This window comes from Lentzea alba, from assembly GCF_047445655.1.
Classification (GTDB): domain Bacteria; phylum Actinomycetota; class Actinomycetes; order Mycobacteriales; family Pseudonocardiaceae; genus Lentzea; species Lentzea alba_A.
Genome location: NZ_JAJAEG010000007.1, coordinates 155,256 through 267,459, shown reverse-complemented (window position 1 = coordinate 267,459; position 112,204 = coordinate 155,256). Strand labels below are relative to the sequence as shown.

Here is a 112,204-nt window from a genome sequence, read left to right as displayed (position 1 = left end):
TTCACGGTCGTGTCGCCCACCTTGAAGATGTCACCCGGCCGGGCGACAGTCGGATTTTCGGTCTGGTCGGCGCTGCCCTCGTCGACGATCAGCTGCGCCTGTGGGTTGGCGGCGAGGAGCGAGGGCAGTTTCTCCACGTCGAGATGATCAGCGTGCTGGTGCGTGATCAGCACCGCATCCAGGTCTTTCAGGTCTTCGAACCCCGTGGAGAACGTGCCGGGGTCGATGAGGATTCGCGTGCTGTCGGTCGTGAGAAGTACGCAGGCATGACCGAAATGGACAACTTGCACAGATGCCTCCATTACCGACGTTTGGCGGGCTGACACGGTCAGGTGACGTCGGAAGTATCAAAGGGCATGAGGAAACCCCTGCAACTCCTCACGGCACTGGCGCTCGCCCTGCCGATGACGTCCTTTGTCCCTGCTACCACCACCTCTACACCTGCTCAGGCTCAGGCGCCTCAGGCGGCTCAGTCACAGGAGATCGGCACCGAGGAAGCGCTCTCGGTCCGCGTGGGTGGAAAGTCTCCTTCAACCGTGATCGACCGGCCCGGCTCCGGGTACGTGAAGATCCACTTCACCGATCTCCGGATCCTGCCCGGCGACGTGCTCACGGTGTCGAACCCTGACGGCACCGAGAAGTACACGTACAACCGGGATCTGAAGACCTCTCTGACCGCGACTCCGGATTCTTCTGGCTTCTGGGCCATGTCGATCACGGGCTCACGCGCGGTCGTCTCGGTGACGAACCCGCTGTCGCGCGTGCGGATCGACAAGATCACGCGCGGCTACACCGAGGCCGAGATGTCCTCGCAGCCGTCCGTGCAGAGCATCTGCGGCACGAACGACTACAAGGACGCGGTCTGCTACCAGTCCAGCAACCCGACCGAGTTCGGTCGCACGAAGTCCGTCGCGAAGCTGCTGCGCAACGGCAGCTCGCTCTGCACCGCCTGGCGGGTCGGCCCCAACAACCGCCTGCTGACCAACAACCACTGCTTCACCAGCACCGCGGGCATCGAGGTGTGGTTCAACTACCAGTGCCCGACCTGCGGCGGCACCACGTCGGCTCCCACGACCAAGGTCCTGGCGGCCCAGGTGCTCAAGACCAACGCCGGGCTGGACTACACCCTCTTCACCGTGAACAACTTCGCGGCCATCAGCTCGTTCGGTTACCTCGAACTGGACGCGCGCGTTCCGGCCGTTGGTGAAGAGATGTACGTCATCGGCCACCCGGCCGGGAAGCTCAAGAAGTTGTCGTTGCGCGACAACAACAACGGCGGCGGCTACTGCATCGTGCGCGCGGTGCGGGTCAACGGCAGCTCGTCGCAGTCCGACATCAGCTACATGTGCGACACCGAAGGCGGCTCGTCCGGCTCACCGGTGCTGTCGAGGCGCACGCACAAGGTGATCGGGCTCCACCACTTCGGCGGCTGCCCGAACCAGGGCGTGCGCATCGACCTCGTGGCCGCGCAGATCAGCTCACTGCTGTAAGGATCTCCAGCTCTTCCTGCTGAGTGAGTCCCGCCTTGCGGGACCTGTCCAGGCCGAGGCCGCGCTCGTACTCCAACGAGTCGAGCGCGGTCTCGGCGAGCGGCCGGATCTTGAGTCCGTTCGCCAACGCCTGGCTGACATCGCGCCCGGTCATCTTCGACCAGTCACGCGGCAGCCACAGCGGAATCGACCGCGGCCCGGACCACGGGTTGACGTTCAAGGACTCGAGAACGCTCTCCGGCACCGGCACGAGCTGCGTCCCAGCCGGCGCCGTGGCCCCCGCGATCTCCCCGATGCCCAGCTGGAACGGCATCGCCGGCCCGGTCGCGTCGTAAGTCCCCGTGACCCGCTCCTCGGCGGCGAACACGATCCACTGCGCCAGATCCCGCACGTCGATGTGCTGAAGCCCCAGCTCAGGGCTGTCCGGAACGACAACCCGCCCACCCTGGCTCAGGCGCGCCGGCCAGTACCCGAACCGGTCGGTGGGGTCACCGGGCCCGGTGATGAGCCCGGCCCTGACGATGAACTCCCGCCCGGCCACGGCCTCCCGGACAGCGTTCTCACTGGCCACCTTCACGCTGCCGTACCGCTCGGACGTGAACTCCGCCTGCGGGTCGTCCTCCAACGGCGGGAGCAGCTCGTTGTTGAGCGTCGAGTGGTCCGCGTAGACCGAGATGCTCGACACGAACGTCCAGTGCGGCGTGGTCGGCCCGAACGCCTCCAGCGCGTCCCGCACCCAGTTCACCGAGTACTTCGCCACGTCGATGACCGAGTCGAACTGCTCCCCGGCGAGCTGGTCGAACGCTCCGGGTTTGTTTCTGTCGATCGGGATCAGCTTGGCGCCTTCCGGCACACCACCGGAGGCGCCTCGGGCGCCGCACACCACGTCGTGGCCGCGGCGGACGGCCTCCGCCGTGATGGCCTTGCTGAGGAACACGGTTCCGCCGAGCACCAGGATCTTCATGATCTCCAGCATCCGTCGCTGGCGCGGGTTCTGCCAGCGGTTCTCCGTTCAGCGAAACGTGCTCGATCGGTTGGACTTCTTCCAGGTTCGTTTGTGGCCGACCGATGGACGTTTCGTGAGTCTGCACGCCTTCGTCGACGAGTCGCGGCGAAACAACACGTACCTGCTGGGGGTGGCCGTGGTGTCGCCAGGTCAGCTGACCAAGTTGCGCAAGCTGCTCATGGGTCTGCGCATGCCGAACCAGCGTGAGCTGCATTTCAAGAAGGAGACCCCGGCTCGCCGCAAACAGATCTTGTCCGCACTGACGTCGGCAGTGGTGCACGTCGACATCTATCTCGCGTGCTGCAGGAGGGGGAAGAACGGGCAAGGCAGACCTGTGTCGCGAGACTGACCGATGACATGCAGAAGATCGGCGTGACGCGGTTGGTCTTCGACAGTCGCGAAGTCCGAGACGACCACGACCTCTTGACCATTCGCACCGCTCTCGGCAAGTCCGCGTGGGGCACAGGTTTGTTCTACGAGCACTTGCCCAGCGAGAACGACCCGTTGCTGTGGATCGCGGACATCGCGGCGTGGTGCTACGGCGCGGGTGGCGACTGGCTGCGGCGGATTCGGCCGCTGATCGGCAACGTTGTGGACACTCGATTGCCCTAGAAAGCGCGAAGCACGGCGGCCGACCGTCCGGACGGGCACCGTGCTCACTTCCCCGGCTTACGGGCCGGAGCTGACACAAGATTACCAAACAGCGTCGCGAGGGCAAGGTCGTTCACCCGATGGTGAAACCCGGTGAAGATGTGCCTCCGAACACCTGTCGAGTTGATGAACACCCAGGTCAGGTAGGCTCCCGGAGTACCGCCAGCCCCCTCAAACCCGGGAGCAGTCTGTCGTGGCCCGAGTCGTCGTCGACGTCATGCCGAAGCCCGAAATTCTCGACCCCCAAGGCCAGGCGGTGGCGAACGCGCTGCCGCGTCTTGGTTTCGACGGCATCACCGCCGTCCGCCAGGGCAAGCACTTCGAGCTGGAGGTCGCCGACGACGTCGACGACGCCACGCTCGCCAAGATCGCTGAGACCTTCCTCGCGAACCCCGTGATCGAGGACTGGACCGTGCGCAGGGTCGAGGCATGAGGGTCGGTGTCATCACCTTCCCCGGCACGCTCGACGACGTCGATGCGCAGCGGGCCGTCAGGTACGCCGATGGCGAGGCCGTGCCGTTGTGGCACGGCGACCACGACCTGAAGGGCGTTGACGCGGTCATCGTTCCCGGTGGGTTCTCGTACGGCGACTACCTGCGGTGCGGCGCCATCGCGCGGTTCGCGCCGGTCATGCAGGAAGTGATCGAGGCCGCGAACAAGGGGATGCCCGTTCTCGGCATCTGCAACGGCTTCCAGATCCTCGCCGAGGCCCACCTGCTGCCGGGTGCGCTCGTCCGCAACCACAAGCTGCACTTCGTGTGCCGCGACCAGTGGCTCAAGGTCGAGAACAACACGACCGCATGGACCACCAGGTACGACGAAGGCGCGGAGATCCTCGTGCCGCTGAAGTCCGGCGAGGGCGGCTACCAGGCCAACGAGGACACCCTCAAGGAACTGGAAGACAACAACAGGATCGTCTTCCGGTACGTCGGCGAGAACCCGAACGGCAGCCGCAACAACATCGCGGGCATCACCAACGCCAAGGGCAACGTCGTCGGCCTCATGCCGCACCCCGAGCACGCCATCGACGCGCTCACCGGCCCTACCGATGACGGCCTGGGCATGTTCCTCTCCCTGCTCGACTCGGTGGTGAAGGCATGAGCATCGACACCGTGAAGAACGCGGAAAGCACGCCCGACCAGGAGCAGCCCTACAAGGAGCTGGGCCTGAAGGACGACGAGTACGCGCGCATCAAGGAGATCCTCGGCCGCCGCCCCACGGACGCCGAGCTCGCGATGTACTCGGTCATGTGGAGCGAGCACTGCTCCTACAAGTCGTCCAAGGTGCACCTGAAGTACTTCGGTGAGACCACGACCGACGAGATGAAGTCGAAGATGCTCGCGGGCATCGGCGAGAACGCCGGCGTCGTCGACATCGGTGACGGCTGGGCGGTCACGTTCAAGGTCGAGAGCCACAACCACCCGTCGTACGTCGAGCCCTACCAGGGCGCGGCCACGGGTGTCGGCGGCATCGTGCGCGACATCCTCGCCATGGGTGCCCGTCCGCTCGCGGTCATGGACCCGCTGCGCTTCGGCAAGCCTGACGCCGCAGACACGCGCCGGGTGCTCCCCGGCATCGTCGCGGGCGTCGGCGGCTACGGGAACTGCCTCGGCCTGCCGAACATCGGTGGCGAGGTCGTCTTCGACGAGTCGTACCAGGGAAACCCGCTGGTCAACGCCCTGTGCGTCGGCACGATGCGGGTCGAGGACCTGCACCTCGCGCACGCCAGTGGCACCGGCAACAAGGTCATCCTCTACGGCGCGCGCACCGGCCTCGACGGCATCGGCGGCGTGTCGGTTCTCGCGAGCGAGACGTTCGACGACAGCGCCGGCAAGCGCAAGAAGCTGCCGTCGGTGCAGGTCGGCGACCCGTTCACCGAGAAGGTGCTGATCGAGTGCTCCCTGGAGCTCTTCGAGAAGGGCATCGTCGTCGGCATCCAGGACCTCGGCGGTGCAGGCCTGTCCTGCGCGACGAGCGAGCTGGCGTCCGCTGGTGACGGCGGCATGCACGTCTGGCTCGACCGCGTGCCGCTGCGGGCCACGGGTATGACCCCGGCCGAGATCCTCTCCAGCGAGTCCCAGGAACGCATGTGCGCGGTCGTCGAGCCCGCGAACGTCGAGGCGTTCATGGAGGTCTGCAAGAAGTGGGACGTCATCGCCACCGAGATCGGTGAGGTGACGGACGGCGACCGCCTGGTCATCACGTACCACGACGAGGTCGTCGTGGACGTGCCGCCGCGCACCGTCGCCCACGAGGGCCCGGTCTACAACAGGCCGATTCAGCGCCCGGCGGACCAGGACGAGCTGCAGGCGAACACGCCGGACAGCCTCCCGAGGCCTGAGAACGTCCTCGAACTGATCAAGACCATGGCGGCCAGCCCCAACCTGGCCTCCAAGCGGTGGGTCACGCAGCAGTACGACCGGTACGTCCGCGGCAACACCGTGCTGGCGCAGCCGAGCGACGGCGGCATGATCCAGATCGACGAGGAGACGCACCGCGGTGTCGCTCTCTCGACGGACTGCAACGGCCGCTACACCAAGCTCGACCCGTACGAGGGCGCGAAGCTGGCGCTGGCCGAGGCGTACCGCAACGTCAGCGCCACCGGTGCCACGCCCGTCGCCGTCACGAACTGCCTCAACTTCGGCTCGCCGGAGGACCCGGCGGTCATGTGGCAGTTCGAGCAGGCCGTGAAGGGCCTCGCGGACGGCTGCGTGGAGCTGGGCATCCCGGTGACCGGCGGCAACGTCAGCTTCTACAACCAGACCGGCTCCACGGCGATCCTGCCGACGCCGGTCGTGGGCGTGCTGGGCGTGATCGACGACGTGCGGCGCCGCATCCCCACCGGGATCGGGGCCGAGGCCGGCGAGACGCTGCTGCTGCTCGGCGAGACGCGTCCGGAGTTCGGCGGGTCGGAGTGGGCGCACCACGTCCACGGGCACCTCGGTGGTCTGCCGCCGAAGGCCGATCTGCAGCGCGAGAAGCTGCTCGGCGAGGTCCTCGTCGCGGGTTCGCGTGACGGCATGGTCTCCGCCGCGCACGACCTGGCCGAGGGCGGTCTGGCCCAGGCGCTGGTCGAGACGTGCCTGATCGGCGAGACGGGTGCGCGGGTCTTCCTCGAGGGCGACCTGTTCACCGAGCTGTTCAGCGAGTCCGCCGGCCGAGTCCTGGTCGCCGTGCCGCGCACTGAGGAGCAGCGCTTCACCGACATGTGCACCGCGCGCGCTCTGCCGTGGCGCAAGGTCGGCGTCGTCGACCCGGAGTCGAACGCGCTGGAGATCCAGGACCTCGGTCAGCTCCCGCTCGACGAGCTCCGCGAGGCCTGGGAGGGCACCCTCCCGGCTCTGTTCGACTGAGCAACGCAGGCGAGAAGGGCCCCGTCAGTGACGGGGCCTTTTTCAGCTGGAGGCGATGCGCTGCAGCTGTTCGAACCTGCCGTTGAACAGGTTCTGGTCGCCGGGGAAGAGCCCGGCTGCCTGCCACTGCCAGATCGTGTGGAACTCGAAGCCCATCGGCAACGGCCCGAGCTTCGAGTTGTAGTGCGCGACCCACAGCGGGTTGTTGTCGCCGAACTTCACCGAGCCGCCGACGCACTTGTTCCACCAGCTCGTGGACGTGTAGATCGTCGGATGCCGTTTGGTGAGGTGGAAGACCCTGTCGCTGAACGCCTTCACCCACGTCGTCATCGCGGCCTGGCTCATGTTGTAGCAAGTCTCGCCGTACGGGTTGTACTCCATGTCCAACGCCGGCGGCAGCGTCTTGCCGTCGGGCGACCAGCCCCCGCCGTTGTTGACGAAGAAGTTCGCCTGCGCCACACCGTCGGAACGGTCCGGCAGCGCGAAGTGGTAGGCGCCGCGGATCATGCCGATGTTGTAGGAACCGTTGTACTGCTGGGTGAACTTGGGGTTCCGGTAGTGCGTGCCCTCGGTCGCCTTCACGTAGGCGAACCGCGCGCCCTTGTCCCAAGAGGACTTCCAGTCGACGTCGCCCTGGTGACTGCTGACGTCCATGCCGGGGACTTTGCCCTCGGTCGGCGGTGACCCCGCTGTTCGCAGGTCACCTGTGCCTTCGTGCTTGAGGATCTGAGACCCCGCGACGTGGTCCGCGGAGCCCTCGGGCAAGGGCGCCGCGGACGCGGGGGCCGGCGACATGCCGGCGACGATCGCCACGATGCTGATCAAGGTCCGCATGGACTAGATCGTCCGACCATTTGTCCTAATCGGCCACCGGGGTCACCCGTCCAGGCGGGTCAACTCCTCGCTGGTCAACTCCAGGTGGGTGGCCGCGGCGGAATCCTGGATGCTCGCCGGTCGAGAAGCACCCGGAATGGGGACTACCACTTCGGACTTCGCCAACATCCACGCGAGACAGACCTGGTGCGCGCTGACGCCGTGCGCGTCACCGACCTCCTTGAACGGACCGGCCAACGCGCCCGCCTTGCCGATGCCACCGAACGGGCTCCACGGCAGGAACGCGATGCCGAGCTTGTCGCACAGCTCCAACTCCGGCTCGCTCGACCGGAACAACGGCGAGAACTGGTTCTGCACGGCCGTGAGCCGTCCGCCCAGGATCTCGTTGGCCAGGACGATCTCGTCCGGGTTGAAGTTCGAGACACCTGCGTAGCGGATCTTGCCGTTGTCCAGCAGTTCCTTCAGCGCGCCGACCGACTCCGCGATGGGCGTCTTCGGGTCCGGCCGGTGGAACTGGTACAGGAAGATCTGGTCGACGCCGAGCCGCCGCAACGAGCCGTCGACAGCCTTGAGCAGGTACTCCGGGCGTCCGTCGAGGTCCCAGCCACCTCCCGCCACGCGGGTGTGGCCGCCCTTGGTCGCCACGAACACCTCTTCCGACCTGCCGCGGATGCCTTCGGCGATCAGCTCCTCGTTGTGCCCGAAGTCGCTGTCGTCGAGCGAGTAGGCGTCGGCGGTGTCGATGAACGTCACGCCGGCGTCGAGCGCGGCGTGGATGGTCTGGATTGCCTGGGCGCGGTCGGGCCGCCCCTGGACCGAGATGGGCATGCCGCCCAGTCCGATGGCGCTGACCTCGACTTCTCCGATACGACGCTTCTGCATGACTACCACTCTGGACCCTCTGCATTAAGCTGTCCAACGCAAAGAAGTGATCTCATTGAGCACTGCGGGTGATGAATCGTGGAACTCAGACAGCTCGAGCACTTCCTCGCGGTCGCCGACGAGTGCCACTTCACGCGGGCCGCGCGCCGGATGCACGTCTCCCAGTCGGGCCTGTCGGCGTCGATCCGCGCACTGGAGGTCGAGCTGGGCGCGCCGCTGTTCCTGCGCACCACCCGCCAGGTCGAGCTGACTCAGGCCGGCCGCGCGTTGCTGCCCGAGGCGCGCAGAGCTTTGAGCAGCGTCGAGTCGGCCAGGGACGCGGTCGCCGCGGTGCAGGGGTTGCTGCGCGGCACGTTGTCCGTCGGCAGCCTGCAGTGCCTGCACGTGGTGCACCTGCCCGCGGTGCTGGCGCGGTTCCACGAGCTGCACCCCGGCGTGGAGATCCGGATGCGCCAGTCGGGCAACGCCGAGCTGGTCGAGGAGGTCCGCGCGGGCCGGCTCGACCTCGCGTTCGTCACGCGGCAGCCGAAGATGGCCGACGACCTGCGGGTGTCCACTTTGGCCAGTGAACCGCTGGTGCTCGCGTGCGCGCCGGAAAGCCCGTTCGCGACCAGGGAGTCCGTCGAGCTGTCCGAACTGGCCGGTCAGGCGTTCGTCGACTTCAACGTCGACTGGGGCACTCGCGACGAGGTCGACAGGGCACTCGCCGGTGTCGAACGGCGGGTCGCCGTCGAGGTCAACGACGTGCACTCACTTCTTGACTTCGTCGGGTTCGGTCTCGGGGTTGCTCTCGTTCCGCAGTCCTTCGCCGTCAAGCCCACCAGGGCGCACTTCGTCGGCCTTCGCGGGGACGCGCCCGTTGCCGAGACCGTCGTCGTCACGGGCCACACCGTCAGCGCTGCCGCTGGGGTTCTCTTCGCCCTCGTCCTGGAGGCGAGGTCGGGGCGGCTGCGTGTCGCCGGTTAGTTGCCAGCCGTCGTACGGGTCGCGCATCGCCGTGCCCGGCAACACGTTCAGCGATCCCACCTGAATCCTGGGCGGTGGCTCCACGAGCGCGAGGAACGTGCCGACCTCGGCCGCGCGGAAGTCGACCTTCTTGGTGCTGTTGAACGTCACCTCGGTGAACGCGAGCCCGCCGTGGAACTTGGCCTCCTCCATGCCGAGCCGCCCGTGGAAGGTCGCGCCGGAGAACAGGGTCGGCTTCTTGACCTCGATCTCGCGGAGCGTCGTGATGCCGTAGAACTGGGCGCGGCGCGCGGTGAAGCGGTGAATCCGGCGGCCGTCCAGCCGGAAGTACTCGAGTGCCGCCCCGGTCAGGTCGAGGTCGTAGTACTCCTTCTTGGCGTTGCCCCACGACAGCAGGTCGCGCAGCAGCCGCTGGGCCGTGCGCCGGACCTGTTGCTCCTGCTGGTCTTCCGGCTTCACCCTGACGAACACCGTGTCCGGGTCGGCGGCGTTCTTGTCCCACGACGGGTGGTGGAACGGCCTGCGCAGGTAGGCGCACAGGACGTCGATCACGGTCTGCTTGTAGCGCGGCGTGGAGTTCGCCAGCCACACCAACGAGTGCATCGCACCCACGCGCACCTGGTCGGCTTCGTTGCCGAGCATCTCGACCGAGCGTGCGAACCGTTCGTCGGCGACCTTCTCGCTCTCCAGCCAGTGCTTGCGGTCGTTGAGCCACAACGCGTAGAGCGCGACGACGGCACCACCCGCGACACCGGCGGTCTTCACGATCTCCACAGCGGGCGCCTTGAACGCCCACAGGAGCACCGCGGTCCCGGCGGTGACGAATGCGGCCATCACGACCGCGAGCAGCCACTTCACGCTCAGTTCCTCCACGCCTCAGGCAGCTCGGCTTCCACCGCGAACGTACAGCCGTCGGCCTTCACGTCCGCCCACTCCGAGTTCTTGAACTTGGTCTCGCCCAGGAACTTCGAGTCCGTGAACACCGCGAGCCCGCGTGCCCTGAACCGGCTGAACCAGGCCTTGCGGCGGAACTCCGTGTGGTGCATGTAGAACCGGCCGGTCACCTCGATCTCGGTGAGGTACGCGTCGCCGTGGATCACCATGTGGTGGAACGCGTTGGCCTCGTTGAGGTGCGCGACCCGCATGACCAGGTCGCCGACGTGCCGGTAGGACAGGTCCATGTAGTGCAGGTAAGCCTTCGTGAGGTTCAGGTCGTACTTGACCGGGTCCTTCTCCTCGAAGCGCGGCAACAGGTCCTCGATCAGCCGTTGCGAGGTCAGCCGGACCTCCAGTTCGATCTCGTTCTGCTCCGCGTCGAAGTCCAGGTCCTCCTCGGCACGCCGGAACGGTCGGCGCAGGTAGGCGCAGAGGATGTCGAGGATGGTCTGCGTGTACTCCGGCCGGGACTTCGCGAGGCCCGCGAGCGCGTGCATCGCGCCCACCCGCACCTGGGCCGCGTCGTGCCCGAGCAGCTCCACGGCGCGCGCGAACCGTTCGTCGGCCACGCGGGACCTGTCGTGCTCGATGCGCTGCCCTTCGAGCTCCTGGCGGGCCTCCTCGACCTTGCGCCGCCGGTCGTTGAGCCACAACGCGTAGAGCGCGACGACCGCGCCACCGGCGAGACCGCCCGTCTTGATGGCCTCGTGTTTCGGCGCGCGGGGGTCGAGGAGCAGCAACGCGCCCCCGACCAGCAGGAACACTCCGATCGAGGCCAGCACGGTCGGCAAGAGCAAACTTTTCCTCACGAGGTCGGCATTCTGCCAAGCGGCGGGTGCATGATGGGCGGGAACTGGTCCGAACGCGGAGGGGTGAGCGAGTGGAGCGGCCGAACTGGGCGCCGGGAGACATCGACCTGGAACGGCCGAGCGTCGCGCGCGTGTACGACTACTGGCTGGGCGGAGCCCACAACTTCGCCGCCGACCGGGCCGTCGCGCAGAAGACGCTCGAGTACCTGCCCGAGCTGCGCAACATCGTGCTGAACCACCGCGCGTTCCTGCGCAGGGCCGTCCGGTACCTGCTCGGCAGGGGCGTCCGGCAGTTCCTCGACCTCGGCTCCGGCATCCCGACCGTCGGCAACGTCCACGAGATCGCGCAGACCGCCGACCCGAACTCGAAGATCGTCTACGTCGACATGGACCCGGTCGCCGTCGCGCACAGCCGGGCGTTGCTCAACGGCAACGAGCGGGTCAGCGTGCTGCAGGCCGACGTGCGCGACCCGGAGTCGGTGCTGGACTCGGCCGAGGTCGCCGAGCAGCTGGACTTCGACGAGCCGGTCGGGGTGCTGATGATCGCGCTGCTGCACTTCGTGTCCGACGACGAGAAGCCGGTGGGCATCATCGGCGGCTACCGCGACCGTCTCGCTCCCGGGAGCTTCCTCGTCGTCTCCCACGCCGGTTACGAGGCGGAGGAGGAGACGGGTTCGTACCGGGCCGCACGGGCCAACTACGACCGCAACGTCACCCCGATGACGTACCGCAACAAGGTCGAGTTCACCAAGCTGTTCGAGGGATTCGCGCTGGTCGAACCGGGTGTCGTGCGGTTGCCCGCCTGGCACCCGGAGTCACCGGACGACCTGGACGACGCCGGAACGCCGTTTCCGGGCTTCGGCGCGGTAGGCCGGAAGGCGTAGAGGTGACTGCACACGGCGACCGCCCGTATGCTGCGCGTTCGTGGCGTTAGGGCCGAGCAGATGACCGAACGGGTTGACCACCGGGTGCGTGACGACCGCTCTCCTTTGGACCCGGCCGTTTTGGCCGGTGCCGAGGCGTTCGCGCGTAGCTGGGCCACGGCCGTGATCGGGTCCAGTTACGTCCCGATGACCCGTGCCGAGGTCGCCCAGCACCTGCAGGACCTCACCGAGATGCTGGTCGAGGCGCTGTTCGCGAGCCCGTTCCGCACCGCCCCCGGCTACGAGATCGGCTCGCGGCTGGTCGACGCGCACTTCACCGGCACGGACACCCTCGGCCGCACGATCCAGCTCCTCGGCGACGACCTGCTGTCCGAACTGGGCCGCGGCGGCGACGAACGGCTGGTGTCCCGCCTCGCTGCCCTGCAGGGCGCGCTGGCCGCCGGCTACGCCCGTGCGCTGCGTGAACGCACGCTCGCCGAGCAGGAGGCCATCAGGGCCGCCGTGCTGGACGCCCGCGACCAGGCCGAGGCGATGCTGCGCGCGTCGGAGGCCAGGTTCCGCGCGATGTTCACCGAGGCCGCGATCGGCATCGGCATCGCGGACATCGACGGCCGGATACTGGACGTCAACCAGGCGCTGCAGGACATGCTCGGCTTCAGCGTCGAGGAGATGCGCCAGTACAACGTGCGCGACCTCATGCACCCCGAGGACGCGGGCAGCGTGTGGCGCCTCTACGACCAGCTCATCGCAGGAGAGTGCGACCACTACCGCGCCGAGAAGCGCTTCCACCGCGCCGACGGCGAGCAGGTGTGGACGCACCTGACGTTGTCGCTGGTCCGCGACGACCACGGCGAGCCGCAGTACCAGGTGGCGATGATCGAGGACGTCACCGACCGCCACCTGCTGCAGAACCGCCTGCGCTACCAGGCGCTGCACGACCCGCTGACCGGCCTGCCGAACCGCGCGCTGTTCCTCGAACGGCTCGGCCGCGTCTTCAACAACCGCGGCAAGCACCAGCGGGCCGGCCTCTGCTACCTGGACCTGGACGGCTTCAAGGTCATCAACGACTCCCTCGGCCACGACGTCGGCGACCAGCTGCTGGTCGAGGTCGGGCGTCGGTTGGACCACTCGGTCTCCGGCGAGGGCAAGCTGGTCGCGCGCATGGGCGGCGACGAGTTCGTGATCCTGGTCGAGGGCTCGACCGGCGAGCAGGACATCGTGGATGTCGCGGACCGGGTGCTGACCGAGCTGGAGGCGCCGATCCGCATCGCCGGCCACGAGCTGTCGGTCTCGGCGTCCATCGGCATCGTCGAACGTCAGCTCTCCGGCACCACGTCCGCGGATCTCATGCGAGACGCGGACATCACGCTGTACTGGGCGAAGGCGGACGGCAAGGCGCGCTGGGCGTTGTACGACCCGGAGCGCAACGCCCGCGAGGTCGCCAGGTTCACCCTCTCCGCGACGATGCCACGCGCGTTGGAACGCGGCGAGTTCTACGTCGAGTACCAGCCTCTGGTGCGCCTGGAGGACTCCACGGTCACCGGCGTCGAGGCTCTGGTCCGCTGGCAGCACCCGGAGTTCGGCCGCCTCGCCCCGGACAGGTTCATCGAGCTGGCCGAGGAGACCGGCCTCATCGTCCCGTTAGGACGGTGGGTGCTGCGCAAGGCCTGCGAGGAAGCCCGCCGCTGGTTGGTCGAGTTCGGTGACGCGGCCCCGTTCGTCTCGGTGAACCTGGCCGTGCGCCAGTCCCGCGACCCCGAACTGGTCCGCGACGTGAAGCGAATCCTCGACGAGTGCGCCCTGCCCCCGCACCACCTGCAGCTGGAGCTGACCGAGTCGGCGATCATGGGCACCGCGGACGAGCCGCTGGAGGCGCTGCGGGCGTTGTGCGACATGGGTGTGCGCATCGCGATCGACGACTTCGGCACCGGCTACTCGAACCTCGCCTACCTCAAGCACCTGCCCGTGCACGAGCTGAAGATCGCCGGCTCGTTCATGGAGGGGCTGCGGGCGGAGAACGAGGAAGACCCGGTCGACTCGCAGATCGTCGCGACTCTCGTCCAACTCGCGCACGCGTTGTCGTTGGGCGTCACGGCCGAGGGCGTGGAGACGCCGGCGCAGGCAGCCCGGTTGCTGCGGCTCGGATGTGACACGGGGCAGGGCTGGTTCTTCGCGCGGCCGGGGCCGCCGGAGAACATCGACAGTCTCCTGCGTGGTGATCTCTAGGTCGGGGAACTCCCCAGGCCATGAAGTACTTGGCCCTGGTGGTGCTCCTCCTCGTCGTGATGACCCCGATCGCCCGCGCGGCCGATGTCGTTCCGCTGCCGGCCGACAAACAGGCTTTCGGCACGGCTCGTTCGACGGCGAGCGCGGTGTGGTTCACCCTCGGCCACCAGGGGCTTTCCGAGATCTTCCACCCGGACCTGAGCACGCCCGCGACCCGTGAGACGCGCCTGCTCGTCGACGGAGAGCCAGGCCAGGCGAGGACCGAACCGGCCGACGACAGGTCGCTGACGTTCCGGCAACGGCTGCGCGGCGACGGCTGGCAGGCAGAGATCACCTACGTCACCGATCCGCGGCGCGCCGCTGTGCTCGCGGACGTGGCTCTGACGGCTCAGCGACCGGTGCGGCTGTCGGTCGAGCACGTGCCGATGAAGGGCTCCAGTTCGGTGGTCAGCACGTTGCCGACGGAGCCGGTGCGTCATGCGCACGGCACGTTCGCGGTCGGCTTCGGTGAGGGCGTCGCGCAGGCGGCTCTGGGCCGGGGTTTCCGTGCGGTGGCGCGGGAGTACGCGCAGGGCTGGCACGCGTACCTGGACGGCCTGCGCAGGCCGAAGTCCGCGGACCGGCGGCTCTACGACATGTCCGTGATGGTGCTCGCGGCGACCGAGGACAAGCGCAACCCCGGCGCGTCGATCGCGTCGCCGAGCTTCCCGTGGGCGTTCGGGTTCGACCGCGAGCTCGCGCCGGAACTCGGCCCGTACGCGCTGGTCTGGCCCCGCGACCTCTACCACGTGTCCACCGCGATGATCGCTGCCGGAGATCGCGGGTTCGCGTCCCGCTCGCTGGACTTCATGCTGCGCCGGCAACAGCAGCCGGACGGCCACCTGCCGCAGAACACGCGGGTCGACGGCACGCCGGTGTGGACCAAGGTCCAGCTCGACCAGACAGCAGCGCCGCTCCTGCTCGCCTGGAACCTGGGCCGCCAAGACAAGTCCACAGTGGACGCACTGCGCCGCTCGGCCGACTACCTGCTCGACTACCCGAACTCCCCGTTCAGCGAGCAGGAGCGGTGGGAGAACCAGAACGGCTACTCGCCGGCCACGATCGCATCGGTGATCGCCGGGCTCGTGTGCTTTGCGGACCTGTTGCAGCGCAACGGGGAGAACGCCGACCGGTACCTCAGCGCAGCCGACGAGTGGCAGCGGAAGGTGGAGGGCTGGACCGCGACGAGCACCGGACCGTACTCGCCGAAGCCGTACTACCTGCGGCTCACCAAGGACGGACAGCCCGACCAGGGCACGAAGTACAACCTCGGTGACAACAACCCGACCGACATCGACCAGCGTGCCGTCGTGGACCCGAGCTTCCTGGAACTGGTGCGGCTCGGCGTGAAGCGGGCCGACGACCCCGTCATCCGCAACACCGTCGCCGTGGTCGACCGGCAGCTGAAGGAACAGGGTTACTGGCACCGGTTCACGCAGGACGGTTACGGCGAGACCGCCGACGGCAGGCCGTGGGGCATCAACTGGCCGACACCGACGCGCACCTACGGACGGCTGTGGCCGTTGCTGACCGGCGAACGCGGCGAGTACGAGCTGTTGACGGGCGACAAGTCCAGTGCCGCCAAGCGTTTGCGTGAGATCGCCGCCACCGCGAACACCGGTCTCATGCTCCCGGAACAGGTGTGGGACGGCCGAGGAACCACCTCGGCCACCCCGCTCGCCTGGACGCACGCGCAGTACGTGCGACTGGCGTGGTCGCTCGACCGGGGAACGCCGGTCGAGCGACCATCCGTTGTCGTTAAGCGCTACCTCTAGCTGAAGGACTTCTTCGCCACGTTGTGGCCGGAGATCTCCACGACCGGCGTCGCACTGCCGATCGACGAGCTCCGGTACTCGGCCTTGAGCGTGAGGGTCTCGCCAGGCCACAGCGTCACGTAGTTGTCGCTCCACTGCGTCGGCAGCACCTCGGCGCCGCCCTGGCCCTTGCGCAACGACGCCCGCACGAAGAACGCCACCGTGCTGCCGGTGTTCTTCAACGTCACCGTGGTGACCTGCTTGTCGTCACCGACCGGCGCGGTCGACACGGTGGAGGACACCGTGCCGGGCTTCAAGGTGTTGAGCCCCTTGAGATCCGCGTAACCGGACTGCGGCGTGTGGTACCAGGTGGAACCGCCGTAGTTCAGCGTGTCGGCCTTGGTGGACAACCAGTAGACGTTGCGGTCGATCACGTTGCCCGCAGCGTCCTTCAGCAGCAGTCTGGCGAAGTACGTCGTGGACAGGCCGGAAGGCTGCGGCAGCGACCCGACCTTGGTGGGGCCGTTGGCGGTCGAGTTCACGTTGCGCGTCTCGTCGGCCTTCTGGGTGCCGTCGAGGTTGAACAACGTGACCTGCAGCTTCAGCCCGTTGACGTTCTCCAGGCCGGTGTTCATGACGGCCAGCGACTTGTCGTCGTAGGAGTACTGGGCGTGCAACGGGCGCAGGCCGGCCTTGGCACCGAAGTACGAACCCGCCGTGGCGAGGTAGTAGTCGTACAGGTGCCAGTACAGCGTCGGCCACGCGTTGTTGAGCATCCAGTAGATGACGCCCGTCGACGGGTTGCTGGAGTCGTTGAAGTTGTCGCCGAAGGCCTCGAACTGCGAGCGGTTCGTCTCGTAGTTCGCGAGCTGCGCCTTGCGGACGAGGTCCTCGACGTTGGTGGGCTTGCCGTAGCGGTTGTCGAGCGCGGTGCCCCAGAAGGTGAGCTTGTTGAACGTGCCCGACGGCGACAGGTGGTACTGCGTCGCGTTGTAGTCGGTCAGCTTGTTGATCTCACCGGAGGACAGGAACTTCTTCAGCTCGTCCATCTCCGGGATGGTCGCGCCGGGACCGATCTCGGACGCGAACCCGGCCGCGCCGCCCTTCTGCTTGTTGAACCAGTAGACCGGCGGCTCCCACCAGTAGGGGCCGTCCATCTTCATGCCGGGGTTGCCGAGCTGCGGCGAGCTGATGTTCTTCGCCGACGAGATGACCGGCAGGTTCCACTCGGCGCGCTTCAGGGCGTCGAGGTAGATCTTCTCCAGGCCCGCGCCGGGGGCGGCGTCGGAGCCGATCATGAAGCCGATCATGCTCGGGTGGTTGCGGATGCGCTTGGCCTCGCTCTCCGCGGACTCACCGGCGACGCGGTTGTCCTCCGCGTCGAACGAGCTGTACTTCTCCCACTTCGAGCAGCACTCCCAGCCGGTCAGCAGCATGATGCCCTTGCGGTCGGCCATGTCGTACAGCTCGTCGTTCTCCGGCTTGCCCTCGAGGCGGATGGTGTTCATGCCCATCGCCTTGACCAGGTCGAGCTGGTCCTCGATGTAGCGGACGTCGGTGCGCAGGAACAGGTCCGACGCCCAGCCTCCGCCGCGGACCAGGAACGGCTTGCCGTTGATGGTGAACTGCCGGCCGCTGCCGCGGATGCTGGACGTGACCTCGCGGACGCCGAAGGTCGTCTTCGCCGTGTCCGACTCGGTGGTACCGACGTTCGCCGCGAGCGTGGCCAGGTAGAGCGGTTGCGCGCCCATCTGGAACGGCCACCAGACCTGCGGGTTCTGCAGGTCCTGGGAGAACGTGACGGTCTTGGTCTGGTTCGCGTTCAGCTGCACCTGCTGCTTGAACACCTGACCTGCGACGGTCGCGGTGACCTCCGCGTTGACCGCCTGCGCGGTGTTGTTGCGCGCGTCGACCTTCGTGGTGATCTTCGCGCTGTTCAGGTTCGGCAACGGCAGGTCGGAGTCGACGCGCAGGTTGCGCAGCGACACCGGGCCGCTCGGCTCGAACGAGACGTCGCGGAAGATGCCCTGGTTGCGGTCGGGCGGCAGCTGCGCCCAGTCGATGAAGTGGATCAGCAGCTCGTTCTGCGGGTCGGACGGCGACGCCTTGATCGCGATCGCGTTGTCGCCCTTGCGCAGCAACGAGGTCACGTCGAACTCGTGCGTCGGGTACGCGCCGACGACCTTGTCCGTGCCGGCGACCTTCTTGCCGTTCAACCAGATCTCGCCGCGGGCGATGATGCCGCCCTTGAGCTTGAGGAACGTGTTCACGCCCGGCTGCGGGTCCGCGGTGAACACCTTGCGGTACCACCAGCCGACCTTGAAGTCGTTGGCGTTGACCTGCTTCATGTTCTCGGAGTAGCGGACGTCCGGGTACTTGTTGTTGGCGACCAGGCCGGCCATCACGGTGGACCTGGCGGGCACTGTCATCCAGCCGGAGTCCGAATAGGTCGGTCCGGAGATCACGTCACCGGCCTGGGTGGCCTTGGCGCTGCTCTGCATGCGCCAGTCGGGGACGGTGGAGGCGGTTCCTGGGCTGGCGGCCACCTTCAGCGCCGCTCCCGTGCCGGGCACGGGGCCCGCGTTGGCCGTGGTGCCTGGTACGAGCAAGGCCAGGCCCATCGCCGCCACGACCAGTGTTGGTAGTGGTCGGTTGCGCAGCATGTCGCTCCTCGACGCATCGGGGCGGCGGCGCTCGGGGTATCGTAAAGAAGGTTTCCTTTTTGTGAGGTCACCGGCAATGCGCCTTACGGGTGACTCGGCTCACATCAATCGCCACACTCCGTGCGCGGCGATCAGATACGTTGGCCGTCATGCGTCGATTTGCCGTCCCATTCCTGCTGGCAGCGGTCCTGACCGGGTGTTCTTCGACGGAACCCGGCAAGCCCTCGGCGGGTGAGCAGACCGGCTCGGCGCCGACGACCGGAACTTCCACGAAGTCTTCCCCGGTGAACAGGCCCAAGGCCGTCGACATGAAGACGCTCGACCCGTGCTCGCTGGTCACGCCTGAGGCGAAGACCGCGCTCGGCATCCGCACCGTGGAGCCGGGCGCCCCGGATGTGGACTGGGGCGAGGGCAGCAAGGGGTGCGGCACCAGCTACGAGGACCGCAAGTTCATCTGGAGCATCGACACGGTGGTCAACGGCGGCGCCGACCGGCTGAAGAGGACGGAAGGCAAGGAGACCCCGCTCACCGAGGTCAAGGTCGCCGGCTACCCCGCCTACCTCGCGAAGGGCACGGGCGGCACCAGAACTCCGCAGTGCGAGATCTTCGTCGACTCGAATGACGAGCAGCTGCTGAGGGTTGCCGTGACCGTCGCAATGGGCGGGGACTCGACTGTGGACAGTGCGTGTGAGAGGGCGACGGCGCTGGCAGAGGCCGCGGGAACCGTGCTCGCCACGAAGTGAGTAGAACTACTCCGCTTTTACCGGGAACCGGTCACTCGCGTCATGCATCAGAGCTAAAGTCGTTCCAAATGCACACGCGGCCCAACCTGGGGGTCGTACTGAGGAGGGTGTGCCGTGCATCTCGCGGACGTGGATGGTGGAGGGACCTCGTCGCTGCCCCCGGAGTTCGGGCAGCGCAAGCTGAAGGTCGAACCCCACGCCATTCCACAGGCAAGGAAGGCCTTCGAGCACGCACTCGACGAGTTCGAGGCGAAGATCGAACGTCAGGTGGAGAAGCTGCCGACCAAGCCGTGGGCTGAGGACCCGATCAGCAGCGAGACCTCCAAGGCTTTCAACGAGCAGACCACCGAGAAGGCGTTGGCCGCCCTGGTCTTCTACAAGAAGCAGCTCATCGGCGTCATCGACCAGCTCAAGATGATCGAAGAGCAGTACCGCCAGGTTGAAGGCGACAACGAAGCCATGTGGGGAAAGCACCTGCGGGACTGAGGGGAGGACTGACCGATGACTGACCACCGCTTTCAGGGGTACGACCACCCCGAGCTGCACAAGATGATCAACGCTGGTCCTGGTGTCTCCGCCTCAATCCCGGTGGAGCAGGGCTGGAAGATCATCGCTGACGCACTCGCGCAGATCGATGAGGACCTGCACACCTCGCTGGGCAAGATGGGCGCTGACTGGGAGTCGGACGCCTCTGACGCCGCGACCAACGCGCTGTCGCCGCTCGCGCAGTGGGCCGGCTTCGCGAACCAGGGCGCGACGACCATGGAGAGCTCCGCGCGCCTGCAGGGCGAGTTCATCGCCGACGCGCGCAAGAAGATGCCGGAGCCCAAGAAGGTCACGACCGAGGCGCCCGGTGTCGGCGACTACGTCCTCGGCGGCCTGACCGGCGGCATCGGCATGGCACACGTCGTCAGCCAGCAGATCGACCACGAGCGGCAGGAAGCGGCGCAGGACAACGCGGCCGCGCAGGCCGTGAAGGTCATGGAGGACTACCAGTCCGACAGCCGCTGGAACTCCTCGACGCTCGGTGAGTTCCCGCAGCCGCCGTCGGTCGTGATCGACACGCCGCCTCCGGGCGACTCCGGCAACGGCAGCACGCGCGTCGGCTACAGCTCGACCGGCACGTACTCGCCGACCGGCACCTCCAGCACGACCACGCCGGCCTGGACCCCGCCGCCGACGACGCCGCAGCACGTGACGCCGCCGGTGACGCCGCCCGGCAACGACACGCACGTCTCGTGGACTCAGCCTCCGTCGACGCCGCCCACGGTGACGCCGCCGACCAACCTCCCGCCGCAGCTGCCGACGCCCGACCCGCGGCCGACGCCGCCGGTGGGTCCCGGCCCGGTGTTCACCCGGCCGACCACGGGCGTGCCCGGTGGTGGCTCTGGTGGCGTTCGCGGTGGTCAGCTCGGTGGTGGCAAGCCGTTCGGCCCGATGTCGGGTTCGCTCGGCTCGTCCGCGCAGGCCGGCATGAAGCCCGGCGGCATGCCCGGCATGGGCTCCGGTCCCGGTGGTGGTGCCATGGGCGCCGGCGGTGCCGGTGGTCCCGCGGGCAGGGGTGGCGCAGCCGGTGCCGGCATGGGCGGCGGTGGCGCGCACGGCCAGAAGGGCGAGGGCGAGGACGACCTCGAGCACAAGGCGGCCGACTACCTGGTCGAGACCGACGACGTGTTCGGTGACGAGCGCATGGTCGCGCCTCCGGTCATCGGGGGCTTCTCGGAGTGAGTCTGTTCGGTGGCCCTGTGGAGAGGGAGCCGATCACCCTCTCCGCCGAGGAGTTCGACGTGGTGTGGGAACGACTGAACGTCGGTCCCATGCCGCTCGTCCTCAAGGTTCCTTCCCCTGGCAAGACGCGGGACGAGCGCATCGCGCTCGAGAACCGCGTCCACCAGCAGCTGGACCAGCGCCGCTTGGGTAATTCACGCGGTCTTTCGTCCGAACTGGACGGATTGCTGCGCATGTTCGTGAGGCCGGAGCGGGAGGCGGACGGCCGCCTCTGGCTCGGGCACAGCCTGCGGGTTCTCGCCGTCGCGAACGGCGACTACGGCGCGTTGGCGACGATGCGCGACAACCAGCTGACCTTCCAGCCGTGGGCGGGCTCCGGGCTCGCCTCCGCGGTGCTGTCCGTGCTGCCCCAGCACCCGGCCGGAACCGGTGTCTCGGTGACGCTGCCCAGCGCGGACATCGAGAAGGCGATCTCCCAGACCGATGGTTCGCCGAAGTCGATGGAGGCCGCGTTCCGGGGCATCGGGCTGCGTGACGAGGACGCCAAGGCGCTGGTGCAGATGTTCACCGGCCTGGTCCGAACCGGCAATTTCGGTGCCGCTGCCCGGGACAAGTACGGCAAGCGCTGGCGGCCCGAGCGCGTGGTCGCGTTCTTCGACACCGAAGAGGGTCGCTACCTGCAGCAACGCCGTGCGTCGAACGGTCAGCCGCCGTGGAGCACGTTCACACCGACCGACGCGCGCCGGCTCATGCACCAGGTCGATGAGCTGATCGCCGAAGCAGTTCGTTCCGCAGACGTCTGATGTCTGGTTTGATCTGACCACCGCCGCCGTGGCCAAGACCCCTTGGAGACGGCGAAATGAACATCGACAGACGGCGATTCCTGCTGGCTACAGGGGTCGCGCTGGTCGGAACGTCAGCGATGACGGGGACAGCTTCGGCTGCGTCCTCCGCTTCGCTGTGGCAGGAGTTCGTGGCGAACCCGTACAACCACCCGCAGATCCCGAACGTCGCGTACGCGGGCTACCGGACGGGTGAGCGGCCCCCTCGCCGGCCAGTTCTCGCGAACGTCCTGTTCTTCGGCGCGCGGCGCGACGGCTCGGCCGATGCCGCCCCGGCGATCAACAAGGCGATCGAGTTCGTCGGCCGATTGGGTGGTGGCACCGTCTTCGTGCCGCCGGGCCGCTACCGGATCGACGACATCATCCGCATCGGCTACGACAACGTGGTGCTGCGCGGCGCGGGCAGCTCGAAGACGACGTTCTGCGCGACCCGCTCGCTGGAGGAGATCGTCGGCATCAACCGCAGCCGGTACGGCTCGGAGAACTCGGCGTGGAGCTGGTCGGGCGGCCTCGTGTGGGTGTGCCACCGCGATCGCTACCAGCCGTTGGTCGACGCGATCAAGGCGCGCAAGTGGCCGTTCGAGGGCTGGACGGGCAACGAGCTGGAGCAGGGTTCGCTCCTGACCAACGTTTCCGGCTCTGCGGCTCGTGGTTCGTTCGTGGTGACCGTCGAGAATGGACGGAAGCTGCGCGCCGGTCAGCGCGTTCTGCTGCGCCTGGACGATTCCGCGTACTCGCTGCCGAAGCACATGTGCGGCGACGTGCCCGGCACGGCGACCTACCAGTGGGACAACAAGACCAAGCTGCTGTCGTACTTCCCGTTCCTGTGGCCGGTGAAGGTGGAGTGGGTGCGCGGCAACAGGGTCAAGCTCGCGCAGCCGCTGCCGTTGGAGATCCGTCCGGAGTGGAAGGCGCGCCTCACCACGATGGCCCCCGTCGTCACCGGTGCCGGCGTCGAGGGCATCAAGATCGAGATGTTCAAGGTGCCGACCCCGAAGCACCTGCAGGACAAGGGTTACAACGGTCTCGCGTTCCAGTGCGCGTGGGACTGCTGGGCCGACGACGTGCACGTCCAGGACGTCGACAACGGGTTCTTGCTGGTGTCCGCCAAGGGGATCTCGTTGCTGAACACGCGGGTCTCCGGTCGTGGCCACCACCACGCGTACGCGACGCGCGAGCAGTCGCACGACAACCTGACCGACGGGTTCGTGATCGAGGCGCCGTCCGAGCCCTCGCAGGCGGGTGCGGGCAACCACGGCCTGAACGTGGAAGGCCTGTCGTGCGGCAACGTCTGGACCCGTGGCCGCATGGATCACGACGTCTTCGACACCCACCGCGGGCTGCCGTTCGCCAACGTTCGAACCGAGATCACCATCAACAACGTCGGCGCCCACGGCGGCAGTGCGGACGCGGGACCTCTGTACGGCGCCCGTTTCGCGCACTGGAACGTCACCGTCACCAACCAACGTGCCGGCAACGTCCGGATCGACCAGGTCGCGCCGTGCAGTGCCACCGTGGCGATCTCCGAGGTCCGCGACTTCGGTCAGATCGACAAGCCGGACTTCACCGGTGCGTTGAACTCGCGGCTGGAGCTCTACGGCACGACCGACGTGACTCCCCGCAACCTCTACGACGCGCAGAAGCGTCTGCGTCGGTCATGAGGTAACGCGCATCGCCTGTGGCAGCGACCGGGTCACCGCGTCGAGATCGGTGGGGAGCAGGAAGCTCTCCACCGATCTGCCGACTCTGCGTTGCCAACCGTCTGCCAGCTCCAGGCGGTACGACAGGAAGTCGTAGTTCTGGCTGGGCGGAGTCGTGTCGGCCAGCAGCAGGTGCTGGCCGTACCTGTACCCCAGTCGTCCCATCGTCTGCAGCACGTCCGTGAACTCCGGCTGCGCCTCGACCAGGTCTTTCACGCCGTCCACGCAGACGAGCAGCTCCGGGATCGGGCCGGTGTCCGCGGCGCGGTAGTCCCAGGTGGTCCGGTTTCCGCTGTCCGCCAGCGTTCTGATGCGTCGCTCGTGATCATCCATCAGGTCCAGCCCGTGTTGCACGTGCGGTGCGTCGTCCAGGCCCGCGAACACGCCGGTGCCGTGGAAGTCGATGAGCACGACCTCCAGCTCTTCCGGTGAGTGCCGCAGCATCTGGCCCAGCAGCAACGCTCTGAAGGCCACCGCACGTCGTTCCGGCGGCCCGACGATCTCGCCGTGCGGCCCCATCCCGTCCTGCAGGCTGCGCGGCTTGAGGTCGATCTCGATCGGCTGTCCGTGCTCGTCCGTGCCGACCGCGGCCCGGTACTGCAGGTCGACGGGCCTCCGCTTCCACACATGCTTCGGCATTTCGTGCAGCGTCGCGAAGTCCGGTGGTGGTTCGGTCTGGTGCATCAGCTGTGGCAACGACTTCGCTGCCTGGTCGAGGTCGGCGGGTGCGGTGCAGTCACCGATGCGGAGGTCCGCGAGATCGTGCGGGCTGTCGAGCAGCAGCTGCACGCCGGACTTGCCGACGTCCCGCGCGATGGTCCTGAGAGTGCCGGCGAACGTCGGATCCGCCACGACGATGTCGTTGAAACCCTTGACGCAGACGAGGAGTTGCGGCAGCACCTGGCCGAAGCCGCGGTGGTCGAAGATCGTCCAGGTGTTGCCGACGACTTCGAGCCGTCGTTCCGACTCGGCCAGCAGCGCCTGTTGGATCGGCGCGGAATCTCTTGCCACATCACGGTAGTGGGCTTGCACGTGTGGCGCCTGGTCCAGTCCGGCGAACGTGTTCGTGTCGTGCGCGTCGATGAAGATCGCCTGGAACAGCTTGGGCGAGTGCGTGGTCATCAGACCCAGCACCAGGCTCCGGAAGGCGTCCGGCGACGTGACGCTGAGATGCGACCCGGTGCGCCACTTGCCGTCGGCGAAGTGGGTCAGCTCGACGACGACCGGTTCGCCGGTGTGGCTGACGCCGATCGGGACCTTCCACCACCTGCCCTTCCACGCGAGGGCCTTGGTGAAGCGGCCCAGGCCGTGCAGGGCGAGGAAGTCAAGGCGTACCAACGATCGCAGGCCCTCGGGGACGTCGTTCAGGTTGCTCGCCCTGATGACCACCTGAACGTCCCGCGCGGTGGCGGTGATCCACCGGATGCTGGTGGCGAGGCCGGGATCGCTTGCCGCGCACAGCTTCCAGTCGTCGATCAGCAGGACCGCACCGGGCTCGCCGCCGCGTTCGAACCACGTCAGCAGGTTCTGGCAGCGTCGTTGGTCGGCCGGGTCGAACGACACCGCGACCCCGTCTTCCGCGCCGCGACCGATCCGGTAGATCCGCTGGTTCACGGCAGCGCGATCTGGACGGCGGTCTTGTCGCGCACGGAAAGCCCGATGCCGGGCAGGTTCGGCACGTGCGCGGCGCTTTGTGCGTTGACCAGCGAGGTGTTCGGATCGTCCAGCCTCAGCTCGATGCCGAAGGCCAGGCTGTCCTTGATGAACGGCGGCACCTGGTCCCAGTTCCGCGCGGTCACCACGATGTGCCGTTGCGGATCGAGCGGCTCCCCGGGCCCGTCGAGCAACTGGTAGTCGCTGAGATCGCCGAGCACCGCGGCGAGCGTGCGCAGCGTCGTGGACTTGCCGGTGCCGGGCGCGCCGACGATGGCGCCGTGCCGCAGCTCCTGGGAGAAGGCCGGCACCAACAGGTCGCGGCGGTGCTCGAACGGCTTGTCGACCAACCCGAGAGCACCGGGCGGCAACATGTCGAGTGTCAGCGGCTTGCCGTCGTGGCCCAGCGGCGGAAGCATGATCTCGTAAGCGATTCCTGCGCCGGGGACGTTCGGCAGCACGTCGAGCATCTCTGCGAGGTCGTGTGTCGGCACGGCTTCCGGCCACTCGACCGGCTCGAACGGAAGCCCGTCCGGCACGCCACCGACGAACAACACGCGCGTGCCCACCCTACGCCCGCCGCGCATCGCGGTGATCAGCGCTGCGAGGAACTTCGGTTCCCTGGCAAGAAATGCCTCCGCACCGCTCACGCAGATCAGCAGGTCCCCGATGGGATCCAGTGGCGCTCCGTTGATCAGCGCACGCCGGTACAGGTCCAAGCTCTTGAACCCGCTCTTGTCCACGACCTCCTGGCGCCTGTTGATCTCGCCGTACAGCGAGTCAAGCAGCCGCACGACCATCGCGTCCTCAGCCGCTGGCGTGATCGTGTGTGCGACCTGCGATCCGGTGGCCAGCGCGTCGAACACCCCGCTGCCGTCCCCGTCGATGAACAGGTACTGCAGGAAGTCGGCTGAATGCGTCACCATCAACCCGAGCAGTGCACTCTGCACCTGTTGTGGCGCACCACGATGAACCGCACTGCCGAACTCGATCGCGACCTCGACCGGCCAGCCGCGTTCGTCAACCCCGGCGTTCGCCTGCAACAGGTTCCGCTGCCACATGTTGCCGAGATCGGCCTCAATCCCCTGCAACGCGAGGAAATCCGTGGGCTCGCCATCGAGGTGCCGCCTCAGTTGCGTCGGCAGATCGGCCCACTTCCGCGCCGTGACGACAACCTGCACACCCCGCGCCGGCCCGAACGCCGCAATCCACTCCACAGTCCGGTCGAGTTCCGGATCCTGCCCAGCACACAACGCCCAGTCGTCCACCAGCAACACGGCCCCAGCAGGCGCCCCGCGCTCGAAGAAGTCCAGCAAGCTCCGGCACCCAGCCTGGTCCGACGGGTCAAAACTCGCCGACACGGGCAACGGATCGGCCCCACGCCCGATCCGGTAAACGGCCATGTCCGGCGCGGCCGCAAGAGCCGCCGCCAACCGCTCCCTGGTCGCCTGCCCGGGACCGACAACGGCGAAGTTCCTGATCACCGCCCACATATACCAACAGCCCAGGGCCCACCGCTGCCCCTTCGCTAATGTGGGCGACGTGCCAGCGAAAGCCGTCGACCCCGCCGAGATGCGAGCCGCGGTGCAGGCCGTCCTCCCCTGGCTGTCCGGCGAGGCAGACCAGCCACCCCGCCCCGCGCTGGCCGCCGCAGTCCGCCTCAGCCTGCGCACCCTCGAACAACTGGCCCCAGGCCGCAGCGTCGAGGTCCGCGTCCCCCCGTTCGCCGCCGTCCAGTGCATCGAGGGCCCACGCCACACCCGAGGCACCCCACCAAACGTGGTCGAAACCGACGCCCGCACCTGGCTCCTGCTGGCCACCGGCGCCCTGACCTGGACCGACGCCCTGGACTCGGCTCAGGTCACCGCCTCCGGGACCCGAGCCGACATCTCGGCGTTGCTACCAGTAGTGCGCTTCTAGAACCACGAACCGATCGTGTTGTCGTAAACCGACTTCGCGCCGTCCTTGATCGCTCCGCCGGCGTCCTTCACGACCTCGACACCACCCTCGACAACGGCCTTGCCGCCCTCGTAAACGTCCCGGCCGAGCTCACCGGCGTTGCCCAACGTGTCAGCCACAACGTCAACGGCGTCGCTACCCAACTCGCCAACGGTGCCGACCGCGTTGCGCCCGGCGTCGCCCCAGCGCCCGTTCGAGATGTCGTCGACGACCTGCCCGCCGCCGCGCCACACGTCCTCGCCCATGTCGACGACTTCCTTGCCGGTGTTGACACCCCAGTCGATGATCGGCCCGGCAACCGGCAGATCCGAGCCAGGCACCTCAACGGGCGTAGGCGAGTCCTGCCAACGCTGCTCAGTGACGTCCGCACCGTGCCCAGTGGCGATCTTCGCGAGGTTGCCGAGCGACTCAGAACCCTTGTCGTAGTAGGCCGAGTGCGCGTCCTTGACCCAGACCTCGCCGGACGTGCCGAACTGCGTCGCACCGAACGACGAGTCGTACGGCCCGGTCGACGACCCGTCCTTGGTGAACCAGTCACCACTGGTGCCCTGGATGACGGGGTCGTGTTCGGTACCACCGACATAAACGTGCCCGCGGCCCGGCGGCAGCTGGTCCACGTTGGATGCGCCCACACCAGGTGAGCCGACGAACGCGATGTCGTCTGCCTTGAGCCCGTTGTCCATCGCTGAGTAGCCGACCACCGTGCTGCCGTAGCTGTGCCCGATCACAGTGACGTGAGCGCCGGGGTTCCGATCGCGGTACTCCGCGACGTCCTTGGCGAGGATCGCCGCACCTTCCTTCGCCTGCGCCGGGTTGTCCACCTGGCCGAGTGCGAACTCCGGAGCGTCGTAGCCGAGCCACTGGATCGCGGCGCCGTCCTTGCCCATCGCGCCGCTGAGCTGCGCTGCCTGCTCCATGCTGAAATCGCTGAGCTTGGAAGTCGTGCCGGGGACGCAGACCGCGAGGTCCTTGGCTGTGTCGGGGTTGCCGAACGCGACCGCCATGGTCCCTTCCTTGGCACCAGGCCCATCGGGGTTCCACTGCAGGACGTACGCCGTCTTGCCGTTTTCTCCGGCGAGCCTGTTCGCCTCCTTCAACGCTTCGAACGCGTCGCTCGAGTTCTTGGCACGGCGAGCTGCCTCGTCGTACTGCGACATCAGCTGTGAACCCTGCGGGTCGTTGCGCAGTGCGCGTTGCCCTTCCGCAGAGTCCGGGTCGACTCCCAGCTCGCGGGCGCGGTCTGCGAGCTGTTGCTTCAGACCCTCTGCCTGTATCCCGAACCGGTCCGTGTCCTGCTCGATGCGCTGGCGGTTCGCCATGTCCAGGCCTTCCACAGGCAGGCCCTTGAGCTTGCTGAGCTCCTCGGGCTTGGCCTTGGACAGCGCGTCCTTCTCCGCGGCGCTGAGCTTGTTCCACCAGTCGCGCACGGCCTGCGGGTCACTGCCAGGCGGCGGCAACGGAGGCAGGCTGCCTGCGCCGGAGCGCTGAGCGGCGCGATCCCAGCCGCAGTCGGTCCGTGCGGACTCCTCGAAGCCAGGCGGAATCTTGGTGAGCGCGCCTGCGTACGAGCGCAGGACGTTCTCGTAGCCGGACTTGACCTTGTTCAGCGAGTCGTTGACCTGATTGGCGAGGGTGCGGGTCTGCTGCTCGTCGAGGCCAGGCGGACGGCTGCGCCAGACGCTGATGGCCTGATCAGCTGCGCCGCGCATCTGACCGTAGGCACGAGAGGCCGCCTGAACGATGTCCACGCCTGCGCCGAGTCGTTCGCCGGCGGCCTTGGCGGCAGTGGATGAAAGTTCGGCACGTGCGGTGAACTTCGTCGCCGTGTCGCCGGCCCAGTTGGTCACCGCGGTCTTGCCGCCCTTGGCGACGGAATCGGCCGCCCTTCCGACCGCGCTGATCGCGCCGGTGATGGGGTCGGCGGCGGCGGCGATGCGGCCCGCATCCCCCGCAGCGAGCTTGCCGTACAGGCTCTCGGGGTCTGTGTAGCTCACTTGCCACCCCCGAGGCCGAGTCCTTGCATGAGCTTCGTCAGCACGGACGAGTGGTCCTCATCAACGCGCTGGTAGGCGTCAGCGTTCGAAACCAGGCCTTCCGCGGCATCGGTGATCCATGCGGAACCACGTTGAAGGTCCTGGGAGTGAGTGCCGACGAACTTCGACAACGCGTCGGCGAACTCCGCAGCGGCATCGACCTCTCCGAGTGCACCGGCATCGAGTTTGAGCATCGAAATCATCTCCGCCGCTTCGCGCACCGCGTCGGAGCCGTTGCCGAACTCCTTGGACGCGTTGCGCAGCAACTCTGGCTCAACGCCGAACATCGCCACCCCCTGTTGGTCCTCGATCACTGCGACGCAGCCACATCATGGCCGGTTCCCCACTCACGTGTTGAGCGTTTCGGGCACGATGTCGGTCATGGTGCAGACAGGTTGGACGGCCCAGCGGTGGACCGCTGTGTTCCTCGAGCAGGCGGAGATGTTCCGCAAGGCGGTTGCGGACGCGGATCCGGCCACCGAGGTGCCCACCCGTCCTGGATGGACCGTTCAGGATCTGGTCATCCACCTCGCGCGGTTCCTGGAGACCTCGACGGCGTACCTGCGGACCGGCAGCCGCAACCCGATACGGCCTCCGGACACACGCGCAGACCTGGCGCCACTGCCGTACCTGGACCAGCAGCTCGCCGTGGCGCACGAGATCCTCGAGGCGGTGCCGGGTAACCGACCTGTGTGGACGTTCTCGCCAACTGCACCTGACCTGGCTTGGGTGTGGCACCGCCGCATTGCGCACGAGACGGTGCTGCGCCGATTCGACGCTCAGGCGACCGTGCGGCAACTCGTCGCGACCGACCCCGGTCTCGCCGTCGACGGCATCGACGAGGTCCTGACCACGATCGTCGCGGCCAAGCTCGACGGCGACGTGCCGAGTGATGTGTCCGGCAGCGCCGTGGTGACGCTGACGGACGTGCCCGAGGCCTGGCTGATCGCCCTGGAGGCCGGTGAGGCGCCTCAGACGCGTGCCGCAGCCCCTGGTGAGGCAGGCGATGCACAGGTCGTCGGTGAGGCCGAACTCGTCTACTTCTGGCTTTGGAACCGCATGAACCTCAAAGAGATGACCGGTGACAAGCGTGTGCTTGACGTCCTGCAGGTCGGACGGGGGCACTGATGCGCAAGGTGGCCGCGGTCCTGCTGGGTTGTCTCGTGCTGACCGGGTGTGGAGCGTCCTGGAAGGGGGATGAAGTCCGGTACAAGATCGTTTCCGTCGACAACAGCACCCCGACCGAGATGTTCAAGATCGAGCTGGTGGGAGCCGACCCGAAGGGAATTCTCGACCGGCACTCTCTGACGCCGCGGTTCCAGACGCCGGGTGACATCAGTGGTGGCGCCGCAGTCGGCGACGAGATCCTTTGCACAGCCCGGCAGGAGAAGGGCAGCGCCTTCGGGAACTCGAAGGTCAAGACCTACTTGAGCGAGTGCAAGAAGGCTTGATGCGCAAGATCGTTGTGGTGCTCGCCGGCAGTCTCTTGCTGAGCGGCTGCGGGGCTGAGCAGTGGAAGAAGTACGACGTCAGGTTCAAGGTCGACAAGATCTACGAGGTGCCGGCCGGCTTCGACCGGAAGGACGCTCAGCTCCGGCTTGAGCTGGTCGGTGACGTTCCTGACGACATCCTCGAACCCGACACGTTGAGCCCGCAGGTCGTGAAGCGCTTCGAGATCGACGGCGAGGTGCGGGTCGGCGATGAGGTGGAGTGCACGGCTGAGCAGAAGACGCAGGGGTACTTCGAGACCTCTGTGATCGACACCAGCGTGGACTGGTGCAGGAAGGCATGATGCGCAAGATCGTTCTGGTCGTTGCGGGCTGTTTCGCTCTCACCGGTTGCGCGGGTGACTGGGAGGCCGAGGTCAGGCTGAAGGTCGTCAAGATCGAGGAGTACCAGCCGCTCGAGACGTTGCCGCCGGAGCAGCGGATCGACCTCGACCCCGTGGGCGAGCTGCCGGAGGACGCGTTCGAGCGCGATTACTACTACGGCGCGATCAAGAACCCCGCTGAAATCGACGGCGACGTGAAGGTCGGCGACGAGGTGGTCTGTCTCGCGAAACAGCGCACGATCGGGGCGTTCCAGACCAACTCGATCTCCACGGAGCTGTTTCAGTGCCGGAAGGCATGAGTTTCGTCACCTCACCAGGGGTTCGGAGGGGGTAGTTGGCCCCTTGCTCCACTTACACTCGGGAAGCAGCCAGCCCCGTCGTGAGGGAGCCAACTCGGTGGTCGCCGACCATTCCCAGTCCGAACAGGAACCTCGTGAGGAGTGCGGCGTCTTCGGCGTCTGGGCTCCCGGTGAGGACGTTTCCAAGCTGACCTACTACGGGCTCTACGCCCTGCAGCACCGCGGCCAGGAGGCCGCGGGCATCTCGGTCGGTGACGGGGCGCAGGTCGTCGTCTTCAAGGACCTCGGGCTCGTCAGCCAGGTCTTCGACGAGCAGGTCCTGCAGTCCCTCAAGGGCCACGTGGCCGTCGGGCACTGCCGTTACTCCACCACCGGGTCCACGACCTGGGAGAACGCGCAGCCGACGTTCCGCACCACGGCCGCCGGCAGTGGTCTGAGCCTCGGGCACAACGGCAACCTCGTGAACACCGCCGAGCTGCTCGACAAGGCCAAGGAGCTCGGCATCGTCGAGCGCAACGGCGCCACGACCGACTCGGACATCCTGTGTGGTCTGCTCGCGCACGCGGCGGCCGACAAGGGCATCGAGCAGGCGGCCCTCGAACTCCTCCCCACGGTCAAGGGCGCCTACTGCCTGACCTTCTCGGACGAGAGCACCCTGTACGCGGCGCGTGACCCGCACGGCGTCAGGCCGCTCGTTCTGGGCCGCCTGGAACGCGGGTGGGTCGTCGCGAGTGAGACCGCGGCGCTGGACATCGTCGGTGCGAGCTTCGTGCGCGAGGTCGAGCCCGGTGAGCTCATCGCGATCGACGAGGACGGGCTGCGCAGCAGCAGGTTCGCCACCCCCGAGCCCAAGGGCTGCATCTTCGAGTACGTCTACCTGGCGCGGCCGGACACGACGATCTCCGGGCGCAGCGTGCACGCCACGCGCGTGGAGATCGGGCGCAGGCTCGCCAAGGAGCACCCGGTCGAGGCCGACCTGGTCATCCCGGTGCCGGAGTCCGGCACGCCCGCGGCGATCGGGTACGCGCAGGCCAGCGGTATCCCGTACGGGTCGGGCCTGGTCAAGAACGCCTACGTCGGCCGGACGTTCATCCAGCCGTCGCAGACCATCCGCCAGCTGGGCATCCGGCTGAAGCTCAACCCGCTGCGCGACGTCATCCGCGGCAAGCGGCTGGTCGTCGTGGACGACTCGATCGTGCGCGGTAACACCCAGCGTGCGCTCGTCCGCATGCTCAGGGAGGCCGGGGCGCTCGAGGTGCACGTGCGGATCGCGTCGCCGCCGGTCAAGTGGCCGTGCTTCTACGGCATCGACTTCGCGTCGCGGGCCGAGCTCATCGCGAACGGGCTGGACGACGACGGCATCCGGCGGTCGGTCGGTGCCGACTCGCTCGGGTACGTGTCGCTGGAGCAGCTCGTCGCGGCGACCGAGCAGCCCAAGACGCGGTTGTGCTCGGCGTGCTTCGACGGCGAGTACCCGATCGAGCTGCCGCCGGACGCGCTCATCGGCAAGCACCTGCTCGAGGGCCTCAAGGGCGTGTCGGGCTCGGCCGCTCCCGTTCTGGCGAACGGCTATGGTGCCGAAGACGCCCTGCGTCGTCCCTGAGCTCACAGATCCAAGTGGAAGAAGTTGACGTGACCGACAGCGCCAAGGCCACCTACGCCGCCGCCGGAGTCAGTATCGCCGCAGGTGACGAGGCGGTGGAGAAGCTCAAGCCGTGGGCGGCCAAGGCGCACCGGCCTGAGGTGCTCGGCGGGATCGGTGGCTTCGCCGGGCTGTTCCAGCTCAAGCTCGATCGCTGGAAGGAGCCGATCCTCGCGTCGTCGACGGACGGTGTCGGCACCAAGATCGCGGTCGCGCAGGCGCTCGACAAGCACGACACCGTCGGCATCGACCTGGTCGCGATGATCGTGGACGACCTGGTCGTCTGCGGTGCCGAGCCGCTGTTCGTGCAGGACTACATCGCGGTCGGCAAGGTCGTCCCGGACAAGATCGCGGCGCTCGTCAAGGGCATCGCCGAGGGCTGTGTCCAGGCCGGTTGCGCGCTGCTCGGCGGCGAGACGGCCGAGCACCCAGGCCTGATGGGCGACGACGACTACGACATCTCCGGCACCGGCGTCGGCGTGGTCGAGCAGTCCAAGCTGCTCGGGCCCGACCGGGTCCGCGACGGCGACGTCGTGATCGCGATGGGTTCGTCCGGCCTGCACTCCAACGGCTACTCGCTCGCCCGGCACGTGCTGCTGGAGATCGCGCGGATGCCGCTGGAGGGTCACGTCGAGGAGTTCGGCCGCACCCTCGGCGAGGAGCTGCTGGAGCCGACCAAGATCTACGCCAAGGACTGCCTCGCGCTGATCGCCGAGACCGAGGTCCGCGGCTTCTCGCACGTCACCGGTGGTGGCCTGGCCGCGAACCTGGCCCGCGTGCTGCCCGAGGGCCTGCACGCGACGCTCGACCGCGGCACCTGGACGCCGCCGGCGGTGTTCCAGCTGATCGCCCAGCGCGGCCGGGTGGAGCGCGAGGAGATGGAGAAGGCGTTCAACATGGGCGTCGGCATGGTCGCCGTGGTCGCGCCCGAGGACGTCGACCGCGCACTGGCCGTGCTCACCGCGCGCCACGTCCCGGCGTGGGTGCTGGGCGAGATCACCAAGTCCGAGGTCGGCGGCGCCGCGCTCATCGGCGACCACCCGCGGTTCTGAGGCAACCTCCTGAGGCGGTCGCCGCGTACTAAGTGGCGACCGAGGAGGGGGCACTTGGACCGCGACCGCGAGTTCGGGGAGTTCGTCGACGCACGTGCGCTCGTCATGCGCCGCACGGCCTACCTGCTGTGCGGCGACTGGCACCGCGCCGAGGACATCGTCCAGACCGCGCTGACCAAGCTCTATGTGGCCTGGTCACGCGTGCGCAAGGAGAGCGTCGACGCCTACGCGCGCAAGGTGCTGGTGCGCACCGCGATCGACGAGACCCGGCGCGGGTTCTTCCAGCGTGAACGGATCGTCGACGCCGTGCCCGAACGCGCCGTCACGGATCCTGCGACCGACCTGGACCTGCGTCAGGCGCTCGACGCGTTGCCTCCGGGGCAACGCGCTGTCGTCGTGCTGCGGTACTGGGAGGACCTGAGCATCACCGAGACCGCCCGCATCCTCGGCAGGACGGAGGGCACGGTGAAGAGTCAGGCGGCCAAGGGCCTCGCCGCACTGCGCGACCTGCTGGAGAACGAGCCGGCGTCGAAGATCCAGACGGCGGCCGTCATCCGGGCCGGCAAAACGCGGCTGGTCCGCCGGCGCACGGCCGTCGTGGGCGCGCTGGCGGCGGTGGTGATGATCGGGCTGGGCACGACGGGCTACCTCCTGCAGCCGCAACCGGCCTCCGCGCCAGGCGGCTTCACGTCCAACATCGACCGCAACGTGGAGCTCACCAACCTGTTCGTGGTCTCGTACCGGTTGCCGACCGGCATCACTGCCGAGGGTGTCCCAGAGATCAACGCCGACGCGTTCGTGTTCTTCACACGCAACACCAACACACCTGACGGCAAGCGACGGGCCGTGGCCAGGCTGCGCGACGCACAGGGTGTCGGCGGCGTCACGATCTCGATCGAACGCACCAGGAAGACCGACCTCGGCCCGTGCGACATCACCACGTGCCAGATCACCGAGTTCAACGGCATCAAGGTGCGGACCATCCAGATGCCCGTGCCAGGCCACCCCGGCACGCAGATCCTCTACGCCAACGCCATTCACGCCGACGGCTCGGAGGTGGTGGTCAGCAGCGACAACCTCGGCCGCTTCAGCAACGCCGTGTGGGGCGAGCTCGACCCGGTCGGCGCTCCGCAGCGGTCCGCGCCGCTGCTGGACCGCGAGGAGCTGATAAAGATCGCGACACTGCCGGGGTTGACCTTCTAACCTTGCAGGCATGAACGACGTGACCGTGACGAGGACGCTGGTGATTCCGGCGTCCGAGTTGCGCGAACGTTTTTCCAGGTCAGGCGGGCCGGGCGGGCAGGGAGTGAACACGGCGGACAGCCGCGTGGAGCTCTCGTTCGACCTGGCAGCCTCGCCGTCGATCCCCGATCACCTCAAGCGCAGGATGCTCGACCGCCTGGAGGGCAGGCTGGTCGACGGCGTGCTCACGATCGCCGCCTCCGAGCACCGCGCGCAGCTGCAGAACCGCGGCGCCGCACGCGAACGCCTCGCCGCGATCCTGCGCGGTGCCGCCGCCCCTCCGCCACCGATGCGCAAGCCGACCAAGCCCACCAAGGGCTCGAAGGAACGCCGCATCGCCGGCAAGAAGCGCCGCGCCGAGACCAAACGCGGCCGCTCAGGCTCCTGGGACTAGCGCGTAGATCCGTTCTGGCCGCCCGGTTCCGCCATAACGCAACCGCACCTCCGCACGGCCGGTGGTCACGAAGTACTCCAGGTATCGCCGCGCACTGACCCGCGCCACACCGGTCGACGACGCGCACTCCGAAGCCGAGAGCCCCTCCGGACTCGACCTCAGCGCACTCTCCACCAGTCGTGCGGTCTCCGGCGTCAAGCCCTTGGGCAGCAACGGTTTCGAGGTCGGCCGCGCGCCGAAGACCTGGTCCACGTCGGCCTGCCCGGCGGAGTCCATCCGGTGCAGCTTCTCGTGCAGTGAAGCGAAATGCGCGAGCTGGTCACGCAGTGCCGAGTAGTCGAACGGCTTGATCAGGTAGTGCAACACGCCACCACGCATCGCACTGCGCACGGTCTCCACGTCGGTCGCCGCGGTGATCACGATGACGTCGACGTTCTCGTTGGCGCGCAACGACTTGAGCACTTCGAGCCCGTTGACGTCCGGCAGGTAGATGTCGAGCAGCACCAGGTCCGGCTTCAACGACGACACCAACCGAAGCGCATCACCGCCGGTGTGCGCGACCCCTACCACCTCGAAACCGTCGGTGCGCGCGACATAGCCGCTGTGCACCTTGGCCACCATGAAGTCGTCGTCGACGACGAGCACCCGGATCACCAGGGCAGCCTTGCGGTGAAGACCGAGCCCGACACGTTCACCGAACCTCCGCGTCGCAGGCACGCCCGCCTGATCAGCGCCAGCCCGATGCCGCGCTCGCCGTGCGATGCGGCCTTGGTCGTGAACCCGTGCCGGAACACCTCTTCCACCAGTTCCGGCGCCACCCCCGGACCGGAGTCGCGCACCACCACCTGGACCTCGTCGTCCAACTGCATCACACCCACCTCGATCCACTTCTGAGCGCCGTTCATGCTCAGCGAGCTCAGTGCATCCAACGCGTTGTCGACGAGATTTCCCAGCACCATGACCAAATCCGCAGACAAAGCTTCATCGACGCGTCCCAATACGCTGTCCGGCTCCATCCTCAGCGCCGTGCCGCGTTCGGCGGCGAGCGACGCTTTGGCGATCAGCAACGCGGCCACGGCGGGGTCGCCGATCCGCGAGCCGACCTCGGTGCGCCACTGGTCCTGCGCCGAGCTGATCTGGTGGATGTAGTTGGTGACCTCGTCGTACTCCTTCAACGCGATCAGCCCGGCGATGGTGTGCAGGCGGTTCGCGAACTCGTGCGCCTGCGCCCGAAGCGTGTCCGTCGCGTGCTGCGACGCGTCCAGTTCGTGTTGCAGCGCAAGGAGTTCCGTGCGGTCTCGCAACGTCACGACCGCGCCGGCACCTTCGATCGGCATGCGGTTCAACGTGAGCACGACACCCTGCCGCAGCACCAGCTGGTCGACACCGGTCGCCCGGCCGGTCAGCACGTCGCGCAGTCGTTCGTTGAGCTCCAGCTCCTCCACCGAGCGGCCGACCGCGTCCTCCGGCAACGCCAGCAGGTCGCTCGCGTGGTCGTTGACCAGGGTGATCCGGTTCTGCCCGTCGAGGCCGACCACGCCTTCCTTGATGCCGTGCAGCAACGCCTCGCGGTTCTCCACCAGCGCGGTGATCTCGTGCGGCTCGAGCCCGAGCGTCTGGTTCTTCACCCGGCGAGCCAGCAGCAACGACCCGGTGACGCCGATGACCAGCGCGATCGCCAGGTAGCGCAGCAGGTCGACCGGCTGGGACAACGCACCCGCGAAGACCCCCGGCTCGATCGCTCCGGCCACGACCATCCCGTTGACCTGCCGGGTCTGTTCGTCGAACACCGGCACGTGCGCCTCGATCGAGTCGTTGTTCGTGCCGACCCACGCCTTGCCGTCCAGCGCGGTCGTCGGAGTGTCCAGTGTGGACCCGATCTGGGCCGGGTCCGGCGAGGCGATCACGATCCGCCGGCGGTCGACGATCAGCACGTAGGAGGCGCCGGACAGGCTGCGGGCCGTCTCGGCCGGTGCGGCGAGCAGCTGCCAGTTGCCCATCCGCGTCTGGACGAGGTTCGTGGCCGCGACGTTCTCCGCCACCGACAGCATCCGGCGTTCCTCGTTGGAGCGAAAGTTGCTGCCCAACTGGACGACCGTCAGCGCGCCGACCGCGCACAGTAGCAATGTGACGACTACGAGTTGCCACACTAGGAGCTGGCTGGCCAGGGAACGGCGGCGGCGCATGAAACCTCCCGTGACCAGAAGAACCAAAAGAAACCTTAGAAGCGCAAGAGCGACATCAAGGTTTACACCAGAGCAACATGTCGAACCACGCGGACGAGAGGCGGGGATCACAGTGTCGGTGAAGGTGTGGGTGGCGGTGGCGACGGCGTTGCTCGCCGTCCTGCTGGTGCCACCGCTGCTGACGCCGGGTGCGGACAGCGGCGACGGCAGCCAGGTGCGGGCGTTGCGGGTGCTCGTGCCGAACGCGCCCGGCGGCGGCTACGACATCACGGCCAGGACCGCGGCCAAGGCCATGGAGGACGCTGACCTGCTGCGCAACGCCGAGGTGTTCAACCTCCCCGGCGCCGGCGGCACCGTCGGACTCGGCCGCACGGTCGGTGAACGCGGCAACGGCAAGCTGATCATGTCGATGGGCCTCGGCGTCGTCGGCGCGGTGTACACGAACAAGTCGCCGAACTCGCTGCTCGACACGACCCCGATCGCGAAGCTGATCGAGGAACCGGACATCGTCGTGGTCGCGAAGGACTCGCCGTACACGTCGATGCAACAACTCGTGGACGCGTGGAAGGCCAACCCCGGCACCGTGACGGTCGGCGGTGGTTCGGCTCCCGGCGGACCTGACCACCTGGCTCCGATGCTGATCGCGAAGGCTGTGGGCCTGCAGCCGAAGACGGTCAACTACATCCCGTTCGACGGCGGTGGCGAGCTGCTGGCCAGCGTCCTGGGCGGCAAGGTCGCGTTCGGCGTCTCGGGCGTCGGCGAGTACCGCGACCAGATCCAGGCCGGCACGTTGCGGGTGCTCGCGGTGACGAGCAAGGACCGCATCAAGGGCATCGACGCCCCCACGCTCAAGGAGTCCGGTGTGGACGTCGAGTTCACCAACTGGCGCGGCATCGTCGCGCCACCGGGCATCACGCAGACCGACCGCGACAAGCTGGTCGACCTGTTCGCGCGGCTCCAGAAGACGCCGCAGTGGGCGGATGCGTTGCAGCGCAACGGCTGGACTGACGCCTTCGCACCGGGAGATCAGTTCAAGACCTTCCTGGAAAACGAGAACAAGCGGGTGGCAACGGTGCTGAAGGACTTGGGGCTGGCATGACCGCGACCAAGAGTTCACCCAAGATGTGGTTGCGAGAACGATCTGAGCTGGGCATCTCGGCTCTGCTGGTCCTGCTCGGCGTGCTGGTGTTGACCGACGCGCTGCGCATCCCCACGGACTTCGCCCAGCGCGGCCCGGTCGGCCCGAAGGCGGTGCCGGTCCTGGTCGGCTCGCTGCTGCTGGTCGTCGCGGTGCTGCTGGCCCGTGACGTGCTGCGCGGCGGCCGCGGCGAGGCGGAGGGCGGCGAGGACGTCGACCTGTCCGCACCCGCCGACTGGCGCACGGTTCTGCTGCTGTGCGGTGCCTTCCTCGCGAACGCCGCGCTGATCGGCGTGGTCGGGTTCCCGATCTCCGGCGCGATCCTGTTCTGGGGCGCCTCCTACGCCCTCGGCAGCTGCAACCTGGTGCGCGACCCGTTGATCGCGGCCGGGATGTCGGTCGTGACGTTCCTGGTGTTCAACAACCTGCTCGGCGTCCCGCTCCCCGGTGGCCCGTTGATGGAGGTGTTCTAGGTGGAACAACTGCTCGACGGCTTCGCGACCGCGCTGACGCCGACACATCTGCTGTTCGCCGCGATCGGTGTCCTCCTGGGCACCGCGATCGGCGTCCTGCCGGGCATCGGCCCGGCGATGGCCGTGGCCCTGCTGCTGCCGGTCACCTACGGCATGGAGCCGACCGGCGCGTTCATCATGTTCGCGGGCATCTACTACGGCGGCATGTTCGGCGGTTCGACGACATCGATCCTGCTGAACACACCGGGTGAGAGCGCAGCGGTCGTCACAGCCTTCGAAGGCAATCCCATGGCCCGCAAGGGACGTGGTGCGCAAGCGCTTGCCGCGGCTGCGATCGGCCACTTCATCGGCGGCATCGTCGGCACGATGCTGATCGTCCTGCTGGCGCCGTTCGTCGCCAAGCACGCCGTGGACATCGGTGCGCCGGACCTGTTCGCGATCATGGTGCTGGCCTTCATCGCGGTCACCTCGGTGCTGGGCGCGTCCCGGATCCGCGGCGTGGCGTCGTTGCTGATCGGCCTGACGCTCGGCCTGGTCGGGCTCGACGAGATGACCGGCCAGCAGCGCCTCACGTTCGGCTCGCTGCACCTCGCGGACGGCATCGACGTCATCGTGGTCGCGGTGGCCCTGTTCGCGGTCGGCGAGGCCCTGTGGGTCGCGGCGCACCTGCGGCGCAAGGCGTTCGAGCCGATCCCGGTCGGCCGGCCGTGGCTGTCCCGGAGCGACTTGAAGCGCACCTGGAAGCCGTGGCTGCGCGGCCCGGTGATCGGGTTCCCGTTCGGCGCGATCCCGGCCGGCGGCGCGGAGATCCCGACGTTCCTGTCGTACGTGACGGAGAAGCGGCTCTCCAAGCACAAGGACGAGTGGGGCAAGGGCGCCATCGAGGGCGTCGCGGGCCCGGAGTCGACGGCCTCGGCGTCCGCGGCCGGCACGCTGGTCACGATGCTGACGCTCGGCCTGCCGACCACGGCGGTCGCGGCCGTGATGCTCGCGGCGTTCCAGCAGTACGGCATCCAGCCCGGCCCGTTGCTGTTCCAGCGCGAAGCCGGCCTGGTCTGGGCGTTGATCGCGTCGCTGTTCATCGGCCTGACGCTGCTGCTGGTGCTGAACCTGCCGCTCGCGCCGTTGTGGGCGAAGCTGCTGCGGATCCCGCGGCCGTACCTCTACGCGGGCATCCTGTTCTTCGCCTCGGTCGGCGCGTACGCGGTGAACGCGGACATCTTCGACCTGCTGCTGATGTTCGTGATCGGCCTGCTGGGCTTCGGGATGCGCCGCTACGGCCTGCCAGTGCTGCCGGCGATCATCGGCGTGATCCTCGGCCCGGCCGCGGAACAGCAGATGCGCCGGTCGCTGCAGCTCTCCGACGGGTCGCTGACCGGTCTGGTGAACAGCCCGATGGCGATCATCGTCTACGTCGTCATCCTGCTGATCGTGTTCTTCCCGCTGATCAAGCGGTTCCTGCCGAAGCCTCCAGCGGCGGCGGCGCCGGAACGCGAGAAGATCGACGCCTGATCGCACTGGGAACGAGGCCCCCGCTCCGAAACGAGCGGGGGCCGTCTCATGCGCTGCGCATGATCAGGATCGCGAACGGCTTGTCGTCCTCCGGCCCGCTGACCGCGACCTCGATCTGCTCGCGCAACGTCGCCCACAGCTCCATCACGCGGGCGACCTGAGGCTCGGGCAGTCCGCAGATCGTCACGAACGCCCGCACCTGCTGGGGCTTCGTCGGGAGCTTCTTCCGGTCGAGCAATGAGTAGACCTGGCTGCGCGGCAACAGCCGCTGGCCCGCCCGCCGGGAGATCTCCGGCAGTGTCAGCCCCGATCTCACCTGGATCAACCGCATCAGGTCGATGAACTCGGCCTCGGTCGCCGCTCGCAGTTCGGCGGTCGACGTCGCGATCAACGGCTGCGCCGGCTGCGGGTCGATGCCGAGCTCGGCCCCGAGAATCGCGCCGACCTCGCGGTACGCCGCGATCGCCTCCGCGCGCCGTCCAGGTCTCGACAGACCGCCCAGGAGCTGCGCCCAGAGACGGTTCAGGCGTTCGAGCGGATCGCCCTCCGGGTAGGTCATCGCTGCTCGTCCTGCCAGATCACCACCGGGCTGCCTGGAGGCAGCGGGCCGAACCTCGCGGAGAACGGGCGGCTGCGGCCCAGCGTGACCGTCACGGCCAGCACGGCACTCGTCGTCGACACGGCGACGACCGGTGAGTGGTCGTGCGCGAGCATCCACGCGGTGAAGACGAACGCGGTCGTCGCCAGCATTACCGTGCCTGTGCCGGAGGTGGCGCACCGCCGGCGGGGGTGCAGTGCCCCGCCATAGGGGGTGGTGGTCATCAGAAACTCCTGGAAGGGGGCCGGCGCAGGCGTCACCGCGCCGGGAGGACCAACTGATTTGCAGAACAGCGAAAGCCGGATGTGCGGAAAGCGTCCGTGTGGGCAATTGGCGTTGCCGTCGGACTCGGCGACATAACGGCTCGAGCACGAGCATGTCACTCACACGGGTGATTGCCAACCGAATCGGCGTCCAGGTTTTCATGTCCCGCACAACGGTGTCCAACCCCGTCCAATCAGGTCCAACTGACCAGTTTCTGGCAACTTTTTCCTCACCGCTGACCACGTTGTGGTCGATTGGTCGTATTGGCCACGTCCAATGCGGTCCAACTCTCTGGCTGGAGCTGTGGTGGACCGTTAGGCTCGCGGACGTGCCGGAATGCTATTCCGGTGGTGTGGAAACCCTTGGCCTGGCTTTGGACCAGCTGAGCAGCGGGCGCGGCCTCCTGTTGGCGCGGGAGGCCGTCACGCGCCGCCACTGCTCCACCCACCCGTCCAGCGCCTCGGCCGGCTCTCCGCAGCCGGTGAGAAAGGCTCTCAGCGGCTCTTCCTGCTTCGGGGGCCGGAAGGTGCACATCACGTGTGCGCTGCTCTTCGCCAACGCCAGGTTGCCGGCGTTGATCGAGACCTGCCGGTAGGACAGCCTTCTCGACCGTCGGAGTTCGTTGAGTGCGTCAACGAATTCGGTAGGTGTGGTGGCGCGACATGCCATCGCGAACGGACTGTCGTCCTCGCTGGGCGACATCGTGTTCGATCCTCCTGCTTGCGGCGTTCTTCTCCCTTTCCTGCGTCGGCTGTAACGGGCAGGACCGCGCCAGCGAGAAAGAGAGTGTGTTCGACTGTGAACGCGGATACTACCGCCGTGTCCAGCGTCTATGTCGAGTCGACGATCTGCGCCTGGATATTCCATGATCGGCGAACTGTGGAAATTTCAGCAGGACAATCGTTCGCTTAGTTCGTTCGGGCAGATCAGCGAGTTGTTCGACCTCTGATTGGTTCGTACCAAATGGAAATGGCCGCCCTGTTCGCTGAAATGCGGACAGAGCGGCCGTTGGGCCGAACAGATCAGCCGTGGGTCGGGAAGCCCAGGTTGACGCCGTGCTGCTGCGGCCACCGCGCCGTGATCGCCTTGGCCCGCGTGTAGAACCTCACGCCCTCGGCGCCGTGCACGTGCGTGTCGCCGAACAACGAGTCCTTCCAGCCACCGAACGAGTAGTAGGCCATCGGCACAGGGATCGGCACGTTGATGCCGACCATCCCGACGTGCACGCGTCGCTGGTACTCGCGGGCGGCCAGGCCGTCGCCGGTGTAGATCGCGGTGCCGTTGCCGTACTGGTTGCTGTTCACCAGCTCCAGCGCGTCCTCGAACGTGTCGGCGCGGACGACCGACAGCACCGGGCCGAAGATCTCGTCGGTGTAGATCGTCATGTCCTTCGTGACGTGGTCGAACAGCGTCGGCGCGAGCCAGAAGCCGTTCTCCGCACCTTCCGGCGCATAGCCACGTCCGTCGACGACCAACGACGCACCGGCCGCCTCACCGGCATCCACATAGGACCGAACCTTGTCCCGGTGCACACCGGTGACCAGCGGGCCCATCTGAGCTGATGGATCGGTGCCGGGCAGCACGGACGGGTGCAGGTCTCGGGTGCGGTCAGCGATCTTCGACACCAGCTCGTCACCGGTCTCACCGACGGCGACGACCACCGAGATCGCCATGCAGCGCTCGCCGGCAGACCCATAACCGGCGGAAACGGCGGCGTCGGCGGCAACGTCGAGGTCGGCGTCCGGCAGCACGACCATGTGGTTCTTCGCGCCGCCCAACGCCTGCACGCGCTTCCCGGCCGCGGTGCCGCGCGAGTAGACGTGCCGCGCGATCGGGGTCGAGCCGACGAACGACGCCGCCGAGACGTCCGGGTGGTCGAGCAGGGCGTTGACCGCGAAGGCGTCGCCCTGCAGGACGTTCAGCACGCCGTCGGGAAGCCCGGCCTCCTGGAAGAGCTCGGCGAGCCGCACGGAAGCCGAAGGGTCGCGCTCGGAAGGCTTCAGCACGAAGGTGTTCCCGGTCGCGATGGCGATGGGGAACATCCACATCGGCACCATCACCGGGAAGTTGAACGGCGTGATGCCCGCGACCACGCCCAGCGGCTGGCGCAGCGAGTACGCGTCGACGCCGCGCGAGACCTGCTCGGAGTGCTCGCCCTTCAAGAGCTGCGGGATGCCACAGGCGAACTCGACGACCTCAAGGCCGCGCTGCACCTCACCGGCGGCGTCGGAGAGCACCTTGCCGTGCTCGGACGTGATGATCTCCGCCAGCTCGGCGCGTGCCTCGTGCAGCAGGTGGCGATAGGCGAACAGGATCCGTGAACGCGTCGACAGCGAGGACTCGGACCAGGACTGCGCGGCCTTCAACGACGAGGACACCGCCAGGTCGACGTCTGCCTGCTCGGCCAGCACGACCTGTGCCGCAACCTCCCCGGTCGCGGGGTTGAAGACGTCGGACGTGCGGGACGACACCCCCGTGGTGCGGGCGCCGTCGATCCAGTGGGGGATGGTGGTGCTCAACGCGGTCCTCCTGGGGGAGCTGTCGTGTTGCGAACTACGAGAGAGGGGTTGAGGAGATGGCGCACGGGTTCGGTGCGCTCTTCGCGGACCCGTTGCAGCAGGGCGACCGCGGCCAACCGGCCGAACTCGGCACGGGGCTGGTCGATCGTGGTGAGCGAAACGTGGCGAAGAGCCGCCAGTGACGTGTTGTCGTACCCCACAACGGAAACGTCCTCAGGAACGCGCAACCCGGCGTCTTCCAAAGCTGAAATAGCGCCGACGGCGTTGAAGTCGTTGCAGGACAGGATGGCCGTGGGCAGGGCGTCATCAGCGATCAACGAACGGATCGCCCGCGCGCCGGCCACATCGGTGTACTCGGAGGAAACGATCTGCGGTTGCAGCCCGTGCGCTTCCATGGCCGTGACGTAGCCGCGCCGACGAGGCCCGGCCTGAGTGCCTTCACCGCCGTCTAAATGGGCGATGCGCTTGTGCCCCAACGACACCAGGTGGTCGATCGCCAGCCGCGCACCCTGCTCGCCGTCGTCGTTGACCGTGTCCACAGTGGACACGCGCGACGACCGGGCGACGAGCACGATCGGAAGCTGTTCCGCGGCTTTGCCGATGGCGGTGGCGGGAACGACAGGCGACAGCAGAATCAACCCGGCGGGGCGGAAGGACTGCAGCGACTCCAGCGCGCGGCGCTCACGGGCGGGCGAGCGGCCGCCGGTGTTGATGATGATGTCGAACCCCTGCTCGCGCGCCACCTCGTCGATGCCGTCCACGACCTCCGCGAAGAAGGCGTTGTGCAGGTCGGACACCATCACGCCGAGCACGGTCGAAGTGCGTGAAGCCAACGACCTGGCCATCGCGTGCGGTGAGTACCCCAGCTCCTCCGCGGCCTTCAGAACAGCAGTGCGTCGCGCCTCGCTCACCTTGGGTGAGTTGCGCATGACCAGTGACACCAGTGCGCGGGACACGCCCGCGCGCAGAGCGACGTCTTCCATCGTCGGCCTGACCACCTGGAACCACCTCCCCTCCGTCACGAGCAGGAAACCCACCCTTGACACCCGTGTGACTGAAGCTACAGCATTAGAGCGCTCCAACCAATAGAGCGCTCTAACACATCACAGCCACGAACAGGGGAAACCTGCGATGCGGATCGGAGTAGCAGGTGTCGGCAGGATCGGCACCATGCATGCGACCAACCTCGCCGCACTGGATCGAGTCGACGAGGTGCTTCTCTTCGACCCGGTGCCCGGCAGGGCAGCGCAGGCGTCGGCGGAGCTCAAGGGAACAACCGCGGTCGACGACCTCGACACGCTGCTCGGCAGCGTCGACGGCGTCCTGCTCGCCACCCCGACGAACACCCACCCCGAGATGCTCCGCGCCGCGATCGGCAAGGGTGTCCCCACGCTGTGCGAGAAGCCGATCGCGAGCGACCTCGCCGAGATGACCGCGCTGGTCGAGGACGTCGAGAAGTCCGGCGTGGAGGTCCTCGTCGGCTTCCAGCGCCGCTTCGACCCGGCCATCTACGAGCTGAACCGCCGCATCCGTGCGGGCGAGGTCGGCGACATCTACCTGGTCAGGGCGGTCGGCAACGACGCCAACCCGCCCGACTTCTCCTACCTGCCCGCGTCCGGCGGTATCTTCCGCGACCTGCTGATCCACGACCTGGACTGCGTGCCGTGGCTGGTCGGCGAGCCGGTCGTCGAGGTCTACGCGAGTGGCTCGGTCCTGGTGCATCAAGCGTTTGCGGACGCCGACGACGTGGACAACGCGGTCGTGATGCTGAAGTTCGCGGGCGGCGCGCACGCCACGTTGGCCGGCGGCCGGCACGACCCGGTCGGCTACGACCACCGCATCGAGGTGCTGGGCAGCAAGGACTCCCTGGTCGCCGGCGTCGACGCGCGCACCCCGCTGAACTCGCTGGAGCCCGGCGGCCACGTGGCCGGACCGGACGCCTACCCCGGTTTCCCGGAGCGCTTCCACCGCGCGTACGTGAACGAGATGAACCTGTTCACGCAGGTCATCAAGGGCGAGGTCGCGAACCCGTCACCGGCGCGGGAGAGTTTGATCAGCCTCCGCCTGGCTGAAGCGTGTGAGCAGTCGCGCCGCACCGGCGCACCGGTGAAGATCGAGGGGAACTAGGCATGGCGAAGATCGCTGGGGCACCGATCTCCTGGGGCGTGTGCGAGGTTCCCGGCTGGGGCAACGTCCTGCCCAGCACGACGGTCCTGAACGAGATGCACGAGCTCGGCCTCGTGGCCACCGAGCTCGGCCCGCCCGACTACCTGCCCGCCGACCCCGGCGCGTTGAAGGCGCTGCTCAGCGAGTTCGAACTGACGCTGGTCGGCGGCTTCCTGGCCGTCCCCCTGCACACGGACGTGCAGTCCACTCTGGACGAAGCCGACCGCGTGGCCGCGATCCTGAAGGCAGGCGGTGCCGAGGTGCTCGTGCTCGCCGCCGCGACGGGTCTGGACGGCTACGACGAGACCCCTCAGCTCAGTGACGACGAGTGGAACACCCTCGTCGACACCTGCGCGAAGATCCGTGAGATCGCCGCCAAGCACGGGCTCAAGACCGTGCTGCACCCGCACGTGGGCACCCACGTCGAGCGGGAGGCCGAGGTCGAACGGTTCCTCGCGGACTCCGATCTCCAGCTCTGCCTGGACACCGGCCACCTCCTCATCGGTGGCACGGACCCGGTCGAGCTGGCGCGCCGCTACCCGGACCGGATCGGTCACGTGCACCTCAAGGACGTGCGTGACGAGATCGCGGCGAAGGTGCGCAGCGGCGAGCTCAGTTACACCGATGCCGTGGAACAGGGCATCTACGTGCCGCTCGGGGACGGCGACGTGGACGTGGAAGCGCTGGTGAAGCTCGTTCAAGAGGCGGGCTACACCGGATGGTTCGTGCTTGAGCAGGACACGCAGCTCAAGGATGGAAGTCCTGTGGACAAGCCACTGAAGGACACCGCGCGCAGCCTCGCGCACCTCGGAAAGATCCTCTGAAGGGACTGGAGACGATGAAGTCTCGCTTGGTCATCCGTGCGGGCGTTGCTCTCGCCGGTGTTGCTCTACTCGCCGCCTGTAGCGGTCCCACTGGTACGAACAGCCAGAACACGCAGAACAACAGCGCTCCGGCCACCGGTGACCTCAAGGTCGCGGTGATCACGCACGGCACCGCGGGTGACGCGTTCTGGAGCGTGGTGAAGGTCGGTGCGGAGGACGCGGGCAAGCAGCTCGGCGTCGGCGTCACCTACAACTCCGACGGCGACCCCGGCGCCCAGGCGAAGCTGATCGACAACGCCGTGTCGCAGAAGGTCGGCGGCATCGTGGTGTCGATGGCGAACCCGGACGCGTTGAAGACGTCCATCGAGAACGCGGTGAAGGCCGGCATCCCGGTCATCACGATCAACTCCGGCGGCGGCAAGAGCGCCGAGTTCGGCGCCATGGCGCACGTGGGCCAGGAGGAGTCGATCGCCGGTGAGGAAGCCGGCAAGAAGCTCAAGGCCGCCGGCAAGACCAAGCTGCTGTGCGTGATCCACGAGGCCGGCAACACGGGCCTCAACCAGCGCTGCGACGGTGCCCGCACCGGTTTCGGCGGCCCGGTGGAGAACCTGCAGGTCGACATCTCCAACCCGACCGACGTCGAGGCCCGCATCAAGGCCAAGCTGCAGTCCGACACCGCCGTCGACGGCGTGCTCGCGCTGAACCCGCAGGTCGCCGTGAACGCGTCCACCGCGGCCAAGGGTGCGAGCTCGAAGGCCCAGGTCGCGACGTTCGACCTGAACGCCGACGTGGTCAACGCGATCAAGTCCGGTGAGGTCCTCTTCGCGGTCGACCAGCAGCAGTACCAGCAGGGCTACCTGCCGATCGTGATGCTGAAGCTCTTCCGCGACAACGCCAACACCCTCGGTGGTGGCAAGCCCGTCCTGACCGGTCCCGGCTTCGTCGACAAGTCCAATGTGGACAAGGTCGCGGAGTACGCCAAGAACGGCAAGAGGTAAGGAGGAGGCGGGGAGATGACCGTGACGGCCAAAGCTCCACCGGCTGCCGACGAACGGCTCAGCAAGCCGAGGTTGCTAGACCAGCTGGTCGTGCGACCGGAGATCGGCGCCATGCTCGGCGCACTGCTCGTGTTCCTGTTCTTCTCCGTGGTCACCGAGCAGTTCCTGAGCCTGGGCGGTGCCGCCACCTGGCTGGACGACGCCTCCATGCTCGGCATCATGGCGGTCGCGGTGGCGCTGCTCATGATCGGCGGCGAGTTCGACCTGTCCGCCGGTGTCATGACCGCGTCCACGGCGCTCGTCACGGCTCTCCTCGCCACTCAGCTGGGTCTCAACGTCTGGCTGGCCCTGTTGGTGTCGCTCGCCTTCGCGTTGTCGGTGGGCGCGTTGAACGGCTGGCTCGTGATGCGCACGGGCTTGCCGAGCTTCATCGTGACGCTGGGCAGTTTCCTCGCGTTGCAGGGCCTCAACCTCGGCGTCACGCGGCTGGTGACCGGCAGCGTGCAGGTGTCGGGCATGCGGGAGACCGCCGGCTACGAGTCGGCCGGGTTCCTGTTCGCGTCGACGTTCCAGATCGGCGGCACCAGCTTCTACGTGTCGATCATCTGGTGGGTCCTGTTCACCGTCATCGCGTCGACCATCTTGGTGCGCACGAAGTTCGGTAACTGGATCTTCGCGATCGGCGGTGCCGCGCAGAGTTCGCGTGCGGTCGGTGTGCCGGTCGTGCGGTCGAAGATCCTGCTGTTCATGACCACGGCGTTCGCGGCGTGGCTGGTCGGCTCGATCAACATCCTGCGCTACGCGAGCGTGCAGGCGAACCAGGGCATCGGCCTGGAGTTCCAGTACATCATCGCGGCGGTCATCGGCGGCTGTCTGCTGACCGGTGGCTTCGGTTCCGCGGTGGGCGCGGCGATCGGCGCGCTGATCTTCGGCATGGCGCGGCAGGGCATCGTCTACGCCGGTTGGAACAGCGACTGGTTCCAGCTGTTCCTCGGCGTGATGCTGCTGGCCGCCGTGCTGGTGAACAACATGCTTCGCCGTCGGGCGGAAAGGGTGAAGCGATGACAGCGCTCATCGAGACCGAGAACATCGGCAAGACCTACGGCAGCGTCATCGCCCTGAGCGATGTGTCCACTGTGGTCAACGCCGGTGAGGTCACCTGCGTGCTCGGCGACAACGGTGCCGGCAAGTCGACCCTGATCAAGATCCTGGCCGGAGTCCATCAGCACGACCAGGGCTCGTTCAAGGTCGAGGGCAACGAGATCAAGTTCTCGTCGCCGCGCGAGGCCCTGGACCACGGCATCGCGACCGTGTACCAGGACCTCGCGGTCGTGCCGCTGATGTCGGTGTGGCGCAACTTCTTCCTGGGCTCCGAGCCGACGACTCGCTTTGGATTCCTGGACCGGCGCAAGGGCCGGGAGATCACCAAGAAGGCGTTGTCCGACATGGGCATCGACCTGCGGGACGTGGAACAGCCGGTCGGCACGCTGTCGGGTGGTGAACGGCAGTGCGTCGCCATCGCCCGCGCGGTGTACTTCGGCGCCAAGGTGCTGATCCTGGACGAACCGACGGCGGCGTTGGGCGTGAAGCAGGCCGGTGTGGTGTTGAAGTACGTGGCCCAGGCGCGTGATCGCGGCCTCGGCGTCGTGCTGATCACCCACAACCCGCACCACGCCTACCCGGTCGGCAACCGGTTCCTGCTGCTCAAGCGCGGTCGTGCGTTGGGCAGCTACGAGAAGAACGAGATCGACATCGGGGAGCTGACGCGGCAGATGGCCGGCGGTGCCGAACTGGAAGCGCTGGAGCACGAGCTGCGGGGTGTCGAGGCGTGACCTCTCTGGAAGTGCTGACCGTCGGCCGGGTCGGGGTCGACCTCTACCCGGAGCAGTCCGGGGTGCCGCTGGCTCAGGTCAGCACCTTCGCCAAGTCGCTCGGCGGGACCGCGACCAACGTCGCGGTCGCCGCCGCGCGGCTCGGCCGTCGTGCGGGTGTGCTGACGAAGGTCGGTCCGGACGGCTTCGGCACCTACGTTCGTGAGGCGCTGGAAGGGTTCGGGGTGTCGTCGAAGCACGTCGGCACCTCGCGGGATCTGCTGACACCGGTGGTGTTCTGCGAGCTCAACCCGCCGGCGGACCCGCCGTTGCTGTTCTACCGGCTGCCGATCGCGCCGGATCTGACTTTGTCCGAGGACGACGTGCCGTGGGACGTCGTGCGGGACGTGCCGCTGTTGTGGGTCACCGGCACCGGCGTTTCCGCTGAACCTGCCCGTACCAGTCAACGGATGATGTTGGCGAGCCGGGCGCGGCACGGGCACACCGTGCTGGACCTGGACTACCGGCCGATGTTCTGGCCGGACGTCGAGACCGCACGCGCCGAGATCAGCTGGATGCTCGACCACGTGACGGTCGCCGTGGGCAACCGGACCGAGTGCGAGGTCGCTGTCGGCACGTCCGATCCGGATCTCGCCGCTGATCGGCTGCTGGCTCGCGGCATCTCGTTGGCGCTGGTCAAGAAGGGTGCCGAGGGCGTTCTCGTGGCCACGCCCGAGGGCCGCTGGACGGTCGAGCCGAACCTCGTGGAGGTCGTGTGCGGGCTCGGTGCCGGCGATGCGTTCGGCGGGTCGTTGGTGCACGGCCTGTTGTCGGGCTGGGACCCGGTGAAGATCGCCCGCTACGCCAACGCGGCCGGCGCGATCGTGGCGTCGCGGCTGGCCTGCGCGGACGCGATGCCGGATCAGAAAGAGATCGAGGAGCTGCTGTGATCACCGATGGGCAGTGGCGCGAACTGCTGTGGCGGCGGGCGGAGGACCCCGGCTCGATCAGGCGGGCCTACCAGGCGCGCAAGCGGCGCAACTCGTTGCTGAACGGCAAGTCCACGCTGTTCCTGGTCGCGGCGGACCACCCGGCGCGTGGTGCCCTGGGTGTCGGCGGCGACCCGCTGGCGATGGCCGATCGGCGGTCGCTGCTCGACCGGTTGCTGACAGCGCTGGCGAATCCCGCGGTCGACGGCGTGCTCGGTACACCGGACGTGATCGAGGATCTGCTGTTGCTCGACGGCCTGAACGAGCGCGTGGTCATCGGCTCGATGAACCGCGGCGGCCTGGCCGGTGCGGACTGGGAGATCGACGACAGGTTCACCGCCTACGACGCGTCGTCCATCGCGTCGTTCGGGCTGGACGGCGGCAAGATGCTGCTGCGCCTGGTCGACTCGGACCCCGGCACGATTCCCACGCTGGAAGGCTGTGCGCGGGCCGTCACCGAACTCGCGGAGCACGGCCTGATGGCGATGGTCGAACCGTTGCCGTACAAGCGTGATCACAACGACAAGCTGGTGCTGCAGAAGGATTCCGCGGCCCTTTCGCGCGCCTCGGCCGTTGCTGCCGGGCTCGGTGCGACCTCCGCGTACACCTGGCTGAAACTGCCCGCGCCGGGCGAGCCGGATGTCGTGCTGGACACCACCGCGTTGCCCGCTTTGGTGCTCGGTGGCGTGCCTTCGGCGAATCCCGAGGACGACCTCGCGTCGTGGGGCCGCTCGCTGCGCCACCCGACCGTGCGCGGCCTGGTCGTCGGCCGCGCGCTGCTCTACCCGCCGGACGGCGACGTCGCCGCCGCCGTTGCCGCCGCCGCCGAAATCCTGCGTACCGCGAAGGGGATCACGGTATGACCCTGCACCGTCCACACGGGACGCTCTCGACCGCCGCCGAGGTCGTTCACCTCATGCCGGAGGACGCGGGTTGGACCTACACCGGGTTGCGCGTGCTGCGGATCGAGGCCGGTTGGGTGCACACGATCGAGACCGGTGAGTTCGAGGCGTTCGTGCTGCCGCTGGCCGGATCTCTGACGGTCGAGGTCGACGACCTCAGGTTCGAGCTCCAGGGTCGTGACTCGGTGTTCACCCGTGTCACGGACTTCGCTTACGTGCCACGGGACGCTTCGGTCGTTCTGTCCTCTGAGGACGGATGTGAGGTCGCTCTGCCGATGGCGCGCTGTGAGAATCGCCTGGCGCCGAAGTACGGCCCCGCGGACGGGGTTCCGGTCGAGGTTCGCGGCTCTGGAAACGCCACCCGGCAGGTCACCAACTTCGGCGTGCCAGGCGTGTGGGACCACGCGGACAAGCTCAACGCGTGCGAGCTGATCACCCCCGACGGCAACTGGTCCTCGTACCCGCCGCACAAGCACGACTCCTCCGAGCCGTGTGAGGTCGAGAACGAAGAGATCTACTACTTCCGGATCGCGGACAGGGATGGCGTGACGCCTTCGCGGGTCGGCTTCGGTTTCCACCGCACGTACACCGACGACGGCACGATCGACGAAGACGTGACCGTGCGCGACGGCGACGTGTTCCTGATCCCGCGCGGCTACCACGGCCCGTGCGTCGCGGCGCCGGGATATCCCATGTACTACCTCAATGTTCTTGCCGGTCCCGGTGATGAGCGCTCGATGGCGTTCTGCGACGACCCGGCGCACACCTGGGTCCGCGACAGCTGGGCCGACCAGGAGCTCGATCCGCGCTGTCCCGTGACGACTTCTGAAGGACGGGTCAAGTGAAACTCACGACCGCACAGGCACTCGTCCGCTGGATGCTCGCCCAGCGCACCGAACTGCTCGACGGCTCGCAGGCCCCGCTGTTCCCCGGCGTGTTCGCGATCTTCGGCCACGGCAACGTGCTCGGCCTGGGCAACGCCCTGGAAGAAGCCCGCGACCGCATGCCGGTCTGGCGCGGCCACAACGAACAGGGCATGGCCCTGGCCGCAGTCGGCATCGGCAAGGCCACCCACCGCCGCCAGGTGGGCGTCGCCACGTCGTCGATCGGCCCCGGCGCCCTGAACATGGTCACCGCGGCCGGCGTCGCCCACGCCAACCGCCTGCCCCTGCTGCTTCTGCCCGGCGACACCTTCACCGGCCGCGCCCCCGACCCCGTGCTGCAACAGGTCGAGCACTTCCACGACCCGACCACAACGGTCAACGACGCCTTCCGCGCGGTCAGCCGCTACTTCGACCGCATCACTCGCCCCGAGCAGCTCTTGTCGACGCTGCCGCAGGTGGCGCGCGTCCTGACCGACCCGGCCGACTGCGGTCCCGTGGTGCTGGCGCTCCCGCAGGACGTCCAGGCCGAGTCCTACGACTTCCCCTCCGCGTTGTTCGAGCCGGTGGTCCACCGCCCGCTGCGCCAACGCCCCGACCTGCAGGCCCTGGCCGAAGCCGCGCGTGCGATCCGTGGCGCTTCACGGCCTTTGCTGGTCCTGGGCGGCGGCGTCCGCTACTCCGGTGCCGCCGGCCGCGCTCTGCGGTTCGCCGAACAGCACGGCATCCCTGTCGCGGAGACCACCGCGGGCCGCACGTTGGTCCCACACGACCACCCGCTGCACGCCGGCCCGCTCGGCATCACGGGTTCGACGTCGGCGAACGTCCTGGCCGGTGAGGCCGACCTGGTCATCGCGGTGGGCACCCGCCTGCAGGACTTCACCACCGCGTCCTGGACCGTCTTCTCCCCCGACGTCCACCTGGTGTCGCTCAACGCGGCCCGCTTCGACGCCGTGAAGCACGGTTCGTTCGCCCTGGTGGCCGACGCCGACGAGGGCCTGCGCGAACTGACCGACGTGCTCGGCTCCTGGCAGGCCCCGGCCGACTGGGCCCGCCAAGCCCTGACCGAGCGAGCGAAGTGGGACCACCACATCACTTCGCTGCGCCGACCTTCCGCCGGTCTGCCCACCTACGCCCAGGTCGTCGGCGTCGTGAACGACGTCAGCGGCCCAACGGACTACGTGATGACGGCATCCGGCGGCCTGCCAGGTGAGCTGATCGGCGGCTGGCGGGCCAAGGGTGAGTCCACAATGGACGTCGAATACGGCTTCTCCTGCATGGGCTACGAACTGGCCGGTGCCTGGGGCGCCGCCATCGCCCACACCGAGGGCGTCGTCACCACCCTGCTGGGCGACGGCTCGTACCTGATGCTGAACTCCGAACTCTTCTCCGCCTCCTTCGCCGGCCACGGCTTCGTGGCGGTCGTCTGCGACAACGACGGCTACGCGGTGATCCACCGCCTGCAAACGGGCCAGGGCGGCGCGGGCTTCAACAACCTCTACGCCGACTGCACGACCGGCCACTCCGAACCGCCACGGACGGACTTCGCAGGTCACGCCGCCGCGTTGGGTTGCGCGGTGTTCCCCGTGGACTCTCTGGGTGACCTCGAAGGCGCCTACCGCAAGGCCCGCGAAGTGGCGGTCAGCGAGAAACGCCCGGCTGTCGTCGTGATCCGCACGCACCCGTCGTCGTGGACGGAGGCCGGGGCTTGGTGGGAGGTCGGCGTGCCGGAGACCTCGCACCGGCAGGAGATCGCGGCAGCCCGGGAGGAAGTGCTCGAAGGCAAGGCCAGGCAGGTCCGCTACCTGAGCTGAACTCCAACAGCGGATACCGCCGCGCCGAGGTCGTGAGTCAGGATTGCCGACCATGGCGCGGCGGACCGCGTGGCTCGGGGCGGCTGGCGTTGCCGGTGGCCTGATCGCGCTCGGCGTGGTCGTGTTCGTCCCGCTGATGGTGTATCCGCTGGCGCCCGGTATCGACCTCGGACACGTGACCGAACCTCAGTCCAGGGTCGTGGTCCAGCAGGGGCAGTTGCAGAGCAACCTGCGTTCCTCGCTGCTGCAGTTCTTCGGCGGGTTGCTGGTCGTGGCCGGCGCTGCGGCGACCTGGCGTCAGGTTCAGGTCAACAGAGACGGGCAGATCACCGACCGGTTCAGCCGCGCGGTCGAGCACCTGGCCAACAAGAACCGGGACGTCCGGATCGGTGGGCTTTACGTGCTGGAGCGGATCGCGAAGGACTCGCCACAGGACCGCCGGTTCGTCCAGGTCACCATGGGCAACTTCCTGCGCAACAAGTCGCCCTGGGCGGTCGGGTCGCCCAAAGGTCCGGAGCACCCGACACCGACCGTCGACGGAAACCTGCAGTGGTTGCGCCTGCGTGCCCCTGACGTCCAAGCCGCCGTGACCATCCTCTCCCGGCTGCCGATGGCACGCGACGCTCCTCCTCTGCTCTTGTCGTACGCCGACCTGCGCAGTGTCCAACTGGAGGACGCGCGGCTCACCGGAGCGGTCATCCGGCGGTCCAACCTCGCTCGCGCAAGGCTGCGGGGAACCCGGATGGACGGCTGCGACCTCGAAGCCACCGACCTCCGGAAGGCCAGCCTGAGGAACGCGAGCCTCCGGAACTCCTCGCTTCGCAACGTGTACCTCGAAGGTGCGGACCTTCGAGGGGCCGATCTGCAGGGCGCGGACCTCCGCGGCGCGCACGCCGACGCCGAGACCATCTGGCCGCCGGAACTCACCCCGGAAGCCCTCCGTCAACGCGGCGTGATCGTCCAGTGACTGAGACAACCCCACCGTTGGGAACAACACGCTGACAGCGGGTCCTTGAACGGTTCGTAGGCCTACGAACCGTTCAAGGGAGCTTCCCGTGAGCTTGCTCTTCACCCCGCTGCAACTGCGCTCGGTCACCCTGCCCAACCGCATCGCGGTGAGCCCGATGTGCCAGTACTCGGTGACAGCGGAGGACGGTGTGCCGACCGACTGGCACCTGGTGCACCTCGGCAGCAGGGCAGTCGGCGGTGCCGGCCTGGTGATCGCCGAGGCCACGGCGGTCGAGCCGCGCGGCCGGATCTCCGCGCAGGACGTCGGCATCTGGAACGACGAGCAGGTCGAGGCCTGGAAGCGGATCACCAGGTTCATCAAGGAGCACGGCGCCATCCCCGGCATCCAGCTCGCGCACGCCGGCCGCAAGGCGTTCGGTGACTGGGTCCCGGTCGCGCCGACCACCGAGCCGTTCCCCGGCCTGAACACGCCGGAGAAGCTCGAAAGCCACGCAGGCATCGTCAAGGCGTTCGTCGAGGGCGCCCTGAAAGCGATCGAAGCCGGGTTCGAGGTCCTGGAGATCCACGCGGCGCACGGCTACCTGCTCCACGAGTTCTACTCGCCGCTCACGAACGAGGGCAGCATCGAGGAACGCATCGCCGTCCCCGTCGAGGTCACCGCGGCCGTGAGGGCAGCGGTCGGCTCGGACGTGCCGGTGATCGTGAGGATCTCCGGCACCGACTGGGTTGACGACGGCTGGACTGCCGACGACAGCGTTGTGCTGGCACAGGCGCTCAAGGCCGCGGGTGCGGACCTGATCGACGTGTCCAGCGGTGGCAACACCGCGCAGGCGGAAATCCCGATCGGGCCCGGCTACCAGGTGCCGCTCGCCGAGGCGGTGCGACGCAAGGCAGATGTGCCCACGGGTGCGGTCGGCCTGATCACCGAGGCGAAGCAGGCCGAACAGGTGTTGCTCGACGGTGCCGCTGACCTGGTGCTGCTTGCGCGCGAGATGCTCCGCGACCCGTACTGGCCGCTGCGCGCGGCTCAGGAGCTGGGTGTGGAGGTCAAGGCGCCGCGGCAGTACGCCAGGGCGTTCTGAAAGAGCCCTCAGAGTTCAAGGGCTGGGCGCCGGAAGACCGGTTGCCCAACCCTTGAACCCCGAAGGCTGAATTCAGCGACGGTAGTCGTCATAATCGTCGTACGGGTCGTCGTGTGGCTCATCGCCACCACCACTCCCGTTCGACGGCATTTCGCCACCAGACAGCTCGCGCTGCAGAGCAGCGAAGTCGGTCTCATGAGAGCTGTACTTGAGCTCCCTGGCGACCTTCGTCTGCTTGGCCTTCGCTCGGCCGCGCCCCATGGCTCGACCCCCTCGCACAGGGACGGGGGCGGCCGGGGGAACGGCGGCCCCACTCGTCTCGACAACTAGTTCCTGGTAACTACCGTACCGTGCCGATGGGGTTCCTCGCGACGCGGTAGGCGTGACACGTACCGCCAAATCTCGCGGCCGCCCTCGCGTGGAAGGATGCACAGGTGCCCAGACCGTTCGTCGCCTACCTACGGGTGTACGAACCGTTATCGGTCTTGGACGCACCGCTAGCGGACAAGGTCAGAAAAGCCCTGGAAACAGGCCCTGTGCCCCGCGCGGAGGTAGGAGAGCGCGAACGGGAACTGTGGTTGCGATCACAGTTGGCCAAAAAGCTCCTGCCGGGCGAGTCCTTCGACGTCATGACGATCAGTCCGGCCGAGGTGCCCACGTCTGAAGCGGCGCGTGTCGGTGCGGGACCTCTTGTCTGCCCTCTCGACCTCCGGGCGCGCTCCGCGGCGGCTCTGGTGGGCTTCCTGGCCTCTTCTCCGCCGGTCCTGCAGGACGCGGCGCTGAACCTCGCCCCGGAAACGGTCCGATCGCGGGCCTCGGCCGTGATGGCCGAACTCTCGGCCGGAGCGGTCCACGTGATCTCCACGACCTGGACGGTGCCGCTGCCGTGGTTCTCCATGGTCGACCCGGCCCAGCGCCGCGTGGTGCTGGCGAGCGCCCAGGACGACCCGGAGCGCCAGGTCTCGTGGCGGGTGGCGATGGCGGACGCACGCCGGCGTGTCGCACGGGCGTTGAAGGTCGTCAAGAACGCGCTGGGCGAGGACGGACCGGCCAAGATCCTCGCCGACACCGGGCGCTGGCTGGAGCACTTCCACCCGCACTCCGCCGTCGAGCTCGACTACGGCGGCCTGGTCCAGCTCCTCGAGGACAAGGACCTGCTGGAGGACACCTCGGCGGCCGACGTCAACGCCATCGTCGACGCGCTCGAAACGGGTGACGCCGAGGAGGTGGCGTTGCGCTACGAGACGCTTCGCGAGTTCTGGGGCGAGCTGGCCCGCAGGGAACGCCACGGCTGAAGCAGCACCCGCGCGGCCACGGCGGCCACCGCTGCCAGCACCATCGCCGCAGGCCACGCCACGTAGACGGCCACGAAGCTCGCGACGAACGGCGTCAGGGCGGCGCTGAGGTAGTTCGCCGAGTTCTGCATGGCGATCGCGGTGGCGCTGCGGCCGTCCGGCGCGAGCTCGCCGGCCTCGGTGACCGCCAGGCCGTTCCAGCACAGCGCGAACGCGCTCGCCGGCACCAGCACCGCCACCAGCACCGGCAACGGCGCCTGATCCAGCACGGCCACCAGCACGAACCCGCTCGCGGTGATCATCGAGACGATCTTCAACGGCCCGATCCGGCTGCGCACCCGGTCCGACCACACGCCGACCGCCAGTCGTCCGGCCCCGCCGAGTGCCTGCGCGACACCGAACACGGCCGCGGCCGCTGTCACGCTCATGCCGCGGTGCTCGTGCAGGAGGGGCACCAGCAGCGCGGTGGCGGTGAACTGGGGCACCACGAGCAGCCCGCTGGCGAGCGACAGCCGCAGCAACCTGGGGTCCTTGAGCACCAGCCCGTGGTCCGAGCCCGCTCGGATCGCGCCGGGAGGTTCCCGCACCAGCAAGGCCACCGCGAGCGCCACGAACGCCGTCACGCCGGCCAGTGCGACGAACGCCGTGGGCACCCCTGCCGAGATCGCGATCCCGGGCAGCACGGCCGCGGTGAGCGCGGCACCGAGCGGGGTCGCCGTCTGCCGGACCCCCATCGCGAAGCCACGTGATCCGCTGCTGAACCACGACATCACCGCCCGGCCGCTGGCCGCGTTGACGCTGGCCCCGAAGAGCCCGGCGCCCAGCAACGCGAGACCGGCGATCCAGGCGTTGCCCAGCGCCACCGACAGCAGGCAGGCGGCCGCACCAAGGCCGCCGATGGTCATCACGAGCCGTTCGCCGCGTTTGTCCGCGACGACTCCCCACGGCACGAGAGCGATCATCGTGCCGAGATTGACGGCACCGAGAAGTAGCCCCACCTGGGGCAACGTCAAGGAGAAGTGCTGCTGGAGCTGCGGGCTGATCGCGGGCAGGCCGAGGAAGATGGCCGCGTTCGTGCCCTGCGCCAAAGCGCCGATGGACAGCACGACCCAGCGATACCCCATGGGGGCACGCTAGGTCCGCTGCTCAGAAAGTGGAACGACCGTCCCAGATGCTGGGAGTCAGCTCTTGCGCCGGTGATGCCCGCGCTCGGCCGCCAGCAGCTCGTCCACCGACGCACTGCCGCGCTGGTAGCGCGACGCGATCTCGGCGTTGAGCTTGTCGACGACCACCTGCACCTCGCGCCGCCGCACCGACACCGACGCCTCTTCGGAGATGAACGTCTCCAGCACCTCGCCGAGGCGGGCGTCGGCCAACGAGCTCACGTCGGAGAGGTCCACGTCGGAGATGAGCGCCTCGACGTGCCGTTGGTGCGCATCAGCACGTGACGGCTCATGGGTTTGATACCGGCCTAGACCAGTTGCCGGACCAACGGCATTGGTCGACAGGATCGTGGCCAGCTGCTCCACCACCGCCGAGCCGCCGGAGCTGCGACGCTCCTGTTCCGCGCGCACGATGTCGATCCGCGCGTGCAGAAGCCGCCGCAGGTAGGACAGGTCGGTCTCTTCCTGCGCTGCCTCGTCGCGGAGTTCGCGCACCTCGACGAGCGGGCGCTGCTCGACGCCCTCCGTGTAGTCGGGGGCGAGCACCCGGTCGATTCGGCGGCGCCCGCCAGGACGCACCTCGATCACGTGTCCATCCTGCGGTAGATCCTCCTCACCCGCCAACACATCCCATGCACCAAACTTGTCTCAAATGTGCACGCCCAGCAGCTTGCGCGCCTCATCGGGCGACAAGGCCGGTCGCTGAGCGATCTTCGCGAGACCTGCCGCACGGGCCACGAGCTGTGCGTTGTCCCGAACGGGCACGCCTCGCGAGTAGCTGATCGTGTCTTCCATACCCACTCGGAGGTGCCCACCCGCACCCAGTGCGGTGAACATCACCGGCAGCGTGGTCCTGCCGATCCCGGTGGCGGAAAAGGTTGCCCCGTCTGGCAGAGCGTTGACTGCGGCGACCAGCGTCGCGGAGTCGCCGGGCATGCCGCCGGGCACTCCCATCACGAAGTCGACGTGCACGTGACCGCCCGCGGGCAGGCCGTGCTGGTCCAGCAGGCGCTTCAACGACGCGAGCTGGCCGATGTCGAAGATCTCGTACTCCGGCACGATGCCGCGTTCCTGCATGCCCTTGTGCAGCGCGACGATGAACTCCCAGCGGTTCATGAACACGTCGTCGCCGAAGTTGACAGTGCCCATCGTGCAGGACGCCGAGTCCGGCATCGCTTCGAGCACGCGCAGCCGGTTCTCCTCCGGGTCGTGCACGGATCCGCCGGTCGACAGCTGGACGACGAGGTTGGTCTGCTCGCGAAGAGCCTCGACGGTGGCTTTGAGAAGACCGAGGTCCAGCGACGGCTTGGTGTCCGCGCCACGGATGTGGACGTGGATCATCGCCGCGCCGACCTGCTCGCAGCTCTGCGCCGTCGAGACCAGCTCTTCCAGGGTCACTGGAAGCTGCGGGACGTCGGCTTTCGCGTGTTCCGCTCCGGTGGGAGCGACCGTGATCAGCGTGCCCTGGGACATGTCCCGGAACTCTAGGGCTCAGCCCCGCAGGTTGCGAACAGCTTCCCTGCCGAGACCAGGGGTGTCCGGCGGTACGGAGTCCGGGTCGATTCGCGCCTGAACTTCCCGTTCGGGAGCACCCGCGACCAGCTCGGACTCGACCGACACAGACCGCTTGACCAGCGCCAACGCGATCGGGCCCAGCTCGTGGTGCAACACCACACTGCCCACCCGGCCGACCACGCGGCCGTCCAGCGTCACCGGGTCACCGGTCTCCGGCTGCGCGTCCGCAGAACCATCCAGGTGGAGTAGGAGCATCCGGCGCGGCGGACGGCCCACGTTGTGGACCTTGGCGACCGTCTCCTGACCCCGGTAGCAGCCCTTGTTCAGGTGCACGGCCGGGTCGATCAGGTTGACCTCGTGCGGGATCGTGCGCTCGTCGGTGTCGACGCCCTGGCGCGCCCGCAGTGACTCGACCCGCAGCGCCTCGAACGCGAAGCTGCCCGCCGGGCGTGCGCCGGCGTCTGTGATCCGGTGCCACCACTCGGCCAGGGAGGCGCGCGGCACCAGCAGGTCGAACGAGCTCTGACCAGGCCACGAGGTCCGGCGCACGAAGCCCTCGCCGAGCGCGGTGACATCAGCGGGCACCGGGAGGTCCAGCTTCTCCAGCAGCGCGACCGCGTCCGGTCCGATGATCGACAGGAGCGCGAACTCGCCCGTGGCGTCGCGCGGCTCGACCTTCGACCAGAAGACCATCTTCTGCAGGTACTTCAGCAGGTCGTCGACCTTCTCGACGTCCAGGAACACCGTGCCGCCGACGTTCGCGACGACCATGTGGTGCTCCAGCCGGCCCTGCGCGTCGAGGATCAGCGCCTCGGTCGCGGCACCCTCGCCCAGCTGCTCGAAGTGCTGGCTCGTGAGCTGGTGCAGCCACTTGAGCCGGTCCTCGCCGGGGATCGCGATGACACCCCGGTTCGAGCGGTCCACGACAACGACGGAACGAGCTGCCGAACGTTGCTCGGCGAACGGGTCGCCGTAGTGCCAGGCAACGCCTGCGTCGGTGGAATCGTCGGGCGGCGGGACGGCTCCGGGGAGGGTCACTCGGTCTCCTGCTCCTGCTTCAAACAGTCACGGCAAGTGCCGGACAGCGCGAGATGGCTTGCATCGAGTTCAAACCCGTCGCGTTCCCGCAATGTTCCGACCAGCGGGTCGAGAAGCTCACACGGGATCTCGTCGATCCGTCCGCAGACGTGGCACACGAGGTGCACGTGCTGGTGGTCGTCGACCGAGTAGTTCGGCGCACCGTGGCCGAGGTGCGTGTGCCGAACCAAGCCGAGCCGGTCGAGCAGGTCGAGCGTGCGGTAGATCGTGGTGATGTTGACCGTCGGCGCGGTCTCCTGGACGCGCTGGCAGATCTGCTCGGGCGTCGAATGCCCGAGCGACCTGACCGCGTCCAGCACGAGCTGACGCTGCGGCGTCATCCGCATGCCGCGGTCGTGCAGCGTTTTGCGCAGGCCTCTTGCGGTCTCCACACCACCGATGTTAGTAGGCTCGGACGTATGCGCGTGCTGGCACTGCTCGACGGAACCCTCGCTGACCCCGACTCGCCGCAGATCCGCGTCGACGACCTCGGACTGATGCGCGGCGATGGCGTGTTCGAAACGATCCTCGTGGTCGACGGGAAGCCCCGCGAACTCACGCCGCACCTGGACCGGCTGGACCGGTCCGCGGCCATGCTCGACATGCCCGCGCCGCCGCGTGCGGAGTTCGAGCGCGCGGTCGAGCTCGTCATCGGCAACTGGGCCGGCGGCACGGAGTTCGCCCTCAAGCTCGTCTACACCCGCGGCATCGAGGGCGGCGACGGCACGGGCACCGGGTTCGCGCTCGGTATGGAGATCGGCGCGAAGGTGCTCAAGCAGCGCGCAGAGGGCCTTTCCGCCGTGACGCTGGACCGCGGTATCGACGCCGACCTGGCCGACCGCGCGCCGTGGCTGCTGCTGGGCGCCAAGTCGCTGTCGTACGCGATCAACATGGCCGCCATCCGCGAGGCCGAGCGCCGCGGTGCCGCCGAGGTCATCTTCACGACGTCGGACGGTTCCGTGCTGGAGGGCCCGACCTCGACCGTGATCCTGGTGCGCGGCAAGACGCTCGTGACGCCGCCGTCGAAGCTCGGCATCCTGCCCGGCACCACGCAGTACGCGTTGTTCCGCGCCGCCGAGCGCGCCGGCTGGACCGTGCTCGTGGAGCCGATCCAGACCGGCGAGCTCTACGACGCCGAGGGAGTGTTCCTCGCGTCCAGCGTCCGCAAGATCACGCGGGTCAACACGCTGGACGGCAAGCAGCTGCCCGACTCGTCGGCCCTGCTGACGGAGCTGCAGGGCCTGTACGAGTCCGAGTACTGAGTTACGGCAGACCCGTGGCGACGGCGCTCATCAGAGTGCCGTTGCCCGTGTCACCGGACATCTCCCAGATCATCGCGCCCAGCATGCCCTTGCTGCGCACCCACGCGGTCTTCTGCTGGATCGACCACGTGTCGTCGAACGACCACCACTGCCCGCCGTTGCCCTGGTAGCAGTACGTCGCAACGGCCTGGGTGTCGTGGTAGATCGTGCAGTTCGGGACCGACGCGATCAGGTTCGAGTACCCGCGCGTGCCGGCCTCCTCCGCGAACTGGCCAGGTGCGGCTCCACCGGCGGCCTGCCATTCCCCGTTCTTCCCGCCCGCGGTGACGTTCTGCCAGCCGCGGCCGTAGAAGGCGAGTCCGATGGTGAGCTTGCGCGGACTCACTCCGGCGTCGAGGTACTTCTGGATCGCGATCTCGTTGCTGAAGTGGAACGAGTACGGGTCGTCCACGTCGGTGTAGTTGTTGGCCTGGTGGCCGGTCCGGTTCGGCTCCCACGAGTTGTCGCTGCCCGCGCCGTGGAAGTCGTAACCCTGGACGTTGAAGATGTCCAGGGACTGCGCGACCCGGTTGAGCTCCCAGCCCGCGTCCATCTTCGCCGGGTCGGCCGGCGTGAACGCGGTCAGCTGGTAGCGCTTGCCCGTGGTCGCACCGAGTGCGTCGAGCTGGCGGCGGAACTCCTCGATCAGCAGCGAGTTGTTCACCTTGTCGTTGGGGCTGACGATGTTGCCCGCGTGGCCTTCCGCACCGGGCCACTCCCAGTCGAGGTCGATGCCGTCGAAGATGCCGGCGGCACTGCCCGGTCCGCCCGCGCTGTTGTAGGTCGGCAGGTTGCCCTTGATGTAGATGTCGATGCAGGACTGGACGAACTTCTTGCGCGACGCGTCGGTGGCCGCGGCCGGCGAGAAGTACTTCGAGTAGGTCCACCCGCCCAGCGAGATCAGGATCTTGAGGTGCGGGTGCTTGGCCTTGAGCTTCTTGAGCTGGTTGAAGTTGCCGCGCAACGGTTCCCAGCCCGTGTCGGCGACGCCGTCGACGGACTGCCCGGCTGCGAACGGCCTGCTGTAGTCGGCTTCCGCGTCACCGGCGCCGTCGCCCTGGTTCGGGTCCTGCGGGTTCGGCGTGGTGCCCTTCGTGACGCCCTGCAGACACGTGAGGTTGACCGGGTCGATGTTGGCGAAGGCGTAGTTGAGGTGCGTGAGCTTGGCGGCCGAGCCCGACGTGTCGAGGTTGCGCACGAAGTACTGACGGCCGTAGATGCCCCACTGCACGAAGTAGCCGACCTTCGCGTGACCGGCGACGATGTCACCCGTCCGTTCGGTCAGCGCGGTGCTGTGCGCGGACAGGTTGTCGTACGTGTCGCGCGCCCGCACGGTGAACGTGTAGCTCGTGGACGGTGCGAGGCCTGACACGACGGCGGTGGTGCCGCTGACCGTCTGCCTGACCGTGCCACCCACGTGGACGTCGTAGTTCGCGACGCCGCTGTTGTCGGTGGATGCGTTCCACGCCAACGTGATGCTGCCCGCGTCCTTGGCGGTCGCGCGCAGGTTGGTCGGTGTGGTCGGCGCCGTCGTGTCGTTCGCCGGGTTGTTCGTCGTGACGCTCAGGGCCCCGCTCGGAGCGCTCTGGGTGCCCTTCGTGTCCTTGGCCCGCACCGTGAACGAGTAGGCGGTGTTCGGGTTCAGGCCGGTGATGATCGTGGACGTCGTGGTGGAGCTGCCGGCCAGCGCTGAGCCGTTGTAGACGTCGTAGCCGGCGATCGGCAGCGAACCCGCGGTGGAGGCGTTCCACTGCAGGGTCACCGTGCGCGTGGTCTTGGTCGGCGAGGCCAGACCCGTTGGGGCGCTTGGTGGAGTGTCCGGGGCGCCGCTGCAGTTGGCGTTGTTGATGCGGCACGTCACCGGCTCGACGTTCTGACTGATGGAGAACGTCGGGCTGTAGGGCTCGGTGCTGCCGCCTGCCGCGACTGACTTGTTGTAGTGGGCAGGCGTCACCGTGACCTGGTTGCCGCTCTGGCTGACGGTGCCGTTCTGGCCGTTGCTGACCGTCACTCCGCTGGGCAGCGTGAAGACGATCGACCAGTCGGCGATGGCCGCGGTGGTGTGGTTGCGCACGATGAACTTCGCCGTGCCACCGGCGACCGAGTAGTCGGCCGTGACGCCGGTCGGTGCCGGCGCGGGGTCACCACTGCCGTCGCAGGCCATGTTGTTGATCGTGCAGGCGGTCGGGTCGGCGGCCGCGCTCAACGTGAACGTCGGGCTGTAGGGCTCGGTGTTGCGCCCAGGCGGGAGGTTGTTGATGTAGAAGGCCGGAGTGAGCGTCACTCTCGTGCCGTTCTGGGTGGTCGTCGCGTTCTGGGCGTTGCTGACCGTGACACCGGCGGGCAGGTCGAACTTGATCGACCACCCGTTGAGCGCGGTCGTGCCCGTGTTGGCGACGACGAACTTGCCGCTCGTACCGGTGCGGGAGAAGGTCGCGGTGATGCCCGTGGCGGCCTGTGCAGGGACCACCAGTGCGAGCACAGCGACCAAAATCGCTAGTAGGGCAGGGATTCGGCGCATGCGGAACTCCAGGTTGGTAGAGGTCCGCGGCGGCCTGGCAGTTACGGTACTTTGGTCTGGACCACTGCGTCAACGCGCTGGTCCTCAGCTGATCGGGCGGAACCTGACGCTCGTGCCCGGCCGCGCCTGACCGAGAAACCGCAGGTGATCGCGGTCGACAACGCCGATGACCGGGTAGCCGCCGGTCGTCGGATGATCGTTCAGGAAGACCACGGGCTGCCCGTCCGGCGGCACCTGGACCGAGCCGGTGATCATGCCCTCGCTGGGAATCTCGCCGTCACGACGATTCAGCTTCGTGCCTTGAAGTCGCGCGCCGACGCGGTTGCTGCGGTCGGAAACCGTCCAAGATCCTTGCCGCAGCTGGGTTTCCGCGTCCTCGAACCAGTCGTCCCGAGGGCCGAGCAGGATCGGGATGACCAACGTTTGCAGCGCTCGCAGCGGTGGCACGACATCCGCTCCGGTTGGGACGTTCGGCGTACCGAGCGGCAGAACATCGTTGTCCTGCAACGGGTCTGGACCGATTCCGGACAGCAGGTCGGTGGATCGGCTGCCGAGCTCCAGCGGCACGTCGATGCCGCCGGAGACCGCGAGGTAGCTGCGCAGTCCGGTGTCCGGCGTGCCGATCTTGAGTGTCGAGGCCTCGGCGAGGTGCAGCGGCTGGTGCGAGTCGGCTGATCTGCCGTCGACCCAGACCTCGACCTGAGGTCCGGTCACCGCGACCGTGCAGGACGCGTCGGCGACGATCTCCGCGCCGCCCAGCAGGAGTTCCAGCCCGGCGGCGGTTTCGTCGTTGCCGACGAGCCGGTTGGCCAGCTTGAGCGAGTCCTGGTCGAGTGCGCCCGACGGTGGCACGCCCAGGTGCGCGTTGCCGGGGCGGCCGAGGTCCTGGACGAGTGCCTGCGGGCCGGTGCGGAGGAGGGTGATGGTGCGCTTCACGCGATCACGAACCTGACCTGGTCGCCGGGCTGCAGCAGTGCTGGGGTCTCGGCCTTCGGGTCGAAGAGGGTGATCTCGGTGCGGCCGATCAGCCGCCAGCCTCCCGGCGTCGCTCTCGGGTAGGCGGCGGTGAACTCACCCGCGATGCCGACGCTGCCGGTTGGCACCTTCGTGCGCGGCGAGTCGAGTCTGGGCTGCTGGAGGGGTGCCGGCAGGCCGGTCAGGTAGGCGAAGCCGGGAGCGAAGCCGCAGAACGCGACCTCGTAGGTGGCTGTCGTGTGGAGCTCGACGACCTGGTCTTTTGTGATGCCCGCGGTTTCCGCGACGAGGTCGAGGTCAGGGCCGTCGTAGGCGACCGGGATGGTGATCTCGCGCGGGTGGATCTTCGGTGCCTTGGTCAGGTCGACGTCCTTGAGAGCCTCCCTGACCTGCTGGAGTGGGCCCTTCACCAGCACCGTTCTGGCGGCCGGCACCAGTTCCTCGATGCCGGGGAGGCCCTGGAGGACGGCGCGGACGGCCGCTACCTCGGTCAGGGAGTCGACCTCGACCAGGAGCGCATCGGTTCCGCAGCGCCGGAGCAGCATGAGCACATGCTACGGGGAATCGTGGGATTGTTGAACAATCCCACGACCCGGAGTTTCGTGTCGCGAGAGGCGGCGGTACAGCGCCGACTCAGCCGACGACGCGCTTGAGGTGCGCGGACGCGTGGGGCTGCAGCGGCTGGCCGACCATCGCGCGCTCCTCCACGTAGGCCAGGTCGCCGTTGTTGACGATGCCGTACAGGCGCTGGGAGGCCTGGACGTCCTTGGCGGTGGCGGTGCGGATGACCGCGTCGGTCTCGAACTCCCAGGACGTCTGGGTGCGGACCTTGCCGTAGTACAGCTCGACGATGCCCGTGTTGTGGGTGAGCAGCAGCTCGATGGTGTCGTCGGGCTGGGGCCGCCAGAAGCCCTGTTCTCTCGCTGCCGGCCGGATGACCTCGCCGGCCTCGTTGAGCAGCCAGGACCTCGCCTCGTAGACGAGGAACGGGCGGCCGTCGTGGGCGAAGGTGATCTGCTGGCCGTAGCGGAACGGGCCCTCGATCGTCGGGTAGACGATCTCGCCCTCGCCTCGCCAGACGCCTACGAGCGGGAGGACCGCCAGGAGGGCGTCGTTGAGGTTGGCGCCTTCGCGCAGGTTCGCCGTGTCGCCCGGGATGGGCATGTCGGTGAACTGCGGGAGGTTGCGCTCTCGCGTGGCGGCTGCTCGTTCCTCGGCCAGACGGATTGCCTCGTCGCCGCTGCTCGGGATGGTCATCGCTGGTCGGAGTACAGGCGGTAGACCACGTAGCCCGCGAACCACATGACCGCGATTGTCACTAGGACCAGGAGTCCGGTGAAGATGTGTTCCACGAGGGGAGGATATCTCTCCTGGGTTGACGTGCAGGGTTGTGGTGGTGGATGACACGGGCCGCCTGCGGTGGGCGCGCCGGTTTCGTGGTAGTCCCCCTGGTGCGTTGGCGGCCGGCGGTTTGCTGTCCGTAGGTGGTCCCGTTGCGTGCGGATGGTCGCCTTGAGGGACGCGACCGGGCGGGTGGTCGCCTTGCGGGCGGCGAGTCCTGTTCAAAGATGTGCGAAGGCCCCGGCGGTGTGTCCCGCCGGGGCCTTGTCTACCGATCAAGTCTTAGGCGACCGCGATCTCCACGGCGTGGATGCCGGGGCCCTCAGCCGAGACCTCGGACTGGCCGTTGCCGGTGCGGTGGAGCGCGCGGACCGTCCAGCTGCCCGGCGCCGCGAAGAAGCGGAAGTCGCCCTCCGGAGAGGTGACCACCTCGGCGGTGAACTCGCCGGTCGAGTCCAGGAGGCGGACGAAGGCGCCGCCCACGGGGGTGCCGTCCGCGACGACCTTGCCCTCCAGGACCGTTTCGGTGGTGTTGACGTCGATGGTGCCGCCCTGGGCGGGCGCGCCGCACGAGTCGGACATGTGATCAGGCCTCCTTGCCGGAACCGAGTTCGATCGGCACGCCGACGAGCGAGCCGTACTCCGTCCAAGAACCGTCGTAGTTCTTGACGTCTTCGTGGCCGAGCAGCTCGCGCAGGGCGAACCAGGTGTGCGAGGAGCGCTCGCCGATGCGGCAGTAGGCGATGGTCTTGCGGGAGCCGTCGAAGCCTGCTTCGGCGTAGATCTCGCGGAGCTCGTCGTCCGACTTGAAGGTGCCGTCCTCGTTGGCTGCCTTCGACCACGGCACGTTGACTGCGGACGGGATGTGGCCGCCGCGCTGGGCCTGTTCCTGCGGGAGGTGGGCCGGGGCCAGGAGCTTGCCGGAGAACTCGTCGGGGGAGCGGACGTCGACGAGGTTCTTGTTGCCGATCGCGTCCACGACCTCGTCGCGGAAGGCGCGGATGGAGAGGTCCTGCTCCTGAGCCTTGTAGGAGGTCGTCGCGCGGGTGACCTCTTCCTTGTCCAGGGGGCGGCCGTCGAGCTCCCACTTCTTGCGGCCGCCGTCGAGCAGCTTCACGTTGGTGTGGCCGTAGAGCTTGAAGTACCAGTAGGCGTAGGCGGCGAACCAGTTGTTGTTGCCGCCGTAGAGGATCACCTGGTCGTCGTTGGAGATGCCCTTGGCCGAGAGCAGCTTCTCGAAGCCCTCGCGGTCCACGAAGTCGCGGCGGATCGGGTCCTGGAGTTCGTTCTTCCAGTCGATGCGAACGGCGCCCGGGATGTGCCCGCCGTCGTACGCGGTGGTGTCCTCGTCGACCTCCGCGAAGACGACGCCGGGCGTCTGGAGGTTCTCCTCGGACCAGGCGGCCGAGACCAGCACGTTCTCACGGCTCATGGGAAGTTGCTCCTGTAGTAGTACTGGGCTTATTGCGATTGCGGACGTGCGAGGGCGGGTGCGTACCGGCGCAGCAGCAGGTACATCTCGCACCCGAGGCACAGGCCGAGCGCGGCGTTGAGCAGCGCTGCGATCAGTGCCAGGCCGGTTGCCACCATGCCGAGGGTCGTGAGGCCCGTGGCGTAGCCGAGGGTGCCGATCAGTGCGAAGACGAAGCCGACTCCCTGGGCGAACCGCAGCGGGGCGGCTTCTTCGCGTTCGGTGGTCGGGGTCAGTCGCGGCTGGATCGCGAAGCGGTAGACGTGACCCCACGGGTTCAGCTTCAGCGAGATGAACGCGCACATCGCGAACAGCACCGTCTGGGCGGCGAGCAGGCGCCACCAGCCGGTGAGGAGCACGACGGCCAGGATGACCGTGGTCATCCAGGCGGAGAAGCGCGGTCCGCGCGGGTCTACAGGGGAGTCTTTGGGCACAACGACCTCCGGACATTCGGACGAGGAGAAATTCAGTCCGTCAGAGGTGGCTGTTGGGCGTCAAGCGGCCCAATCAGCTCGTCGTGCGACACAGGCTGCTGCGCACGCGGCACAGGTCAACCGCGCGTCGCTTCGTGAGCAGCATGGTCATGCCAGCGAGGGTAGCCCTCAATCCCTCGGTCCGGGAGGTATGTCCATCTGGTGGAACAACGCAGGTTCACTCGACCGGATTAGGACAAATGCGGCTGCAGGGCGGCCAGCAACGTGTCGCGTTTCGGCACGCCACCGACTCGCAAAACCTCGGTGCCGTCGGCCGTGAGCGCCAGCGTGGTCGGCGTGCGCATCACGCCGAGCTGAGCGGCGACGTCCGGCAGGTCGGTCACGTCGAGTTCGGCGTGCGACAGACCGTCGGTGCGGTCGGCCAGGTCGCGCAGGATCACCTTCGCGTGCCGGCACGGCGCGCAGAACGTGGTGGAGAGCTGGACCAGCGTCACTCCCGGCGCGAGCAGGTCGCGCACGGGAGCGGGCAGGTCGAGCGAGTCGTCACGACGGGAGATGCGGCCCTCGCGGACCTTGAGCAGCACACCGATCGCGCCGGCCACAGCCAGCGCGCCCAGCAGCGCCCAGACACCAGTCATCGTTGGACCAACGGTACATCCGTGATCTTGCCCTTGAGGGTGAACGCACCCGGCTCGACCGCCACCTCGGTCGGCGTCGCGCCGAACGGAAGCGTGCCGGGGTTGATCGTGATCGCGAGCGCCTGGCGCAGCTGCGGGATGATCTGCTTCAGCGACGCGTCGTCCAGCTCGATGTCGTCGATGGTGATCTGGATGGCACCGCTGACGAGGGTGATCTGGCCGTACGCGCTGAGCGAGACGAGCTTGCCCGCGACGTTGGTCTGGCCGGAGATCCTGATCGCGGCCGTCGTCTTGGGGGCCTTGGGGTCCGCCGGCGCGGTCGTCGTCGTGGTGGTCGTGGTGACGCGGTTGTCGGGGTCGATCGAGAGCTTCTCGAACGGCGTCACCTGGCTCGCCAGGCGGTTCAGGTCCAGCGACTTGATCTTGACGCTGCCGTCGACCTCGTCGATGGTCGCCTTGGAGACGTTGCCCTCCAGCAGGTCGGCCAGCTCGACACGGGTGTGCCGGAGGTCGGCCTGGATCTCCAGGTCGCGGAGGTCGACGCCCTGCTGCTCGTTCTTGAGCGGCACGCCGGTCGCGTTGATCTGCACGTGCTTGTAGTCGCCGCGGATCGCCTGCAGCGTGAACGGGAAGCCGTTGATCCGCACCGACGGGTCCTCGTCGAGCTGCAGCTTCTCGCGCATCCGCTGGGCGATCTGGTACTCGCCCACCGCGGCCAGCGCGAAGTCGGCGGCCACCAGCAGCAGGCCCAGCACGACCACCGTGATGATGAGGAACTTGCCGCGCCGCGACTTCTTCTTCCGCGGCCGTGCAGGGGTGTGCGCAGTCATTCCTCGTCCTCGACGTTGCCGGCGATCCATGCCGCCATCCGGTCTACCAGGTCAGGAGTCGCGGCTGATTCCGCGTGCCGCATACCGGGCTCTATCCACAGCTCGGCATGTCCCAAGGACGCGCGGTGCAGTGACTTGGCGTGCTCCTGCCCGAAATAGTGGTCCAGGTCACCGTGCACGATCAGCAGTGGGGTGGGTGTGATGCGTGCCACCACCTCAAGCGGACTCTCCGGCGGTTGTACCCAGCTGTCGCCGAGCCGAACCCCGATCGCGCGTGCGGCCAGCTTGCCGTGCGGCTGCTCCAGCAACCAGTGCACCCGCCGCATCGGAGCGGTTTCCCGTGACCACCAACGAGCCGGCGCGCTGACTGAGACGACGGCGTCCGGCCTGGTCTCCCCTAGTGCGGCGTGTCGGATGACGATCGAGGCGCCCATCGAGAACCCGACCGTGGCGATCTTCGTGTAGCCGAGTTCGCGGGCCGTGCGCACCGCCGCCTCGATGTCGTGGATCTCGTCCGCGCCGACCGTGGACCGTCCCTCGGACCGTCCGTGGCCCCGGAAGTCGAAGGCGACGACACCTGCGTGCGTGGCCAGACGAGCGAGCATTCGCGCCACGTACGGCTTGTTCACATGATTGGTAAACCCGTGTCCCACAACGAATGCGAGCGGTCTTTCACTCTTGTAGTGGACGCCGTGCAGGCGGACCCCGTCGTGTGACATGGATGTAACAGGCGTGACGCTTGTGGAAACAACTGTGAGCACGGCTTCTTGACCTGGGACTTTCTCGGGGTGCACCGGTATTGTCTCCGTCATCCGCAGGCAACGGGGCCCGGTCACCGTACGCCGCTGGTCTGGTCGAGGTGACCTGACCACGGCCGATTAGGAGGGCGCCGCGATGAGCATCGACGTGCTTCTGCTGACGACAGACCCAGACCCGGAGGCCGTGCTTCCCGCGCTGGCTCTGCTCCCGCACGCCGTACGGCCACTGCGTCCGGAGGTCTCCGCGCTCCTCGAAGCCGGACCCCACGACATCGTGCTGGTCGACGCCCGCACCGATCTGGTCGGCGCGCGCTCGCTGTGCCGGCTGCTCGACTCCTCCGGTGTCGACGTGCCCGTGGTGGCGGTCGTCACCGAGGGCGGTCTGGTCGCCGTGAACTCGGACTGGTCGGTCGACGAGATCCTGCTGCCGAACTCCGGCCCCGCCGAGGTCGACGCCCGCCTGCGCCTGGTCCGTTCGCGCAGCGGTGCCGCCCAGCCCGGTGGCGACGGCGCGCTGCAGCTCGGCGACCTCGTGATCGACGAGGCCACCTACACCGCGCGCCTGAAGGGCCGCCCGCTCGACCTCACCTACAAGGAGTTCGAGCTGCTCAAGTACCTCGCGCAGCACGCGGGCCGGGTGTTCACCCGCGCGCAGCTGCTGCAGGAGGTCTGGGGCTACGACTTCTTCGGCGGCACCCGCACGGTCGACGTCCACGTGCGACGGCTGCGCGCCAAGCTCGGCCCCGAGCACGAGGCGTTGATCGGCACCGTGCGCAACGTGGGCTACAAGTTCGTCCGCCCCCCGCGTCCGGGCTCGTCCCGCCGGCCCGAGCTGGCCGAGGTCGACGAGATCGGTGACTCGGTCCACGTTCTGGATGAGCGTTTGATCGCGCGGTAGGTTCGCCTGTGTGGCGGAACTGAGCTGGTACGACGAGCTGACGGCCGACCAGGCTGCCGAAGTGGGGCAGCTGCTGACGGCTGCCGAGAGCACCGACGGCGTGGCCCCGGTCGGCGAGGCCGTGCGACTGCGGATGCGGCCCGGCAGCAAGGGCAGCAGGCACCTGCTCGCGCGCGTCGACGGCAAGCTCGCGGGATACGCGCACGTAGACGTGCTGGGTGACTCGGGCGGCCATCAGGTCGCCGAGCTCGCCGTGCATCCCGACCACCGCCAGCAGGGCGTCGGCGAGCAGCTGGTGAACGCCCTCCCGGCGGAGAACCTGCGGATCTGGGCGCACGGCGGCCACCCGGACGCGGACAAGCTCGCCCAGAAGCTCGGCTTCCGGAAGGTGCGCGAGCTCCTGCGCATGCGGCTGCGGGTGCAGAACGACCTGCCGGAGCCGAAGCTGCCCGAGGGCATCACCATCCGGCCGTTCGTCCCCGGCAAGGACGAGGCCGCGGTCGTCTACGTGAACCACCGCGCGTTCGACTGGCACCCCGAGCAGGGCTCGATGTCGATCGAGGACGTCCGCGCCAAGGAGGACGAGGACTGGTTCGACCCGGCCGGCTTCCTGCTCGCGTTCGACGCCGACGAGCGGCTGGCGGGCTTCCACTGGACGAAGGTGCACACCCCCGAGCTCGGTGAGGTGTACGTCGTGGGCGTCGACCCGGACCGGCAGGGCGGTGGCCTGGGCAAGGCCCTGACGCTCGCCGGCCTCGCGCATCTGCAGAACCGGGGCGTCACAGAAGTGATGCTTTACGTGGAGGCTGACAACGCTCCGGCAGTGCGCGTTTACACTGGGTTGGGATTCACCCTTTGGGATGCCGACGTTCAATACGCCCGGTAGTGAACGAAGCGTCACGAATAGCAAACGCGCAGGTCACGCCGTCACCCATCTGGTGGTGTTCCCGGCCACTCCCCGCCCTGTGTTCACCTCCCGTTCACTTTGTTTAGGCGGTCTGTCCACTATCGCTACATACCTTCCGTAGCGAGCGGCGACGTCCGTCGCGAAACCGCTAATGCTTCCGCAAGGTGGAGGACCAAGGTGAAGATCCAGCGGCACGGTGCCGTGCTCGGCCTCGTTGCGGCCAGCGCGCTGCTGCTCAGCGCGTGTGGCTCCGACAACAACGCCCCCGCGGGTGGCAACAACACCCAGACCAACGCGGCAAGCAAGGTCGAGTGCGGCGGCAAGGCCAAGCTCAAGGCCAGTGGTTCCTCGGCGCAGGCCAACGCCATGACCCGGTTCGTCACCGCCTATGAGAGCGCGTGCGACGGGCAGAGCCTCGACTACAACTCCAACGGCTCCGGTGCCGGTGTCAAGGAGTTCAACGGCAAGCAGACCGACTTCGGTGGTTCGGACTCGTCGCTCAACAAGGACAAGGGCGAGTACGACGCGGCCAAGACCCGCTGCGACGGCAACGACGCGTGGAACCTCCCGGCGGTCTTCGGCCCGATCGCCATGACGTACAACGTCGAGGGTGTCGACGGGCTCGTCTTCGACGCTCCTACCCTCGCGAAGATCTTCAGTGGCGCGGTCACCACGTGGAACGACCCGGCCATCGCCGCGCTCAACAGCGGCAAGCAGCTGCCCGCCGACAAGATCGTGGTGATCTTCCGCTCCGACGAGTCGGGTACCACCGACAACTTCCAGAAGTACCTGGAAGCCGCCTCGAAGGGCGCCTGGACCAAGGGGTCCGGCAAGGCGTTCACCGGTGGTGTCGGCGAGGGCGCCAAGGGCAACGAGGGCACCTCGTCGGCGGTCAAGGGCACCAAGGGCGCCATCACCTACAACGAATGGTCCTTCGCGAAGGCCAACAAGCTGCAGATCGCCAAGATCATCAACTCCGGCGGTGGCGAGGCGGTGGAACTGACCGCCGCGACCGCGGGCAAGGCCATCGACGGCGCGAAGATCAAGGGTGAGGGCAACGACCTGGTCCTCGACCTGAAGTCGCTCTACGCCACCGAGACCGCAGGTGCGTACCCGCTGGTGTTGGCCGCGTACGAGATCGTCTGCTCGAAGTACACCGACGTCGAGACGGGCAAGGCCGTGAAGGCGTTCCTCACTGTCGCGGTCACCGACGGCCAGAAGGGCCTCGAGGACGCCGGCTACATCCCGGTGCCGACGGCGTTCCAGGAGAAGCTGCTGACCGCCATCAAGGCGATCTCCTGAAGTTGATCGAGCGGTAGCGAACCCTGCGCCGGGAGCGTCCACCACGAGTGGCCGCTCCCGCCCGACTACGGATGATTGGCACCATGACCGAAGAAGTCACCGGCAGTTCGCCGCCTGCCAGGTCGAAGGGCCGTCGCCGGGGCGACGGCGTTTTCCGTTCCATGACCACGGGCTCCAGCCTCGTGATCGTGGTGTCCATTGGGCTGATCGGCCTGTTCCTGCTGATCCAGGCAGTGCCGTCGCTGCAAGCAAACACCATCAACTTCTTCACGAGTCCCGAGTGGTCGACCGGTGACGTCGGCAACCTCCGGTTCGGCATTCGCGACCTGCTCGTGGTCACCGTGCTGTCGTCGCTGCTGGCACTTGCGATCGCGATGCCGATCGCGATGGGCATCGCGCTGTTCCTCACGCACTACCTGCCGCCGAAGGTCGCCCAGCCGTTCGCCTACATCATCGACCTGCTCGCGGCTGTGCCGTCGATCGTCTTCGGCCTGTGGGGCGCCAAGGTCCTGGGGCCGTCGCTCGAACCGATCGCCACCTTCCTCAACGAGAACCTCTCCTGGATCCCGCTGTTCTCCGACGGCAACGTGTCGCTGTCCGGCGGCGGCAACATCTTCACCGCCGGCATCGTGCTCGCGATCATGATCCTGCCGATCGTCACGGCGGTCAGCCGTGAGGTGTTCCGGCAGACGCCGGTGATGCAGATCGAGGGAGCACTGGCGCTCGGAGCGACCCGCTGGGAGATGATCCGCACTACCGTTCTCCCGTTCGGGCGTAGCGGATACATCGCGGGTTCGATGCTCGGCCTCGGGCGCGCACTCGGTGAGACGGTGGCAGTGCTGATCATCCTGCGGTCCGCGAGCAGCTCGTCGTCGTTCAGCTTCTTCGACGGTGGTTACACCTTCGCGTCGAAGATCGCGTCGGCGGCGCCGGAGTTCAGCGAGCCGTTGTCCACGGGCGCGTACATCGCGGCCGGTCTCGTCCTGTTCGTGTTCACGTTCGCCGTGAACGCTCTCGCGCGGTACATCGCGGGCCGAGGAAAGGCAAAGGCGTCGTGACTGCCATTCTGACCGACCCGAACCGGCCCGCGCGGACGCCTGCGTTCCAGAAGATCAGCACCGCCAGGCAGGTCAAGAACCACCTCGCGACGGTGCTGGCCGGCTTCGCGTTCGCGGTCGCGGTCGTCCCGCTGGTGTGGCTGTTGTTCACCGTGGTCGCCAACGGTTACAAGGCCTTGCTGAGCAGCAACTGGTGGTCCAAGTCGCTCAAGGGCGTGCTGCCGGAGCAGTTCGCGGGCGGTGTCTACCACGCGTTGTACGGCTCGATCGTCCAGGCGCTGGTGTGCGCGCTGATCGCAGTGCCGATCGGCATCCTCACCGCGGTTTACCTGGTCGAGTACGGTAACAACGGCCGGTTCGCGCGGCTCGCGACGTTCATGGTCGACATCCTCTCCGGTGTGCCGTCGATCGTTGCCGCGCTTTTCGTGTTCGCGTTGTGGGTCACCACGTTCGGCTTCCAGACGAGCGCCTTCGCGGTGTCGCTCGCGCTCGTGCTGCTGATGCTGCCGGTCGTTGTCCGCTCGACCGAGGAGATGTTGCGGCTCGTACCGGACGAGTTGCGTGAGGCCTCGTATGCGCTGGGCGTGCCGAAGTGGAAGACGATCGTGAAGATCGTGCTGCCGACCGCGCTGTCCGGCATCGTCACCGGCATCATGCTCGCGACGGCCCGCGTGATGGGTGAGACTGCGCCGGTCCTCGTGCTCGTGGGTTACAGCCGGTCGATCAACTTCGACATCTTCGACGGAAACATGGCCTCGTTGCCTCTGCTGATCTACAACGAGCTGCTCAACCCCGAGGAGGCGGGCCAGCTGCGAGTGTGGGGCGCCGCGCTCACACTGATCCTCCTCATCATGTTCTTCAACCTCGTGGCGACCGTGATCTCGCGGTTCTCCGCGATCAAGACCAAGTGAAGCGGCGGAAGACGGATGGCCAAGCGCTTTGACATCAAGGACCTGAACATCTTCTACGGCAAGTTCCACGCCGTGGAGAACGTCTCGCTCGCGGTGCCGCCGAAGAACGTGACCGCGTTCATCGGCCCCTCCGGTTGCGGCAAGTCGACCGTGCTGCGGTCGCTGAACCGCATGCACGAGGTGGCGCCTGGCGCACGCGTCGAGGGCAAGGTGCTGCTCGACGGCGAGGACATCTACGCGTCCACTGTGGACCCGGTCGAGGTGCGCCGCACCATCGGCATGGTGTTCCAGCGGCCGAACCCGTTCCCGACGATGTCCATTCGCGACAACGTGGTGGCCGGGCTGAAGCTCGCGGGCATGAAGAACAAGAAGGAGCTCGACGAGGTCGCCGAGCGCTCGCTGCGCGGCGCCAACCTCTGGAACGAGGTCAAGGACCGCCTCGACCGTCCCGGCGGTGGCCTCTCCGGTGGTCAGCAGCAGCGTCTGTGCATCGCGCGTGCCATCGCGGTGCAGCCGGACGTCCTGCTGATGGACGAGCCCTGTTCCGCGCTGGACCCGATCTCCACGCTGGCGATCGAGGACCTGATCACGGAGCTGAAGAAGGAGTACACGATCGTCATCGTGACTCACAACATGCAGCAGGCCGCGCGTGTGTCGGACCAGACCGCGTTCTTCAACCTGCTGGGTGTCGGTCAGCCCGGACAGCTGATCGAGGTGGACGACACGGAGAAGATCTTCTCCAACCCCGGCCAGAAGGCGACCGAGGACTACATCTCCGGCCGATTCGGCTAAATTGCTGGCCGTGAGCCCGCAAAGCAAGTCTCGCAAGAAGAAGCAAGGCGCTGTCGGCCGTCGGCCCGAGAAGCAGTCCCCGTACGGGGCGTTGCTCGAGTCGGCGGCCGCGTTGCGTTCGGAGTCGTGGTTGCTCGCGGACGCCTGGGCGAGCGAGCTCTACGCCACGCTCTGGCTCGCCGGATCCGGCCACTCGCCGATGATCGACGCACTCGGTTCGATGAACGACCCGGCCGCCCTGACCGCGTTGCGCGCGCTGTCCGGTGTGGGCTCGGCGGAAAGCCGTGCTGCTTCCGCGGCGGCCGCCGAAACCGTTGCGGCGCGCGGTGTTGCCGAGCCTTCCTGGTACGTCGCCGGCGCCGCGCTGGAGTTCCGCGAGGCCTTCCTCGTCACGAACCTGTTGGGGGACGTGGAGGTCATCGCGATCACCCAGGAACGCGCTTCGGCTCGCGAGACCGTGTTGTTCATGCGCCAGCCGGTGCTCGGGGCCACCGCCATCGAGCTGTTCGCCACGCCGGACGAGGGCACCGTGGCGTTGCTGGAGGACATGATCGCCTCCACGCCGGACGCGTTCCGCGACCTGATCACGCCGTTGAGCGCTTTTGAGGCGTTCGACCGGGTGTGGCCGGACATCGAGCAGTTCTGGGAGGACGGGCCCGACGAGGAGGCCGAGGAGGGCCTGATCGGCTCCGAGGAGGTCCGGCACCCGATCCAGCTGATCGCTCTCGCCGACGCACGGGTGAGTGCGCTGGTGTCCAACGACCACGAGATCCCCGTCATCAGTCCGGAAAGGACGGACGAGGTGGTCGAGGCGTTCCTGGCTTCACCGCACGGGATCGCCGATGCCGAAGCCGCGAGGGCGTTCGCTCAGATCGTTGCTTCCGCTGCCGTTGAACAGAACCGCGACCCGATCGTCTACGGGCCGGCGTCGCTCACCGCCGTGCTGATCCTGAACGTGGCCGCGCGGGTGCACGTGTCGGACGCGGATCTGGCGCTGCTGCCGGAGATCGTGCGTGCGTGGGCGTACTTCACCGTGGACGCACGGGATCTGCCGCGCGACGAGGCGCGGGCGGCGTGGGACGAAGAACTGCCCACCGTGCTCGCCGAGTTCTCCGAGGCCTACGCCGATCCGGAGCTCGCAGACGAACGCGATGGGCAGTTTCGTTAGAGGCTTTTAGAGGTTCTCGTCGCCACCGTAGCCGGGCATCCGGCCGGTGACGACGAAGACCGTGCGCTTGGCGACCGACACGGCGTGGTCGCCGTAGCGCTCGTAGAAGCGGCCGAGCAGCGTCACGTCCACCGCGGTGGCGACGCCGTGCTGCCACTCCTTGTCCATGATCACCGAGAACAGGTGGCGGTGGATGTCGTCCATCGCGTCGTCCTCGTCCTCGAGGTTGCGCGCGCGGTCGACGTCCTTCTCGCGGATGATCGAGGCCGCCTCGGTGGCGAGCTTGACCGCGATCCGGCCCATTTCGGCGAAGTACGGCTGCACGTCCTCCGGCAGTGCCGACGCCGGGTGGCGGCGCCGCGCGGCCTTCGCCACGTGCAGGGCCAGGTCGCCCATGCGCTCGACGCTCTCGGCGGCGTGGATCACCGCGAGCACGGTGCGCAGGTCGGTGGCGACCGGTGCCTGCAACGCGAGCAGCGCGTACGACTGCTCCTCGATGCTGGAGCGGACGTCGTCGACCTTCTGGTCGCCGCTGATGACCTGTTCCGCGAGGCCGAGGTCGGCCTCCAGCAGGGCAGTGGTCGCGTTCTGCATCGCCTCGGCGACCATGCCGGTCATGTCGGCCAGTCGGTCGGCGAGCTGTTCGAGCTGGTCGTGGTAGGCCTCGCGCATGGCGCTCAGCCTACGTCCCGACCGTCGCGGCAGCGACATGCCAGGATGAACCCGAGGTGAACCCCAGGCGAATCACTTCGCGCAGGGGTCCTGTGCCGCGTTCACAATGGACAGATCGGTGCCGGCCTGTCCGTTGCCCTGGTTGCCGGTCTGCGTGCCACCCGTGGGTGCCGTGAACTTCTCGTCGAAGTTCGCGCCGAGCGTCAGCACGATCGCCCCGCCCATCCCCGGCGCCTCCACGAGTTCCGCGGTGGGGATGGCGGCCCTGAGCGTTGCCGCCTTGTTCTCGTTGCCCTTCGAGAACGTGATGGTGGTCTTCTGCGCCGCTTGCGGCGCGTCACCGACGGTGGAGACCTTGAACCCGAGCTTCTCCAGCTCCTTCACCGTGCGGCCGGCCGCGCCACCGTTGCTGGAGTCGCCGTTGAACACCTGGACGGTGACTTCCTTGGGGTCGATCACGGTGCCGGGCTGGGACTGCGTGGGAGCCTGCTCGCCGGGCTTGGACTCGACGGGCTTCTCCTGCGGCAGCGGCGTTCCGTCGATGATCGTCTGGAACAGCGCCTTGACGTCGTCGTCCTTCAGCCGCTCGATGTTGTCGTCCGGGTTGTTGATCAGCTTGTTGTCGTCGGTCCAGTGCGGCATCGTCACGAACGAGACGCGGCCCGCGTCGAGGCTCTGCAACGAGTTCGCGAGCTCGAGCAGCTGCGAGACACCGATGTTGTCGCCGGCGGTGGACTTCGTGAGGGCGTTGATGAAGTTGTTGAGCTTCGTCGGGCTCAGCAGCACCTCGTTCGACAGCGCCTGACGCAGCATCGCCGACAGGAAGCCCTGCTGGCGCTTGATGCGGTCGAAGTCGGTACCGCCGTCACCGGCTGCGTTGACCTTGCGGGCACGCACGTACTGCAACGCCTGGTCGCCGCTCAGCGTGTGCTTGCCCGGCTTGTCGATGATGAGGCCGAGCTCTTCGTCGTCGATCTTCGTGGGCGTGCAGATGGTCACGCCCCCGATCGCCGTCGACATCTCGCGGAAGCCGATGAAGTCGATGCTGACGAAGTGGTTGATCTGCAGGCCCGACAGCTGGGTCATCATGTTGGCCACGCACTCGGGCCCGCCCTCTCCGTACACGGAGTTGGCCATGACCTGCTTGGCCTCCGGCAGCGGTCCGCCGTACTGGCCGGTGTCCGGGTTCCACTGACGGCACTTCGGCCGGTCGACCCGCACGTCGCGCGGCAGTGACACCACGACCATGCGCTTACGGTCCTTGGGGATGTGCGCCAGCATGATCACGTCAGACCGCGCGCCACCCTCCTGAGCCTGGGTGCCGACGTTGTCCTCGGGCTTCGCGCCCGCCCTGGTGTCCGAGCCGACGAGCAGGAAGTTCTCGTCACCGAGCTGCTTCTCGGCCTGCTGCACCGCTTCCTTGTTGCCGCCGAGCGCGTCGATGTCCGTGAACTTCGAGTCGGCCCACTGCATGCCGGCCCAGCCGATGCCGGTCGAGGCGAACACCACCGCCGCCGCGGCGATCGCACCGATCCTGGCGACGCGCATGACCTTGCGCTGCTTGGGCGTGCGGCCCGCTGGCCGCTTCTCGTCCTCTTCCTCGCCGAGCGCGAGGGCGACCGGGTCGGCGAACTGCGTCGCCTCCTGGTTGTCCTCGTCGTCGCCGTCCTTGACCCACGGCATGAGCTTGGAGCGTCGTTCCTTGCGCTGGCGCTCCTGCTCGAGCAGCTCGTCGTGCACCGCCGAGAACCGCGCGAGCGTGTGGTCGACCTCGCGACGCTTCTTGACGTCGTCGCCGATGGCCTCCATCTCGGTGGTGAGGCACGCCGGGTCGATCTCGTCGCGGGTCTCGACCTTGGCCACCCCGGCGGCCGGGGCGATCTGGGTGGCTTCGGGACCCGGTGCCTCCGGCTCCTCGGGAGCGCTGCCGAGCCTGTTGGCGATCGCGGGTCGCGGACCGCTGGATTCTGCCCGTGGGGGCATCGGCCGAGGACCGCTCGACTCCGCGCGGGAGGGCATGGGCTGCCGGCCGGTCACGTCCCCGTTCGGGGGCATGGGCCGGCGTTCCGGCCCCTCGCCAGGGGCGGGAGGTCGCGGAATGCTGTTCGAGGACGGCGCCTCACCGGGCATGAGCCGTCGCGGAGCCGGGCCCGCGTCAGGGCCGTCCGGCGTCCCGCCGGGCGCGGGGGGACGCGGGATTCCGTTCGAGGAGGGTGCGTCGCCGGGGGTGAGCCTGCGGGCCACGCCGTCCGGTGCGGGACCCGGCGCGGGTCGGCGCAGCGTGCCGCCGGCCATGCTGTTGGCCTCGGGTGCCTGGTTGGGCCGCCTCGGGATGCCGTTGGACGACGGTGCGTCGCCGGGAGGCATCCGCCGCGGGTCCGCACCGGGTGCAGGCGGGCGCGGCATGCCGTTGGACGTGGCCTGATCGGGCGCCGGTGGGCGCGGCATGCCGTTCGACGTGGCCTGATCGGGCGCCGGTGGGCGCGGCATGCCGTTCGACGTCGCCTGGTCAGGTGCAGGCGGACGGGGCATGCCGTTGGGCGCTGCCTGGTCAGGTGCCGGTGGGCGCGGGATGCCGTTGGACGAAGGCACGTCGGGTCGCCGAGGGACGCCGTTCGGCGGCATCTCGCCGGGCGCGGGCCGTCGTCGTGCTCCGGTCGCGTTCGGGTCGCCGGGTGCCGGGCGGCGCTGCATCCCGGTGGCGTCCGGCCGCGGTCGCGTGCCGGTCTGCTCACCGGGAGGCGGGAAGGCGCCGTTCGGGGGTGCGTTCTGGGGCCTCGGCCGGGTGCCGGTCTGCTCCGCGACGTCCGGCCTGTGCCGCCGCCCGGTCTGCTCGCCGGTGAAGTTCTGCGGTGCGGCCTGGGGAGGCTGCTCGCCCATCGGCGGCCGCGGGCGCGTGCCTGTCTGCTCACCTGGTCGGTGAGCAGCGGGCGGCTGCTGCCGTGGCTGCTGGGGCGGTGCCTGCTGAGGCTGCTGTGGCTGTGGTGGCTGCGGGTCCGGCAACGCACGTCGGCCGGTCGCGGGCGGGTCTGGCAGGGCACGCCTGCCTGTCGTGGGTGCGTCGGGCGAGCCTGGCGGGACGGGTCGGGGGATGTTCGTCCTGCTGTGCTGCTCGATGAGGTCCGAGACGCTCAGGCCCCCAGAGCCTTCCATCGAGCGACGTCTACGGCCGGTCGGCTGGTCGTGCTGGGGATCCTGATCACCGCGGGAAGAGGGGCCGCCACGTCGGGGGTCGTCGGGCACCCAATCTCCCTTCTGGGTCAGAAGCTAATAGCGAGTCGTCATTACGAAGTGACGACGACCGGGACACAAGGGTTGCATCACCGGCGTGTCAGTTGCGCCCGCGATACTACGGATGTAGCCGACTTCTGACGACCACTCCGGGTGATCCAGCTGCTATCTGTACGCGATTACGCGCAGTCTGCTTGCCCTGAACGGGTGAGCCAGGTCACTCAGTAGTAACCGAGGACACGTGTCTCTGTGATGGCACGCCTGCCAGCCGCCGCGCCAGCGAGGCGGACCCGTCCGTCCGCACGGTACGCCACGGCGTTCCGCCCCGACTGCTTGGCCGTGTACAGGAGGCTGTCGGCGCGCAGCAGCTGTTGCTCGGCGGAGACCGCCGGGCGTTCGGGAGCCACCTCCGCGGCCGGCTCGTAAGCCAGGCCCGCGCTGACCGTCACGCGGAGCCCCTCCGCGATCTCCTGCCACGGGTGACGCTCGACACGTTCCCGGGCCGCCTCGGCGATCTCCACGGCCGCGGCGGCGTCCACCCGCGGCAGCACGAGGACGAACTCCTCGCCGCCGTAGCGGGCGCAGAACGCGTCCTCCGGCAGGTCCTGCTGCAGCAGCTCCACCACGCGCTGCAGCACGCGGTCGCCGAGCAGGTGGCCGAAGGTGTCGTTGACCTGCTTGAACCAGTCGAGGTCGAGCAGCGCGATGGCGAGCCCGTGCCGGCACGCACCGTGCTCGGCCAGCAGGTCCATCAGCCGTTGGTCGAGGTAACGGCGGTTGTAGGAGTCGGTGAGGCTGTCGCGCAGGCTCTGCTCGCGGGCCTCGGCGTGCTCCCGGCGCAACCGATCGACCTCGCGGCGCAGCTGTTCGGGAACCTGCGGCTCCTCGTCGGCGTAGACGAGGTCGAGCGCGGAACGAAGGTGCTGGTAGGCCTGCCGCCACTGGCCTCGGGAGGCGAGCAACGTCGCGATGGACTCGTGCAGCCCCACGGCACCCTGTTGCCCGGCGTCGGTCGGCTGGTCTTCTGCGATTTCGGGTCGCAGCGCGGTCATCGCGGTCACCTCCTTACTTGCCAGGTGTCGTCTCCGGAGAGGCGGCGCTTGAGCTAGAAGGACGTGTGGAGTCGGGATTTCCCCCGTCCGGTTGACCGTTAGCTGCTCCGATCCAGTGAGCTTGGTTGATCAACAACCCGCTCAGCCACCGAGGCAGGGTGCGAACCCGTACACCTCGTCGTCGAGCATCACGACGTGCATCGATCCGATCTGGCTGCCGATCGCCTGATCCTCCTGGCGCAGCGTGACCGTGACCGCGACGACGTAGACGTGTCCACGCGGATGAGCCTTCTCACCGGGGGGTGCCCAGTCGGCGTCCATCCGAAGCGTTGACCAGGTCGGTTCCACTTTGATGGTGGCTCCGCGCAGATCGCACGACTTCTGCCGGAAGTCAGGGTGTTGCGTGTCCTTCAACAGCTTCTGCTGCTGCGACGCGCCTTCGTCCCCCGCCTTGTTGAGGCGTTCGTAGAACTCCTTGAACTTGGCGCGGTCGCCGTCGGTCAGCTGGACCGGTTTCGCCGTGCCCGCGACCGGCCCTCCGCAGCCCGCGAGCAGCGCGAGCGAGATGAGTAGAACCGCGATCCGTTCAGCCACCGGAGTGCATCACGTCCGCGCCGGCGGGCACCGTCGCGTCCTCGGGGTCGTCCAGCCACCCCTCGGGAAGCACCACCTTCGCCGCAGACCCCTGCCGGCCGCGCGGCCCCTCGGCGTTCTCGGGGAACGGCACGGTCGGGTCGAGCTCCCCGATCAGGTCGTCCAGCTGCTGCAGGCTCGACACCATCGCGAACGCCCGGCGCGTGTCGCCGCCGACCGGGAAACCGTGCCAGTACCAGGCCATGTGCTTGCGGAGGTCCCTGAGGCCCTTGTCCTCGCCGTAGTGGGCCGCGAGCAGCTCGGCGTGCGTCTTGAGGATCTTCGCGACCTCGCCGAGGTTCGGGCCCTCGGGAATCGGTTCGTTCCTGAACGCCGCCTGCAGGTCGCGGAACAACCACGGCCGCCCGAGACACCCGCGCCCGACGACCACTCCGTCGCAGCCGGTCTCGGCGACCATGTCGAGCGCGTCCTGGGCGCTGAAGATGTCGCCGTTGCCCAGCACCGGGATGCTGGTGACGGCCTCCTTGAGGCGGGCGATGGCGGTCCAGTCCGCCTTGCCGGAGTAGCGCTGCGACGCCGTGCGCGCATGCAGTGCAACGGCCTGTGCACCCTCGTCTGCCGCGATACGTCCCGCGTCGAGGTACGTCAGATGGTCGTCGTCGATCCCGATGCGGAACTTCACGGTGACGGGCATGTCCCCGGCGTTGCGCACCGCGGCCCGCACGATCTGCCGGAACAGCTCCCGCTTGTACGGCAACGCCGCCCCGCCACCCTTGCGCGTGACCTTGGGCACCGGGCAGCCGAAGTTCATGTCCATGTGGTCGGCGAGGTTCTCGTCCACGATCATCTTCGTGGCCTCACCAACGTTCTTCGGATCAACGCCGTACAGCTGCATCGACCGCGGGTTCTCACCCTCGTCGAACGTGATCATGTGCATGGTCATCGCGTCGCGCTCGACCAACGCCCGCGCCGTGATCATCTCGCACACGTAGAGCCCGGCCCCGTACTGACGGCACAGCTGCCGGAACGCCACGTTGGTGATGCCGGCCATGGGGGCCAGCACAACGGGCGGGTCGACGGCGAACGGGCCGATCTTGAGGGTGGCGGGAACGGACACGCCCCCAGGTTACGGCACTGACCTGCCGCGATCTTCGCCGAGAGCGACCTCGAACGCGTCCAGGACCGCGACCTGGTGGCGACGTTCGTCACGTTCCCCGTTGGTCCACCGGTGCTCGCTGTCCGCGGTGCACTCCCAGTGCGGGTCTGTGCCGTCGCCCTGACGGAAGCAGCCGCCGAGCGCCACCAGCCCGGCGTCCCTCGCCGCCATGTTGCGGTCGTTCCACGGGCCGTATGCGATCGGCACCCCTCTCGCCCCGCACGCCGGGCACCACACCTCGACCGGTTTGGCGAGGTGCGTGCTGAGCGCCCGATGGGTTTCCTCGTCGAACGCCACCAGCCGGATCCGGTCGATGATCGCCAGCGAGCGGATGGTGAGCGCCGCGATCTCCGCCGCGCGGTCGGTGGGGAAGCCGTAGATCCCGGTCGCGATCGCGGGGAACGCGATGCTCTCCAGTTCGAGCTCCTCCGCCAGCAGCAGCGACTTGACGTAGCAGCTGGTCAGCACCTCGTCCTCGCCGTGCTCCCCACCCTCCCAGACCGGTCCCACCGTGTGAATCACGTACTTCACCGGCGCGAGGCCGAAGGCGGGCGTCGCGACCGCCTTCCCCGGTTCGCACGGCGCCAGCTCCGCCCCGGCCTCCGCGAGCCTCGGCCCGGCCGCGCGGTGGATCGCCCCGTCCACCCCACCGCCACCCAGCAACGACTCGTTCGCGGCCGTGACGATCGCGTCCACGTTCTCGGCGGTGATGTCGCCGAGCACCACTTCGATCGTTCCCATGGCGAGAAGCCTGGCACCTGCGACGTTCCACAGACGCGGACTTCACGCGACGCGAACACCCCCGGTGCCCCGATCGGGTCTGAGGGCCTTCTGCCAACATGCCCGCAGGAGGTGGCCTACGCGTGGGGGCGGTTCAACTGATCAGGTCCGGGTTCGAGCGGTTCTTCGTCGACGGACCGGTCGGCAAGTCGACCGGCGGCGGCGAACAGCAGGTCATCAACGTGCAACAGGTGGGCGACCTGGCGCTGCCGACGGGCAGACTCGTGGCGGCCGACCCGTTCGTGCTGTGGCCGGAGGACGCCGAGGCGTTCACCGAGACGGTCGCGCCGGGCACGTACCCGGTGTCGGTCTCCCTGGTCTCGTGGGTCGACAGCGAGGGCTACCCGGACCTGCGCCAGGGCTACCGCGTCGCCGCGGCCAAGCTCACGGTGCAGGACGAGCCCGCGTACTCGTGGACCCCGGCCGTGCTGCCGGGCGAGCTCGTGCCGATGCAGGAGGAGTTCGGCTACGAGGTGAAGTCGAGCACCGGCGCGTTCTTCGACCTGGCCGCCGCGCCCGCGATAGACCGCCTGGCCAGCGACGACGAGGCCGGCAACTGTGACCTCATCGACGCGCTCGGCAAGGTCGGCGGCGGCCGCGGTCCGGCGAACGTCACCGATTTCGAGTCCGGTCTGAACGTGGTGGCGTTCTCGACCGGTTGGGGTGACGGCGTTTACCCGACCTGGGTCGGCCGCAACACCGCGGGCGACCCGGTCGCGTTCGTCACCGACTTCTTTGTCATCAACCGCTAGAAGCTGACGTTCACACAGCCGAGCCGCGGACCGGCGGTCCCGGCCTCACCGGGCTTGGTGTGCGTGTGTTCGTTGTGCAGCACCACGGACTGCGCGTGCCGCTCGGTGAACTGCCAGTCCACAGTGGACGACGTGTAGGCGAACCCGTTGCCGTCCGTGTGCACGTCGAGCCAGATCTCGTTGCGGGGATTGGCATACGCCGGATCCACCGACGGCTGCACCGGGTCCACCACGTTCTGGAAGTGCGGTCCCGCGTCGGCCGGGAGGGGCCCGCACTTCTTCACGTGCACGTGCGCCCCGTACGCCCGGTTCGGCAGCAATCCCTTGACCTTCAACAACACCGTCGTGCCACCGCTGATCGTCGGCACCGACACCACGACCGCCTTGGCCCCGGCCGGCACCTTGGCGTCGTACGTCACGGCCTTCGCCGTCGAGCTGTAGGTCTCGAACTTCGCGAACGTGTAAGCCGGCGCGGCCTCGGCCACTCCGGCGGTCGCCGTGAACAAGAGCGCGGTGCCCACCGCGACTGCAAACGTCTTCATGGCCTCTTGCTTAGTGGTACCGGCCCGGCTCCGCCATTTTTGAGACGGGAGCGGCGTTTCAACTGGACAGCACCGGGGTAGATGTCACTCGTGAGTGAAGCTGAGGAATCCGACCAGCGCAGACTCGCCCGCAACGTCAACGAGCTGCTCCAGGAACTCCGCGTCGCCCAGGCCGGCGTGCAGATCCTCTTCGGCTTCCTGCTCTCCATCGCCTTCACCGAGAAATACGCCTCCATGGGCGCGTACATCCGCGTGACGCACCTGGTGACGGTTCTGTGCGCCGCCGTCGCCGTCGCGTTCCTCACCGCTCCCGCCGCCTGGCACCGCGTCCTCTTCCGCCAGGGCCGCCGTGAGGACGTGGTCGCCTCGGGCAACACCTTCGCCCTGATCGGTCTGGCCTTCCTGGCCTTCGCGATGACCGGCACGGTCCTCCTGCTGGCCGAGGTCATCCTGGGCGACTGGCCCTCGGTCGTGGTCGGCGTGCTCGCCTTCGCCGTCTTCGCGGGCCTTTGGTTCGTCTGGCCGTTCGCGTCATCCAAGCGTGCTGAGGACCGCGAGCGCCCCTAGCCCCACGGCCACCGGCACCGCAGTGAGCACCGCCTTCTTGGTGGGCCTCGGTTGTTGCAGAAGCACCTGAATCCCCAACGGCACCAACGCCACACACAACCCAACGGTCCCCACGATCGACAACAACTCGGTGCCCTTCAACACCCCGATCGGCAGCAACCCCATTGCCGCCAACGCGATGGCGCGCGTCTTCCCGAGCACTCCGCTCAAGTACGCGGCGATCGCCAGCACGAACCACCCGGCCAGGACCGTGAACGACAGGAAGCTGAACAGGTGCGGCTCCTGGTAGCCGTCCGCCACCAGACGCGTCGCCTCGTCCACCCCGCGACGCCTGGCCGCGTTGAACGCGGCCTGGTCCACGCCGGCGTGAAACACGCGCTCGAACAGCCCGACCGTCACCAGCACGCCGGCCCACGCTGCCCACCCGGGGCGCTTCACCCCGATCCGTTGCACAACGGCTGCCACCGCGGCCCACATGACGACGTTCCCCGCCAAGAACGCCGTGTAGGCCGCCGTCATCAGCCCTGGATGCTCCACCGCCGCCCGCAACTGCTCCGGAAAGAAGAAGTCGAACGGTGCCCGCAACAACGTGCCCGCGAGGAGCAAAACCGGCCCCACCACCAGGGCCGTCCCACCAACCCACCCGTCAGGAAATCGCATGACCGCACGTTGTCACCGCTGCGCGCCCACCGGATCGGCCCGCGGTCCGAGGCCGGGTCTCAAACCACGGTCCGAGACCCTTAAGTGACCTCCCTGCTTTCTCCCTGATTCCTAATCCCGTTCCACGACAACAGCTCTCGTCCTACCTACCGTCATTCCATGAGAGCCGCCGTTCACACGAAGTTCGGCCCACCCGACGTGGTTCAGGTCGTCGAGACCCCCGTGCCCGCCCTCCGCCGGGGCGACGTCCTGATCAAGGTCCACGCCACGACCGTCACCGCAGCCGAAACCGCCATGCGCCGCGGCGAACCGTTGTGGGGCCGCCTGATCCTGGGCCTGCGCCGCCCCCGCCGCCGTCTCCGCACGCTGGGTCTGGAGTTCGCCGGCGTGATCGAGTCCGCTGACACCCGTTTCAAACCGGGCGACGAGGTCTTCGGCTTCACCGGCTTCGCAGTGGGCGCCCACGCCGACTACCTGCGCCTTCCGGCAACCGCCTCGCTGGCGTTGAAGCCGCGCAACCTGACCTTCGCCGAGGCGGCCGCTGCCGTGGACGGCGCAACCACCGCACTGTTCTTCCTGCGCGACAAGGCAAAGCTCCGTCCCGGCCAGCGCGTCCTGATCAACGGCGCCTCCGGCAGCATCGGCACCTACGCCGTGCAGCTGGCCAAGCACCTCGGCGCCACCGTCGTCGGCGTCTGCGGTCCCTCCAACGTCGACCTGGTGAAGTCCCTGGGAGCCGACGAGGTCATCGACTACACGACCCACGACTTCACGACCGACTTCGACTCGTACGACGTCGTCTTCGACACGGTGACCAAGAGCTCGTTCCGCCAGGCGCGCCGCTCGTTGCGTGACGGCGGCAAATACCTCCCCACCACCGGCCTCGCGAACAACCTCCGAGCCCTGTGGACCGCCCTGCGCGGCGGCAAGCGCGTAGTCGTCGGCATGTCGGTGAACAAGCGCACGACCCTGCCCGCCATCAGCTCACTCATCGAGAGCGGCCAACTGCGCGTGGTGATCGACCGCACCTACCCGTTGACGGAAATCGCTGAGGCCCACCGCTACGTCGACGCAGGTCACAAGCGTGGCAACGTGGTCGTCACAGTCACCGGCTGAACTTTTTCCTCGCCGATGTCGATCCGCGCCCGCGCCGTTCGACATGTGTGTGTACGGACGAGGACCCGGTCCGCCAACGGCGAAATTCGGGTGAGACGAACACAGCGATGAGGAACACTCGAGAACCCGATGAGTTCTCTCAGAGCTGCCGGTCTCTACCGGTGTCACGAAGACGTTGACGCCGGCGGCCTTGGCCGCGACGCGACTGCCAGAAACCGAGTGAGGTCCTGACATGCCTGCTGCGATCCAAGACCGCCCGACCGCACAAGCGGGCAAAACACCCCTGGTGGTGCGCCTGCTGGTGCTGGCCACCTTCGTGGTGATCCTCAACGAAACCCTGATGATCAACGCGATCCCGCGCCTGATGGAGTCGATGCAGGTCACCGAGCACGCGGCGCAGTGGGTCTCCACCGCCTTCATGCTCACCATGGCCGCCGTCATCCCGGTGACCGGCTGGTTCCTGCAGCGTGTCAGCACCCGTCACGGCTACGCGATCGCGATGGGCGTCTTCCTGGCAGGAACCGCCATCTGCGCCGCCGCCCCGTCGTTCACGGTCCTGCTGCTGGGCCGGATCGTCCAGGCCGCAGGCACCGCCGTGATGATGCCGCTGCTGATGACCACGTTGATGACCGTCGTGCCCGAACAGGACCGAGGCCGCGTGATGGGCAACGTGACCCTCGCGATCTCGGTGGCCCCCGCCCTAGGCCCGGCCGTCTCCGGCCTGATCCTCCAACTGGGCTCCTGGCGTCTGCTGTTCGTGGCCGTGTTGCCGATCGCGGGAGCCGTCACCTACTTCGGCCTGCGCCAGCTGACCAACATCGGCGAACCCCAGGTCAGCTCCATCGACTGGCTGAGCGCGGCCCTAGCCACCGTGGGCTTCGGAGGCCTGGTCTACGGCCTGAGCCTGTTCGGCGAAGGCAACGTCAAGTTCGGCCCCACCGTCGGCATCGTCATCGCCGGCCTGGCAGCCATCGCGATCTTCGTGACCCGCCAGCTCAAGCTGCAGCGCACCGGCGCCCCGCTGATGGACCTCCGGACCCTCACCCACCGCACCTACGCGCTGGCGTTGGCCCTGATGTGCATCGCCTTCCTGGCGATGATGGGCTCGATGATCCTGCTGCCGCTCTACCTGCAGAACCTGCGCGGCCTGACCCCGTTGCAAACCGGCCTGCTGCTCATGCCGGGCGGCCTGGCCATGGGCCTGCTGGGCCCCACGGTCGGCAAGCTGTACGACCGAATCGGCGGCCGTCCCCTGGTGGTCCCCGGCTCGATCGGCATCGTGCTCTCCCTGGCCGGCTTCACCCAGGTCTCGATGACCATGCCGTACTGGCAGGTCCTGGCCCTGCACGCCCTGCTGATGGTGAGCCTGGCAGCCACCTTCACGCCGATCTTCACCCTGGGCATGGGCGCCCTCCCGCCCCAGATGTACCCGCACGGCAGCTCGATCCTCGGCACCCTGCAACAGGTAGCGGCCGCCCTGGGCACCGCCCTGGTGGTGACCGTGATGTCAGCGCGTTCAAGCGCACTGGTGGCCGACGGCGCCACCACGGCCTCGGCACACCTGGGCGGCATGAAGCTGGCCTTCGTGGTCGCCACCGTCCTGGCCGCGGTGACGATCGTCGTAGCGGCCCTGCTGCCCAGTCGAACCAACGAGCCCGCCCACCACTGACAGCACGTGCGCGGAGGGCCCCGGACATGTCCAGTCCGGGGCCCCGAGTGGCCGCCCATTTGCGCACACCAGCGACGTTTAAGAGTCGGATCAGTCCTTAGGTCGCCGCGCTCTTCCGTTGAGCTACGGCCGCATGATGAAGAGCGGCCAGCAGGATTCGAACCTGCACCTCAGCGAGTCTTGTCCGTACTCGGGCGATCTGGCGTTCGGCGGAAATGCTGAACCTGGAGCGAGAGTCTGAGCTTGATCCCGGCTTGCCTCTACCGATTGGGCTACCCCGGCGCGATGGTGCCGGGAGAGGGATTCGAACCCCCACTTGTGACCGAGTGGTTCAGGCTGACGTTTCAGTTTCAGCTTTCACGCTCCCTTTGGTGGGAGCGCACCCCCGCGCTCCAGCGGGGGAGTCTTTGGACGCTACCGGAACAGGTAGTCGAAGACCACGTCACCAACACGCTGGTCGGTGATCTCCAGGCTGTTGGCTTCCTCCCGCGCGAACTTCACCGCGTGCTGAAGCTTCTCCACCCGGTCAACGAGCTCGTTGACGCGCTTCGCAGGCAGCGCACCGGAGAACTTCACCGTGGTCCAGTACCCCACCGGAATGTCCTCGTAGTACACCTCGACCTGCGCCGGGTGCTTCTCCGTGGCCTCAGCCTTGACGTGGTTGCGCGGCACCTTCTTGGTGCGGATCGTCCGAACCTGCTCAGTGCGCCAGTAGTCAGCGGACTCGTCGAAGTTCCAGTCCTCAGCCGCGTCCAGCAAGGGCAGCTTCTTCACAAAGGTGTGCAAGTCAGTCAGCTGCTTCTCAAGAAAAAGCAGATACGACACAGGCACGTCGCGCAACAACGTCTGCCCGTCGACCACAACATCAGCCTTGGCAACGCAGTTGGCCCAGTCCTTGGTAGCCGTCACGTCAAAGAGCCGACTCATCACCGCGGCAGTCTTCCGAAGCACGTCCTCAGCCTTGACCTGCACGCGAGTGGACTCCGGCGGCAACACCTCGCCGTCCTCGTCCTTGGGCTGGTACGTCCGGGAGATGCCGGCCAACAACGCGGGCTTCTGCAACCCGTGATGAGCGTCGGTGAGGTCCCGAAGCGTGCCCCCTTTGACACTCTTCTCCACCGCGATGATCTGGTTCAGCTTCGTCATGCCGCACCCCCTTGGTCCAGCGCACCCTACTCACCGAAAAGTCATACCTGCACCCGATTTCCACGCCGCCTTCGCCAGCTCCAGGCCGAGCTAAGTGCGGGCCGATCCTGGTCTACTCAGTTCTGAGACCGTTGATCTGCGGATCGAAGCAAACCAGTCCCATCGAGGTCGCGAGCTGTGCTGCGAACGCCGAAGCCTCGTCGGCCATGCTGTACCGCATCGGGAAGTAGATCAGCGGGCCTCTTGCCGCCCTGATGAGCGGACCGGCCGACCAGGGAGAGGTGTCGTCCTCGTCCTCGCTCAACTCGGGCCAACGATCCAGCAGCGCAGCGACGTACTTGGTGATCAGCGGTGTCGGAGCGTGCTTCACGTCGGATTCGACGTAGCGCTCGTACAAGTCATCGAACGTTGTTCGGGCAGTTGCATCGTCTTCGGGACGAGCGCCCTCCCACACGGCAAGGTCGTAGGACATGCCGACAGCCTGACACCGCACCCTGACAAACCGGCAGTTTGTGCGGGTTAAGTGCGGGGAGGTTCGGAGATGCGAAACCCCCAGGCCTGTGACCTGGGGGTTTGGTGGGCCGCCAGGGACTCGAACCCTGAACCCGAAGAGTAAGAGCCTTTGCTTGGCGTTGTTCGTCGATCTTCCTCGACAGTGCTCACTACCTGCACGGATGCGGTCTTGATCTGAGCACTGTGGACGGTCGCTTCTCGACGTCTGTCGTCGTTTTGTGAGGGTAAGGTGTGGTGTCGATCTTGTTGGCTCGACTGACCCGCCTTGGTCTTGACTCCAGGCGCGCTGTCTTCGGTTCTGGCTGGGGGACAACAGCGACTTGTGCCCCATACTTGAAGGGGTTGCTCGGGCGAGCACAGCCGCCACGACTTCGTCAAGCTAGGAGGCTGTTGGTGACGGGTTCGGGAGCCGCCGGGGCAGGTGGGGGTGGTCAGCCAGTTGTGTCTGCGGATGCTGGAAAACGTATCGTACGTAAAGTAGTGAAGTGGGCGTTCTTCACTCTAATCGTGGGTGCGCTGTCAATGATGACCGATTTCCTGGTTCCGTGGATCACGGGCGCATCTGCTGACAATATAGACCTGACTGCACGTGGCGAGCCCCTGCTGATCTCGCTTGCCCTAGTTGTAGGGGGCACTGGCGAGCTGGTCTTCGACCGTAAGAGCAATGGCTTGCCGACGCTGCCTGTTGGAGTGGCGATGGGCTTCTCAATAGTCTTTATCGCAATTGTGTCGATCTGCTACGGCGCCCTCAAGCTTGCGGATGGCCAGCAGGAAAAAATCGTTAAGATGACTGGCGAAACGTCAATTATTGCTGTGGAGCGGATTTCGTCCATATCTTGGATGGCCTTGCTCGCCGCAGTAATAATATCGCTGATGTGTGTAGTTCTGTCGGAAATGGGGTCATGATGGACGTTGCAGACATCATCTCTATCTTCCTTGGTGCTATAAGCGTCGGCGCTGCCACAAATGTGCTCTACGCGGTCTCGGCTCTTCGTCGTCGCCAGAAATCTAGCGAAACCAAAGAGGACGTAGAGTCAGTTGAGGATAGCGAAAAGAAAGTTGCTAGTGACGATGAGGGTCATGACGTAGTTATGCGCGTGACTTCTGAAGGCAAAACTTTCGACGTGTACAGTGCCGCCGTTGCCCTTAGGATGCTTGAAGAGATAGGTCGTTCTAGAGGTCGGGTGGAGGTTGCTAAACCCGGCGAGGACGAGAACCATCCTGGTCCGGCATGAGTGTTTTATAAACCTGTTGTCGGAGAATTAGCCGCTCATGAAGGCTCATAATGATCGGGTGGCCGGTCTGAGGTCCCATTCGGGCCCCGTCCGCACCCTTGCCTAACCGTTATTCGATGGCAAGGCGGCGTAGCCGTCGCGGCAGTCGAGCGCCAGGACCGGCAGTCCGCGGTGATCCTGACGGCGCTCGTAGGGAGCTGCTGGCCGGCATGGCTATGTGTGTGACGGCGCGTCAGTGGGGCAAGGCCGGAGGACGGCGCGTAGCGCCGCCCGGCCGACCGGCGCAGCGAAGCGGATGCCGGGAGCGCCGGGATGGAAGGTGTTCGCCGTACGTGCGAACCGTGCCGCCAGCGGCGGCCTTGATCCTGTAGAGCACAATTCGGCAAGCTGGGCTACCAGTAGATTGCGATCAGCTCAGTATCTATAAAACGTTCTGACTGTAGATTCTTCACAATTGGCGTCTCTGTTTCGGTGGACTTCTCGAACTTGCCTTGGACGTGAAGCCCTTCGTCTTGAGAGACTCCTGACCTCAGTTGAACGGCGTACGCCGGGTCGATCTCAATGTCCAGCTGCGCTGCCAGATGGTCCTCAATCGCGCGGAATGCTCCCCTTCGTGATTCCACAGTTGCATGTGCGTTGATCTGCTCCTCAGACGGCAAGCCTGAACTTGCAAAGAATTCGTCGTCAAGAGATCGTCCGTGATGGTGTGCCAGAAGGGTTGCGTATGTGATGAGCGCTGAGCGCATGCGACGCTGCTTACCCAGTTCTGACCGTTCGGCACCGCTGGTCCTTGCGAGCATGGCACGAAGTGTTCCAGATCCGGCGAAGTCGATCTGTGCGGCGAAATCAGGGGCAACATCTTTGACGACATCGACGACCTTTACTGGCGTCCAATCCTTCTGGATAGAGCTCTTTGAAATGCGCGCAAGAACGCGGTAGGTCGAATGCGAGAATAGAACGCGCCTAACATCTTTCCAGAACAGATTGTGAGCAGCTACCCCCACGACAAATACAGGCCAGGTTTCGGTTTCTGGAGGGAGCTGTTTAGCTATCTCCCGGTGCACCAGATGTTCTTTGTTGGCGATTTCGATGACAACGAAGTCAACAACTTTACCTCTTACCGGCACCAGTCCAACTAGCAGGCGCTCAATAATTTTGGCAAGGCTGGCTGCTTCAGCTACACCATCGACGCTCCCTGGAGGGAAGATCTCTGGGTTGTCCTCGAATATCTCAAGGAATGCCGAGATTATGGCACTTACCTGGAATACAGGGTCGGCCTCCAGTTCTGCTTCTACCTCAATTAGCTCACCTCTTTTGAGCCGTTCAGGGCCAACGATCCATTCGTCGCCAGCCGCACTCTTTGCCAACTCGGCGACTTGGCGGAGGGAACTGACCTGTGGGAGTGAACTCTGACGCTCGTCCGGGCGTATGACGAGGGCCTCGTGCTCGTAAGCATATAGCTCTTTGAAAGTCGACTGCACGAACGCCTTGCGGAGAATCTGTGATGAAGTGGTGTGAGTGTCCTGTTGCTTATTTCGCAGTTCGCCTTTAAGTGCACCAACTGTTGCTACGCCAGCCGCGTATTGTTCGCTTTGTAGGGACAGTGTTTCGGTGTCTGTAAACTCTGTGGCAATGGGGCCTAGCCGCGAGGATATCAAACTGTAAACGCTGACATCGTCAAGGTAGACGAACTCGCGGAGTGGTGCGCCTTCGTACTTCTTGGCTGCCTTGATTCGGCGACGCCTACGCATCCACCCTTGCAGACGCTTAGTTACGTTCATTGTTCTCTCGATCCGCGTACTGGCGGTGCACCCGCCTTTGTCGATGCGCTGCGACTCGCTCAAATCCGGCGTAATAGTCCTCGGTAGATATCGCCTGGCGACGGTCCGTCACTGCAAGGAGAGCTGCTTCACTCCAGATGGCAGATAGCTCTGCGCATGACCATCCCTTTGTGATGCGGGCAATCTCCTTGTGGGGTAGGGGGTCAACGACCTTGAGTTTCCGAGTAGCTACACGCAGGACTGCTTCGCGGTCCTGCTCATTGGGCAGCGAGAAGTTGATCTCCCAGTCGAAACGTCCAGGACGGAGTAGTGCCACGTCGATATCTTCTGGCCTGTTGGTAGCGGCGATGACCACCACATTGCTGTCAGTCGTGAATCCGTCCATAAGTGTGAGTAGCTGTGCTACTACACGCTTGGATGCCTCATGGGCACTTTCCGTCCTTTGCCCGGCAACGCTGTCGATCTCATCAAAAAAGATGATAGATCTATCTGCCCTCGCTGCGTGGTCAAATACCTGGCGTAGAACTTCCTCGCTCTGGCCATACCACTTGCTGAAAATTTCTGGGCCACTGATCTCGTAGAACTGGGCGTCAGCTTCGTTGGCAATAATTCGTGCAAGCATTGTCTTTCCGGTCCCAGGTAGGCCGGTAAATAGCACGCCCTTAATGGCGCGTGCTCCGATGCTTGCAAGTTCGGCGTGGTATTTAAGTGGTGTTTCGACTAGTTCCCGTGCGCGGGCGACGATTTCTTCCATGCCGCCAAAGTCTTCGAAGGTCTCTGGCTGCTCCTTGGGCTTTGTTATAAACTTTTCTATTGCGCTATCATTGACGGCGGGTAAATCGATGAATCTGACAGGCTCTTCGGATAGCACGCGAGTGACGCCGAAGAGCTCCTTTACTTCGACGGTGTTGCCTTCTTCGTATTCGACATCTGGTCGCGTCGGGACGAGCTTCAGGTGTCCGCCGGAGTCAACAATTGTGACGTCATCCCGTCGAAGCCTCACTACGCCCACCCAGACTAGGGATGGCCAGGCGGCTTCCGGGACCTGCTGGTAGAAATCTTGATCAGCCCAAATCTGGAGAACGGCTCCGACGTCGAAGTCGAGGGGAGCTTTGCTGCTGATAGAGCCCGACGTTCCATTTGCGTAGTCGAGGTACGCTATCTGGCGACTCTCCGACATATGCCTGACTCTTGCGAGTATGGCGCCGGCAGCGATGTCGTGATCGTACTCATCTCCAGGAATAGTCAACGGCTAACCCTTCTCCTCTCCGGCTTATTAAGGTCTATTCGTCCTGCTGTGGTTTAACGTTAGCGCAGGGATGTTTTTTCACCCACATGGCCTAGCGTGCGGTTGGAGCGCGATTAAGACCGCCGTACGCTGTGAGCGTGGATGACCCCTCGGAGGCTATACAGCTCGCTGAGACCTTGCTTTCAGCTACGCTGCCGCAGCGTTGGCGGCACACCCTTGGTGTGGTCAAGCGTGCCAGGATAGCTGCGAGAATCCTTGCGCCTGGCGATGGAAACATTCTTGTCTGCGCCGCCGCGCTGCATGATATTGGATATTCTCCTTTGGTTAAGGAAACGGGATTTCATGCGCTTGACGGAGCGGTTTACCTGCGCAATTTAGAGGTCGATAACCGCTTGTGTGGACTAGTTGCACATCATTCATGTGCGTATAGAGAGGCTGAATTGCGTGGTCTTTCTGCGAATCTTGCGGAATGGATGGATGAGGGCACGGAAGTGCGCGACGCTTTGTGGTGGTCAGATATGACCACTACGCCAAGTGGGCAGGTTACGAGCGTGCTCGACCGGATAGATGAGATCGAAAAACGATACGGTCCGGAAGATGTGGTGACATTCTTTGTCAGACAGGCGAAGCGTGAGCTTGTAGATGCTGTGCAGCGGACCGAGGAGCGGCTTGGTGCTGCTGGAGTCACCTACACGGCGAAATAGGGCACTGATCGGTCTGCAAATCCATGTTCGATCCTGAGTCGGATAGAAGGATGGATGTTCAGGGCATTAAGGTCTCTACGGCTGACCCAGTGCACTTCGCTCGACTCGTCGCTCGTACGCCGCTCACCACCAACATGCTGCGCCCGGAAGCAGATCGAGAATTGCTGACGTACCTCGCCGTCGGTGTAAGAGACGACATGGTTGGGGTCGGAGTAGACACCGATGATGTCGGTGGGTTCGACGTCAATGCCGGTCTCTTCCTTGACTTCGCGGATCACGGTGTGACCGATGGTCTCGCCGACGTCCTGTGCTCCGCCGGGGATGGAGTAGAGGTCGTTATCGGTGCGCCGGATCATCAGCAGCCGGCCGTGTTCGTCCTGTACGAACGCGCTCACAGCCACGACGATGTTGGTTGCCTTCGGGGCGTTCGGGTCGTGGTAGTGGTCAGTGCGGGCCACGGTGCGGCTCCTCAGAACGTCGTGCGCTTGGCGGAGGCCCAGACGGTCTCCAGGCTCTCGGAATAGGTCTCGAACAGGTCCCCGGCGGACAGCCGGCGCAGGTGCAGCGCGGGCGCATGGGCGCCGGGGAATCCGTAGACGTGGGTGTTGACGATCATCTCGTCGTCGAAGCGGAAGACCGAGTTGTAGAGCGTGGTCTTGTGTAGCCGGACCTCGATGTTGGGCACGTCGACCAGCGGCCGGACGAACGCCAGCGCGTTGCGGATGCGCGCGGCCACAGTGCCCTTGCCTAGCTGCTCTTCCTCGGATCGTCGGGATGCCTCGCGGCCGGCCGGATCGCCGAACAGGAGTCGGACCTTGGCGCCGTTCGCGGCCTTAGCGCGCAGTTCCTTCGCGAACATTGGCCGCTCCACAAGGAACAGCGCCGCGAGTGACAGGACCTCGATGTGCTCGGTGGCGTCGCTGAGCAGCCGGTCCCACAAGTCCGCAGGGATGTTGTTGCGGTGCGGGTAGACCTTCACGACCTCGGACTCGGCGATCTCGGCCTTGCGTTCCGCGGCTACCGCGTCGGGCCAGAGGTAGTGCTCGGTCTCGCGGACCATTGAGGCGATGGCGTTGCGATGGCGCGGGTACGGGATGCGTCCCCTGGTGATCCAGCGCTCGACGGTCTTCGGGTCTACGCCGGTTGCGCGGGCCACGTGGTCGAGGCTCAAGCCGTTGCGTAGCAACGCTTCGCGTAGGCGGTCGTTGGCCATCTGCCCTCCCGAGGGATGACTAGGGACGACTTCAACGTAACAGAGACGTCCTCAGAAATCCCGCTGTGCGGTGCTTGCGTCCTCGTGTTTCGCCGAAAGTCGTAGGTGTCGAGAACGGCTGACAGCAGGTCAGGCGGCACAGACGACAGGAGCAAGACGATGGCGATCACAGGTGGGAGCAGGCTCCCGGCGGGTCATGACTTCGTGTTCCCGAGGGGCGCGCTCGTCATGGGCGTGGAACCGGTGTTGAAGTTCCAGTCCGCCGATGAGCGGGCGAAGGGCCTGCCGGTGGAGCAGGAGAAGGACAAGGAGACCGGTCTCCTTGTGTGGTCGGTCCTGGTGATCGACCAGGCTGCGGAGCGCAAGACGGACGCGGTGGTCACGGTGAAGATCTCCGCGCCTCACCAGCCGGTGCCGCCGGAGGCGATCCCCGGTACGGATGTGCGGCCGGTGGTCTTCGAGGGGCTGACGGTCACGCCGTGGATCGATGACAAGGGCTGCCGTGCCACGCACGCTGGTGAGCGTCACCGGTGCCGTGCGAAGTTGGGCTACAGCTTGCGGGCCTCTGGCATGAAGCCGGCTGTCAGCAAGCCTGCCGCCAAGGCCGCGTAATGCCGGACATGGTGCGGGTTCACGTGACCGCCGATCTCCCGATGCGTCCCCTCGCGATGCCGTTCGCTGACCGGGTCGAGCTGCGGTTCGGCAAGGCGTTCCCCGTGGTGCTGGTGGTCGACCGCGACGCGGTGCCTCGGCTGCGGGAGGTCCTGGACGAGGGGTGGAAGGCGCTCCAGGCGTCGGCTGCTCGGCAGGAAGGTGGGCAGTGATGGGGTTCAACGCCACCTGTACGCCTGGGCGTGATGCTGCTGCGGCGATGGTTCGAGTGACGCCACAGGTTCCGGCGCTGGTGATCTACCTGGATCCGGTCAACATCGCGATCCAGCTCCCGCCGTTCCCTGGCGGGTCGGACGTGCTGATGCGGTTCTGTCGGGAGCTGTCGCGTGAGGCGTCCAAGCTGGCCGATCACCTCGGCAGTCAGGAGGGGCGTCACACCCTTGCGGAGGGAGACCCTGATGTCCGCGGTTAAGGCCATGCATTGGGGCCTGGCTGAGCAGGTCAGGACGCTGAGCGAAGCACACGACGTGTTGAGCAAGCTGCTCCCCGACCCGAAGTCCAAGCCCGACGTGCTGAAGGACTACTACCTGCGCTCGGCCGCCATCTACGCGCGCGTCGCGGAGATCGACCGGAGTCACCACCACGAGGCCATGTACTGGGCGACTCGTGAGCGTGAGAAGGGCGAGGCGATCAAGCTCCGCAAGAGCTAAGTAAGTCCTGTTTGGACAGAGCGCGTGACTCTGCTGGGTCACGTGGCGATGCCGCACGTCTTCTTGCGGCGCAAAGAGAACGTGAGACGCAGGAGCGGAACCTGGCTACCAACCTCGCCGCTCCTGCGTTGTCCACCCAACTCGGGAGTGAACAACGATGAGCGTAGAGCCTGAGCGCATTCGTGCGCTAGACGGGGCCACAAAGCAACTGCTGTGGGATCGGATGATCTCCAGCAAGCAGACCGTTTCCACCTACGCCGTCATGCTTGGCGGCGGCACCCTGGAGACGATGGAACTCTCGGCCGCACAGGCTGAGGGCTTCGAGTGCCTGATTTGTAAGGCGCAGTGCTCCACGGGTGCGGAAGCCTTCGTGCCGGTTGGACGCATTCCAAGCGTCGGCAGTGTCTTTCAGTGCGTCGCGTGCTCGGGCGGTGCGCGATGAGGGGCAACCGCTGGGTCGATCCCGCGCCGTTTGAGGGCGCACGCCCGCAGGTTCCCTGGTGGGTATGGCTTCCCGGTTGGGTCAAGCTCGTACTCGCGCCGCTCGCACTGGTGTGGCTGACGGTCCGTCTGGCCGTGAAGCTCACCATGCTGGCCATCCACTACCCGGTTGTGGTGACGCTTGGCCTCGGCGGCTATGTCGCCTATCGGCAGTTCGGACTGTCGCCGCTGGTGTTGGCTCTGTTGTCGCTCGTGTGCGCCCTGACCGTTTGGTATGGCCTTGATCAGGCGTCGTTCCTGCGGCACGGCTGGTATCGGCTGCTGACCGAGTGGCGGCGGCTGACTGTCTACGTTCCGCAATGGCGCACCGTGATGCGGCTCGCCGAGCTTGCGAAGGAAGTCCGCGGGAAGGAGTACCTCCCGAAGCTGCGCCGAGTCCGGTCCGAGGGATGGCGGGACAAGGTCCGCGTGCGGTTGATCCCGGCGCAGTCTCCGGAGCAGTGGGAAGCGCGTCGGGACAACCTGGCGCACTCGTTCAACGCCCGGTCTTGCCGGGTGCGGGTGCTGAAGCCTCGCGTGCTTGAGCTCGACTTCATCCACGCTGACCCGCTGTCGCGTCCCGTCGCCGTGCCGCAGCTCGCCGACGCGGGAGAGGTCGACCTCAAGCGTGTGGTCGTCGGCCGTACCGAGACCGGGAAGCCCTGGCGGTTGAAGCTGCTCGGCTCGCAGGTGCTCGTGGTCGGCGTACCTGGCGCAGGTAAGGGCTCGGTGCTCTGGTCGATCGTGTGGCAGCTCGCCCCAGCCATCAAAGCCGGCATGGTCCGACTCGTCGGCATCGACCCCAAGGGCGGCATGGAGCTGGGCCAGTGCCCGGACGCGTTCGAGAAGGTCATCTACGACAATGGTCCGGAAGCTGTTGCCCTGCTTGAAGAAATCGCCGCAGAGGTCAAGGAACGCGCCTCTCGATACCGGGGCATCCGGCGGCTCTGGGCACGTAACACGGGCGAGCCGTTCACGGTCCTGATCGTGGATGAACTGGCAGACCTGATCGCCTACCAGCCGGACAGGAACCTCCGCGAACGCGCCACCCGCGCTGTTCAGACGATCACCTCGCAGGGGCGCGCTCCTGGCTATGCCGTTGTCGGCCTGGTCCAGGACCCGCGCAAGGAAGTGGTCGCCTTCCGGCACCTGTTCACGACCCGTGTAGCGCTGCGCCTGGACGAACCGGTGCAGGTCGACATGGTCCTGGGCGATGGCGTTCGGCAACGCGGCGCGGCAGCTCACGAGATCAGCGAGAACACGCCTGGTGTCGCCTGGCTCAAGGAGGACGGGCAGCGCGAACCCGAGCGGGCTCGGGCCTTCCACGTCACGGACGCGGACCTGGTCGAGCTGGTTGTCTACCTTGCCCCGGCCACCGTTCATGAGTTCCCTGAGCGGTCCGAGGGGAGTGCGGCGGCATGACCGAGTACCTGAACCGCTCGGAGCGGATGAAGCAGCCGGCCGCGCTCGACGTCGCTCGGGCCGTCGCAGAAGAACACGGCGTGTGCGTCCGTCCGTTGGCCAAGGAACGGATCGACCTCGACACCGGACGCGTGGACATCGTTCCCGTGCCGTGCGGCTCGACGGTCGCGAGTGTGTGCCCGACGTGCGCGGAGAAGAACCGGCGTCTGCGGATGGCGCAGTGTCGTGAGGGATGGCATCTGACCGACGAACCGGACTTCACGCCGAACGCCCCGAGCAACGATCAGCGGGAATTGACTGAGTACCGAGCTGACCTGGTCAAAGCCTTCCGCCTGGCCCTCGATGAGGGCGACGAAGTTGGCGCGGAAGAGGTGCGGGAGGAGGTCGCGGAGGTCGACGACGAACTTCGGCAACTCGGAGTCCGCGGCTCACTCCCCTCTCTGGAAGTCCCACTCAAGGCTGCGCGGAAGCGGTCGACCAAGCGGCGTCAGGACGCTCCGAACCTGCCTCGTCGGCCGGTCAGCAAGCGCACTGTTGGCAAGGTCTTCGGCGGTAAGTACCAGCCCTCGACGTTCCTCACTCTGACGCTCGACAGCTACGGCAAGGTGCGTAGCGACGGCACGCCTGTTGATCCCTCGCGGTACGACTACCGCCGTGCTGCTCGGGACGCTGTGCACTTCGCGGCACTGCTGGACCGGTTCGTGCAGAACCTTCGGCGCTGCGTCGGCTGGGAGGTCCAGTACTTCTCTGCCGTCGAACCACAGCGGCGGTTGGCTCCGCACTGGCATGCGGCAGTCCGAGGCAGCATCTCCCGCGCTGAGCTGCGGGCGGTCGCTGAGGCCACCTATCACCAGGTCTGGTGGCCCGCGCACGACGAGATCAAGTACAGCGGCGACAACCTGCCGGTGTGGGACGTTCGGGCCAAGGGCTTCGTTGATCCGCACACACGAAGGGCCTTGCCTACCTGGGAAGATGCCCTCGATGAGGTCGAGCGACCGGCACACGTCGCGCGGTTCGGGGTTCAGGTGCACTCCAAGGGCATCCTCGGCGGCACCCAGGAAGCCGGCCGTCACATTGGCTACCTGACGAAGTACCTCACCAAGAGCATCAACGAGTGCTTCGAGGCGCAGACGGCCCGGCAGGAAGACCACGCGGAACGCCTCTGCGCTGAGCTCGCGGTTACGCCCTGCTCGCCGCAATGCGGGCTGTGGCTGCTCTACGGCGTCCAGCCTCGTGGGGCTCGGCTGTCGACGGTGCCGGGGAAGTGCAAGGGCAAGGCGCACAAGCGGACCACGCTCGGGGTTGCGGGTCGTCGCGTCCTGGTGTCGCGGAAGTGGTCGGGCAAGTCGCTCGCGGACCACAAGCACGACCGGAAGGCATTCGTTCGGCAACTGCTCGCAGACGTCGGGATCAAGCCCGAGGACCAAGCGCAGCGAGTCGTCTGGAACAACGTCCAGCCCGGTGATCCGAACGTGCCGCCACGCGCTCACCTGTTGTTGAGCGCTGTCGCAGAACGCCGCAGGTGGAAGGCCGAATACACGGCTGCGTTGCTCGCGTCAGCAGGGCCGCCAGGTAGTTCGGCAACTCAGCAGGCCGCTTGACCAAGGGGGAAAAGATCATGGACGTACACGCATTTGAGCCTTTGTGGACAGTTGGTGACGTTGCCGCGTTCCTGAGCGTGCCGGTGCACACGCTCTACGGGTGGAGGACGAAGGGCTACGGGCCGCCTGCGCGGCGGGTTGGGAAGCATCTGCGGTACTTGCCGTCCGAGGTACGGGCGTGGTTCGAGCGGCTGGATAGGGAGGTGGCGTGATGCCAAGGCCACCGCTCGACATCGGTACATACGGCACGATTCGTTGCTATGAAACGGCTTCCGGTTGGCGGGCCACTACGAAGTTCCGCGACTACGACGGAAAGACGCGGCCGGTGGAGCGGCACGGGAAGACCAAGGCTGCGGCCGAGAGGAACCTCAAGAAGGCGCTCGCGGAGCGGAAGGGGCCTGCCGGGGACTCGCTCACGCCTGACACCAGGTTCAAGGAGGCCGTCGCGCTGTGGTTCGGCAAGTTCCAGGCGCTCGCCGATGCCGGCAAGAGGTCGCCCGGCAGCGTCGATACCTACCGCAGCATCATGGATCGCCACGTGCTTCCGGGCCTCGGTGAGCTGCGGATACGTGAGATGACCGTGGCACGGATCGATGCGTTTCTCGGGGCGCTGTGGCGGTCGGTCAGCGTCGACACGGCCAAGACCGCGCGGTCGGTGATCTCCGGCGCGTTGCGGATCGCCGTGAGGGACAAGGCGCTGGACACCAACCCCGTTCGGGAGACGGACCGGCTGGAAGCTGGGCGCAAGAAGAGTCCCAGGGCGCTCACTCTGGAGGAACGGCTCCTCTGGCTGGAGATGCTGGAGTCGGACCCCAAGGCTGTGAGGCGGGACCTTCCCGACCTGTCGCGGTTCATGATGGCCACGGGCGTCCGTATCGGCGAGGCGTTGGCCGTCTACTGGGACGACGTCGACTTCGAGGCGGGCACGGTCGCCGTGGACTACACGGTGATCAGGGTCAAGGAGGTCGGGCTTGTCCGGAAGTCGACCAAGACGGAGGCTGGCGAGCGCACGCTTCCGCTGCCTCGGTGGGCGCTGGACATGCTCAAGAAGCGGCGTGCGTCGACGCACTACCCGAACGGGCCGGTCTTCCCGAGCAGCGTCGGCGGGCTGCGCGACCCATCCAACACCCGGCGGGACCTCCGCAAGGCTCGTGGCGGTGACGAGTTCGCCTGGGTGACCTCGCACGTCTTCCGGAAGACGGCGGCGACCATCCTCGATGAGGCGGGGCTCTCCGCGAGGCTGGCAGCGGACATGCTCGGCCACTCGCGGCCGTCGATGACCCAGGACGTCTACTTCGGGCGGAAGGCGGTGGATCGGAGGGCCGCTGACGCGCTGGAAGGGGCCTTCGACAAGCCTGACCAGGACGAACCGCCGGACGCCGCAGCTTGAGAGTCAGGACGAAAAATATGGCAAAAGTGTGGGCGTGATCTACCAAAGCGAAACCCCCAGGTCGCTGACCTGGGGGTTTGGTGGGCCGCCAGGGACTCGAACCCTGAACCCGAAGATTAAAAGTCTCCTGCTCTGCCAATTGAGCTAGCAGCCCTCGACGGGACAGCCTACCGATCAGGTTCAGCGGATGTCGCCCGGGTTGCCTACGTCACGGTTGACGCACCAAAAGCACCCAAACGAACCGGCGAACCCAGAGCGAGAGGATCAGGCAAGAACGCGGCGGGATCGACGTACCGAGCCGCACCCCGCAGAGGCTTCCATTGGAGTACGGAAGGCAACGACCCAAGGGAGCCAAGAAGATGCCGCTCGACCACTACGTCACGCTCGGCCGGTCCGGCCTCAGGGTGAGCCCGTTCGCGCTCGGAGCGATGACCTTCGGCGAGGACCCAGGGGCCGCCGGGTGCAGCGTCGAGGAGTCCGAGAAGATCCTCCGCACCTACCTCGACCGCGGCGGGAACTTCATCGACACCGCCAACTTCTACACCAACGGGCACTCGGAGAAGATCCTCGGCGACTTCTTCCGAAGCAACGGAAGCCGCGACCGGGTGGTGCTCGCCTCCAAGTTCTTCTTCAACATGCACCCCGGCGACCCCAACGGTGGTGGGGCAGGGAGGAGCGCCATCCGCAAGCAGCTCGACGAGACGTTGCGGCGCCTCGGCACCGACTACCTCGACCTCTACTGGATGCACAACTGGGATCGGAACACCCCGATCGAGGAGACGCTCAGGACGTTGGACGACCTGGTGGGATCGGGCAAGGTGCGGTACGTCGGGTTCTCCAACGTGCCGGCTTGGGTGACGGCCCAAGCGCAGACGATGGCGGTCCTCAACAGCTGGACGCCGTTGATCGCGTTGCAGGTCGAGTACTCGTTGCTCGCGCGGACGGTTGAGGGGGAGATCGCGCCGATGGCGAGGGAAATGGGCATGGCGCTGGTGCCGTGGAGTCCGCTCAAGAACGGGTTCCTGTCCGGCAAGTACCGGAGGGACGTGCAGGTCAGCGACTCGGAGCGGGCGAAGTTCGTCAACGCGCCCACAGAGGAAGAGTTCAAGGTCATCGACGTGGTCAACGAGATCGCGGAGCAGCACGGCACCACGGCGGCGGCTGTGTCGCTGGCCTGGCTGAAAGCGCGGAAGGGCACGGTGGTGCCGATCATCGGCGCGCGGAAGCTGGAGCACCTGGAGAGCAACCTCGCAGAGGTCATGCTCACGCAAGAGCAAGAGGCGAAGCTCAGCGACGTCTCCAAGCCCGACCTCAACTACCCGGCGCCGCTGCACGGCGAGCTCAGGGCCATGCTGCAGTTCGCCGGCACCACGGTTGATGGCGAAGCGTCAGGTATCTACCCGCCGCTGCTGCAGGGCAGCGTTCGCTACTGAAGGTGGAGCCTGCTCCACCTGATCAACGGCAGCGTGCGTGACTGTGCCGCGCAGCAACAATTGAAAGCCTTGCGTCATCCGAAAAACAGGGGAGGCGCAAGGAAATGAAGAAGACGATCACCGGCGTGCTGGCCGCGGCCATGCTGTTCACCGGAACCGCGGGGATGGCGATGGCCGCGCCGGCCGACACGGTTCAGACGCGGCTCGACGGGCTGACCGAGCAGCACAGGTTCCCGGCCGCGCTTGCGACCACGACTGACGTGAACGGCAAAGCCAAACACCAGGTCGCCGGCACCGCGGAGCTCGGCAAACGCGTCCCGGTTCCCAAGAACGGGCAGGTCAGGGCGGGGTCGAACACCAAGGCGTTCGTTGCCACGGTGGTCATGCAGCTGGTCGCGGAAAAGAAGGTCCGGCTGGATGAGCCGATCAACAAGTACCTGCCCAAGGCGGTCAAGGACGACCGGATCACGGTCCGGCAGCTGCTCAACCACACCAGCGGGCTCGCGAACTACACGCAGTACCTGGCGCTGGGCGAGTTCGACGAGCTGCGGCACCGCTACTACGAGCCGCGTGAGTTGCTGGACATCGGCAACGCGCACCCGCCGACCAACGAGCCGGGTGAGAAATTCAAGTACAGCAACACGAACTACGTGCTGCTGGGGCTGCTGATCCAGAAGATCACCGGTCGGCCGGTCGCCGAGAACGTCGACCAGCGGATCATCCAGAAGCTGAAGCTGAAAGACACCTACTGGCCCGGCACCGGCGAACAGGACATCAACGGCAAGCACCCGCGCGGGTACGCCAAGACCGGCAACGGGGTCGAGGACGTCACCGAGCTCGACCCGTCGTGGGGCTGGGCTGCGGGGCAGATCATCTCGACCACCAAGGACCTGAATGCCTTCTACCGCGGACTGCTCAAGGGTGACCTCCTCCCCCGAACGCAGCTCGACGAGATGCGCAAGACCGTGGACACCAATGGAGAGATGTGGCCGGGCGGCGAGTACGGCCTCGGCATCGCCAGCACGCCGCTCACGTGCGGTGGCAGGTACTGGGGGCACGGCGGTGACATCCCCGGCTACGAGACGCGCGGTGGGGTCACCGAGGACGGCAGGGCGTTCTCCGTTGCGCTCACGGCGTTGCCCGGCACGTTCCAGGACACGCCGGAAGAGGCCATGAAGGCTCACGACGCTGTTCTGGCCACTGTGGACAGTGCCTTGTGTGGTGCGAAGTGAACCTCGTAGCAGCAATCGCCGCATTACAACTGTTGATCCCTCAGCAGCTGGATCAGATCGTCCAGGACGGCACGCCGGGCGTGGAGGCCCACGCGAACGGGCACAACTACGCGAAGGGCAACGCGCCGCTGAACGGAAGCGTGCGCATCGGCAGCATCACCAAGTCGTTCGTGGCGGTGGCAACGCTTCAGCTCGTCCGAGAGAACAAGATCGAGCTGGACGGGCCGGTCAGCAAGCACGTGCCGCACATCAAGGACAACCGCATCACGGTGCGTCAGGTTCTGCAGCACACCAGCGGTCTGCCGAACTTTCCGCTGCAGATCGGCGCCAACAAGATCGACGACATCCGGAACGTGCACTTCGAGCCGCACGAACTGCTGGACGTCGCACTCGCACAACCGCCGACCAACGCGCCGGGCGAGAAGTACGAGTACAGCAACACGAACTACGTCGTCGCCGGCCTGATGATCCAGAAGGTCACCGGCCGGCCGGTACAAGAAGTGGTGCGGAAGCGCGTCATCGACCGCGCGAAGCTCAAAGACACCTACTGGCCGGAGAAGGGTGACAAGACCATCAAGGGCAGGCACGCACGTGCGTACGCCCTGGCCGACATGTTCGACCCGAAGTCACCCAAGGTGGACGCGACAGAGCTCGACCCGTCCTGGGCGTGGGCGGCCGGCGCGATGATCTCCACACCGCAGGACGTCGCCAAGTTCTACAAGAGCCTGCTCAAGGGCGATCTCCTCGAACGACAGCAGCTCGACGAGATGCGCAAGACCGTGCCGATCGACGACAAGAACGCGGCGGGGCTCGGCATCGAGAGCACCGAACTCAGCTGCGGCGGCGTGTACTGGGGCCACGGCGGCACGATCCACGGCTGGGCCTCGCTCGGCGGGGCGACCGACAGGAACGAGGCGGCGATCACGCTCACCGCGCTGCCCGGCACCTACGGCGACCCCAACAGGACGTACCAGCAGATCTTCAAGATGATCGACACAGCGCTCTGCAAGAGGTGATCAGCGGGCGTACCGGAGTACCCAGAGCATGTCCTGCTCAGGGACCGGTCCGTCCGCGACGCAAGCCATCAGCCAGTCCGTCAGCGAATCCGGATCGATGCCGGCCCCGATCAGCACCAGCTGCGTCGGGGCGTCGTCGACGGGCGTGAACGAGATGTACGCGCCGACGGTGTGCAGCATGTACGTGCCACCGGGGAACTGCACGAAACCCTTGGCGCGGAACAACCCCTCGGGCCGCGCGTCAAGGAAGTCCATGAACAGCTTGGGGTGCAACGGTTCGGAAGACTCGAACGTCACGCTGTCGTAGGAAGCGTGAGCGTGCGTGGAGTGATCGTCCAGATCGTCGAACGAGAGCTGTCGCGGCCCCAGGTCCGGCGGCCGCACCTCGAAGAGCAACGACGGATCGATCCGCCCGTACGACACCGGAAGCACCGGCGCCGAACAATCCAAGGGCGGCAGCGAAGGAACCCGATCGACCTTGTTCAACACCACAAGATCAGCGAGCTTCAAATCCCGATCCAAATGCGGCACGGCGGCGTACTCCACGGCGTCGACCACGTAGATCAGCCCGCCGTAGGTCACGCCTGGCGCCTGCAACACCATCCTGACCAGCGTCGACGGCTCAGCGAGCCCGGACGCCTCGATCACGATCACGTCCAGGTCCGCCGAAGCCAGCCGTTCCAGCATGCCGTCCAGCTCGGTGCCGTCGACCGCGCAGCACAGGCAGCCGTTCGACAGCGACACCATCGAGTCGACCTGTGCCGACACCGCGAACGCGTCGATGTTGATCCGGCCGAAGTCGTTCACCACCACGCCGATCCGCGTGCCGCCGGACGCGCGCAGCAGGTGGTTGAGCAGGGTGGTCTTGCCGGAACCGAGGAAGCCGGCGAGCACGACAACGGGGATCACGGCTGATCAGGCTACTTAACGAGCGCGATGTTCTTCTCCAGCGCCTCGTCCAACGGCATGTCCGAGCCGCCGGCGTACACGATCAGCTGATCTACACCGAGATCCTCGTACTGTCGCACCACGGAGGCGTCCAACGGCACGGTCGTCACGATGTTGATCTCCAAGGCGCCCAGCGAGTCGGGCCGCGAAGTCACCGCGGACAGCCGGCGCAACCGGTGGAGGTTCGCCGCGGTCTCCTCGGGTGAGCCGATGCCGATCCAGGCGTTCCCGCGCGTCAACGCACGCCGCAACGCCGCATCGGATGCACCACCGACCGCGATCCGCGCATTAGAAGGCCGTGGATGAGCGTCGACACCAGAGAAAGACACGTATTTACCCGAGAAAGCAGGCGCGGGAGAGTGCCACAGAGCACGCATGGCGTCGATGTACTCGTCGGTCCGCCGCCCCCGATCCGCGAACGGCACGCCCACAGCCTCGAACTCTGGAGCCAGGTAACCGGTACCGACTCCCAAAGTGAACCGACCACCGCTCAGCACGTCCAGCGACGCCACCTGCTTGGCCAGCACCACCGGGTTGCGCTGCGGCAGGATCACGATGCCGGTCCCCAGCTCCAGGCCTGACGTGACCCCGGCGACGAACGACAGGCCGACCAGTGGATCGAGCATCGGGTTGTCCGGCTCGGCCGGCGACGGGTCGACTCGCGGCGACGGCAGCACCACGTGCTCCACGGCCCACCACGAACGGTAACCGAGCGACTCCACAAGCGAAGCCAGCCGTCGGGTCTCCGATGGCGAGATCGAGTCGCCCGTGTTCAGTCCCTGCACCCCCATGTCCATGATCACGTCAACTGCGGAGTGACCTGGATCATTCCCGCGAAACATCGGTATCGATGCAACGGATCGCGACTCCAGTACATCTGAGTGGCAAGAAAGGGGGCGATGATGACCGAGTTCCTGGCCGCCGCGCTGGCTTTCCCGACCGTGGTGTTCAGCTTGCTGGTGCTCGTGGTGCTGGCGTACTGGCTCACGGTCGCGTTGGTGGGCTTGGACTTCGACGCCCCGGTGCTGCCGATCTCCATCTCGATGTTCGTCGTGATCACGTGGTTCGCCGCGCTGGTCGGCACGGTGCTCACGCCGGAGGGCTCGCTGCGGTACGCGACGCTCGCCGGGGCACTGCTGGCGGGCGCGCTGGCCACGAAGGTCCTGCTGATCCCGGTCCGCAACTGGACGAAGCCGGAGAAACCCGCGTCCCGCAACGACTTCGTGGGCCGGACGGCGATCGTGAAGACCGCGCGGGTGACCGAGCACTACGGACAGGCGGAGGTGACCGCTGATGACGGGGGCACGGCGGTCGTCCAGGTGCGGGCGGCGAAGAGCACCGAACTGACCGCGGGCCAAACCGCGCTGATCTTCGACTACGACTCCGAAGGCGAGTTCTTCTGGGTCGTGGACATCACCACAGGGGGCTGACATGGGTGCGATTTCAACGGGGTTGCTCGTGCTGATCGCCGTGATCGTCGTCGTGCTGATCTTGGCAACGATCACGCTGAGCAGGTTGTTCAAGAAGTGCGAGCAGGGCAAGGCGCTGATCGTCTCGAAGATGCGCAAGGTCGACGTGACCTTCACCGGCACCGTGGTGCTACCGGTGCTGCACAGATGCGAGACGATGGACATCT

118 protein-coding genes and 1 tRNA gene (2 of these 119 only partly in view) are annotated in these 112,204 nt (G+C 67.0%); 68 read left to right on the top strand and 51 right to left on the bottom strand.

The window, feature by feature from the left end; translation table 11 throughout:
- Positions 1–290, bottom strand: the 5' portion of a protein-coding gene (locus LFM09_RS14085; RefSeq protein ID WP_414096850.1) for an MBL fold metallo-hydrolase. 334 nt of this gene lie to the left of the window's left edge; only the first 290 of its 624 coding nucleotides appear in the window; its start codon is at positions 288–290; its stop codon lies beyond the left edge, outside the window.
- A gap of 66 nt (positions 291–356) precedes the next feature.
- Between LFM09_RS14085 and LFM09_RS14080 the strand changes: the two genes are divergently transcribed.
- Complete coding sequence (locus LFM09_RS14080; RefSeq protein WP_414096849.1) at positions 357–1,490, top strand: trypsin-like serine peptidase; 1,134 nt, start codon at positions 357–359, stop codon at positions 1,488–1,490.
- Here the strand turns inward: LFM09_RS14080 and LFM09_RS14075 are convergent.
- Positions 1,474–2,454, bottom strand: coding sequence for an NAD-dependent epimerase/dehydratase family protein (locus LFM09_RS14075; protein WP_414096848.1), 981 nt, complete (start codon positions 2,452–2,454; stop codon positions 1,474–1,476). The genes LFM09_RS14080 and LFM09_RS14075 overlap by 17 nt on opposite strands.
- A gap of 115 nt (positions 2,455–2,569) precedes the next feature.
- Here LFM09_RS14075 and LFM09_RS14070 point away from each other — a divergent pair, with 115 nt between their 5' ends.
- From LFM09_RS14070 to purL, 5 genes are all read left to right on the top strand, one after another.
- Positions 2,570–2,845: a hypothetical protein gene (locus tag LFM09_RS14070; protein WP_414096847.1), complete on the top strand. Its 276-nt coding sequence runs from the start codon at positions 2,570–2,572 to the stop codon at positions 2,843–2,845.
- A gap of 23 nt (positions 2,846–2,868) precedes the next feature.
- Positions 2,869–3,108 (top strand): hypothetical protein, encoded by a 240-nt coding sequence (locus LFM09_RS14065; RefSeq protein WP_414096846.1) that lies wholly within the window; start codon positions 2,869–2,871, stop codon positions 3,106–3,108.
- Positions 3,109–3,340: 232 nt separating this feature from the next.
- Positions 3,341–3,580, top strand: coding sequence for a phosphoribosylformylglycinamidine synthase subunit PurS (gene purS, locus LFM09_RS14060; RefSeq protein WP_030465889.1), 240 nt, complete (start codon positions 3,341–3,343; stop codon positions 3,578–3,580).
- A complete protein-coding gene (gene purQ, locus LFM09_RS14055) occupies positions 3,577–4,248 on the top strand; it encodes a phosphoribosylformylglycinamidine synthase subunit PurQ (protein ID WP_414096845.1) in 672 nt (223 codons plus the stop codon). The genes purS and purQ overlap by 4 nt, the downstream gene beginning before the upstream one ends.
- Complete coding sequence (gene purL, locus LFM09_RS14050) at positions 4,245–6,500, top strand: phosphoribosylformylglycinamidine synthase subunit PurL (RefSeq protein WP_414096844.1); 2,256 nt, start codon at positions 4,245–4,247, stop codon at positions 6,498–6,500. Before purQ ends, purL begins: the two co-directional genes overlap by 4 nt.
- A 42-nt stretch (positions 6,501–6,542) precedes the next feature.
- Here purL and LFM09_RS14045 read toward each other — a convergent pair whose 3' ends face one another.
- Entirely contained in the window at positions 6,543–7,334 is a 792-nt protein-coding gene (locus LFM09_RS14045) for a lysozyme (protein ID WP_414096843.1), read from the bottom strand.
- A 42-nt stretch (positions 7,335–7,376) separates the two neighbouring features.
- Positions 7,377–8,216, bottom strand: a complete 840-nt coding sequence (locus LFM09_RS14040) for an aldo/keto reductase (RefSeq protein ID WP_414096842.1) — start codon at positions 8,214–8,216, stop codon at positions 7,377–7,379.
- A 78-nt stretch (positions 8,217–8,294) separates the two neighbouring features.
- Here LFM09_RS14040 and LFM09_RS14035 point away from each other — a divergent pair, with 78 nt between their 5' ends.
- The gene (locus tag LFM09_RS14035) at positions 8,295–9,182 is read left to right on the top strand and encodes a LysR family transcriptional regulator (RefSeq protein WP_414096841.1); all 888 of its coding nucleotides are present in this window, start codon (positions 8,295–8,297) and stop codon (positions 9,180–9,182) included.
- Between the two features lie 860 nt (positions 9,183–10,042).
- On the opposite strand, the gene LFM09_RS14030 is transcribed toward LFM09_RS14035, so the two are convergent.
- Entirely contained in the window at positions 10,043–10,927 is an 885-nt protein-coding gene (locus LFM09_RS14030; protein WP_414096840.1) for a pentapeptide repeat-containing protein, read from the bottom strand.
- 71 nt (positions 10,928–10,998) lie between these two features.
- On the opposite strand from LFM09_RS14030, the gene LFM09_RS14025 reads away from it, so the two are divergent.
- Genes LFM09_RS14025 through LFM09_RS14015 form a run of 3 tightly spaced genes read left to right on the top strand, consistent with a single transcriptional unit; the run spans position 10,999 to position 15,851 of the window.
- Positions 10,999–11,811 carry an SAM-dependent methyltransferase gene (locus LFM09_RS14025; RefSeq protein ID WP_414096839.1) on the top strand — a complete coding sequence of 271 codons (813 nt, stop codon included), beginning with the start codon at positions 10,999–11,001 and terminating at the stop codon, positions 11,809–11,811.
- 60 nt (positions 11,812–11,871) lie between these two features.
- Positions 11,872–14,037 (top strand): putative bifunctional diguanylate cyclase/phosphodiesterase, encoded by a 2,166-nt coding sequence (locus LFM09_RS14020; protein WP_414096838.1) that lies wholly within the window; start codon positions 11,872–11,874, stop codon positions 14,035–14,037.
- A gap of 20 nt (positions 14,038–14,057) precedes the next feature.
- Positions 14,058–15,851, top strand: a complete 1,794-nt coding sequence (locus LFM09_RS14015) for a glycoside hydrolase family 15 protein (protein ID WP_414096837.1) — start codon at positions 14,058–14,060, stop codon at positions 15,849–15,851.
- On the opposite strand, the gene LFM09_RS14010 is transcribed toward LFM09_RS14015, so the two are convergent.
- Positions 15,848–18,493, bottom strand: coding sequence for a glycosyl hydrolase 2 galactose-binding domain-containing protein (locus tag LFM09_RS14010; protein WP_414096836.1), 2,646 nt, complete (start codon positions 18,491–18,493; stop codon positions 15,848–15,850). The genes LFM09_RS14015 and LFM09_RS14010 overlap by 4 nt on opposite strands.
- Before the next feature lie 149 nt (positions 18,494–18,642).
- On the opposite strand from LFM09_RS14010, the gene LFM09_RS14005 reads away from it, so the two are divergent.
- From LFM09_RS14005 to LFM09_RS13985, 5 genes are all read left to right on the top strand, one after another.
- Positions 18,643–19,236, top strand: a complete 594-nt coding sequence (locus LFM09_RS14005; protein ID WP_414096835.1) for a DUF3558 domain-containing protein — start codon at positions 18,643–18,645, stop codon at positions 19,234–19,236.
- A gap of 114 nt (positions 19,237–19,350) precedes the next feature.
- Positions 19,351–19,722 (top strand): transcriptional regulator, encoded by a 372-nt coding sequence (locus LFM09_RS14000; RefSeq protein WP_414096834.1) that lies wholly within the window; start codon positions 19,351–19,353, stop codon positions 19,720–19,722.
- A gap of 15 nt (positions 19,723–19,737) precedes the next feature.
- Positions 19,738–20,964: a PPE domain-containing protein gene (locus LFM09_RS13995; protein WP_414096833.1), complete on the top strand. Its 1,227-nt coding sequence runs from the start codon at positions 19,738–19,740 to the stop codon at positions 20,962–20,964.
- Positions 20,965–20,981: 17 nt separating this feature from the next.
- Positions 20,982–21,767 carry an ESX secretion-associated protein EspG gene (locus LFM09_RS13990; protein ID WP_414096832.1) on the top strand — a complete coding sequence of 262 codons (786 nt, stop codon included), beginning with the start codon at positions 20,982–20,984 and terminating at the stop codon, positions 21,765–21,767.
- 119 nt (positions 21,768–21,886) lie between these two features.
- On the top strand, positions 21,887–23,467 hold the full coding sequence (locus tag LFM09_RS13985) for a glycosyl hydrolase family 28-related protein (protein ID WP_414096831.1): 1,581 nt from the start codon (positions 21,887–21,889) through the stop codon (positions 23,465–23,467).
- Here the strand turns inward: LFM09_RS13985 and LFM09_RS13980 are convergent.
- Positions 23,462–25,120 carry an FtsK/SpoIIIE domain-containing protein gene (locus LFM09_RS13980; RefSeq protein ID WP_414096830.1) on the bottom strand — a complete coding sequence of 553 codons (1,659 nt, stop codon included), beginning with the start codon at positions 25,118–25,120 and terminating at the stop codon, positions 23,462–23,464. The two genes, LFM09_RS13985 and LFM09_RS13980, sit on opposite strands and share 6 nt — an antisense overlap.
- On the bottom strand, positions 25,117–26,643 hold the full coding sequence (locus tag LFM09_RS13975; protein ID WP_414096829.1) for a hypothetical protein: 1,527 nt from the start codon (positions 26,641–26,643) through the stop codon (positions 25,117–25,119). The genes LFM09_RS13980 and LFM09_RS13975 overlap by 4 nt, the downstream gene beginning before the upstream one ends.
- 88 nt (positions 26,644–26,731) lie before the next feature.
- Here LFM09_RS13975 and LFM09_RS13970 point away from each other — a divergent pair, with 88 nt between their 5' ends.
- Complete coding sequence (locus tag LFM09_RS13970) at positions 26,732–27,079, top strand: sterol carrier family protein (RefSeq protein WP_414096939.1); 348 nt, start codon at positions 26,732–26,734, stop codon at positions 27,077–27,079.
- Here the strand turns inward: LFM09_RS13970 and LFM09_RS13965 are convergent.
- Both LFM09_RS13965 and LFM09_RS13960 read right to left on the bottom strand, forming a co-directional pair.
- Positions 27,076–29,112 (bottom strand): alpha/beta hydrolase, encoded by a 2,037-nt coding sequence (locus LFM09_RS13965; RefSeq protein ID WP_414096828.1) that lies wholly within the window; start codon positions 29,110–29,112, stop codon positions 27,076–27,078. The two genes, LFM09_RS13970 and LFM09_RS13965, sit on opposite strands and share 4 nt — an antisense overlap.
- Complete coding sequence (locus LFM09_RS13960) at positions 29,109–29,438, bottom strand: type VII secretion target (RefSeq protein ID WP_414096827.1); 330 nt, start codon at positions 29,436–29,438, stop codon at positions 29,109–29,111. Before LFM09_RS13960 ends, LFM09_RS13965 begins: the two co-directional genes overlap by 4 nt.
- Positions 29,439–29,532: 94 nt before the next feature.
- On the opposite strand from LFM09_RS13960, the gene LFM09_RS13955 reads away from it, so the two are divergent.
- The 8 genes from LFM09_RS13955 to arfB all read left to right on the top strand — a co-directional run bounded on the left by LFM09_RS13955 (position 29,533) and on the right by arfB (position 35,611).
- Entirely contained in the window at positions 29,533–30,279 is a 747-nt protein-coding gene (locus tag LFM09_RS13955; protein WP_414096826.1) for a maleylpyruvate isomerase N-terminal domain-containing protein, read from the top strand.
- Complete coding sequence (locus LFM09_RS13950) at positions 30,279–30,602, top strand: hypothetical protein (protein WP_414096825.1); 324 nt, start codon at positions 30,279–30,281, stop codon at positions 30,600–30,602. The genes LFM09_RS13955 and LFM09_RS13950 overlap by 1 nt, the downstream gene beginning before the upstream one ends.
- The gene (locus LFM09_RS13945; RefSeq protein WP_414096824.1) at positions 30,602–30,943 is read left to right on the top strand and encodes a hypothetical protein; all 342 of its coding nucleotides are present in this window, start codon (positions 30,602–30,604) and stop codon (positions 30,941–30,943) included. Before LFM09_RS13950 ends, LFM09_RS13945 begins: the two co-directional genes overlap by 1 nt.
- Positions 30,943–31,281, top strand: a complete 339-nt coding sequence (locus tag LFM09_RS13940) for a hypothetical protein (protein ID WP_414096823.1) — start codon at positions 30,943–30,945, stop codon at positions 31,279–31,281. Before LFM09_RS13945 ends, LFM09_RS13940 begins: the two co-directional genes overlap by 1 nt.
- A 97-nt stretch (positions 31,282–31,378) precedes the next feature.
- On the top strand, positions 31,379–32,884 hold the full coding sequence (gene purF / locus LFM09_RS13935) for an amidophosphoribosyltransferase (protein WP_414096822.1): 1,506 nt from the start codon (positions 31,379–31,381) through the stop codon (positions 32,882–32,884).
- Positions 32,885–32,913: 29 nt separating this feature from the next.
- Positions 32,914–33,975: a phosphoribosylformylglycinamidine cyclo-ligase gene (gene purM / locus LFM09_RS13930; RefSeq protein WP_414096821.1), complete on the top strand. Its 1,062-nt coding sequence runs from the start codon at positions 32,914–32,916 to the stop codon at positions 33,973–33,975.
- A gap of 54 nt (positions 33,976–34,029) precedes the next feature.
- The gene (locus LFM09_RS13925) at positions 34,030–35,178 is read left to right on the top strand and encodes a SigE family RNA polymerase sigma factor (RefSeq protein WP_414096820.1); all 1,149 of its coding nucleotides are present in this window, start codon (positions 34,030–34,032) and stop codon (positions 35,176–35,178) included.
- Positions 35,179–35,188: 10 nt separating this feature from the next.
- Entirely contained in the window at positions 35,189–35,611 is a 423-nt protein-coding gene (gene arfB, locus LFM09_RS13920; protein WP_414096819.1) for an alternative ribosome rescue aminoacyl-tRNA hydrolase ArfB, read from the top strand.
- Here the strand turns inward: arfB and LFM09_RS13915 are convergent.
- Complete coding sequence (locus LFM09_RS13915; RefSeq protein WP_414096818.1) at positions 35,594–36,265, bottom strand: response regulator; 672 nt, start codon at positions 36,263–36,265, stop codon at positions 35,594–35,596. The genes arfB and LFM09_RS13915 overlap by 18 nt on opposite strands.
- A complete protein-coding gene (locus LFM09_RS13910; RefSeq protein ID WP_414096817.1) occupies positions 36,262–37,797 on the bottom strand; it encodes an ATP-binding protein in 1,536 nt (511 codons plus the stop codon). Before LFM09_RS13910 ends, LFM09_RS13915 begins: the two co-directional genes overlap by 4 nt.
- A gap of 130 nt (positions 37,798–37,927) precedes the next feature.
- Between LFM09_RS13910 and LFM09_RS13905 the strand changes: the two genes are divergently transcribed.
- From LFM09_RS13905 to LFM09_RS13895, 3 genes are read left to right on the top strand one after another with little or no spacing between them, the layout of a single operon-like run.
- Complete coding sequence (locus tag LFM09_RS13905; RefSeq protein WP_414096938.1) at positions 37,928–38,896, top strand: Bug family tripartite tricarboxylate transporter substrate binding protein; 969 nt, start codon at positions 37,928–37,930, stop codon at positions 38,894–38,896.
- Entirely contained in the window at positions 38,893–39,408 is a 516-nt protein-coding gene (locus tag LFM09_RS13900; RefSeq protein ID WP_414096816.1) for a tripartite tricarboxylate transporter TctB family protein, read from the top strand. The genes LFM09_RS13905 and LFM09_RS13900 overlap by 4 nt, the downstream gene beginning before the upstream one ends.
- Positions 39,409–40,920, top strand: a complete 1,512-nt coding sequence (locus LFM09_RS13895; protein WP_414096815.1) for a tripartite tricarboxylate transporter permease — start codon at positions 39,409–39,411, stop codon at positions 40,918–40,920.
- Between the two features lie 46 nt (positions 40,921–40,966).
- On the opposite strand, the gene LFM09_RS13890 is transcribed toward LFM09_RS13895, so the two are convergent.
- The 5 genes from LFM09_RS13890 to LFM09_RS13870 form a co-directional block, all read right to left on the bottom strand.
- On the bottom strand, positions 40,967–41,479 hold the full coding sequence (locus tag LFM09_RS13890) for a BTAD domain-containing putative transcriptional regulator (RefSeq protein ID WP_414096814.1): 513 nt from the start codon (positions 41,477–41,479) through the stop codon (positions 40,967–40,969).
- Positions 41,476–41,742, bottom strand: coding sequence for a hypothetical protein (locus tag LFM09_RS13885; protein ID WP_414096813.1), 267 nt, complete (start codon positions 41,740–41,742; stop codon positions 41,476–41,478). Before LFM09_RS13885 ends, LFM09_RS13890 begins: the two co-directional genes overlap by 4 nt.
- A gap of 379 nt (positions 41,743–42,121) precedes the next feature.
- Positions 42,122–42,484, bottom strand: a complete 363-nt coding sequence (locus tag LFM09_RS13880; protein WP_414096812.1) for a hypothetical protein — start codon at positions 42,482–42,484, stop codon at positions 42,122–42,124.
- A 320-nt stretch (positions 42,485–42,804) separates the two neighbouring features.
- Positions 42,805–44,301 (bottom strand): CoA-acylating methylmalonate-semialdehyde dehydrogenase, encoded by a 1,497-nt coding sequence (locus LFM09_RS13875; RefSeq protein WP_414096811.1) that lies wholly within the window; start codon positions 44,299–44,301, stop codon positions 42,805–42,807.
- Entirely contained in the window at positions 44,298–45,299 is a 1,002-nt protein-coding gene (locus LFM09_RS13870) for a LacI family DNA-binding transcriptional regulator (protein ID WP_414096937.1), read from the bottom strand. Before LFM09_RS13870 ends, LFM09_RS13875 begins: the two co-directional genes overlap by 4 nt.
- A gap of 133 nt (positions 45,300–45,432) precedes the next feature.
- On the opposite strand from LFM09_RS13870, the gene LFM09_RS13865 reads away from it, so the two are divergent.
- The 11 genes from LFM09_RS13865 (at position 45,433) to LFM09_RS13815 (ending at position 56,737) form a co-directional block, all read left to right on the top strand.
- Positions 45,433–46,428 (top strand): Gfo/Idh/MocA family oxidoreductase, encoded by a 996-nt coding sequence (locus LFM09_RS13865; protein ID WP_414096810.1) that lies wholly within the window; start codon positions 45,433–45,435, stop codon positions 46,426–46,428.
- A gap of 2 nt (positions 46,429–46,430) precedes the next feature.
- Entirely contained in the window at positions 46,431–47,291 is an 861-nt protein-coding gene (locus LFM09_RS13860) for a TIM barrel protein (RefSeq protein ID WP_414096809.1), read from the top strand.
- Positions 47,292–47,305: 14 nt separating this feature from the next.
- Entirely contained in the window at positions 47,306–48,289 is a 984-nt protein-coding gene (locus tag LFM09_RS13855) for a sugar ABC transporter substrate-binding protein (protein ID WP_414096808.1), read from the top strand.
- Positions 48,290–48,304: 15 nt separating this feature from the next.
- Complete coding sequence (locus LFM09_RS13850; protein WP_414096807.1) at positions 48,305–49,354, top strand: ABC transporter permease; 1,050 nt, start codon at positions 48,305–48,307, stop codon at positions 49,352–49,354.
- The gene (locus LFM09_RS13845; RefSeq protein WP_414096806.1) at positions 49,351–50,121 is read left to right on the top strand and encodes an ATP-binding cassette domain-containing protein; all 771 of its coding nucleotides are present in this window, start codon (positions 49,351–49,353) and stop codon (positions 50,119–50,121) included. Before LFM09_RS13850 ends, LFM09_RS13845 begins: the two co-directional genes overlap by 4 nt.
- Positions 50,118–51,050, top strand: coding sequence for a 5-dehydro-2-deoxygluconokinase (gene iolC / locus LFM09_RS13840; protein ID WP_414096805.1), 933 nt, complete (start codon positions 50,118–50,120; stop codon positions 51,048–51,050). Before LFM09_RS13845 ends, iolC begins: the two co-directional genes overlap by 4 nt.
- Positions 51,047–51,952 carry an aldolase gene (locus LFM09_RS13835; protein ID WP_414096804.1) on the top strand — a complete coding sequence of 302 codons (906 nt, stop codon included), beginning with the start codon at positions 51,047–51,049 and terminating at the stop codon, positions 51,950–51,952. Before iolC ends, LFM09_RS13835 begins: the two co-directional genes overlap by 4 nt.
- Positions 51,949–52,836, top strand: coding sequence for a 5-deoxy-glucuronate isomerase (gene iolB, locus LFM09_RS13830; protein WP_414096803.1), 888 nt, complete (start codon positions 51,949–51,951; stop codon positions 52,834–52,836). Before LFM09_RS13835 ends, iolB begins: the two co-directional genes overlap by 4 nt.
- Positions 52,833–54,686: a 3D-(3,5/4)-trihydroxycyclohexane-1,2-dione acylhydrolase (decyclizing) gene (gene iolD / locus LFM09_RS13825; RefSeq protein ID WP_414096802.1), complete on the top strand. Its 1,854-nt coding sequence runs from the start codon at positions 52,833–52,835 to the stop codon at positions 54,684–54,686. The genes iolB and iolD overlap by 4 nt, the downstream gene beginning before the upstream one ends.
- 52 nt (positions 54,687–54,738) lie before the next feature.
- The gene (locus LFM09_RS13820) at positions 54,739–55,653 is read left to right on the top strand and encodes a pentapeptide repeat-containing protein (RefSeq protein ID WP_414096801.1); all 915 of its coding nucleotides are present in this window, start codon (positions 54,739–54,741) and stop codon (positions 55,651–55,653) included.
- A gap of 88 nt (positions 55,654–55,741) precedes the next feature.
- Positions 55,742–56,737 (top strand): NADH:flavin oxidoreductase/NADH oxidase, encoded by a 996-nt coding sequence (locus LFM09_RS13815; protein ID WP_414096800.1) that lies wholly within the window; start codon positions 55,742–55,744, stop codon positions 56,735–56,737.
- A 72-nt stretch (positions 56,738–56,809) separates the two neighbouring features.
- On the opposite strand, the gene LFM09_RS13810 is transcribed toward LFM09_RS13815, so the two are convergent.
- Entirely contained in the window at positions 56,810–56,998 is a 189-nt protein-coding gene (locus tag LFM09_RS13810) for a DUF3073 domain-containing protein (RefSeq protein ID WP_414096799.1), read from the bottom strand.
- 173 nt (positions 56,999–57,171) lie between these two features.
- On the opposite strand from LFM09_RS13810, the gene LFM09_RS13805 reads away from it, so the two are divergent.
- Positions 57,172–58,032 carry a hypothetical protein gene (locus LFM09_RS13805; RefSeq protein WP_414096798.1) on the top strand — a complete coding sequence of 287 codons (861 nt, stop codon included), beginning with the start codon at positions 57,172–57,174 and terminating at the stop codon, positions 58,030–58,032.
- Here LFM09_RS13805 and LFM09_RS13800 read toward each other — a convergent pair.
- The 5 genes from LFM09_RS13800 to LFM09_RS13780 are packed head-to-tail and all read right to left on the bottom strand — an operon-like array spanning position 57,975 to position 62,134.
- Entirely contained in the window at positions 57,975–59,156 is a 1,182-nt protein-coding gene (locus LFM09_RS13800; protein WP_414096797.1) for an MFS transporter, read from the bottom strand. The two genes, LFM09_RS13805 and LFM09_RS13800, sit on opposite strands and share 58 nt — an antisense overlap.
- A 57-nt stretch (positions 59,157–59,213) precedes the next feature.
- Positions 59,214–59,783: an aerial mycelium formation protein gene (locus tag LFM09_RS13795; protein ID WP_414096796.1), complete on the bottom strand. Its 570-nt coding sequence runs from the start codon at positions 59,781–59,783 to the stop codon at positions 59,214–59,216.
- Positions 59,784–59,843: 60 nt separating this feature from the next.
- Complete coding sequence (locus LFM09_RS13790) at positions 59,844–60,668, bottom strand: 3-keto-5-aminohexanoate cleavage protein (RefSeq protein ID WP_414096795.1); 825 nt, start codon at positions 60,666–60,668, stop codon at positions 59,844–59,846.
- Between the two features lie 18 nt (positions 60,669–60,686).
- The gene (locus LFM09_RS13785; protein WP_414096794.1) at positions 60,687–61,748 is read right to left on the bottom strand and encodes a YgfZ/GcvT domain-containing protein; all 1,062 of its coding nucleotides are present in this window, start codon (positions 61,746–61,748) and stop codon (positions 60,687–60,689) included.
- Positions 61,745–62,134: a Fur family transcriptional regulator gene (locus LFM09_RS13780; protein WP_414096936.1), complete on the bottom strand. Its 390-nt coding sequence runs from the start codon at positions 62,132–62,134 to the stop codon at positions 61,745–61,747. Before LFM09_RS13780 ends, LFM09_RS13785 begins: the two co-directional genes overlap by 4 nt.
- Positions 62,135–62,206: 72 nt before the next feature.
- Between LFM09_RS13780 and LFM09_RS13775 the strand changes: the two genes are divergently transcribed.
- Positions 62,207–63,049, top strand: a complete 843-nt coding sequence (locus tag LFM09_RS13775) for an aminodeoxychorismate lyase (protein WP_414096793.1) — start codon at positions 62,207–62,209, stop codon at positions 63,047–63,049.
- A 1-nt stretch (position 63,050) separates the two neighbouring features.
- Here the strand turns inward: LFM09_RS13775 and LFM09_RS13770 are convergent, their stop codons facing one another.
- The 11 genes from LFM09_RS13770 to LFM09_RS13720 all read right to left on the bottom strand — a co-directional run bounded on the left by LFM09_RS13770 (position 63,051) and on the right by LFM09_RS13720 (position 72,017).
- Positions 63,051–65,570, bottom strand: coding sequence for a glycosyl hydrolase family 18 protein (locus LFM09_RS13770; protein ID WP_414096792.1), 2,520 nt, complete (start codon positions 65,568–65,570; stop codon positions 63,051–63,053).
- 123 nt (positions 65,571–65,693) lie between these two features.
- Positions 65,694–66,545, bottom strand: coding sequence for a biotin-dependent carboxyltransferase family protein (locus LFM09_RS13765; protein ID WP_414096791.1), 852 nt, complete (start codon positions 66,543–66,545; stop codon positions 65,694–65,696).
- A complete protein-coding gene (pxpB, locus tag LFM09_RS13760) occupies positions 66,542–67,129 on the bottom strand; it encodes a 5-oxoprolinase subunit PxpB (RefSeq protein WP_414096790.1) in 588 nt (195 codons plus the stop codon). Before pxpB ends, LFM09_RS13765 begins: the two co-directional genes overlap by 4 nt.
- A gap of 88 nt (positions 67,130–67,217) precedes the next feature.
- Entirely contained in the window at positions 67,218–67,835 is a 618-nt protein-coding gene (locus LFM09_RS13755) for an FABP family protein (protein WP_414096935.1), read from the bottom strand.
- 372 nt (positions 67,836–68,207) lie between these two features.
- Positions 68,208–68,507 (bottom strand): DUF1416 domain-containing protein, encoded by a 300-nt coding sequence (locus LFM09_RS13750; RefSeq protein WP_414096789.1) that lies wholly within the window; start codon positions 68,505–68,507, stop codon positions 68,208–68,210.
- 4 nt (positions 68,508–68,511) lie between these two features.
- Positions 68,512–69,357 (bottom strand): sulfurtransferase, encoded by an 846-nt coding sequence (locus LFM09_RS13745; protein ID WP_414096788.1) that lies wholly within the window; start codon positions 69,355–69,357, stop codon positions 68,512–68,514.
- Positions 69,358–69,386: 29 nt separating this feature from the next.
- Entirely contained in the window at positions 69,387–69,830 is a 444-nt protein-coding gene (locus tag LFM09_RS13740; RefSeq protein ID WP_414096787.1) for a DUF4395 domain-containing protein, read from the bottom strand.
- Positions 69,831–69,903: 73 nt separating this feature from the next.
- Complete coding sequence (locus LFM09_RS13735; RefSeq protein ID WP_355300619.1) at positions 69,904–69,975, bottom strand: putative leader peptide; 72 nt, start codon at positions 69,973–69,975, stop codon at positions 69,904–69,906.
- Positions 69,976–70,060: 85 nt separating this feature from the next.
- The gene (locus LFM09_RS13730) at positions 70,061–70,468 is read right to left on the bottom strand and encodes a thioredoxin family protein (protein ID WP_414096786.1); all 408 of its coding nucleotides are present in this window, start codon (positions 70,466–70,468) and stop codon (positions 70,061–70,063) included.
- Positions 70,465–71,298, bottom strand: a complete 834-nt coding sequence (locus LFM09_RS13725) for a DUF2993 domain-containing protein (protein ID WP_414096785.1) — start codon at positions 71,296–71,298, stop codon at positions 70,465–70,467. The genes LFM09_RS13730 and LFM09_RS13725 overlap by 4 nt, the downstream gene beginning before the upstream one ends.
- Complete coding sequence (locus LFM09_RS13720; RefSeq protein ID WP_414096784.1) at positions 71,295–72,017, bottom strand: alpha/beta hydrolase family protein; 723 nt, start codon at positions 72,015–72,017, stop codon at positions 71,295–71,297. Before LFM09_RS13720 ends, LFM09_RS13725 begins: the two co-directional genes overlap by 4 nt.
- Before the next feature lie 175 nt (positions 72,018–72,192).
- Between LFM09_RS13720 and LFM09_RS13715 the strand changes: the two genes are divergently transcribed.
- The 7 genes from LFM09_RS13715 to LFM09_RS13685 all read left to right on the top strand — a co-directional run bounded on the left by LFM09_RS13715 (position 72,193) and on the right by LFM09_RS13685 (position 79,092).
- Positions 72,193–72,954 carry a winged helix-turn-helix domain-containing protein gene (locus LFM09_RS13715; RefSeq protein WP_414096783.1) on the top strand — a complete coding sequence of 254 codons (762 nt, stop codon included), beginning with the start codon at positions 72,193–72,195 and terminating at the stop codon, positions 72,952–72,954.
- A 10-nt stretch (positions 72,955–72,964) separates the two neighbouring features.
- Entirely contained in the window at positions 72,965–73,840 is an 876-nt protein-coding gene (gene mshD / locus LFM09_RS13710) for a mycothiol synthase (protein WP_414096782.1), read from the top strand.
- 198 nt (positions 73,841–74,038) lie between these two features.
- Positions 74,039–75,163 carry a phosphate ABC transporter substrate-binding protein PstS gene (gene pstS, locus LFM09_RS13705; RefSeq protein ID WP_414096781.1) on the top strand — a complete coding sequence of 375 codons (1,125 nt, stop codon included), beginning with the start codon at positions 74,039–74,041 and terminating at the stop codon, positions 75,161–75,163.
- Between the two features lie 83 nt (positions 75,164–75,246).
- A complete protein-coding gene (gene pstC / locus LFM09_RS13700) occupies positions 75,247–76,221 on the top strand; it encodes a phosphate ABC transporter permease subunit PstC (protein ID WP_414096780.1) in 975 nt (324 codons plus the stop codon).
- Positions 76,218–77,132 carry a phosphate ABC transporter permease PstA gene (gene pstA / locus LFM09_RS13695; RefSeq protein ID WP_414096779.1) on the top strand — a complete coding sequence of 305 codons (915 nt, stop codon included), beginning with the start codon at positions 76,218–76,220 and terminating at the stop codon, positions 77,130–77,132. The genes pstC and pstA overlap by 4 nt, the downstream gene beginning before the upstream one ends.
- 15 nt (positions 77,133–77,147) lie before the next feature.
- Entirely contained in the window at positions 77,148–77,924 is a 777-nt protein-coding gene (gene pstB / locus LFM09_RS13690) for a phosphate ABC transporter ATP-binding protein PstB (RefSeq protein WP_414096778.1), read from the top strand.
- A gap of 10 nt (positions 77,925–77,934) precedes the next feature.
- Positions 77,935–79,092, top strand: coding sequence for a hypothetical protein (locus LFM09_RS13685; protein WP_414096777.1), 1,158 nt, complete (start codon positions 77,935–77,937; stop codon positions 79,090–79,092).
- Positions 79,093–79,098: 6 nt separating this feature from the next.
- Here LFM09_RS13685 and phoU read toward each other — a convergent pair whose 3' ends face one another.
- The 6 genes from phoU to LFM09_RS13655 form a co-directional block, all read right to left on the bottom strand.
- Positions 79,099–79,764, bottom strand: a complete 666-nt coding sequence (gene phoU, locus LFM09_RS13680) for a phosphate signaling complex protein PhoU (protein ID WP_414096776.1) — start codon at positions 79,762–79,764, stop codon at positions 79,099–79,101.
- Between the two features lie 72 nt (positions 79,765–79,836).
- Positions 79,837–82,644, bottom strand: a complete 2,808-nt coding sequence (locus LFM09_RS13675) for an LCP family protein (protein ID WP_414096775.1) — start codon at positions 82,642–82,644, stop codon at positions 79,837–79,839.
- Positions 82,645–83,216: 572 nt separating this feature from the next.
- Entirely contained in the window at positions 83,217–84,047 is an 831-nt protein-coding gene (locus LFM09_RS13670) for a GGDEF domain-containing protein (protein WP_414096774.1), read from the bottom strand.
- Between the two features lie 141 nt (positions 84,048–84,188).
- Positions 84,189–84,641, bottom strand: coding sequence for a hypothetical protein (locus tag LFM09_RS13665; RefSeq protein ID WP_414096773.1), 453 nt, complete (start codon positions 84,639–84,641; stop codon positions 84,189–84,191).
- A complete protein-coding gene (dusB, locus tag LFM09_RS13660; RefSeq protein WP_414096772.1) occupies positions 84,634–85,758 on the bottom strand; it encodes a tRNA dihydrouridine synthase DusB in 1,125 nt (374 codons plus the stop codon). The genes LFM09_RS13665 and dusB overlap by 8 nt, the downstream gene beginning before the upstream one ends.
- A 9-nt stretch (positions 85,759–85,767) precedes the next feature.
- The gene (locus tag LFM09_RS13655) at positions 85,768–86,538 is read right to left on the bottom strand and encodes a macro domain-containing protein (RefSeq protein WP_414096771.1); all 771 of its coding nucleotides are present in this window, start codon (positions 86,536–86,538) and stop codon (positions 85,768–85,770) included.
- Between the two features lie 122 nt (positions 86,539–86,660).
- Between LFM09_RS13655 and LFM09_RS13650 the strand changes: the two genes are divergently transcribed.
- Positions 86,661–87,329: a DUF4241 domain-containing protein gene (locus LFM09_RS13650; RefSeq protein ID WP_414096770.1), complete on the top strand. Its 669-nt coding sequence runs from the start codon at positions 86,661–86,663 to the stop codon at positions 87,327–87,329.
- On the opposite strand, the gene LFM09_RS13645 is transcribed toward LFM09_RS13650, so the two are convergent.
- Positions 87,326–87,871: a superoxide dismutase gene (locus LFM09_RS13645; RefSeq protein ID WP_414096769.1), complete on the bottom strand. Its 546-nt coding sequence runs from the start codon at positions 87,869–87,871 to the stop codon at positions 87,326–87,328. The two genes, LFM09_RS13650 and LFM09_RS13645, sit on opposite strands and share 4 nt — an antisense overlap.
- An 81-nt stretch (positions 87,872–87,952) precedes the next feature.
- Here LFM09_RS13645 and LFM09_RS13640 point away from each other — a divergent pair, with 81 nt between their 5' ends.
- Positions 87,953–88,438 carry a DUF6328 family protein gene (locus LFM09_RS13640; RefSeq protein ID WP_414096768.1) on the top strand — a complete coding sequence of 162 codons (486 nt, stop codon included), beginning with the start codon at positions 87,953–87,955 and terminating at the stop codon, positions 88,436–88,438.
- On the opposite strand, the gene LFM09_RS13635 is transcribed toward LFM09_RS13640, so the two are convergent.
- Entirely contained in the window at positions 88,403–89,098 is a 696-nt protein-coding gene (locus LFM09_RS13635; protein ID WP_414096767.1) for a hypothetical protein, read from the bottom strand. The genes LFM09_RS13640 and LFM09_RS13635 overlap by 36 nt on opposite strands.
- A gap of 159 nt (positions 89,099–89,257) precedes the next feature.
- Here LFM09_RS13635 and LFM09_RS13630 point away from each other — a divergent pair, with 159 nt between their 5' ends.
- Positions 89,258–90,214 carry an NAD(P)-dependent alcohol dehydrogenase gene (locus LFM09_RS13630; RefSeq protein WP_414096766.1) on the top strand — a complete coding sequence of 319 codons (957 nt, stop codon included), beginning with the start codon at positions 89,258–89,260 and terminating at the stop codon, positions 90,212–90,214.
- 232 nt (positions 90,215–90,446) lie between these two features.
- A complete protein-coding gene (locus tag LFM09_RS13625) occupies positions 90,447–91,883 on the top strand; it encodes an MDR family MFS transporter (RefSeq protein ID WP_414096765.1) in 1,437 nt (478 codons plus the stop codon).
- Positions 91,884–92,297: 414 nt separating this feature from the next.
- Here LFM09_RS13625 and LFM09_RS13620 read toward each other — a convergent pair whose 3' ends face one another.
- On the bottom strand, positions 92,298–93,029 hold the full coding sequence (locus tag LFM09_RS13620; protein WP_414096764.1) for a hypothetical protein: 732 nt from the start codon (positions 93,027–93,029) through the stop codon (positions 92,298–92,300).
- A gap of 112 nt (positions 93,030–93,141) precedes the next feature.
- Positions 93,142–93,426 carry a hypothetical protein gene (locus LFM09_RS13615; RefSeq protein WP_414096763.1) on the bottom strand — a complete coding sequence of 95 codons (285 nt, stop codon included), beginning with the start codon at positions 93,424–93,426 and terminating at the stop codon, positions 93,142–93,144.
- A 557-nt stretch (positions 93,427–93,983) separates the two neighbouring features.
- Between LFM09_RS13615 and LFM09_RS13610 the strand changes: the two genes are divergently transcribed.
- Together LFM09_RS13610 and LFM09_RS13605 are read left to right on the top strand one after the other, a co-directional pair.
- Positions 93,984–94,448 (top strand): hypothetical protein, encoded by a 465-nt coding sequence (locus LFM09_RS13610; RefSeq protein WP_414096762.1) that lies wholly within the window; start codon positions 93,984–93,986, stop codon positions 94,446–94,448.
- Positions 94,448–94,777, top strand: coding sequence for a hypothetical protein (locus tag LFM09_RS13605; protein WP_414096761.1), 330 nt, complete (start codon positions 94,448–94,450; stop codon positions 94,775–94,777). Before LFM09_RS13610 ends, LFM09_RS13605 begins: the two co-directional genes overlap by 1 nt.
- Before the next feature lie 392 nt (positions 94,778–95,169).
- On the opposite strand, the gene LFM09_RS13600 is transcribed toward LFM09_RS13605, so the two are convergent.
- Complete coding sequence (locus LFM09_RS13600; RefSeq protein WP_414096760.1) at positions 95,170–96,558, bottom strand: hypothetical protein; 1,389 nt, start codon at positions 96,556–96,558, stop codon at positions 95,170–95,172.
- A complete protein-coding gene (locus LFM09_RS13595; RefSeq protein ID WP_414096759.1) occupies positions 96,545–97,807 on the bottom strand; it encodes an ATP-binding protein in 1,263 nt (420 codons plus the stop codon). The genes LFM09_RS13600 and LFM09_RS13595 overlap by 14 nt, the downstream gene beginning before the upstream one ends.
- Before the next feature lie 137 nt (positions 97,808–97,944).
- On the opposite strand from LFM09_RS13595, the gene LFM09_RS13590 reads away from it, so the two are divergent.
- On the top strand, positions 97,945–98,511 hold the full coding sequence (locus LFM09_RS13590; RefSeq protein ID WP_414096758.1) for an HD domain-containing protein: 567 nt from the start codon (positions 97,945–97,947) through the stop codon (positions 98,509–98,511).
- On the opposite strand, the gene LFM09_RS13585 is transcribed toward LFM09_RS13590, so the two are convergent.
- The gene (locus tag LFM09_RS13585) at positions 98,496–98,969 is read right to left on the bottom strand and encodes an NUDIX hydrolase (RefSeq protein ID WP_414096757.1); all 474 of its coding nucleotides are present in this window, start codon (positions 98,967–98,969) and stop codon (positions 98,496–98,498) included. The two genes, LFM09_RS13590 and LFM09_RS13585, sit on opposite strands and share 16 nt — an antisense overlap.
- Positions 98,970–98,980: 11 nt before the next feature.
- Positions 98,981–99,724: a DUF5919 domain-containing protein gene (locus tag LFM09_RS13580; RefSeq protein WP_414096756.1), complete on the bottom strand. Its 744-nt coding sequence runs from the start codon at positions 99,722–99,724 to the stop codon at positions 98,981–98,983.
- Positions 99,725–99,883: 159 nt separating this feature from the next.
- On the opposite strand from LFM09_RS13580, the gene LFM09_RS13575 reads away from it, so the two are divergent.
- The 9 genes from LFM09_RS13575 (at position 99,884) to LFM09_RS13535 (ending at position 105,939) form a co-directional block, all read left to right on the top strand.
- Positions 99,884–100,336, top strand: coding sequence for a hypothetical protein (locus LFM09_RS13575; protein ID WP_030471736.1), 453 nt, complete (start codon positions 99,884–99,886; stop codon positions 100,334–100,336).
- Positions 100,337–100,359: 23 nt separating this feature from the next.
- Positions 100,360–100,548, top strand: a complete 189-nt coding sequence (locus LFM09_RS13570) for a hypothetical protein (RefSeq protein ID WP_229694045.1) — start codon at positions 100,360–100,362, stop codon at positions 100,546–100,548.
- Complete coding sequence (locus tag LFM09_RS13565; RefSeq protein WP_414096755.1) at positions 100,548–100,808, top strand: hypothetical protein; 261 nt, start codon at positions 100,548–100,550, stop codon at positions 100,806–100,808. The genes LFM09_RS13570 and LFM09_RS13565 overlap by 1 nt, the downstream gene beginning before the upstream one ends.
- The gene (locus LFM09_RS13560; protein ID WP_414096754.1) at positions 100,795–101,046 is read left to right on the top strand and encodes an AMED_5909 family protein; all 252 of its coding nucleotides are present in this window, start codon (positions 100,795–100,797) and stop codon (positions 101,044–101,046) included. Before LFM09_RS13565 ends, LFM09_RS13560 begins: the two co-directional genes overlap by 14 nt.
- Before the next feature lie 223 nt (positions 101,047–101,269).
- A complete protein-coding gene (locus LFM09_RS13555; protein ID WP_414096753.1) occupies positions 101,270–101,488 on the top strand; it encodes a hypothetical protein in 219 nt (72 codons plus the stop codon).
- Positions 101,485–102,948: an FtsK/SpoIIIE domain-containing protein gene (locus LFM09_RS13550; RefSeq protein WP_414096752.1), complete on the top strand. Its 1,464-nt coding sequence runs from the start codon at positions 101,485–101,487 to the stop codon at positions 102,946–102,948. Before LFM09_RS13555 ends, LFM09_RS13550 begins: the two co-directional genes overlap by 4 nt.
- Positions 102,945–104,549 carry a replication initiator gene (locus tag LFM09_RS13545; protein ID WP_414096751.1) on the top strand — a complete coding sequence of 535 codons (1,605 nt, stop codon included), beginning with the start codon at positions 102,945–102,947 and terminating at the stop codon, positions 104,547–104,549. The genes LFM09_RS13550 and LFM09_RS13545 overlap by 4 nt, the downstream gene beginning before the upstream one ends.
- Before the next feature lie 17 nt (positions 104,550–104,566).
- Complete coding sequence (locus LFM09_RS13540; protein WP_414096750.1) at positions 104,567–104,761, top strand: helix-turn-helix domain-containing protein; 195 nt, start codon at positions 104,567–104,569, stop codon at positions 104,759–104,761.
- Positions 104,761–105,939, top strand: a complete 1,179-nt coding sequence (locus LFM09_RS13535) for a tyrosine-type recombinase/integrase (RefSeq protein ID WP_414096749.1) — start codon at positions 104,761–104,763, stop codon at positions 105,937–105,939. Before LFM09_RS13540 ends, LFM09_RS13535 begins: the two co-directional genes overlap by 1 nt.
- Positions 105,940–106,017: 78 nt before the next feature.
- On the opposite strand, the gene LFM09_RS13530 is transcribed toward LFM09_RS13535, so the two are convergent.
- Positions 106,018–106,093, bottom strand: a tRNA-Lys gene (locus LFM09_RS13530).
- 205 nt (positions 106,094–106,298) lie between these two features.
- Between LFM09_RS13530 and LFM09_RS13525 the strand changes: the two genes are divergently transcribed.
- The 3 genes from LFM09_RS13525 to LFM09_RS13515 all read left to right on the top strand — a co-directional run bounded on the left by LFM09_RS13525 (position 106,299) and on the right by LFM09_RS13515 (position 109,620).
- On the top strand, positions 106,299–107,372 hold the full coding sequence (locus tag LFM09_RS13525; RefSeq protein ID WP_414096748.1) for an aldo/keto reductase: 1,074 nt from the start codon (positions 106,299–106,301) through the stop codon (positions 107,370–107,372).
- Between the two features lie 104 nt (positions 107,373–107,476).
- Positions 107,477–108,604, top strand: a complete 1,128-nt coding sequence (locus LFM09_RS13520; RefSeq protein WP_414096747.1) for a serine hydrolase domain-containing protein — start codon at positions 107,477–107,479, stop codon at positions 108,602–108,604.
- 32 nt (positions 108,605–108,636) lie between these two features.
- On the top strand, positions 108,637–109,620 hold the full coding sequence (locus LFM09_RS13515; RefSeq protein ID WP_414096746.1) for a serine hydrolase domain-containing protein: 984 nt from the start codon (positions 108,637–108,639) through the stop codon (positions 109,618–109,620).
- On the opposite strand, the gene LFM09_RS13510 is transcribed toward LFM09_RS13515, so the two are convergent.
- The gene (locus tag LFM09_RS13510; protein WP_414096745.1) at positions 109,621–110,529 is read right to left on the bottom strand and encodes a CobW family GTP-binding protein; all 909 of its coding nucleotides are present in this window, start codon (positions 110,527–110,529) and stop codon (positions 109,621–109,623) included.
- An 11-nt stretch (positions 110,530–110,540) separates the two neighbouring features.
- Entirely contained in the window at positions 110,541–111,359 is an 819-nt protein-coding gene (locus tag LFM09_RS13505; RefSeq protein ID WP_414096744.1) for an LLM class F420-dependent oxidoreductase, read from the bottom strand.
- A gap of 111 nt (positions 111,360–111,470) precedes the next feature.
- Between LFM09_RS13505 and LFM09_RS13500 the strand changes: the two genes are divergently transcribed.
- Both LFM09_RS13500 and LFM09_RS13495 read left to right on the top strand, forming a co-directional pair.
- A complete protein-coding gene (locus LFM09_RS13500) occupies positions 111,471–111,998 on the top strand; it encodes a hypothetical protein (RefSeq protein WP_414096743.1) in 528 nt (175 codons plus the stop codon).
- A gap of 1 nt (position 111,999) precedes the next feature.
- Positions 112,000–112,204, top strand: partial view of a flotillin family protein gene (locus LFM09_RS13495; protein ID WP_414096742.1) — the start only. 1,721 nt of this gene lie beyond the right edge of the window; the window shows 205 of its 1,926 coding nt (coding positions 1–205); it begins with the start codon at positions 112,000–112,002; its stop codon lies off the right edge, out of view.

Coding starts and splice junctions, on each gene's coding strand:
- LFM09_RS14080 (WP_414096849.1), top strand. CDS start 357: ATGAGGAAACCCCTGCAACTCCTCACGGCACTGGCGCTCGCCCTGCCG.
- LFM09_RS14075 (WP_414096848.1), bottom strand. CDS start 2,454: ATGAAGATCCTGGTGCTCGGCGGAACCGTGTTCCTCAGCAAGGCCATC.
- purQ (WP_414096845.1), top strand. CDS start 3,577: ATGAGGGTCGGTGTCATCACCTTCCCCGGCACGCTCGACGACGTCGAT.
- purL (WP_414096844.1), top strand. CDS start 4,245: ATGAGCATCGACACCGTGAAGAACGCGGAAAGCACGCCCGACCAGGAG.
- LFM09_RS14045 (WP_414096843.1), bottom strand. CDS start 7,334: ATGCGGACCTTGATCAGCATCGTGGCGATCGTCGCCGGCATGTCGCCG.
- LFM09_RS14040 (WP_414096842.1), bottom strand. CDS start 8,216: ATGCAGAAGCGTCGTATCGGAGAAGTCGAGGTCAGCGCCATCGGACTG.
- LFM09_RS14020 (WP_414096838.1), top strand. CDS start 11,872: ATGACCGAACGGGTTGACCACCGGGTGCGTGACGACCGCTCTCCTTTG.
- LFM09_RS14015 (WP_414096837.1), top strand. CDS start 14,058: ATGAAGTACTTGGCCCTGGTGGTGCTCCTCCTCGTCGTGATGACCCCG.
- LFM09_RS14010 (WP_414096836.1), bottom strand. CDS start 18,493: ATGCTGCGCAACCGACCACTACCAACACTGGTCGTGGCGGCGATGGGC.
- LFM09_RS14005 (WP_414096835.1), top strand. CDS start 18,643: ATGCGTCGATTTGCCGTCCCATTCCTGCTGGCAGCGGTCCTGACCGGG.
- LFM09_RS13995 (WP_414096833.1), top strand. CDS start 19,738: ATGACTGACCACCGCTTTCAGGGGTACGACCACCCCGAGCTGCACAAG.
- LFM09_RS13985 (WP_414096831.1), top strand. CDS start 21,887: ATGACGGGGACAGCTTCGGCTGCGTCCTCCGCTTCGCTGTGGCAGGAG.
- LFM09_RS13970 (WP_414096939.1), top strand. CDS start 26,732: ATGCGAGCCGCGGTGCAGGCCGTCCTCCCCTGGCTGTCCGGCGAGGCA.
- LFM09_RS13960 (WP_414096827.1), bottom strand. CDS start 29,438: ATGTTCGGCGTTGAGCCAGAGTTGCTGCGCAACGCGTCCAAGGAGTTC.
- LFM09_RS13955 (WP_414096826.1), top strand. CDS start 29,533: ATGGTGCAGACAGGTTGGACGGCCCAGCGGTGGACCGCTGTGTTCCTC.
- LFM09_RS13950 (WP_414096825.1), top strand. CDS start 30,279: ATGCGCAAGGTGGCCGCGGTCCTGCTGGGTTGTCTCGTGCTGACCGGG.
- LFM09_RS13945 (WP_414096824.1), top strand. CDS start 30,602: ATGCGCAAGATCGTTGTGGTGCTCGCCGGCAGTCTCTTGCTGAGCGGC.
- LFM09_RS13940 (WP_414096823.1), top strand. CDS start 30,943: ATGCGCAAGATCGTTCTGGTCGTTGCGGGCTGTTTCGCTCTCACCGGT.
- arfB (WP_414096819.1), top strand. CDS start 35,189: ATGAACGACGTGACCGTGACGAGGACGCTGGTGATTCCGGCGTCCGAG.
- LFM09_RS13910 (WP_414096817.1), bottom strand. CDS start 37,797: ATGCGCCGCCGCCGTTCCCTGGCCAGCCAGCTCCTAGTGTGGCAACTC.
- LFM09_RS13900 (WP_414096816.1), top strand. CDS start 38,893: ATGACCGCGACCAAGAGTTCACCCAAGATGTGGTTGCGAGAACGATCT.
- LFM09_RS13890 (WP_414096814.1), bottom strand. CDS start 41,479: ATGACCTACCCGGAGGGCGATCCGCTCGAACGCCTGAACCGTCTCTGG.
- LFM09_RS13885 (WP_414096813.1), bottom strand. CDS start 41,742: ATGACCACCACCCCCTATGGCGGGGCACTGCACCCCCGCCGGCGGTGC.
- LFM09_RS13880 (WP_414096812.1), bottom strand. CDS start 42,484: ATGTCGCCCAGCGAGGACGACAGTCCGTTCGCGATGGCATGTCGCGCC.
- LFM09_RS13865 (WP_414096810.1), top strand. CDS start 45,433: ATGCGGATCGGAGTAGCAGGTGTCGGCAGGATCGGCACCATGCATGCG.
- LFM09_RS13860 (WP_414096809.1), top strand. CDS start 46,431: ATGGCGAAGATCGCTGGGGCACCGATCTCCTGGGGCGTGTGCGAGGTT.
- LFM09_RS13855 (WP_414096808.1), top strand. CDS start 47,306: ATGAAGTCTCGCTTGGTCATCCGTGCGGGCGTTGCTCTCGCCGGTGTT.
- LFM09_RS13850 (WP_414096807.1), top strand. CDS start 48,305: ATGACCGTGACGGCCAAAGCTCCACCGGCTGCCGACGAACGGCTCAGC.
- LFM09_RS13845 (WP_414096806.1), top strand. CDS start 49,351: ATGACAGCGCTCATCGAGACCGAGAACATCGGCAAGACCTACGGCAGC.
- iolB (WP_414096803.1), top strand. CDS start 51,949: ATGACCCTGCACCGTCCACACGGGACGCTCTCGACCGCCGCCGAGGTC.
- LFM09_RS13820 (WP_414096801.1), top strand. CDS start 54,739: ATGGCGCGGCGGACCGCGTGGCTCGGGGCGGCTGGCGTTGCCGGTGGC.
- LFM09_RS13810 (WP_414096799.1), bottom strand. CDS start 56,998: ATGGGGCGCGGCCGAGCGAAGGCCAAGCAGACGAAGGTCGCCAGGGAG.
- LFM09_RS13800 (WP_414096797.1), bottom strand. CDS start 59,156: ATGGGGTATCGCTGGGTCGTGCTGTCCATCGGCGCTTTGGCGCAGGGC.
- LFM09_RS13790 (WP_414096795.1), bottom strand. CDS start 60,668: ATGTCCCAGGGCACGCTGATCACGGTCGCTCCCACCGGAGCGGAACAC.
- LFM09_RS13780 (WP_414096936.1), bottom strand. CDS start 62,134: ATGCGGATGACGCCGCAGCGTCAGCTCGTGCTGGACGCGGTCAGGTCG.
- LFM09_RS13775 (WP_414096793.1), top strand. CDS start 62,207: ATGCGCGTGCTGGCACTGCTCGACGGAACCCTCGCTGACCCCGACTCG.
- pxpB (WP_414096790.1), bottom strand. CDS start 67,129: ATGCTGCTCCGGCGCTGCGGAACCGATGCGCTCCTGGTCGAGGTCGAC.
- LFM09_RS13750 (WP_414096789.1), bottom strand. CDS start 68,507: ATGTCCGACTCGTGCGGCGCGCCCGCCCAGGGCGGCACCATCGACGTC.
- LFM09_RS13745 (WP_414096788.1), bottom strand. CDS start 69,357: ATGAGCCGTGAGAACGTGCTGGTCTCGGCCGCCTGGTCCGAGGAGAAC.
- LFM09_RS13730 (WP_414096786.1), bottom strand. CDS start 70,468: ATGACTGGTGTCTGGGCGCTGCTGGGCGCGCTGGCTGTGGCCGGCGCG.
- LFM09_RS13725 (WP_414096785.1), bottom strand. CDS start 71,298: ATGACTGCGCACACCCCTGCACGGCCGCGGAAGAAGAAGTCGCGGCGC.
- LFM09_RS13720 (WP_414096784.1), bottom strand. CDS start 72,017: ATGTCACACGACGGGGTCCGCCTGCACGGCGTCCACTACAAGAGTGAA.
- LFM09_RS13715 (WP_414096783.1), top strand. CDS start 72,193: ATGAGCATCGACGTGCTTCTGCTGACGACAGACCCAGACCCGGAGGCC.
- pstC (WP_414096780.1), top strand. CDS start 75,247: ATGACCGAAGAAGTCACCGGCAGTTCGCCGCCTGCCAGGTCGAAGGGC.
- pstB (WP_414096778.1), top strand. CDS start 77,148: ATGGCCAAGCGCTTTGACATCAAGGACCTGAACATCTTCTACGGCAAG.
- phoU (WP_414096776.1), bottom strand. CDS start 79,764: ATGCGCGAGGCCTACCACGACCAGCTCGAACAGCTCGCCGACCGACTG.
- LFM09_RS13675 (WP_414096775.1), bottom strand. CDS start 82,644: ATGGGCGAGCAGCCTCCCCAGGCCGCACCGCAGAACTTCACCGGCGAG.
- LFM09_RS13670 (WP_414096774.1), bottom strand. CDS start 84,047: ATGACCGCGCTGCGACCCGAAATCGCAGAAGACCAGCCGACCGACGCC.
- LFM09_RS13655 (WP_414096771.1), bottom strand. CDS start 86,538: ATGGGAACGATCGAAGTGGTGCTCGGCGACATCACCGCCGAGAACGTG.
- LFM09_RS13645 (WP_414096769.1), bottom strand. CDS start 87,871: ATGAAGACGTTTGCAGTCGCGGTGGGCACCGCGCTCTTGTTCACGGCG.
- LFM09_RS13640 (WP_414096768.1), top strand. CDS start 87,953: ATGTCACTCGTGAGTGAAGCTGAGGAATCCGACCAGCGCAGACTCGCC.
- LFM09_RS13635 (WP_414096767.1), bottom strand. CDS start 89,098: ATGCGATTTCCTGACGGGTGGGTTGGTGGGACGGCCCTGGTGGTGGGG.
- LFM09_RS13630 (WP_414096766.1), top strand. CDS start 89,258: ATGAGAGCCGCCGTTCACACGAAGTTCGGCCCACCCGACGTGGTTCAG.
- LFM09_RS13625 (WP_414096765.1), top strand. CDS start 90,447: ATGCCTGCTGCGATCCAAGACCGCCCGACCGCACAAGCGGGCAAAACA.
- LFM09_RS13620 (WP_414096764.1), bottom strand. CDS start 93,029: ATGACGAAGCTGAACCAGATCATCGCGGTGGAGAAGAGTGTCAAAGGG.
- LFM09_RS13605 (WP_414096761.1), top strand. CDS start 94,448: ATGGACGTTGCAGACATCATCTCTATCTTCCTTGGTGCTATAAGCGTC.
- LFM09_RS13600 (WP_414096760.1), bottom strand. CDS start 96,558: ATGAACGTAACTAAGCGTCTGCAAGGGTGGATGCGTAGGCGTCGCCGA.
- LFM09_RS13580 (WP_414096756.1), bottom strand. CDS start 99,724: ATGGCCAACGACCGCCTACGCGAAGCGTTGCTACGCAACGGCTTGAGC.
- LFM09_RS13575 (WP_030471736.1), top strand. CDS start 99,884: ATGGCGATCACAGGTGGGAGCAGGCTCCCGGCGGGTCATGACTTCGTG.
- LFM09_RS13565 (WP_414096755.1), top strand. CDS start 100,548: ATGGGGTTCAACGCCACCTGTACGCCTGGGCGTGATGCTGCTGCGGCG.
- LFM09_RS13560 (WP_414096754.1), top strand. CDS start 100,795: ATGTCCGCGGTTAAGGCCATGCATTGGGGCCTGGCTGAGCAGGTCAGG.
- LFM09_RS13555 (WP_414096753.1), top strand. CDS start 101,270: ATGATCTCCAGCAAGCAGACCGTTTCCACCTACGCCGTCATGCTTGGC.
- LFM09_RS13550 (WP_414096752.1), top strand. CDS start 101,485: ATGAGGGGCAACCGCTGGGTCGATCCCGCGCCGTTTGAGGGCGCACGC.
- LFM09_RS13545 (WP_414096751.1), top strand. CDS start 102,945: ATGACCGAGTACCTGAACCGCTCGGAGCGGATGAAGCAGCCGGCCGCG.
- LFM09_RS13540 (WP_414096750.1), top strand. CDS start 104,567: ATGGACGTACACGCATTTGAGCCTTTGTGGACAGTTGGTGACGTTGCC.
- LFM09_RS13535 (WP_414096749.1), top strand. CDS start 104,761: ATGCCAAGGCCACCGCTCGACATCGGTACATACGGCACGATTCGTTGC.
- LFM09_RS13525 (WP_414096748.1), top strand. CDS start 106,299: ATGCCGCTCGACCACTACGTCACGCTCGGCCGGTCCGGCCTCAGGGTG.
- LFM09_RS13520 (WP_414096747.1), top strand. CDS start 107,477: ATGAAGAAGACGATCACCGGCGTGCTGGCCGCGGCCATGCTGTTCACC.
- LFM09_RS13505 (WP_414096744.1), bottom strand. CDS start 111,359: ATGGGGGTGCAGGGACTGAACACGGGCGACTCGATCTCGCCATCGGAG.
- LFM09_RS13500 (WP_414096743.1), top strand. CDS start 111,471: ATGACCGAGTTCCTGGCCGCCGCGCTGGCTTTCCCGACCGTGGTGTTC.